Below are 115,343 nucleotides of genomic sequence, written 5' to 3'. Positions count from 1 at the left end.
AGGGGAACATATGCGACGGATAAATCACCGCACTTCTTTTTGTCGGATTTCTCGGCCAGATCAATAACGCACATTCCACTGATCACAAGAAAGGGCGCTTTTGTCACTTGCAGTTCAGTCAGCTCCTCACCCGTATTTTCGATCACCAAGCGCCGAACGTAGCTGGTCTCTCCTTCATAGCCTTGGCGCCAGACCTTCAACGCCGGCTGCTGCAAACGTTGTTGCAGACTGAGCGCCTGGCTGTCGCCACGACGCTTGTTTAGCTCAAGGATGCACTTCACATAGGTTTCATAATTGTCATTCGCTGACAAAATCCCCGCGTCTACCGCTGCCGCCTGTATTTTGGAACGTTGAGAAGCCGAAAGCTCACCACCTGATTTTTTTGCCTCCTTACGAATGATCAGACCCACCTGATTGTCGATGCCAACTCCGCCCCCACACAAACCAATGTCTCGACTATCCGGCTTAGCGTCAGACATGGTGTCGACCGCGTTGTATTTGCCACAGCCCCCCAATAGAGCAGCGGTCAGAATAAAACAAATATATCTCATGTTCCCTCATTTCGATCAGCAGATGGGCGCCCCGTTCTAGTGTCGTGACAGTGCCTAGTCTGCACGCAATACCAGCCAATATCAAAGTGCCGCTATCATGAAGCTCTCTGCTCTGCTAAACGCCCCCTTAACCGGAAATTCGTCACCTACACCAACGGCATCTGCACCAGCATTTGTCCATGCGCCAGCCTCGACTAAAGCGGAGCCGGTTGCGCATTACCTAGCAGACTTAAACTTTTAAAGCTGGTAGACGAAGATATTCTTGGCATGCACCGACAGTTGCACGATCTAGAGAGGGTATTCTGGGGCGCATACCTCTTGCGGATATCGATTTGCAGTTGCTTTACTACTCCAGACGGGATGATCCACACGCTTTGCTTCTGGTTGAACTGGTTGGAAGTCGCCAAGCGTAGCTCATCGAATTCAGCACGGTGAGGAGCAGCAGTCAAATGCCTAGCTGATGTACTCAACCGATCTGCGCGTCTGAGCCGGCAGAATGATTTGGCTATTCGCCCAAACGGCGTATAACTCTGAAACCTGCTGCTGTCCCTGCGCATAAGCATAAAATCGTGCGTTCAGACGCCTAGGTCTGGTACGCCAGTTCGCAGCGCTTGCTCCTGGCTCTATCTGCCGGTATGGCTCGGCGCGTTCAATGAGGCGTTTTTTGAAGTACTTCTCAACAGTGCTCTGATTGGAAAGGAGATGCATGCCGCCAGGATTCGGGAAAAGCACCGCTGCCAGCTCATTTTCTTGAGCGATGCTGACGGCGATATCGAAAAACGCGTTGACGATGCTATGTACCGTATGAGTAGCCAACATCTCATCCATCGGGTTGATCGCGCGAACGATCAGGCAACGCTTGGTTGGATGGAGCGCCGGGATTGATTCGAAATAGATCATGGCCATCCCCGCAAGCCGACGTTGCACAGGGTCAAATACCACCATATGCGCGTGCCGCTCCTCCTTCCACATGTCCGTGTCATCGCGCGTGCACAGGTTCGCGGCTTGCCTAGCGAAAAACGCTGCCGGATATTTTGACACGAACGCCTGCAATTCAGTGACTTCGTCGTTAGCAGGCATAGCGGTGAACTTGCCCTGCTCGCGCTTCAACCAGCATGCACATGTCGCGAGCACAATTGTTTGGGTGTGTCTGACTGCGGCCTGCAATCTTCCACGGCCAGTTTGCGCCCCAGCCAGATGAGCCTCACCCACCATTCGCTTGGCCAGGCTATCAGCCTGCTCATCGTTGAAGTTCATTACAAACGCCGGCATATGCGCCTCAAGAGCGTCCGGTAAAGTGCTGGTGAAAAGCGTGTCGAGCTGCTCCAACCCCTCCGAGATATCAACACTGAAATCCTCCAAGGCAGCTATCTGTCCGAGGTCGGTTTCGAGCCACGATCCGATCAATGAGTCCTCACGACTCGCCGCGAACAGTACACCTAGATGGGCCGCTACAGACTGAGGATCACGCGACTTGTCGTATAGCCGCTTGGAACGGATGGCCTGACACGCGTCGGTAAAGTCCCTTTTTGAACAGATCTTCGCGCTGAACGTCTTTGCCTGAACCAGCGCTTGCAGACTACTGCGCTCAAGGCGCTTTTCCATGCGACGAATCGAGCGCGCCCAGCGCATCGGGTAACCATCCCACAATGTCAATCCAGCCATTTGCGATTCGAAACCCAGGACATTCTTCCACTGTGACCTGACGCTGTGGCTATCAGCCTTGTAGATCATGGATATAGCCTCAACCTCCTGAGGCTGCAGCTCAGCGCCTGATGGTCCGCGCCCCATTAGCAGGTTCTCTACCAACGGCACCAATGCGTCCATCTGTTCTTGTAGCTGCTCATCTGACGACCACGCATGGCGAATCATGCTCGGCAGCAGGACGCCGCCCGTTTGGTTCAGGATGGCTGGTAAACGAGACAAAAGTTTTAGGCTCTCGGCCTGAGCTAGAACTTCCCTTCGTTCGTCGTAGCGCTCGCGTGCCGCGTCGTCCGGTTGCTGGTGGCGATAACCGATGTCCGTTACCACCCGATCATCAATGGCTCTAATGACACAGCTCAGGTTCTCAGTGAAAGCGGCAAAGTGGTTACGACGGAAGGCATCGTCCAGCAGTACACGAGATGTTGAATTGAGGTCCCAGCAACAAAGCGTATGTACGCCACGTGCCTTGTAGTACCAATCCATGATCGCTTTGAATGAGTTCAATCCCTTGTTCTCGACTAAGTACTGCAAAGTGCCTAGTCCAAACCGTACCACGCGCTCCGCTTGGCACAGATGACTGAACTCTGGCATGGGCACGGCGGTGAGCAGATAGTGATACGGTTGGGCGGCCAGAGTGCGAGCACAGCGAATGATCCAGTCAACCAACTCCCGCTCTTTACGCGGTTTACGGTGCCCTTTGATTACAAGCCAAGTCTCAAGGCTCTGGACACCGATGACGGTATACGCACGCTGAAAACCCAGAACTGCCTCAGGGTAGCCATACCCATGTCGCTCAAGCACTGCCAAGTATTCCTGCAATGCTCCGGGGCGCGCCAGGTAAGTGCGACACTGCCCTATCTGCTCGAAGCTCAAGCAATATGGAGCACCGGCCAACAGCGCGATCTCGGCGAGCGGTTCGCCCTCTCCCTCTTTTTTGTTGAGCTCCAATATGAGCGTCTGGCAATGCGCTAGGTTTTCGACGCTCGCGCCCAGAGCAATCAAGTGCTCGACCAACAATGAAGAAGGCTCGCAGTAATGGTCCAGCATACGCTTGCAGTGTTGAATCTGATCAGCTGAATGGGCCTTAACCACATCCAATACAAAGGCCCAATTTGCGCTGGCAGCTCGCCAAAGCGACTCGCCAATGACCTCGTAGACGGCATCTGCGCCTGCGGTGCCAGAAGCAACAATCAGTTGCAAGTTTACCTGCAGCCGATCTGGGTCTATAGCATCCAGGTCATGACGAAAGATACCCGCTACCTGCTTGCGCTTAACACCATTGGCCAGCAATAGATCAATGGCCTGTTTGAAGGTGCGAAGGGCTTCAGGGGTGATCTCGGGCGCGTGATAGCGCTCTTTCATTTGATAGTCTAGCCAGGCCAGCTCCGATTCTGTCTGCACCACATTGGTCAGCACCAGCAGATTGGCGAGTGGGCCCTTCAATCTGAAGCTGCCATAGCGAGCATAATGTTCGATCCTCGCAAAGCTCTCCACGCCGACTTTACGCACGGCCATGAACCAGCCAGCATCCAGTCTGTCGAGCTGTCTTGCGCATTCATAGGAGAGCAGCGGCATGCCTTGTATGGCCTGATCAACGGCCGGGGTGTAGCGGTTCAAGCGACACGTCACGACTCGGTCGTAAAAGGTCTCGTAAAGAAAGGCGCGTCCTTCGTAGGTGCGTGTTTTTGCTAACTGCCTACGCGTGTATTGCCATGTCAGCCAATGCGGGACGAAGAATATCCCCAACTTGCCATACCAGGGCCACGCCTCTGGTTTAATCAGTGACTGCGAAGCGGGTATGCCAAGCATTCGGCGGATATGAAGTGCCTGGTCAGAGTCTTCGGCAAGCAGCTCGCTGACATTGTTCTGAACCCAACGCCGCGCAGCTCTTAAGGCAATCCGCTGAGTAAATCTGGAGTGAACGTCGGCACTTTCATCGTAATCGGAAATGGCCAGTCGTTTGACCGCGTCTCGCCCTTGCTCTAAGGCATGGGTACGAAATGCCCGATACCCACTTTGATCACTCATTGTCATTCCTTTTACGTGGCGGTGAGGTCGTGCAAACGAATGCGGTTGAATCAGCTTTGTGGTTGATGGGAAGACTAAAAGCGAAGCCCGTTATTAATGCTTATCACCTCGGTGATGTCGCACCTAATTCGGAAGCCGATAGCACATTTTCACGGATGGGCCAGAAGCTCCGCTAGCTGCTCAGGCCGGGGAGCCTGTTTCTCGAACTCGAGTCGGCCTTGGATAGAATCGCCATTAAACCGGTAGACCCCCCTATAATTAAGCATTCCACCCCACCCCCTGCCATGACGCGATCCGCCATGGGCACTTTTTTCACCAGTAACAACCCACACGATTTCTAACCCTTCTGCGTCCAAAAACGCCCGCATCACACCGCGATCTACAACAGCCGCACTGAACCCGGGCTCGTCAACGGACGGATCTTTAAAAAGAATTCTGCCATCTGCTGTTGCGTATGCAAGGGAGCGTCCTTCCGCCAGACGTAAATGAAGGCCGCGCATAAGCGCTGGAGCGGGAACCGTAAGATTGAAGCTTTCCTCAATCGAATAGTCATGGCCTGAGCGCTCGACATGCCAGTCAGCTACCGTCGCTTGCGTGTAAATTGCTTCGTCCGAACCCATCTCGAAACCTCCATCGATGGTGTCGAATGCCGGATGCCAAGGGTACTCGCCAAGGTAGCCATTCCGAGGCATATCGAATGCTGGAAAATGATCCCGATTATCTGCTGATTGGGTTAGAAACTCCGTTAAACGCTCAACATCATCACGTGCTACCAATATCGATTTAACTTTGTGCCAGGTCATCCGATGAATCACGCGTTCGCCATCTACCATAGCTAGATGATTACGGCCAACATTTGTGTCGAGTACGAGCCAGCGTCGGCCAGCAGGGTCGATTACATCAATCTGCTGCACTGGATCAGGCACGTCTCGCGATTGATCCTCCATCCACGCGACTCGCGATTCGGGCGGATCGTCGCGCCAACGAGAAAAGTGAGGGGACCACCAGGTCGGACCTTGACGATCCGAGTCGCGTTGTTTCGTACGAGTCACAAGGATAGTCGGATCCATCTCTCGTGACCCGACTTGCCAAGGACCGCGAAAGAGCTCGGGATCGTCCTGATAGTTACCGCCTACGAGCGAGGTGTCAGAAAGACGTCCGGTCATTTCATGGTAGGCGATCCATTGATATTTTTTACCAATGCGCTCGATTCGGTGCTCATTACGGTCATGGCCCGCCATCTCGCGGTCGAATTCGGCGAAGCGTTCTGGAGTCCACCCAAGCTCATGCGCGCGCCAAGCGACCCAATGGCGCGACCTATCACCAGCATATGTTGGATGCCCAGCTACGGCTCGCTCGTCCCACATACGGCCGCGCACAAAGCCGGCAGCACGAATACGAAACTCCTCTATCTCTCCCTCGTCCAAAAGACGCTCAAACTCGCTGATAGTCGCGTCACACTTTTTTTCGGACGCACGCCGCGCCTCCATCAATTTTTTGCCTTCGTCTTGAGCTTGACGAAGAAAAAGCGAGAGCCCCGTAGGCATCGAATTGGTGCGAGCTGCAATTTCAAGTACCTGCTCAAACGCTTTGGTACGCGCCGGATGAGGTTTGATCGCTTCCAAGTACCAGGCGTCGTAAATCTCACGCATGGAACGACCATGCTCCGAGCGTGGAAGTAACAGGAAGTCGCCGGCAAGATTATCGATTTTGTAGCGTGCAAAATCTCCATCCTCGACCGCGGAGCTGCAGATTTCGTCACGCAAAAAACTGCCGCCATAGTTCTGAACATATGTGCTAAGGGTTTCTTCGGTCACCGTCTCGAGTACCCTCCCTCCTGGATAAGGAGGCCGAGCGCAATCTAGCGATAGGTCCGCGGGCAAAACGCCGCGATTGGCAGCAAGCTCGACGATCCCACGCGCGTGGTCGCGAACGAGCGCGTGGGTTGGTATCTTGTCGTTAGTAAACACCGCCTCGAAGGCAACTCGCGCGAGCTCGGCAAGTCCCTCATCGCTGGAATTTCGCGTTGCTGCACCATATGCAGCAGCAAGCACACGGTCGAAAACATGAGCATCGTCAACACTGGCGAATTTCTCGATCATCTCGGCGGCGAGGTCACGGCGATTTACCAATAGCGTCGCGAGCGCTTTGGTCGCCATATCACGGACCCAACGATGGCTGAGACTAGTGAGCCATGCAAGCGTAATGGCGACTAGTCGAGCGCGCGGCAGCTCGATTGACTCAAGTCCGTTGGCGAGCACCCACTCGATCAATGTTTCTATCGCGCCGTCGCCGTCGCCATCCACGGCGATGTGCGTCGCGCGAGTCGACCATTCAATGTCGCGCTCGTACATCGGTAACGGTTGCAGCCAACGGTCAAGATGGTCGGCATTAAAGAGATTGTCAGGTTCAGTGGCGATCGCAAGCAGCGTCTCAAGAACTGCGTCACCTCCGATTACGTCAGCGCATTCCTCAACCAGCTCCAGGGTGCGTTTGGTGAAGGCGTCCTGTCGACGCCACAGCAGACTGAGCTGAAAGGCATGAGCAAGTTCCCAGCGGGAAAACTTGCCGTCGACAACGTCAATGAGTTCAACGCCGTAACGCTCTGGCAGCTGTACAGCCAATGCCTCGGCGATGCTCGCGAACCTGGAGGAGCCTCGACCCGCCACATAAGATGCGAGTGCCCCCCCAGTGATGAAAGCTGGCTCAGGATCGCCGTCGCCTACATGAGTATTAAGTAGCCTCTGGGCTATACGATGGTCACTTAATCGCTCGAAGGTAAAGCGAACCATCTCGTTGATCTCTCCTCCATCACCGATTGGCTCAACTGCGATCACACCTTCGCTTTCGAGCTGGAAGAAAAGGCTTTGTTCAGCGAGACCGTTTGAGTTGTGCAGACATTCGATGATTGAATTCGCGGCGTCAATTGAGAGATAGCCGGTACCGGCAACTACCATCTCTTCCGTGAGCGCCGTGAGGACCGCCTCTATACGCTTTAGCCTTGGCGCCAAGCCCATCCGCAAATTGAGCGTCTCGACCACCGCGTTGAAATAAAAATCGAAAACCTTCGACACTCCAGCCAGTCCACGCGGAAGTTCGCTTTCATTACGACGTTCAAGCATGTCACAGCAAGTACGCAGGAACAGCGGGTTCTCAAACTCTGGCGCGAAATGCGGGGCTGCCATTCGAACGATGCCACGCTGGTCGAGGTAGCGACGCGCAGCTTCAGCCGCCCTTCCTGCGAAACCTGGGTGTTCCAAACGGGGTAACGTGGTCGTATCGAGGTCGCGCACGATATAAGGGATGAAGGTGGAGCGACAGGAAACGAGGACCGCTATATGTTCAAAACGGTCGGCCACAGCGAGGAACGCGGCAAGACGCTCGGACCAAACCGCTACACCATTACGCTCGTTGATCGCATCAACCATCACTAACGCGCGGGTGCCAGCTGCTTCGGCAGCGGAGTCAAACGCACCGAGAATTGCGTCCGGAGGAGCATTTGTCAGCCCCAACTGCTCGGCGATCTGCCGCCAAGGTTCCGCATCACTGAACGCTCCACCAAGCATTAGGACGGCGGGAAAGCCCTGCGCAACATGATGCTCGGCGACATCGGCCAGCAAGTGTGACTTGCCAACGCCCGCCTCTCCGCTCAGCAGTAGGCGGTGTGAATTAGCGAAGTTGGTCGAGGGGGCATTGATTTCCTCGACAACGCGATCAATCACTTCGCGCAAATGTTCGGCAAAATGAAGACCGTCGCGACCACTGTCCTGACCCGCGCCGGGTTGCCGACGTAGCTCCCAGATTCCGCTCCGACAGCGGTTGAGCGCCGCAGTTGCAATCGCCAATAAAGCGCTCCATTCCCCGAATGGAATGAGATTCGCTGGGCCAAGTGGTACGCCGCGAATTGCTGAAGATATCGCAGCCATTTGGTCGCCGAGCGCAGTGAAATCTATATCACATGTTCCCCCCAGCGCGGTGCCGATGCTGCGTAGCGAACGATGTCTCGCCTCGTCGAGATCATCAGCCCAACCAATGATCTTGCACGCAAAATCTGGATCTCGTGCGAATGCGACTAACGCCTGACGAATAGGCAGTTCGATATTAAGTTCTGGCGTGTAGCGACGACCGAGAGCGGCACGGCTGATCGCAAACCGGTCTTTAAACCATTCGCACCCAAAATGAGGGAGATCGAACCAATAGGTACGACGCCCCACATACAGTGGATCATTCCGTGAGAGTCGTTCTGTGAGCTGGAAACCGCCCCAGAGTTGGATTTCAACTATACGAGGCGCGATGGAAGCTTGACGCGCAATCACCCAGTCATCCCAGCGATCGCGCTCAGACTTACGGCCTTCAACACGGCCATCAGACAAGTCGAAAGGTATGCATACGATGAAGGTGGCGAGTGCGGGGTGTTTGGCTACGGCGTTTTCAAAGGAGTCTTTGAGCTGCCCCGCTTCGCCGCTACCGAGCTCGAAGAAATACTTGGCCTGCCATCCAGTTTCAGATCCGTTGGGCTCGACTCGATAACATTCAAGTCCTGCGTCGGCACCCGCCCCCTTGCGGTGGAACGGTACGCCACCCTGAGACTCGAGCGCGGCAAATTGGCAGACGAGCTCTTCGAAACCGGCGTGCTGGCTGCCGTGATGTGTGCGGATGGCTCGGAAATCGATCATTGATGTTGCCATCGGCGGTCCTCAGGTCAGTTACGGAACTCTACTAAGCCGCGATAGTTACGCATATTCAGTGGCTGTAGCAATGTTCTCCGAAAGCGCACTCGACACCGGCATCATCAACAGCTTTCATTTCAAAATATTTGGACCTCCAGTGTCCAAGGCCGGCGTAAAACCAGCTTACTCAACGGCTATCTGATTCGAGACGACAAACTGATTTGTAGCCCCCTCCAGCTAACAACAACTTCCTTAACTTGGTTGATTAGCAGATACCGCGCCATGTCAGACCGCCTAAATGTTCCGTCGTCGGGCGGTGTATCACGGAAGGGGCGAATTAATCCCTTCCGAGATAACATGCTAATTTAAGAATGGCTCGACAGGCACTACCACTCCAAATTTTTCCAACTGCAGAAACTTTGCTCCCAGAATCTCAGCTGGAATCTTGCGCTGCAGAAGGCCGAAGAAGTTTTCATCGTGCGTAGAAATAATAACTTGTTTATCAAACTGCAGGCAGATACTGCGCAAAAGATCAATAGTTGAGAGAATATTGATGGAGTCCATCGACTGGATAGGATCATCGATCATCACGACATCAATCGGATTACCCTTATCATCCTTGGCATGAAGCGCGCCGGCCAGAAACACACTGAGACTGAGAATATTGGACTGAGCAGCGCTGAAGTATAAGATTGGCGAAATCAAAACCCCGTCTTCGTCACTCACGACAATGTTCAAACCTGGTTTATCAGAGTCAAAATCCGGCTTGAATTCTACTTTCTTAAAGGATGGATGCGGGTCAATTTTTTTGTAGATAACGTTGATGAGATCTTCATAGAAGAAATTGTTAATCAACGTCTTCAGCTGCTCGATCACAGCCAACCGTTCCGTACTCAGAAGCATGTCCACCTGGCTTCGCTGATCTAGCTCCACTTCCAGTTCAGCCAACTCATTTTGAAGGGATAAGCGCTTGATGTAGGGTTTAAAGGACGCCATCAACTCCAACAGCAGTTTGAAACTGTTTTCAGCGGTTTCAAGTTGCTCGGTGCGCAAGCGGCGGGTCTGGAGTTCACTGGTGATCAGTGCTTTGACTTGGTCTAAACGATCCTCTGAGCGAACAACAATCAACGTGGCAAGGCTTTCATAGAAAGCGTTGATTGCGGACTGAGCGCGAGCCAATTCCAGATCAAGCCCATCTTTCTGAGATCGTAGCTGGACAAAACTCACCCACGTCCCATCGGACAGCATCTTCTGCTGGAGTGCACTGCACTGAGTCGTCAGCTCATCAGTAACGGCCTTGGCGTTAGCAAGTTGAGATTCAAATTTACTCTTCTCGACCTGACAATGTTCAGCCAACTGGGCTGAATTGATACCATTATTTACTAGGTACTGAGAGACAAGCAGATAGGACGCTTGAGACTTAAGGGTATCGCCTTCCGTTGTCAGAACCTGCAAATCTGCATCAATCTGTGAAATCTTTCGATTGAGCTGTGCAATCTCTTCAGACAACTCAGTTTGACGATTTACAAGTCCGGAACGTTTGAGTGAAAGCTGAACGATCTCGCCTTGAGCACGGGTTAAGAGCTCATCGAGTGCGAGACTCCATACGGTCTTATCGAGCGTGTTGACTCTGTCCTCTAAGGCGCGCTTTTCCACCTCCAGATCAGACTTTTCTCGTTCAACTAGCTCCAGTCTTGCACTCAACTCCTTGATTGTTCCGCGAAGGTCAGCCAACTGCTGCCCATGTGCCTCTTCCGCCACTAGCGTGATAGATTTCACTTCATCGAGCAGTTGCTTACGACGTGTTTCGGACTGTGCGAGGAGCTCCGCGTTTTCTTGACTAATCCGCGATAGCAGAGTCTGAGATTTAACTTTCAGCCTGAGCTTCTCGGCATCTTCGTGGGGGGCGCTGCACAGCGGGCAAATATTTGACGGCCATGCGCTGAGGTAGTCAAGGCCGGTGGAAATCAAACGTTCGTGCACACCCATCTGGTCAGCCAAAGCTGTTTGAGTCGCATGCACAGTTTTGTCGTGGAGATCAATGGATTCCAACTCAGTAAAACACTTGGTCAAGCGCTCAATTTTCTCTTGACCTAAATATTTTGTGCCTTCAACTGCAGACAAGATAAAGTTTGCAGTAAGTTTTAAACTTGACACGAGGTTCAGGTTGGCTTGAAGTTGATCCAACTTTGCTGCATCCAGGCGAACCGAAACCTCTTTCTCAGCAATTTGCTGAGCGATCAATTCTATTCGCGCACGATGTGATGTTAGCTCTGCATAAATCGGCCCAGCATTATCGATGGAGTTCCTAAGAAATGCAGCGCGATCATCAGCCTTTTTGAGCTCCAGATTAAGATCGCTCAAAGCCTTTGCAAACCCTGACAACTGTGCGGCATGACCTGGCTGGATATCTCCCAGCGTTATTTGACGTTGGGCGATATCATTGAGGCGTGATTCAGACTGAAAGAACACAACAGAATGATTGATTACATCAAGAATATTTGCCGAACGCTGACTCGCTTCCTGGACATCGCTTGTGCTTTTTTCATGAGCGTTGAGCAGTTCCTGATAGCCGCCAGCATCTTTTACGCCCTGATCAAGACGCTCTGAAATAGCTTTCTGATCGATGAGAAATTGGCTATTAAGTTCAATTTCGGGAATCTTTACCAATCTATCAGCAAGAGTGTCAACCGCCCGGACATTAGCTTCACGTTCTACGCTTAACTCATGCTGTCGGGAGACAAGGCTTGCATTCAGTTCGTGTTCAGCCTGCGCGGAAAAATTCTCGTCCGCAAGCAAGATGTTCTCACCACCAGCGTTTAGCTGTGTAGCTAATGCATTGAAACTATAAAAGATGGAGAGGTCAACAGGCTGGTCCAGCTCGGCGATAATGGCTTCACGCTGGGAATCCAAAGCTAGCAGCTCAGATTTATTATCAAGGATAAGTGCAGTCAATTCCTTTCGGACTTTTTCAGTTTCCCCGCCGAAATTTTCCATAAACTTGGTATAGCGTTCATGCGGCTTCGCCTCTCGGAGGAATCTGTCAATCTCATCTTGACTTAAAATGACACGCCGAAAATATTCGTTCTCGCGACCTTTCTCTCCAAAGCGCAAGTCTCGCCCATTTATGCGAAGCTTTCCCAACTCTCGTTTAAACGGAATAGGCAGCGTAGTTGAAACAACCACCCGAGTTTTAACGTCGTCGTTGACGTATTTATTTCGAAGGATCTCCTGCCCCTTGTCTAAGTCTTTGGTCGCGCGGGCGGCGCCTTCATAATTGACTCTATTGTAGTCGCCACCTAAACGCTCCAAATGATTCGTGACCGCCCATTCGACCGCATCATAAAACGAGCTTTTACCAAATCCATTGGGGGCAAATATCGCAACAAAATTAGAAGGAAGATCATCAGCATTCGTAAAATCGAATGTGCCTTCTGATTTCATTCTATAAGCACGAAATGCTTCAATTTCAACTTTTTTGATTTTCATTTTTATTCAGAGATTCTATGATTTCATTTATCATTAACGCGCGCTTTTCCTTGGACTCAATTTTTTGATCTAACGGCGCACCCCGAACAAAGTATTCCAGTGACAATAATGGTTCCCGGGTTTCCGCGACACAGGGATCCAGCGTCAAATCTGATCCTAGGAGCTGCTCTTCCAAACAGTCAGTCAATTGCTCAACCGTGGGCAATTCAGCATACCCATCAATTATCAATTTACGAGCAGAGTATTTGTTGTTCTCGATCTGGTATTTATCCCAAATTGGCACAGTGCCGATCGTCACAAAAGCGATATACACGTTCCACACAGCGAGGTTTCCTGAAGGTTGGTGGTGAACCGAAACAAGGTTTTGGATCACCCGCCAGTTCGCTACGATATCTGACGGCTTTTTACACAGGCAAGCAATACACGAAATATAGGACAGCGAATCATCTGAGCGAAACATGTGAAATTCTATGCCATCAAACTCAGCAGTCAGAAACTCAAAATTGTAATCTTTAATTAATAATTTCATTCAACTTCTTCCTGAGCTCCAGCAGTTGAACCTTACCTGGAGCCAAACTGCGATAGTCAAACTCTTTCTCGATGACGCAGCTTTTGCGCAAACCTTCCAGATGAGTGAGCTTATAGCTGGCGTAAATCGCACTCTCAACTTCATCAATAGAGAATGGGCCTTGGTTCGGGATGGTTGCAATATTGCCAATTACATTCTTAAGGACAAAGTCTGGAGGAAAGGTTTGCGCTGCAGCATCAGGCGAGGCGACCACGAGGGTGCCGTTTTTGTCGAGCAACTTACGAGCAATTTTGAGAATTTCATCCAAACGGCCAAGCCAGTTGGTGACGTCGCTGGTATACAGCAGACGACGCTTCTTATCGATCCCGCTGATATAGCCGTTATCCGCGACTCCAGCATCGTCCATGAGTGCGGAGATCACCACAAACTCTAAATATGCAATCCACAACCCTCGTGTTTCCAGCACGCTGGACTGCCCCGTGTCTATCAATAACTGGACATCATAGTGCTTCATAATTTCGTACGGAGGCGGCATTCCGCTCTCAATTAATGAGTCTGCGAAACCAATTAATGCAGATTTCAGATGCTGAACGTTAGTGGGATCAATCACATTGAATGCGAAAATCCTATCCCGCACTCTCGAAAAGCACTCCATATGTGGCGGAATCATTGGCGCACATGAATGGAGGGTGATGAGTTCGTTGTATCGTGCGAGACCATGACAATCGACGCGACCAAACTGGTGATCCAATCGACTGGCCTCCATTTCGAACTCCACGCCCACCAGATACGGGTAATCGTTATCTACATGGTATACACCACCTCCAGACATCCCTTGAATGATGTCCTTGCCCGGGATATCTTCCAGCGCAAGTGTTATAAGTTCGTTAACCACGCTCGCTGAGTGGCCAGTCCAATGCGTAATTGGCTTTGAACTTGCCCTTTCCGCTTCTGGAAGACCCACAAAGGTAAGGTTGGCCAGCGGTGGCAAGTGAGCGGCATTCCAAGATTTCTGCGACAGGCCTGGTTGATGCGTAATTGTCAATATTGCACAATCTAAGGGCTCCTCCAGACCCACCTTAGGGAAAACCAAGACGCCCAGCACTTCAATTGGATCCTGATTATGATCTATCACCACATTGTGGGCGCCCTCCTCGAACACGGCGTGCCTGGCCGTGAGCACGTAGGAATACTCTTGCGTCATAGCGTTTACCAGAACACCACTGCCGCCATTAACCATTACGCAGTATGACTGCATGATTTCCGAAACTGTCATATTAGTATCTGATTTCATCATCGAGCACTTCTAGACGAGAGGAGTACTCCTCAATTTCATGAGCCTGTAGCAGGGGAGCGACCACATGATCATAGTTAAAACACACTTTACCCTGCGTAGACTTGATGATCCTGGCTATTGTCCTTTTGTTCGGAAGCCCATGCTTAGACCCATCGGTGGACACTATATAAATCGGTGAATCCAGCAACCCTAACAAATCGCTACTGGTGTTGTATTGACTTCCATGATGCGACAACTTAACAAGATCCAATTGAAGCTTGTTGGTTTCGCTGTACTCATCAGCCCGTAAGCTATCGCATACCACGCCTTCGTGCGCATCGCCCAGAAAAAGCATGCGCTTACCATCTGCTTCGAGCATAAATGCTATAGAGCTGCCGTTGTAAACAGAGGCATCAGAATAAAACTTATCGCCTGACCAGATATCTTGAAGTGTTAAATTATAATCAGTGTCGTGCGCCGAGGTTTTTCCTGAATCAACTTCGGAAGGCCATACATGCAACAACTTAACAAGTTGCTCACGACTAGGCGACAACACCTTGAACGTAAAGGGACCAGCTTTATACGTTTGCCCTGCCATTACAAGCGGAGCTCGAACGCAGCCAATCTTATCAAGCAATTCTTCCAGGTCTTTTCCTTGCTTGATCGATGTTTGCGGATTGTCATCAAGCAGCTTAATATTATTTTCAGGTATTTCGGGCACATCAAAATGATGTGTGATCAATCGCGAAGAATTAAACCAGATGAATTTGACCATATCGCCTAGATAACCTGGCTTCTCAAAGGCTTTGATAAGTCCATTGATGTGATCGTCATCAATGTGGGTGAGGATGGCTAGATCGATGTGTTGCCCTTTGACTTTCAAATCATCGAGGGTATTGCACAGCGCACCGGCGTAAAGCTGCCGTGGCCCATACCTGAAGGTCGTAGACGTTCCTCCATCTATCAGCAGATTGAACACCCCGCCAGGCCCCTCATGGCTGACGAGAATGCAGTCTCCATGCCTCGCTTTGAGAACGCGGACGATTATAGCCATCAGGACTCCCTGTCACTGCCTGGCTCTGCCAGGCTGTCAAGATGCCAGTAGCATAGGCCCTTTCCAAGGAAAGCGTCCAAGCCAATTTCTGACGTCAGGCAACCGACAGAATCTTCCCCTCATTTCGTGCAGTACCTAAGCACTAGTCAGATAACAACAGATCTTTATGCTTACTAACAGCGCGACAGTCTACGAGCCCCTTTGCGCCTTACTAACGGGGTCAATCCATTTTCCCTATGGCGGTGCGCCTTACACTGTAGTGCGGATGAGCAAGAGCCTTGACGATCAAACGCCGGGCCGCAGGGATGCCGATCGCGGCCAAAGCCCCGGCGGCCGCTTGAGCATCGTCTTCATCCTCAAATCCGATTCATTGTTCAGCTAATACTTGGACATCCTCGCCTTCAACAGGCGAGGCCAGAAGCAGTAGACGCCCCTCCCGCGGCCCTTCCTTTAACAGGGTTTGTCTCTGGTCCAGCGGAATATCCTGAAGAGCCCCTCCTGAGCATCGCATGTGCCGAGTGGAGCAATAATGTTCGAACATCAGTCTGCGTAATCATCTTCAAGGTGCCCAGATCAGGTGCCTTTTCACGAGGTGGTCTATCAACAATAATTGGCCCCCGGCACAAAGCTCACTCATCCTAGACGGTGTGGCGGTGATTGAGCTCATCAAAGGTTCGATGTGTTGAAGGCTTGCGTTCGGCGGGAGTCTTTATCAAAGCGCTTAGAACGGCGAAATCAGCAGCATCAAGCTGTGATTTTCTGCAGCAGTCTCTCTATGGTCTCCTGAAGCCAATCGCTTTGTTTAAGAAGCCATGTACGGATATCTACCTGCATTTGCATATGGGCCGCTGCCGAGCTATTGGATGTGACAAAAAGCTAGCAGAGGGCTCCGGCCCGCCAGCCGAACGGCGGCGTCTCAGAGATAGCCCTCCTCTCACCAGCACGTTGAGCAGTGTCCGTGCACGCTTCGTGCTTGCAGAGGTAACTGCACAGCGTGAACCTGAGTCAGCGTGAGCCTTGGTCGAACTGTACGTTACGCGCGCAAATGGGCGGGAAGGCTTTCGCCGCAAGTCCACCGCGATGAAACAGCGGATTTGGTTGCGGTCAGTTCTCTTACGAGCGGCCTCTTAGTAAGCTTGGCACAGCCGCCGGCTTGAAGGTGCGCCCCGTTGATTATGGAAATGATATGAGTGCCTACGAGCTAATCAAAGATCTGGAGAAAAAACTTTCCCTTTATCAGGACAATTACCCTGAGAAATCATCACCTCCGCCTGATAAGATTCATGAACTGATGGCATCACTGATTTGCAGGTCGGAGCTCTATCCCTCCCACCTCACCAGGGACGTCGTTAAGTCGCTTATTGAAGACAGAGCACCTTGGCCTACCAGTGACGGACAGGAATATTATCTTTCGCAGTCAGTAAAAATTGAAGTTCTCGAAAGCGCCCGCTTGATCAGCTTTCCAAACGACAATCTTTGCGTACAAAGAACTGCGCAGGTCTCTGAAGATATGCCAGCGCAGCTGCGCAGCGAGTTGAATGCTCATCACTTCCTACATGAAATTCGCTATCGCGGTGGGGAACTCTCGTCACCACACCTGCGCCTGCCTAGAAATGTTATAGGTGATTCTGATCTAAGATTGCTTGGTGATCGACTTACACCGGAAGGTGATCACCTGCGATTAACCATTGAAAATCATGACATTTTTGGCGTGGGAACGTGCCTTTGGAAGATGCTGCGGGTCAGTTGCCAGGATCTCGATGCAGCCTTTTCCGAATACGTCGTAAGGATGTCTGTTGCGGCGGAGAGGCCTTATGTTTTTGAGATAGACTTTGATCACGCCATTGACCTTGATGAATTTCTTGGCTGCGCTTTCTTATACATCAAATCTGACCAGACGCTTCTTGAAGACTGGTCTGGCTACGCAGCCGATATGGCACTTAGCCACAATCACACCGAATCACTGACTCAGCGATTTCACAAGAGCGGCTCCAATGAGGCTGTCTATGCTGATGCGCTCTCACTGCAGCCTTTACAAGGTGTCATCAGCGACATGCTTCGAAAGCCGAAGGCAACGCTGCTTGAGCGTGTCGTATGGTTCAGAGAGAATGCGCGGGGCGGGTATGATGATCGCGACCGCATTACAGATCATCTTGTAGGACTAATCATAAGGCATGAGTATAATGTTCACTCGATACAAAACAGTTTCCCGCTTACCCGGGCACTGATCGAGTATTCGCACACGGCCCCAAAACTTGTAAATATTTTTTTCTCACATGTGTCTGACCCGAGCTATCTGTGCTTTTTGCTGTCCTTCAGGCCGACAAGCCACATCGGCCTGATCAGCTTGTATCGAAATATCGCAAAAACTGCGCGCAGAGTTTCAACCAAAGTTGATTACGAACAAATCTGGCAGGATCTCGTGTGGACGCAAGGGCTTGAGGTGTATTGCAATGGATTCGAAAGCGGCTTCGAATACACCCATGTGCCGAGCGCGCTTGAATCCATTTGCGAAATGGTCGAATGGTTTGTCGACTACGAGGTCACTCGAAGTTCGCGTACCCAATCCATAACGGACACGCGGCTACCCAACATAAAGGCCGCAGTTACAGCTTTAAGATACCTGACAAGTGATGGTTATAAACAGAATCTCTTTGAAGACCATCTGGCACTCATTGGAGAGCTCGTGCGTGGTTGGCTCCGAGATAAAGCTTCCTCCAAATCCGCCCCGCTGGGTAGTTGGCTAGTATTGTTCTGGACTATCGAAATAGCAGAAGAACGGAAAGGTCTCGGTAGTCACCTGCCTGGTCAACTGACCAAAATTCTCATCGACAGTTACCTGCAAGTGCTCCGGAGACGACGATCAGGTGAGGATAGCAGCGGCGATGATCCACTCGCGTTTGATGAGCTGAACTGGAATCAACTACTGTCGAACATGTCAAAGCCACAACGTAGGCGATGGTTGAATGCTTTGAGCGCGTGGGAAGACCGTAACGAGGAACTACCTGTTAAAGAATCGAGCAATCTGAACTCTGGTGTCAGGCTGCACCTCAGAGTGCTTTTAAAGATTTACAGTGACTCTGTGGACGAAGCTATCAGAGGCGAAATCACAGAAGAGCTCTGTTCGATCATAGAGCGTTTTGGATTCGCCCCCGATAAATATTCCGGGGCGTTAGACTATACGAATGATAATTCGAGCTACAGGCCACTGCATCTCTGGCCAGCCATCTGCGACATGGCAAACGACTTCTCTAACGAGGCTTATGGCGGCCTTCTGGATAAGCTTGTCAGTCAGGTAGCACCGTTAAGTGCGTTGCTAATTCTTCTTGATAGGATCATTCTTCAAGAGCGCAAGGACAGGGTCTCGGCACTGATAAATAGCAGGGACTTGAAAGCCGAGAAACAATATTGGGTTCCGGAAATTTTCGACTTATCCCTTAGAGCCGCGAATAACGGCCATATACCTGTTGCCAAATTTTTTCTAAATAGCATTAGAGACGGCGCTCACAAATCCCACAAAAATAACGCTATCGAACTACTCGCCAAAGTCGAATTGAAAGAAATTTTCGACGATAAGAGTCGTGCACTGGTGGAGAAACTTGAGCTTCTTCGAATCCATCTAATCAATGCCGATGAGCAGGAAGTAAATAAATCGGTTAACGAGTACAAAAGGTACCTTATAGCTACGATCAATATCTCCATTGACAGAAGCAAAGCGATCGATCAATTTGCTCAGCTGGTGAGAGCATCGCCTACGCTCCAAAACGCCACCGGCTTGGTTAGGAGTGCTGTCTCCGCCCCAACTCCAGCCGAAGCAGCCACGCTACTTAATGAGCACTCAGACGCCTGGATGGGGGTGTTTGAGGCACACATGCTTGAGGGACGCGTTGAATTTGCAGATGAAAACCTGCACAGCGTCCTTCAGGCGTGCCTGATGACATCACGTCATTCAGAATTTAGCCAGTTTTGGGGGATGGCGACTAATCGTCAGCGAGGCAGCTACCAGTTTGCGGATGTGCGGTCAGAGTACCTGAACAAATCTGGTCGCCTAGAAGAAGCAATGGACTATATTCGGGGCCTTCTTGCTAAACTTGGCGATAGTTCTGAGTCTGCACGCAGCGAATTGATCAGCCTTCAGTCTAGCTTGCTTAAGCCAGCCCCTCAGCACCAACTCCAGATCGCTCCGATGCCGGTGAGGGCGATTGAGTCAATGCACATGGACTTGAGATCCAGCTGGTTGCGAATTAGAGCTTTGGGTGCTAGTGACCAGAGCCAGATCCTCATAGAGCCGACTAATTCAATCGACGACTATTTGCTCGAAATCATTGAACAGATAGGCACCGAACTGCTCATGAGAAATGCCAACTTGCTGCGAAAGAAGCCCGCAGCCAAGTCTAAAAATGTCATTTCTCTAGACGTTGAAGACATGATCAATGACTGGATGGTGTCGTTGCTCAGGCAGAAAATGAAATTCATCGGCTGGACTGTTCATGACCAATCTCGTATGGGATGGTCGGCTTCCGGCCTTGGAGTGGGTGAGACAGATGGGTGGATTGAGGATAGTAAAGGTAACCTAATTTCGATCATTGAGGCCTTCCGTCTCGGCCAGAGCATTGAAAGGAAAGTAATCAAGGAACACTTGGATAAAACATTCGGCTACAATTCACCAGGTGTCAGTCCAGTGTTTGTTATTGTTTATACATCCAGTGATGACTTCTCAAGCCTCTGCACCGAGTACGTCTCATACGTACAAAACTTGCAATATAAAGGGTTTGATATCGGCACGCCCGCCAGTCTGAATATGAAGCATATGAGTACACCTAAAGCTCAAGCTCGCTACTACGAGGAGGCACGATATATAAATGGTAGCAGAATCACTATTTATCATCAGCTTCTGAATCTCAGAATGGCTCCCCAGTAACGCTGGGCATGTCAAAAGTCGGGCTCGCATCATCACTAATGCGAGCTCCTTTTCAATCCAATGCCATGCCCTTTCGTGCAGGCGTTTCTGCTGATGCTAGATTTTGGATTGACCGCCCATCACATGACGCTGCTTCGTATTTTTTGAAGCCCCCCCTCCGTGAATGCTCAATTTCTCACTGCCGAGCGAGTAGGCATGCTTAGCGAAAAACGTTCAGTGGCAATGGGCATGAAACATCACATCGTCATAGTAGTGACGGCGCAGGCGACTTGGAGCTGGCAGAGCGACTCGGTAAGCGCCTGGGACGCATCGAACGGGCGCGGTACATTCAGCCGACGATTCAGCGAAAGCTTGCAAAGAAGTGACGAGCGTTGGAGCGCATCATAGACGTAGATTTCTGGACGAAATGGGTCACCCTCATGGGTGCGATGATCGCTGCCGGCACTAATTTGTGGGGTTGAAGCTGCAGATCCAGGGGACGCGGAACAGCTTGCTGGATATGCCGAAGCCATTCAGGAGCAATGCTTGAGTGTCGTCAGCCGCTGCGACCACCCTCTCGTCTTGGCTGACTACGGCTTTATCGATGCCAAAGTCAAGATGAAATCCATCGTCGCGAAAGCCGATGTGGATCCCGCGTTCGCTCATACCCCGTACGACAGAGTTGGTCAGATTCAAATCTCAAACTATATGTCCGTCAGCAAAATGGCATAAAATGCCAATGCTCGATAGAACTTGTTTGCCTAAGGCTGGAGCTCATTATGGCGACGCGAAACGTTGTGCTCACCCCTCACCAGGAACAGGTTATCCATGACCTTGTTCAGTCTGGCCGCTATCAGAATGCCAGCGAAGTGCTGCGGGAAGGTTTGCGGCTATTGGAGAAGCGCGTCGCCGAAGACACTGCCAAAATTGAAGCCCTGCGTCAGGCGACCTCGATTGGCATCATGGATCTTGAACACGGGCGCTTTACTCAGGTGAACGAAGGGGATCTGGAGCACTACCTCGAGGGCTTCAGCCTGGAGGCAAAGATCCCGACGAAAGAGAAACACTGAGCATGTGGCAGTATCGGATTTCCGATGCGGCACGCACCGACATTATCGACATTCTCAGGCGCTCCCAGACGCAGTTCGGTGATCAAGCAAGGCAACGGTATCAAGCGCTGATCCTCGCGGCGCTGCAAGGGATTGCCTCCACGCCTTATCGCATTGGCAGCCACGAGCGCAATGAGCTTGCACCAGGCCTGCGCAGCTATCACCTCGTCTATTCGCGCCAGCAAGCTAAACATCCTCATGGGACGGTCAAAAGCCCACGCCACGTCGTATTTTATCGTGTAGCAAATGACGAGGTGATCGAGGTCGTCCGACTCCTTCATGACGCCATGGACGTGCAGTTGCACTTGCCTGATGACTGATCAGCGATCCAAGACACAGACATGACTGGCCAGGAACAACGAAGGTGAGACGCTCCCTCTAGCCCCCCCACTCTGCCAGCCAACTTATTTCAGGACAGGTGCTGAAAGATAGCCCGGGCAACTTCGAATAAGGATATCGACTCATCGAACCACCAAGGATTTGCCGGATTCGGATTGGTCATCCGGTATACGGGGGGTGCACTGAATGCCAGCCATGGCCACCGAGGTCCGCGTCAGAAATCGCAAATCGCGATCGCTTGCACACTCAGCGCAACTGGGGGCATGACTGGGGGCATAAATCGATTTTTTCAAGCTGAAAGTACTGTCCTAGAGCCATGTCAAAATGTTTTTTGGCGATCCCGACAGCCTCTGACCACCACCTGCAACCCCCTCACTCAACCAACGCCACCTTGCGCGCCACAGCCCATGGCGCCATCAGGCGTTGCGGGGTTTGGCACGTCTTGCGTTTGAACACGAAGTTGCGGCACTTCTCGGCGAACTGTTGGCGGTTGTGCACCATGTCCTGCTGCATGTGTGCCAGTTCGTGTTCGCGACAGCGTTCAACCTGATCCAGGTCCATCGTTGCCTTGCGCGCGCGCGCCAGCACGTAGTGCTCATCGTCGAGCGCGCGGGTGGCTTGTTGCATAAGCCATAGGCCAAACGCCTGTGGGCACCGTGGGCCGATGGCCTGAACCATGCCGTAGTGCTGGGCCTGGTGGGCACTGATCGGCAGGCATTCTTGCGTGAGCCGGTGCGCCACTTCGCTGCCGACGGCACGTGGCAGGCTGTAGGTCCAGTATTCGGAGCCATACAAGCCCATGGTTTTGTAATGCGGGTTGAGTACCACGCCCTCACGGGCAAAAACGATGTCGGCCGCCAACGCCAGCATGACGCCGCCGGCTCCGGCACTGCCGGTCAGGCCGCTGATCACCAGCTGCCGGGCCGTGAGCAGCTCCTTGCACACATCGTCGATGGCCTGGATGTTGGCCCAGGCTTCCAGCCCAGGCACCGCGGCGGCTTGGATCACATTGAGGTGCACGCCGTTGGAAAAGCTGCCACGCCCGCCCTTGATCAACAACACGTGGGTGTCCCGCGCCTTGGCCCAACGCAGTGCAGCCACCAGACGCTGGCATTGCTCGGTGCTCATGGCGCCGTTGTAGAACTCAAACGTCAGTTCACCGACAGGCCCTGACTCTCGGTAGCGAATCGGTTGATAGGCCTGTTCATTCCACGTGTGGCTGGCGAGGGTGCTGTCCAGCACGGGAATGCCTGCGAGTTTCTCGGCCAGCACGTGGCGGGCCGGCAACTTGAAGGTCTCCTCCCCAGGCTGGGCTTTGCGCTTGAGCGAGCCGATCCACAGGCTGTGATCACCGGCCGCCACCAGCACCGCGTCGTCCTGTACCGCAAGAATGTCTCCCGGAATGCCGTGGCGTGAGTCCAGGTGCGCGTCGTACACGTAATACTGCCCGCCCCTGATGCTCGCCAGCACACCGGGCTGGCCATCGGCGGCGTCAATGCTGCGTTTGATGAAGCGTGCGCAATCGAACCAACTGAAGCTGCGGTCGGCCTGGGTCATGTTTGGCTGCAATCGCCCGATGACATCGGGCTGCGTGTCATCAAGCGGCGTCGGGACGAAGCCCCGGGCGAATTTTGCCACCACGTCGCGGATGCAATCGATGGCTGCGTCACTCACCCGCCCGTTGTACAGCTCGGATTTGCGCACATCAGCCGGCATGTCGAATTCACGGGTCGACCAGATCGGCCCGGCGTCCATTTCCTCCACCGCCTGCAGGGCGGTCACGCCCCAGCGGTCGACCTGCCGGGTGATGGCCCAGTCCAGCGCGCTGGCGCCCCGGTCGCCGACGATTCCCGGATGGATGATCACGACCGGGCGTTCCGGGTTGCTCCACAGCTGCTGTGGCACACGGTCCTTCAGAAACGGGCAAATCACCACATCGGCGCCTGACGCCTCGACCTGCTCGCACACCGTGGCGGCATCGGTGAACAGCACCACGCTGGGCGCGTGACCTGCCTGGCGCAAGTCCAGCCAGGCGCGTTGGGTCAAACCGTTGAACGCCGACGATAACAACAGGATCTTCAATGACCGCATAGCTGACTCTTCCTTGAGATACGCGACCCGAGGCACTCATTGAGCCCTCCCTGGCCTTTGATGGAAGCATAAGGTTAGAGGCGCTGCCAGGCAGGGCACCTGATCAGGATCAATCTTGTGTCAGCCAATCGCGCATTCGTGCCAGCCGCAAAGCCACTGATTATTCGAGTGAACTCAAACCGGCAATCAGCGCCTCCAGCACCACGCGAACCCTGGGCTGGTCTTGCCGGCTTTTGACCCAGGCCAGGTTGACCTCAAACCCCGGCGTCGCCAGTTGCGGCAGTACCTCGACCAACGCGCCGTCCTGCAACGGTTGCTTGATCAGCCAGGATGGCAACTCGACGATACCGCAGCCCGCCAGTGCGGCCATCACCAGCCCTTCGCCATTGCCTACCACCAGTTGCGGCGTGAGTGGCCTGTGCAGTGTCGTGCCCTCCTCGCCGGTGTAGCGCCAAGGGCTGATGCGTCCATCCACCCAGCCATAGGCAATGCACTGGTGCTGCTCCAGGTCGCGGTCGGACAACGGCGTGCCATGGCGAGCCAGGTATGCCGGCGATGCACAAAACACATGCCACTCACGTGTCAGCCGCCGATGCTCCACCGTGTGCGGCCAGGCGTGACCGTCACCAATGCGCAGTGCAATGTCCACGCCCTCCTTGAACGGGTCGATATGGCCGTCAGAGAAGGAAATATGCGGCACCACCAACGGGTGCGCCTGCAGCCACGGCAGAAGAATCGGGAGCACCTGCACGCGCCCGTATGGGCCTGGCAAGTCGATGCGCACGCGCCCGCGAGGCTCGGTGTTTTCGGCTTGCAGCGACAGCTCGGCGTCTTCCAGATCGGCCAGCACCCCCGTACAGGTACGCAGAAACGCGGCACCGGCATCGGTCAACGCCAACGTGCGCGTCGTGCGTTGGAACAGTCGCGCGCCCAGTCGCTTTTCCAGCCTGGCGATGCCTTTACTCACGGCAGACGCCGTCAGGTTCATTTTCTCGGCGGCCGCCGTGAAGCTGCCGTACTGCGCGACGCAGACGAACACATCGATACCCTTCAAGCGCTCGGAGGAAAACATACGCGGCCCTTATTCATGAATTCAGTTCGTGGCTTTTGATAAAAAGCATCCTAAATCAGAATTCAGATCAACAGTAAGCTGCGTCGATCCGGACGAGCGACTTGCGACGCTTGCACCTTATAAATGGACGATGAGGCTCGAATGCTCGCCACGCTGAAAAAATATCCCGCCACCCTCAATCTGCTTCTCTGCGCTTCATTGGTGCTAACCCTCGCCCGGGCCATCACGCTGCCCTACCTGGTGATTTATGTATCCGGCCACTTTGGCTTGAGCATTGCCGAGGTCGGCCTGGTGATCGGCAGCACGCTGATCATCGGCTCACTGCTGAGCCTGTATGGCGGTTTCCTGGTCGATAGCCTCTCCAGTTACCGGCTCATCCTTACGGCCTGCGCCGTCTTCACGGCAGGTTTTCTCGGCGCCTTCATCGCGTCTGGTCTCGGGCTGTTTTATGCGTGCCTGGTGGCAATCAACCTGGCCTATGCCGTCATCGATATCGCGGTGAAAGCCGGGTTTGGCAGCCTGCTTCCCCTTGACCAGCGCAGTGAAGTGTTTTCGATCAAGTACACGCTGACCAATATTGGCTACGCCGTCGGGCCGTTCCTCGGTGCCGGCGTGGCCGCGCTGGACACCAGCCTGCCGTTCCTGCTGTCGGCGGGACTGGGAGCCGGCTATTTTTTTGTCTACTTCGTGTGGGGCGACACAGGCCTGGCAACAGCCGAGGCAAACCGGCAAACCACGCCATTTTTGGCCGTCGGCAAAGTGCTGCTGCGCGACTACCGCCTGGTGTGCTTTACCTTGGGCGGGGTGCTGAGCGCGGTGGTGTTCGGCCAGTTCACCGCTTACCTCTCGCAGTACCTGATAGTCACCAGCAACCCCCAGACGGCCTACCGCATTATCAGCAGCGTTGTCGCGACCAACGCCCTGATGGTTATCTGCCTGCAATACAGCCTCGGCAAACGGATCACCCACAAACACCTGAACCTGTGGCTCGCCGCTGGGCTTAGCCTGTTCATCGTCGGGCTGGGCGGTTTTGCGCTGTCGACCACGCTGACGGTGTGGGTGATCGCCATGGCCATCTTCACCGTGGGTGAAATCATCGTATTCCCGGCTGAATACATGTTTATCGACACCATCGCGCCGGACCCTCTGCGGGGCATGTATTACGCCGCGCAGAACCTCAGCAACATCGGCGCAGCGTTAGGCCCGGTGCTGTGTGGCGTGATGCTGGCGACGCAACCGGCCCACCACATGTTTTACATGCTGGCGCTCTTCATCATCGCCGGCGCAGTGCTCTACGGTTTAGGCGTGCGCCTGTCAGCTGAGGCAAAGCCTGAAGCGGTGACGTGAGCGCACATTGAGCGCCTGGGCAGACTATTTGATCGGCTGGGTCAAAAGCGGTCCTGGCTGTCTGCCTAGAATGAGTGCTCCTTTCCCAGGCAGACTTGAACATGAAACTGAGCAGCAACGCCTTCGCTGACAACACCGCCATCCCCGGCGAATACGCCTTCGCCATTCCCGAGCCGATCCACCACTATGCGCTGTCCAGCAACCGCAACCCGCACCTGGCGTGGACGGATGCGCCGGCGGGTACCCAATCCTTCGTCCTGGTGTGCCACGACCCGGATGTGCCCAGCGTCGGCGACGACGTCAACCAGGCCGGCAAACGCGTGGCGGCGGACTTGCCCCGCGTGGACTTTTATCGCTGGCTGCTGCTCGACATTCCTGCCGACACCCGCCAAATCAGCGCCGGCAGCCACAGTGACGGCGTCACGGCCAAGGGTAAAACCGGCCCGCAAGCCGCGGACGGCCTGCGCCATGGCTTGAATGACTACAGCGTGTGGTTCGCCGCCGACCCACAAATGGCCGGCGATTACTTTGGCTATGACGGCCCTTGCCCACCGTGGAATGATGAACGCCTGCACCACTACATTTTTACCCTGTACGCACTGGACGTTGCGCGTCTGGAGGTACAAGGTGCACTGAACGGCGCCGCTGTGCTGGCTGCGCTGCAAGGCCATGTCCTTGCCCAGGCCAGCCTGACCGGCACTTATACCCTGGCCCCCAAAGAGCTGCTGCGCGTTGACTGAACCGCTCACTGCATTGCCCGCCCAATGGCTGTTGCCATCGGGCGAACGGCTGCCATCCCAAGGCGTTTGCAGCGTCGCCCGCCCTCAGCTGACGCGCAGCCACCATGCGCGCGACTTTCGCTTTTTCGAAGCGACGCTGCTGCTGGTTACTGCCGGCACGCTGCTGATGGAGAATGCCCACGGTCGTTGGGCACTGGACGACAGCGCGAGCCTCATGGCCGTGGCCAAGAACACCCAGCTCAATGTCAGCAAGGCGCCGGCCACCGACGGCTCGCCTTATACCGCGCTATTGCTGACCTTCAGCCCGGCACTGATCACCGAATTCCATCAGCGCTATGGGCACGTGCTCGCCGCCACCCAGACCGTCGGCAGTTGCGCGCTGGCCGCGCTGGATGAACACCTGAACGACTCGCTGCAATTCTGCCTGCGCGGGATCGACTCGCCCCAGGTCGGCGGCGTGCAGCAAAGCCATCGCGCGTTGGGCTTGCTGCTCGCCCTGTACGAGCGCGGTATTGTCTACCCGCGCCCCGCGGCTGCCGGGCTGGCCGAACGGTTGACGCAACTGCTGACCAAAGCCCCCGAGCACGCCTGGACCGCCGCGCTCGCCGGCCGTGAATTGGCGGTGAGTGAGGCCACCTTGCGCCGCCGGCTGGCGGATGAGGGCGTCAACTTCAGCACCTTGCTGACCGACATCCGCATGCACCACGCGATGATGCTGTTGCAGACCACACACCTGGGCGTGTCGCAGATTGCCGACGCGTGCGGGTATCGGTCGCTGTCGAGGTTTTCGATGCGGTTCAAGCATCGGTTCGGGTTTTCGGTGCAGGCCATTCGGTAGCGACCAACACTCAGCCCACAGCTTCAACCCGCAACGCTTTCGCGCCTTCCCTAGCGCGACACGTTCAACGCCACCAGCAGCGCCAGCACCTTCGGCCGCTTGATAAACCGCCACAGCGAAGCATGCGCCACGTCCGGCTGTGTGTCCCTGGTGGCGGCCACGTGCAACCAGCCGACGCACACCAGGCTCAGTAACGGCATCGTCGGCCTGCGCAGCGCCCTGTTTGCAGGGTGCGGGATCGTGGCGCACTCCGACCCTGCCTGCGAATACGACGAAACCTGCATCAAACTGGCCGGCATGCGTTCGCTGACTGCGCGCCCGGTGCTTGAATCAAGACCTGTGCAGGCCTACCCTGCACACGGAAAACTCACCCTCCGAGTCAGGAAGACCTTACATGTGGGACGGCAGCGTTACTTTTGGCGATTCATGGGCCGGTTACATCGGTCGCGCGGATCAGAACTCTGCCCATTCCCATGTCGCCATCCAGCTGTGCATCGGCGTGCACCAACCGGTCACCCTGGAACTGCCCGGCCAGTTGATCCGCGCGGCCGGGGTGATCATCGGCCCCAACGTCGAACACCGCGCCGTGGCCGACAGTCATCCGGTGGCGTTTGTGTACGTCAATCCGGACACACCACTGGGCCGTGCACTCAACGCATTGCTGCAAGACAACGGCATCGCCCTGGCCAGTGACGAACTGCTGGAGTGCTTTCGCCGTACCACGTCCCTGCCCCAGTTTGTCGACGCGCTCGCGCGTTTGCTGGCGATTACGCCGCCCATCGACCAACGCCTCTATAAAGCCTTGAACATCCTGCGCCTGGACCGCGACGGTCCCGGTTCCGTCAGCCGCGCCGCCAATGCGGTCGGCCTGTCCAGCCCGCGCCTGCGGTGTGTGGCGACGCATCAGATGGGCGTTTCCCTGTCCCAGTGGATCATCTGGAACAAACTTGAGCGCGCCTCCAAATCCCTGGCCGGCGGCGCCAGCTTGTCGGACGCGGCCGCCGATGGCGGGTTCTCCGACCAGGCGCACCTGGCGCGCATGATGCGCCGCATGATCGGCATGACCCCGCGCACGGCGGCCAAGGTTTTGCGCAAGACAAGCGTTTCGTTCAAGACGCGGTGATATCAAAAGGCCAATATCCATCGCATCTTATTCGCGAAAACGTTAAGCGCTGACTGCCTTCCCCCAAAGCACGTCAGCGCCACCGAAAGTGAATACAAGAGTGTTCGCCAGGGGCACGTGTGCCTGGGATTCGGCGGAACGCACCGTTAATTCTTTCGATGAGTCCGCAGGAAGCGTCCTACATGTCAGAACAGCAAAAATTAACCGTCCTTCTCACAGGAGGCTCGGGCGTACTCGGCGAGTCACTGATCGACTGCCTGGCAGAGGACTTCAACCTGATCTGCCTGGCGCGCAAAAGCCGCATCCGCCACCCGCAGGTGCAAGTGCTCAGCGGTGATATCTGCCGCCCCCGGCTGGGGCTGGCCGCCGAGGATTATGAAGCACTGCTGCAGCGCGTCGACTGGGTCATTCACGCCGCAGCGATTACCCGCATGGATGGCGACATCGACCAGATCTTTTCGGTCAATTACCTGGGTACCGAGAACGTCGTGCGCTTTGTGCAGCAAGCCAAGGTGCCGCTCTACCACATCAGCACCGCTTTCACCCACCCGTGCGACTACTACGAAGGCGTGCAGGCCGAGACGCCGTACGAAGTCGCCAAGCGCCAGGCCGAGACGCTGGTGCGTTCTTCCGGCATCGACGTGTCGATTTTTCGCCCGTCAATCATCATCGGCAATTCCGACACCGGGCACATGCCCAACTTCCAGGGTTTTCACATGACCATGGGGCTGATGATGTCCGGCGTGCTGCCCATCGTGCCCTGCCCGCCTGCCGGCTACATCGACCTGATTGCCCGCGACGTGGCGGCGCAGGCGATTGCCAACGCCTTGCACCGGCGCTTGATCGGCGCGGACTACTTCCTCACCAGCGGCCCGCAGGCGTTGGACCTCACCGGCCTGCTGGACCTGATGTGCGAGTCCATGCAAGCCCAGGCGCAACCCTTCACACGGCCTCGCTGCATGGCGCCGGACATCTATGAGCGCCTGATCCGCCCGGTGTTTCTGCCAGCACTGACCGGCGCCGTCCAGGCCGCACTGGGCCGCGCCAACCAACTGTGCCGCTATGCCTGCCTGCGCACGCCGCTGCCCACTTCGTTGCCCGAGTTGCTCGGCGAGCCGGCCTTCAGTGCGCGCGACGTCAGCCGCGAATTGCTGCTGTCACTCAATCACCTGGCCCCCAAGCTCGGTGCCTTGACGCGGATGCTTAAACAGCCGGTCCCACCTGTTGCAGAGGCATCCGTTGCATGAACTCGCACCTGACAGAACTGGAACCCGCCGCCGACGCCGAACAGATTGACCAGTATTTTCGCCAGCATGTGAACTCGGGCTATGCACGCCTCGCGTCCTTGATGAACCTGCCGATCGAACACGCCAGCCGGGGCGTCTACATCTATGACAGCCAAGGGCGCCAGTACCTGGATGCCGGTGGCTATGGGGTGTTTTTCCTCGGCCACGGCCATCCGGTTGTCGTGGAGGCCGTAACCCGCCAACTGCAGCAAAACGCGCTGGCCAGCAAGCTGTTGCTCAACCCGCAACAAGCGTTGGCCGCGCAGGCGCTGGCAGCGCGCTGCCCGGGTAACCTGGACTATGTGTTCTTTTGCAACTCGGGCGCCGAAGCCACCGAAGCCGGCCTGAAACTCGCCCGGCTTAACGGCTGCCGTCGCACGCTGTCGACGCTCGGCGGTTTCCACGGCAAGACCCTCGGCGCACTGGCCGTCACCGGCCGCGAAAGCTACCGCGAACCGTTCAGTGGCCTGCTCAGTGAAAGCGCATTCGTGCCGTTCGGCGACAGCGCCGCACTGGAACAGCAACTGCTCGCCTCGCCGGAAAAAGCCTGCGTGATTCTCGAGCCGATCCAGGCCGAAGCCGGCGTGATCCTGCCGCCACCGGGTTACCTGACGCGGGTACGCGAGCTGTGTGACCAGTACGGCGCCGTGCTGATCATCGACGAAATCCAGTCCGGCCTGGGCCGCACCGGCCATTGGTGGGCGTGCGATCGGGAACAGGTGGTGCCCGACATCATGCTGGTCGGCAAAAGCCTGTCCGGCGGCTGCGTGCCGGTCAGCGCCATGGTCGCCAGCGCGGCCATTTATGCGCCGTTCAACCGCAACCCCACGGTGCACACCTCGACCTTTGGCGCCAACCCGCTGGCCATGGCGGCCGTGCAGGCCACGCTGCAGGTGATGGTGCAAGAGGACCTGGTGGCGCGGGCGCGGCTGATGGGCCAGGACCTGCACGCACGTTTCAGCGCGCTGTTGCAGCGCATGGGCCTGGCCGAGCACGTCACGTTGCGCAGTGCCGGCTTGCTGCTGGGCTTTGAGTTCAGCGACGCCTCGATCGCCGCGAACATGGTCATGGCCCTGATCGAGCAGCACATCATCGTGTGCCACTCGCTCAATGACCACCGCGTCGTGCGGCTTACACCGTCGCCGCTGCTCACCGCCCAGGACTGCAACTGGTTGATCGAGGGATTCGCCCAGGCGCTCACCACCTCTGTCTCACCCCTTTGATCTTTGGAGTTACCCCATGCAGGAAGTCAATGTCCAGGCACATATCCCCCATGCCTGCGCTGATGAAGTCTTCGCCGTGATCAGCGACTTCAGCCACTACGTCGAGCTGTGCGACTCGGTGCGCAATATCACCATCAACAAGGTCAGCGACGACGTGTCGTTCACCTCCTGGGAGGTCAACTTTCACAGCGGCATTCTCAAGTGGCAGGAGCGCGACACGTTCAACGCTCAGACCCGCCAGATCCACTTCGAGCAAATGGCCGGCGATGTCGATCACTTCTCGGGCACCTGGCAAGTCCTGCCCGATGGCAAGGACGCAATTATCACCTTCACCTCGCGCTTTGACCTGGGCCTGCCGATGCTCGCCGACATGCTCGACCCGGTCGCGCAGAAGGCCATTCGCGAAAACATCCACTCGATCATCACCGGCCTGTTCCCGGCGAGCTACCTGAAGGCCTGAGCCATGTCACTGTCATTGTTAAACCGCTCGCGCGCCTTGCTTGACCGCTACGCCCCGGAGTTTGACGCGCGCCTGGCCGCCCTCGCCCTCGCCGAACGCGAAGCCCCCGAGAGCAGCGTCATCGCCCTGTTCAAACAACACGGTCCGGTCGGGCTGCTGGTCAACCGCGCCGCCGGTGGGCTGAGTGCAGGCATCCTCGATGCCGTGCATGTGCAGATCGCCCTGGGCGCGCGGTCGCCCTCGCTGGCGGTGGCCAGCACCATGCACCAGTTTTCGGTGGCGAGTCTGTTGGCACTCACCCAAAACGGGGGCGGCGCCGAAGGTCTGTTGCTGGCGGCCGTTGCACAGAATCGTTTGTTGCTGTCCTCGGGGTTTGCCGAGGGCAACTCGGGCGCGGGCATCCTCGACTCGAACATGCAGGCCGTGCACACCCCCGAGGGTGTGTTGCTCAGTGGCAGCAAAAAACCCTGCTGCCTCGGCCGGTCGATGGACCTGCTCACCGCCAGCTATACCCGCCAGACCCCACAGGGCGAAGAGCTGATGGTGGCGTTGATTCCCGCCAACGCGCCAGGCATCAGCCGCGCGCCGTTCTGGCAGAACAACGCGCTGGCCGCTGCCGAAAGCATCGAGGTACGCCTCAATGACGTGCTGGTGCCCGAACGCATGCTGTTTTCCGCCGGCTACAAGCACCTGTTGGGCGACGTGCAAACCGTCGGTTTTATCTGGTTCGAACTGTTGATCTGCGCGTCCTACGTGGGTGCCTGCGCCGGCCTGATCGAGACGGTGACCGACGCAGGCCGCTGGACCGCGCATCACCGCGTGGACCTGGCGGCCAACCTGCAATTGGCAATCAGCGCGCTGGAAGGCGCGGCGCTGGATATCGAGCGCAATCCCCAGGACCTGCCGAACGTGCTGGCCCGTCTGCTGCTGGTGCGTTATGGCATCGAGCAGCTGCTGACCGAGCTGTCGGACCAGGCCCACGCGATGCTCGGCGGCATGGCATTTATCACCAGCAACCAGAGTTCGAACGGGTTGATGGCCTGCCGCGGCCTGCAATTTCACCCGCCGGCGAAGATCTCGATGGCGAGCAACCTCGACACCTATTTGTCCCACTCAACCTTCAGCATCGCCGGAGCGCACCCATGAACCTGCTCGGAAAAATCATCGTCATCAGCGGCTGCGCGCGTGGCCTGGGCCATGCCGCCGCCCGCAAACTCAAGCAACAAGGCGCCACGGTGATTGGCCTGGACATTCTGGCGCCGCAGGAACCGGAACTGCTGGACGGGTTTTATCAGGTCGACCTGTGCGACCGCAGCGCGCTGGCGTCGGTGATCGGCGCTATCTCAACCGATTTCGGCGACATCGACATCCTGGTCAATAATGCCGGCACGCTGACCCTGGAACGCGGTGAAACCGGCGTCACCGACGAAGTCATCCGCGCAGTGGATGTAAACCTGTTTGCACCATGGCAATTGGTGGCCGGGTTCTTGCCGGGGCTGCTGCGCAAACGCGGCAAAGTGGTCAACGTATCCTCCCTCTTCGCCCTGGTGAATGCGCCTTATGTGGCCGCGTACGCCGCCAGCAAACGCGCGCTGAGCGCCTATTCGGACGTGCTGCGCATGCAGTATCGCGGGCAGCTGGACGTGGTCACGGTGTACCCGGGGTTCATCGATACGGCGATCCACTTGCCGGCCCAGCGGGTGGGGCTGTCGGTCAAGCGCCTGGTGACCTTCAAGCGCGGTGACAAGACGCTGCTGTCTCTGGAAGAAAAACTCGATGCAGCCTCTGACGGCCTGGTGCGCGCCTGCCGCACACACGGCTTGCGCAATCGCGGGCTGACCTTCATGGGCACGCTGGCCATGTACACCGCGCGCATCGCGCCAAGTGTGGTCGACGCCTTTATCGCCTTGCGCCTGCGCACGCTCACACGTGGCGGGCACCTGGCGCTCAAACCTGAACTGATCGAGTAACGCCTCGCCAATGGCCAGACAACTGCACCCCAAGCCCCAGGTCCGTCTCGACCGCGCCTTGTTCAAGGCGCGCACGGGCGAGTCGCTGCTGATCATCGCTTACGCCGTGTGCCTGTACCTGCTGCCCCTTGCCCTGTTTGTGTGGGTGGCTAACACGGCGCCCACCGTGTGGGTGCTGCTGTGTTCGCCCTTGCTGGTCGTGGCCGGGTACGGATTGTTTCTGCAAGCGATCCTTGGGCATGAAGGCTTCCACTTCAACCTGAGCGGTAACCCGATGCACAGCTGCTACCTGGGCATTCTTACCAGTTCGCTGCTGCCGGGGTTCTGCGTGACCGGTTACTTCGTCGACCATTGGCAACATCATCGCTACAGCAACAGCGCCAAAGACCCGGACTACCGGCACTTCTCGCGCTATCGCACGCTGGCAAGCCGCATCGCGCTGTCGCGTTTGCTCGCAACCTCGAACTACCTGCAAGCCACCGTGCGCCTGGCGTTCGGCCCACTGAGCAGCCCTTCGCCGCTGCCCTTGAGCGCGGCGCAGGTGCAACGGCTGGCGCGCTGCAACATCGCCTGCCAGGTGGGCTGGTTGTGCGTGTACGCCGTGGCGCTGTGGCAGATCGATGGGTTGCTGCTGGGGTTTTGCGCGAGCCTTGCGGTGGCGTTCCTGGTCTCGGCCTTCAATGCCTATCAGGAACATGCGTTCAGCGAAGGCGATGAAGCACCGCCAGCGCGCTCGCGCACCTCGCGGCTGTGCACCTGGCTGCACGCCGGCGCGAACTTTCACCTGGAGCATCACTTTTATCCCGCGGTGCCGTGCTGGCGCCTGCCAAAAGTGCACCGCCAACTGCTGGACGCGGGCTGGTACACAGACCGGCAGTACTTACTGGAAAAGCACTTCGTCGCGTCCTTCAAGTACGCCACCCGCCGCCATCCCTACCGTGGAGACACGGTAAACGACTGAACACTCACCCAAACATTCCGAATGGATTTCCCGCCTGAAGACTCAGGCTGCAGGAGCATGTATGCCTTTTGATATCGACAGCCACATCGAAACCGAACGCAAGCAGTTATTCAGCCACCCGCTGTTCGCCACTATCCGCACGGTTGAAGACGTGCGCACGCTGATGGAATTCCACGTGTTCGCCGTGTGGGATTTCATGACCTTGCTCAAGCGCATCCAGCGCGATCTGACCTGCGTCGAGTTGCCGTGGGTGCCGCCGGTGCACATCACCGCCGCGCGCTTGATCAATGAAATCGTGGTGGGCGAAGAAACCGACGAACACCCGGACGGCGGCTTTATCAGCCACCTGGACCTGTACCTCACGGCAATGGATGAAATCGGCGCCGACAGTTCGGTGTTCCGGCGCTTCCTCGCTGCCATCCAGGCCAAGGTGCCGCTGGCCAAGGCCCTCAACGACCGCGACATTCCACTGGCCGCCAAAGTGTTCATGTGCCAGACCCTCGATGTGGCGCAGCACGGCTCGACCGAAGCGGTGCTGGCGTACTTCTTCTTTGGCCGTGAAGACATCATCCCCGACATGTTCGGCCGGCTGCTGTCGCAATGGTCGGTGCGTGAAACCGATGTGCCGATGCTCACGTATTACCTCAAGCGCCACATCGAAATGGACGGCGACGATCACGGCCCGGCGGCCAAGCGCATCATCGCCGAAATCGTCACCACGCCCGCGCAACACCAACACATGATCGAAAGCGCCAAGACCGCGATCAACTCGCGCATCGACCTGTGGGATGGCGTGCATCACTTCCTCCAGGAAAAAGCGCAACACGCCGCTGACCGCCCTGTGCGTCAGGTTGAACACAGCGTCTGAGCCTCGCATGAACACAGGGAGTAGGACATGACCAAAGGCAAGCTTATAAAAATGACACTGTGCGTCGCCGTGGTGGGTGGGTTGCTGCTGCTCGGCTGGCAGCGCTGGCAGTATTCCAGCGCCTACGTGAGCACCGACAACGCCGAACTCGACGGCGTGATCATCCCGGTGCGGGCCAAGCTCTCGGGTGTGGTGATGAGCGTGCCGGTGATGGATAACGTCACCGTGGAAAGCGGCGACCTGCTGTTTCAGATACGCGACAGCGAATATCAATACCAGGTGCAGCAGCGCGAAGCACAGTGGCAAGCCTTGCTCGCCGCCGCCGGACGCAGCGGCAGCCCGGGTGCGCTGGACAGTCAGATTCTCGGCGCAGTCGCCATGCGCCAGGCCGCACAAGCGGCGCTGGCGCAGTCCAGTGCCAACCTGGAGCAGGCGCGCAACGACTACCAACGTGCCCGGCGCCTGGGCGCCCAGGGTGTGCTCAGCACTCAGGACCTGGAGCTGGCCAAGGCGCGTTTCGACGCGTTGAGCCATGCCCAGGAAGCGGCCCGCAGCAATGCCCAGGCCGCCGCGCAAAGCACGCTGGCCAACAAGGCCGAACTCAAGGTGCAGGACTATCGGATCGCGGCGGCGCAAGCCGAACTCGAGCAAGCCCGCATCAAATTGCATGACGCCCGCCAGACTGCGCCGGTGCGCAGTATTGTCTCGAAAAAAGAGGTTGAACCCGGCCAGTTCGTGGTCGCCGGCCAGAAGCTCTTGAGCCTGATTGCCACCGACCCGCTGTGGATCACTGCCAACTTCAAGGAAACCCAGGTTGGCCGCGTGCGCGTCGGCCAACACGCCAAGGTCACGGTGGATGCGTTTCCCGGACACGCCTTCGACGGCGTAGTCGAAAGCCTGGCACCGGCGACCGGGGCGAAGTTCTCGCTGCTGCCCCAGGAAAACGCCACGGGCAACTTCACCAAGGTGGTGCAGCGCGTCCAGGTGCGGATCGCGCTCAAAGACGTGCCGGATGACTACAAGGCCGTGTTGAGCCCCGGCATGAGCGCCTTCGTCGAAGTCGCCACGCCACACAACGCCAGCCAAACGCTATGAGGTCGCCGTACCTGATTGCGTTCACCGTGACGCTGGTGTCGATGATGGAGTTGCTGGACGTCACCATCGTCAACGTGGCGATTCCCAGCCTGATGGGCACCTATGGGGCGTCGGTCGATGAAATCTCGTGGGTCTCCACCGGCTACGTGGTGGCCAACGTGGTGATTCTGCCGGTCAGCGGCTGGCTGTCTGCCTGGTTCGGGCGGCGCCGGTATTACCTGGTCTCCACGGCCGTGTTTGTGCTGGCGTCGGTAGGCTGCGCGTTCTCCGCTGAGCTGTGGCAACTGGTGGCATTTCGGGTGCTGCAGGGGTTGGCGGGCGGCGGCTTGCTGGGGATTTCCCAGGCGATCATCTACGACGTGTTCCCCAAGGAAAAGGTCAGCAGCGGCATGGCGCTGTACGGCGTTGGCGTAATGATGGGGCCGACCCTTGGGCCGACAGTCGGTGGCTATCTGATCGACACCTTGTCATGGCACTGGATCTTCCTGATCAACGTGCCCATCGGCGCCGTGGCCCTGTTGCTGTGCTGGCTGTGCATCGGCGATTCGGCCAACGAGCAAAAACCCAGCAGTGTTGACTACAGCGGTTTCTGCCTGTTGGCGCTGGGGGTCGGCAGTTTGCAGATCCTGCTCGAGCGCGGCGAGCATTGGGACTGGCTGGAGTCCAACTGGACCGTGGCCTGCCTGTTGCTCAGCAGCTTTAGCCTGGTGGGTTTTTTCTGGTGGGAACGGCGCGCGGCCAACCCGATCGTCAACGTCGCGCTGTTTCAGAACCGCGAGTTCCTGATGGGCTGCATCTGCGCATTTTGCGTGGGCTTCGGGCTGTACAGCACCTTGTTCATGGTGCCGCTGTTTTTGCAGACGTTGCTGGCGCAAAGCGCGTACCAGAGCGGGCTGGTGATTTTCCCCGGGGCGGTGGCCAGCGCCATCAGTACCTTGGTGATCGGCAAGCTGTCCCAGGAAAACAAGATCGACGAACGCGTGTTCGTGACCTTGGGCATCGTCATGTACTGCTACGCGATGTTCCTGCACACCCAGTTCACCCTCGACAGCAACCCGGACACGCTGTACTGGCCGCTGGTGATCCGCGGGCTGGGCCTGGGCATGATCTTCGTGCCGCTGACCAACCTGGCCATGCGCCGCCTGCCGTTGACGTTGATCTCCGGCGCCTCGGGCGTATTGAACCTGATGCGCCAACTGGGCGGCAGCGTCGGCATCGCCATCGCTGCAACGCTGCTCACACGGTTTTCGTGGGAGCGCTATCGCTTGCTCTCCGAGCACGTGACCGAGTCCAGCCTGATCGCCAATGGCTGGGGCGGCGTGGAATCCAACCCGCTGTTCCTCTCGCTCAGCCTTGCCAGCCATCAACAAGCCCTGGCCTTGATGCCCTACCTGCAAGCGCGTGAACAAGCGCAAATGCTGGCCTTCAGCATGCTGTTCGGCACCTTGGGCGCCGTTATGGCCATCGGCATTCCCATGGTGCTGATGATGCGCAGAAGCACCCTCAGCCGATAATTTTTTTGTGGAGCACCTACCCTTGCGTATTCCAGGGCTGCATCTAAAACACCTCACCCTGCTCACCTGCCTGGGCGGGCTTGCCCTCGCCTGCTGCCCGACCTGCGCGTCGGCAGAGGACTTGTACCAGCTGTATCAAAAAGCGCTGAGCCACGACATGAAGTTCGCCGCCGCCCAGGCCCAGCAACTGGCCACGGCGGAAAAAGAACCGCAAAGCCGCGCCAACCTGCTGCCGGACCTGTCCGTCACGGGCGGCGCCGCCTGGGTCGATGCCGAGGATTCCAACGATTACCACCGTAACCGCAACAACACCAATGCTTACGCGGTGGTGCTCACTCAGCCGCTGCTGCGCTGGCAGAACGTGATCGCCCACGACCAAAGCAAATTGCTGATCAGCGCCAGCGAAGTGCAGACCGAACAAGCGCGCCAGGACCTGATGCTGCGCGTGGCCCGCGCCTATTTTGAGGTGTTGCTCAACCAGGAGCTGTTGAACACCCGCACACAACAACTGCAAACCTTGCAGGAGAGCCAGGACCGCACACGGCGTTTACTGGCCGACGGCGCCGCTACCGCCAATGCGCTCGAACAGGTGCAGGCCAAGTACGACCAGGCCTTCGCCGAGCAGATTGCCGCACGCGGCGCGCTGGACATCGCCACCGAAACGCTGACCCAATTGACCGCCGCTCAGGCGCGGCCGTGGTCGGGCAAGGAGCCGCAATTCAGCGCCCCGGTGCCTGCGGCCATCGGCGAATGGGCAAGCACCGCGCAACAAGGCAACCTGGCCGTGCAGCGCGCGCAAATCACCCAGCGCCTGGCCGAAATGGACATCGACAAGGAACAGGCCGGCCACTTGCCGACCCTCGACCTGATCGCCGCCCACGGCCGCTTTGCCTCGGTGGGCGGCGATGTGTACTACGTCACGCTGCCGGAAAACCGCTATAACCAGACCGTGGTCGGGGTCAAGTTGAGCGTGCCGCTTTACGGCGGTGGCCGCACCAGCAGCCGCGTGCGCGAAGCCCATGCGCTGCAAAGCAAGGCCCTGGATGAGGTTGAAGACGCGCGCCGCAACGCCGGGTTGATGGCGCGCCAGGCGTACCTGCAAGTCACCAGCGGCATGAGCCAATACCAGGCGCTCAAGCAGGCGCTCAAGTCCAGCCAGGTTAACCTGGCGTCGGTCACGCACGGCTTTGAAGCCGGCTCACGCATCAACACCGACGTGCTGGATGCGCAGCAGAAAGTCACCGACACCCAGCAGCGTTTGGCCCAGCAGCGCTACAGCATCTTGCTGGCCCAATTGAACCTGCTGGCCTCCACCGGCAACCTGAGCGAGGTGCGTTTGCGCGAAGTCAGCCGCCTGCTGGACTGAAAAACCGCGCGGGCGTTCCTTGCAGCCCGCGCAACAGTCTTTTGTCATCACTCCTATTGATAGCTTCCTAACGAAACCCGCATCCTAGAGGGCTAATCTCGCGCTTATATCATTCCGAATGATAGTTACCTTTGCTTCATTCGATTCGTGACATAGCACCTCGCCGCGCATGATCCGCCCATCTCAATACATTGGCGGATGCACTTCATGGAACAGTCACTCAAACATTTGCGCCTCCCCTTGGCGATTTTGGCCGTGGTGGTGATGAGCGCATGCGGCAAGACCCCGGAACAAGCGGCCGCCATGCCTCCTGCGAAAGTCAGTGTGGCCAAGGTACTCGAACAACCGGTCAACGAGTGGGACGAATTCACCGGTCGCCTGGAAGCTCCGGAAACCGTGCAGATCCGTCCGCGCGTGTCCGGCCAGATCGACCAGGTGGCCTTCACCGAAGGCGCCCTGGTGAAAAAGGGCGACTTGCTGTTCCAGATCGACCCGCGTCCGTTCCAGGCTGAAGTGCGCCGCCTCGAAGCCCAGCTTGCCCAAACCAAAGCCGCCGCCACCCGTAGCGATAACGAAGCGCAACGTGGCGACCGCCTGCGTCAGAGCAATGCGATCTCCGCCGAACTGGCCGACTCGCGCACCACCGCCGCCCAGGAAGCCCGCGCCGCAGTGGCCGGGATTCAGGCGCAGCTGGACCTGGCCAAGTTGAACCTGAGCTTTACCCGCGTGACCGCACCGATCAGCGGCCGTGTCAGCCGTGCCGAAATCACCGCCGGCAACCTGGTGACCGCCGACGTCACCGCGCTGACCAGCGTGGTCTCCACCGACAAGGTCTACGCCTACTTCGACGCCGATGAGCGCGTGTACCTCAAGTACACCCAGCTGGCGCGCGAAGGCCGTCGTGGTGCAACCACTCCGGTGTACCTGGGCCTGTCCAACGAAACCGGCAACCCGCACCTGGGCCAGATGAACTTCGTCGACAACCAGGTCAACCCGGCCACCGGCACCATCCGTGGTCGCGCCGTGTTCGATAACAGCAAGGGCGAATACACCCCGGGCCTGTATGCACGCTTGAAGCTGGTCGGCAGCGGCACTTACTCCGCCGTGCTGATCAACGATGAAGCCGTCGGCACTGACCTTGGCAAGAAGTTCGTGCTGGTGATGGACGGCGACAAGCCTGCGTATCGCTCGGTGGAACTGGGGCCGAAGATCGAAGGCCTGCGCATCGTGCGCAGCGGTTTGAACAAGGACGACACCATCGTCGTGAAGGGCCTGCAGCGCATTCGCCCGGGCTCGCCGGTTGCGCCGGAAACGATCCCGATGGCCAGCAAGGAAACCCTCGCCGCCTTGGCACAACAACGACAAGCGCTTGAAGCCAGCAACCTGGAGCAAGTGGCGCCGGATAAAGCCGCGCCAAAAGTTGCCAGCGTCGCGACTCCACGCGGTTAAGGGATACAACTCAAGATGAATTTTTCCAAGTTCTTCATTTCGCGGCCGATCTTCGCAGCGGTGCTGTCGCTGTTGATCCTGATTGCCGGCGCGATCTCGCTGTTCCAGCTGCCGATCAGCGAATACCCGGAAGTGGTACCGCCGACCGTCGTGGTACGCGCCAACTTCCCGGGCGCCAACCCTAAAGTCATCGGTGAAACCGTGGCCGCTCCGCTGGAGCAAGCCATCACCGGCGTCGAGAACATGCTGTACATGTCCTCGCAGTCGACCGCCGACGGCAAACTGACCCTGACCATCACCTTCGCCCTGGGCACCGACCTGGACAACGCGCAGGTACAGGTGCAGAACCGTGTGACACGGACTCAGCCAAAACTGCCTGAGGAAGTGACGCGCATCGGTATCACCGTAGACAAGGCGTCTCCCGACCTGACCATGGTGGTGCACATCACCTCCCCGGATCAGCGCTACAACATGCTCTACCTGTCCAACTACGCGATCCTCAACATCAAGGATGAGTTGGCGCGGCTGGGCGGTGTGGGCGACGTGCAGTTGTTCGGCATGGGCGACTACTCCCTGCGTGTGTGGCTGGACCCGAACAAGACCGCCTCGCGCAACCTGACCGCCACGGATGTGGTTACGGCCATTCGCGAGCAGAACCGCCAGGTGGCGGCCGGTGCATTGGGCGCGCAACCTGCACCCAATGACACCAGCTTCCAACTGTCGGTCAACACTCAGGGCCGCCTGGTCACTGAGGAAGAGTTCGAAAATATCGTGATTCGTGCCGGCGCCAACGGCGAAATCACGCGGTTGAAAGACATCGCGCGGGTTGAGCTGGGTTCCAGCCAGTACGCCCTGCGTTCGTTGATCGACAACCAGCCGGCTGTGGCGATCCCGATCTTCCAGCGCCCCGGCTCCAACGCCATCGACATCTCCAATGAAGTGCGCGCCAAGATGGCGGAGCTGAAACAGAGCTTCCCGGAAGGCATGGATTACCGCATCGCCTATGACCCGACGGTCTTCGTGCGCGGTTCCATCGAAGCCGTGGTTCATACCCTGTTTGAAGCACTGATCCTGGTAGTGCTGGTGGTGATCCTGTTCCTGCAGACCTGGCGCGCGTCGATCATTCCGCTGGTGGCAGTGCCGGTTTCGTTGATCGGTACCTTTGCGGTGATGCACCTGTTTGGCTTCTCGCTCAATGCGCTGTCGCTGTTCGGACTGGTGTTGGCGATTGGTATCGTGGTGGACGACGCCATCGTGGTGGTGGAGAACGTCGAACGTAACATCGAGTTGGGACTGGAACCGTTCCCGGCCACTGAAAAAGCCATGAGCGAAGTGACCGGCCCGATCATCGCCACTGCGTTGGTGCTGTGTGCGGTGTTCATTCCGGCAGCGTTTATCAGCGGCTTGACCGGGCAGTTCTACAAGCAGTTCGCCTTGACCATTGCGATTTCGACGGTGATCTCGGCGTTCAACTCGCTGACCTTGTCCCCGGCCCTGGCTGCCGTCTTGCTCAAGGGTCATAACGCCCCCAAGGACCGTTTTTCCAAGGCACTCGACAAGGTGTTCGGCGGCTGGTTGTTCCGTCCGTTCAACCGATTCTTCGAGAAGGCCAGCCATGGTTACGTCGGCACCGTACGCCGGGTGATTCGCGGCAGCGGCATCGCGCTGTTCCTGTACGCCGGGCTGATGGTGCTGACCTGGTTGGGTTTCGCCCATACCCCCACCGGTTTCGTACCGGCCCAGGACAAGCAGTACCTGGTGGCCTTCGCGCAATTGCCGGACGCCGCGACGAAGATGTGATCAAGCGCATGTCGGACATCGCCATGAAGCAGCCGGGCGTGGAAAGCGCGATCGCCTTCCCCGGCCTGTCGATCAACGGTTTTACCAACAGCCCGAACAACGGCATCGTGTTCGTGACCTTGAAGCCGTTCGATGAACGTAAAGACCCGAGCCTGTCGGCCGGCGCGATTGCCGGTGCACTGAACGGCAAGTACAGCAGCATCGAAGAAGCCTACATGGCGATCTTCCCACCGCCGCCGGTACAGGGCCTGGGCACGATTGGCGGGTTCCGTCTGCAGATCGAGGACCGTGGCAACCTGGGTTACGACGAGCTGTACAAAGAAGTGCAGAACGTCATCACCAAAAGCCGTGGCGTGCCTGAATTGTTCGGCCTGTTCACCAGCTACACGGTCAACGTGCCGCAGGTTGATGCGGCCATCGACCGTGAAAAAGCCAAGACCCACGGCGTGGCCGTCAGCGACATCTTCGACACCCTGCAGATTTACCTGGGTTCGCTGTATGCCAACGACTTCAACCGTTTCGGGCGTACCTATCAGGTCAACGTGCAGGCCGAGCAACAGTTCCGCCAGGATGAAGACCAGATCGGCCAGCTGAAAGTGCGTAACAACAAGGGCGAGATGATCCCGCTGGCGACCTTTATCAAGGTCAGCGACACCTCGGGCCCGGACCGCGTGATGCACTACAACGGCTTTATCACCGCTGAAATCAACGGCAACGCCGCACCGGGCTACAGCTCCGGCCAGGCCCAGGCCGCGATTGAGAAGCTGCTGAAAGAGGAACTGCCCAACGGCATGACCTACGAGTGGACTGACCTGACTTATCAGCAAATCCTCTCGGGCAACACCGCGCTGTTCGTGTTCCCGCTCTGCGTACTGCTGGCGTTCCTGGTACTGGCCGCCCAATACGAAAGCTGGAGCCTGCCACTGGCGGTGATCCTGATCGTACCGATGACGCTGCTGTCGGCCATTACCGGGGTAATCATCTCGGGCGGCGACAACAACATCTTCACCCAGATCGGCTTGATCGTACTGGTGGGCCTGGCGTGCAAGAACGCGATTCTGATCGTCGAATTCGCCAAGGATAAACAGGCCGAGGGGCTCGACCCACTGGCCGCGGTACTGGAAGCCTGCCGCTTGCGTCTGCGGCCGATTCTGATGACCTCGTTCGCGTTCATCATGGGCGTGGTGCCCCTGGTGTTGTCCAGCGGTGCCGGTGCCGAGATGCGTCATGCCATGGGTGTGGCGGTGTTCTCCGGGATGATCGGCGTGACCTTCTTCGGTCTGTTGCTGACGCCAGTGTTCTACGTACTGATCCGTCGCTATGTGGAGCGCCAGGAAGCGCGCAAAGCGGCCAAGGCCTTGAAGCTGGAGACACAGCAATGAGCGTGAAAGTATTCCTGCCGAGCTTGCTGGTATTGGCGCTGAGCGCTTGTGCCGTGGGTCCGGATTACAAAACCGAGAAACTGGAGGCGGCCAACATCACGGCCGCCGCCGACACCAAAAGTTATGACCACGCCAAGTACGAAGGCATCTGGTGGCAGCAGTTCGACGACCCGACCCTCGACCAACTGGTGACCCAGTCGTTGAACGGTAACCGCGACTTGCGCGTAGCCTTTGCCCGTCTGCGAGCGGCGCGTGCAATTCGCGATGACGCGGCCAACGACATCATGCCGGTGGTCACCAGCCGTGCCAGCAGCGACGTGGGCAAAGGCCAGATCCCGGGCCAGACCACCAAGCGCGTCAACAGCGAGCGCTACGACCTGGGCCTGGACATGGCCTGGGAAGTGGATTTATTCGGCCGCATCCGCCGCAACCTGGAAGCCAGCGATGCTGACCAACAGGTTGCCGAAGCCGACCTGTACCAACTGCAAGTCACCATGATTGCCGAGCTGGTGGACGCCTACGGTCAACTGCGCGGTGCGCAATTGCGTGAACGCATCGCCCTGGACAACCTGAAGAACCAGCAGGAATCGCGCACCATTACCGTCAGCCTGCGCGATGCCGGCGTCGGTGATCAGCTCGATGTGGAACGCGCCGACGCACGCCTGGCCGCGGTTGAAGCCAGCGTGCCGCAACTGCAGGCCGAGCAAGTGCGCGAGCGTAACCGCATCGCCACCCTCCTCGGCCAGCGCCCCGACAAGCTGACTGTGGACCTGAGCCCCAAAGACCTGCCGGCGATTGCCAAGGCGTTGCCCATTGGCGACCCGGGGCAGCTGCTGCAGCGTCGTCCGGACATCCTCAGTGCCGAACGCAAACTGGCGGCCGCCACCGCGCGTATCGGCGTGGCCAAGGCCGACCTGTTCCCACGGGTCAGCCTCAGCGGCTTCCTCGGCTTTACGGCCGGGCGCGGTTCGCAGATCGGGTCTGCCGCAGCGAATGCCTGGTCCCTCGGCCCAAGCATTACCTGGGCGGCGTTTGACCTGGGCAGCGTGCGTGCGCGGTTGCGCGGCGCGAACGCCGAGGCCGATGGCGCCCTGGCAACCTATGAGCAACAAGTGCTGCTGGCGTTGGAAGAATCGGAAAATGCTTTCAGTGATTACGGCAAACGCCAGCAGCGCCTGGTCTCGCTGATCCGTCAGAGTGAATCAAGTCGCGCGGCGGCCGACCTTGCGGCGATCCGCTACCGCGAAGGCACGGTGGATTTCCTGGTGCTGCTTGACGCGCAACGTGAGCGTCTGGCCGCTGAAGACTCCCAGGCCCAGGCCGAAGTGGACTTGTATCGCGGGATTGTCGCGATCTACAAGGCGCTGGGCGGTGGGTGGCAGCCGAGTACCACGATTGCCAGTGCCAAGTGATTTGACTTAATAGAGCTCCTTTGGTTGGTCGCATCCAGCCAATTTTTAGCCCCGTGCCGTCATTCGGTCGCGGGGCTTTTTTTTGCTCGCTTGTGGTGTGTGCATATCCTTTATTTCGCTCAGGGCTGCTATTGGTTCCGCTCTGACAGCGGCTCACTTTTGAAAAGCGCAAAAGTAAGCAAAACGCTCTTGCCCCACCACTCGGCACCTCGCCTAGGCTCGGTGTGCCCTCACGCAGGCTTTGGACCGTGGGCCGCCGTCATGGGCCATCCTTGGCCCAGGACGGCTAACCCGGCGTCCTGCCGGGTTACCCACGCTCCAAAGCCTGCGTTCGGCCAGCGTGGTTTAACGGGGCGCCTAAGATCAAGATCAACAGCAAGAGCACAGCGGCCTACCGGCCGGCTTGAGTGTTGAAGAGCAAAATCAAAAGCTAAAGCGGGCACGATCCACTGTAGGAGCTGGCTTGCCGGCGATAGCATCGCTTCGGTGTATCTGGAAGACCGAGTTGTCTGCATCGCAGGCAAGCCAGCTCCCACAGAAAAGCAGAGCCACCCCACCCGTAGCAGCTGTCGAGCGCCAGCGAGGCTGCGTGCTTTTGATCTTGATCTGCGGGCCCCGTCAACCACGATGGCCGCAAGTAGGCACGGTGGAGCGGGTAAATCGGCAAGGATGCCGATTTAGCCGCGCAAGCGTGCCGGAGTGCGGGCATGCCGAGCCTAGGCGAGGCACCGAGTGGTGGGGCAAAGCGTTTTTTGGTTACTTTTTTAGGCGTTTGTAAAAAAGTGACCCGCTGTAAGAGCGGAACCATAAGCCGCCGTTACCTAAATAACGGATATGCCCCCTCAAACCACTACCGCGCAAGCACCATGGCAAAATACCCAAACACCGTGAGCAAAATGCCCGACACCGCATACGCCACAGGAAAACCGATCCAGGGCACGCTGCTGTCGATTTCCTTGGCGGCCTCACGTGCCGGCCCGGAGTGGCTGCGCGCGCCCGCCACGCCGCCCATGAGGATTGCCGGGTTGATCTTGAACACATGAAACCCCACCGCCCAGACGATAAACGGCGGAACGGTGCAGGCGACAAAGCCGAGTACAAAGATCTTCAACGCGATGATCGGGCTGATTTGTGAAACCAGGTTGGCGCCAGCGTTCACTCCCACGATGGCGACAAAGAAAATCAGCCCCATGTCTTCAAGAATGTTGCGGGCGGCGTTGGGTGTATTACCAAAAAAGCGCACGCGTGACACCAGTGACGAGACGATAATCCCCGACACCAGCAAGCCGCCCGCGTTACCCAGGCCCACCGCTGCACCGAACGCCGGCACTTGGATCAGACCGATCAGCAACCCCAACACCATGCCCAGTGACAGCGTCAGCAAATCGGTCGCGGTACTTGGCCGCCCTGCCTTGCCGAGTAACGCCGTGGCTTTGTCGATGGCGGTACGCAAGCCGATCAGGTGCATCACATCCAGGCGTTGCAGGCGTGTTTCTAGCCCCAGGGGAATGGGCGCGCCGCCGCGTTCGATGCCCACCAGCTGCACCTGTCCGGCAATCGATGACTGGCTGAACTGCTTGAGCTGCTTGCCGATCGCATCACGGTGGGTCACCAGAATCACCGCCTCGTCCAGCGGGATGTTGAGCGCCCGGGCGTCCGGCACTTCCGGCCCGATCAGGCCCATGTGATCGGTCAGCGCATCGAGGCTGCCCCCCAGGGCAATGATATCGCCCAGCTGCAGCACCAGTGCGGGATCGGCGCCAAGCAACTGATCGCCGCGCTCGACATTCTCAATCTGGTACAGCGCAAATTGCTGGCGGAACTGCGCGATGGTCTGCCCCACCCATTCACTGTTCACCAATCGGTACGCACGCAAGTCGAAAGGCCGATAGCCACTGAGCCCGGCGTCATCGACATTGGGCACGCCGTGTTCGACTTCATACGCCTTGGCCGCCTTGCGTGCATCCACCCCCCACCAGCGCGGCAGGTATTTGCAGATCAGGATGATGCCGACCGTGCCCCAGATGTAGGTGATGCCATAGGACAACGCGATCATGGCCGTCGCGGCGGCAACCGTAGTGCCCGGCGGCAGCGGGACGACGCCGGAGGTGAGGGCTTGCTCCGCCGAGCCGATGGCCGCGGACATGGTTTGTGAACCGGCAAGAATACCGCCAGCGGCGCCCACCGGCAGTGACAAGAGCTTCACACCCAGCACCACGATGCCCAAGCCGAGGAACGACGACAGTATCGCCAGAAAGGTGAATTTCAGCCCATCGCCCTTGAGGCTATTAATAAACGAGGGCCCCACGCGCAGCCCGACGCCGTACATGAACAGGTAATAAAACAGGCTTTTGGTGAAGTTATCGAGCTCGAAATGCACGCCGTAGTAAGACGCCCAGGTCGCAATGGCGCAACCGATGACGATGGCCCCGGCCACCGCCCCCAAGCCATACCCCTTGATGGTGCCGCGCCCGACCCAGACGGACAGGCCGACCACCAGAAACAGCAGGATATAGGGGTTGTCGTGCAGAAAACTGAAAATGGCAGTCACGATGATTCGCACCCGGCAAGGCAAACACTTGAGGCACCGGGCCTCAAGGCCCGGTGAGCGTGAGGTGTGTCAGGCCAGGTTAGGGGTGTCTGCCGGGATCACGGGGTCGGCGATTGCGCCGTGGCTGAAACTCGGCCCGGCGTCGGAATTGGCCACCGGGTTTTTCTGCAGATACTCGATAGCCTTGCGCAAATCATCTAGCAACAGCGCCACCAGGTCGCGGCTCACGCCATGGCGGACCAGAATGCGTTGCACCACGATATTCTGGCGGTCTGAAGGCAGTGGGTAGGACGCGATCTGCCACCCGCGCATGCGCACGCGCTCGGACAGGTCATACAGGCTGAAGCCATGGTCGATGCCGTCCTTGAGCTTGTAGCAGACCGCCGGCAGCCCGTCTTTGCCGTCATACACCAATTCCAGCGGGGCAAACTTGCCGATTTGCGCAGCCAGCCACTGCGCCGTGTCGGAGCAGGCTTGTTGAATACGCGTGTAGCCGTCGCGCCCCAGCCGCAGGAAGTTGTAGTACTGGGCAATGATCTCACCGCCCGGCCGGCTGAAATTCAGCGCGAAGGTCGCCATGTTGCCGCCCAGATAGTCCACGTAGAAGATCAATTCTTCCGGCAGATCTTCGGTCGAGCGCCAAATCACCCAGCCCACGCCAAGCGGCGCCAACCCGTATTTGTGGCCCGAGGCGTTGATCGACTTGACCCGTTCGATCACAAAATCCCATTGCAGCGTTTGCTGGATGAACGGGGCGATAAACCCGCCACTGGCCGCATCAACATGTATCGGAATGTCCAGGCCGAGGTCGCGCTGCATCGCGTCCAGCTCGGCGGCCAGCGCGGCCACGGGTTCGTAGATACCGGTGAAAGTCACGCCCAAGGTCGCGACCACGCCGATGGTGTTCTCGTCGCAATATTCCCGCAGGTCGGCCGGCAGCAGGCCCAAGGCGTCACCGCGCAAGGGCACTTCACGAATTTCCACGTCGAAATAGCGGGCGAATTTTTTCCAGCAGATCTGCACCGGCCCGCACACGAAGTTCGGTTTGTCAGTCGGCAGGCCCGCGGCTTCGCGGCGTTTTTTCCAGCTCCACTTCAGGGCCAGGCCGCCAAGCATGGCCGCTTCGCTGGACCCTGTGGTCGAACAACCCACGGTTTGCCAGGATTTGGGCGCGTGCCAGAGGTCGGCAATGATGTGCACGCAGCGGTTTTCAATCTCGGCGGTTTGCGGGTACTCGTCCTTGTCGATCATGTTTTTGTCGAGAGCGTCGGCCATCAACTGCTTCACTTCGGGCTCGACCCACGTGGTGCAGAAGGTCGCCAGGTTCTGGCGCGAGTTACCGTCGAGCAACAGCTCATCGCGCACCAGGTTGTAGGCTGCCGACGGCGTGGTCGAGTGGTTCGGCAAACGGTACTTGGGCAAGGTGTGCTGGGACGAACCGCTCGAATACACGTCTTCGATGGCTTGGTCTTGGGTTTCTACGGTTTTGTGAAGTGCCATGAAATCCTGCTCTTGAATGAGGGAAATGGCGTAGACGTTGATCGCGACAAGTGCCGATCAGGCTGCGTCAGGAGACAAGCGATGGAACGGTTGCGCCGACTATCACACAAACGCGAGCGCCGGAAAGTGACCTGGGTCATTGAAGCTGCGGGTAACGGCTTGCACAGGCCACGCAGCGTTCCAATGACCTATTGGCTCACCGCTTCGTTCAATATCAAGCTGCGGTAATGCCCGGGGTTGGACCCGGACCACTTGCGAAACGCCTTGTAGAACGAACTGGTGTCGGCAAACCCCAAACGCCCGGCGATTTCGGCGAAGCTGACCTGTGGCTCTGCCAGCCAGACAATCGCCAGCTCCTTGCGCACGCTGTCTTTGAGCCCCTGATAGGTCTGGCCTTCATCCGCCAGGCGGCGACGCAGGGTCGACGCCGAAATACACAAGTTGGCCGCCAAGCCCTCGGTTTCCGGCCAGGTATCGGCGGGCATCTGGCGTAGATCGTGCTTGATGCGCGTGGCCAGGCTATCCGGGTCGCGGTACTTGACCAATATGTTGGCCGGCGCATGGGCAAGAAAGCGCTTGAGTTCTTCCGGGCTGCGCTTGATCGGCACGTCCAGGCAGTCTGCAGAAAAGATCATGCGCGTGCGCGGCCGATCAAAACGCAGGTTGTCAGAGAACATCACCCGGTAATCGTCGTAAAAGTCCGGCTGCGCACAGCGCAGCTCAATCGCAAGGATCGGAATGCGCCGGCCGGCCAGCCAACAGGCGACGCCGTGCACAATCATCCAATAGGTGAAGTAGGTAAACGCGCGTTTGGGCGCAGGTTCCGCCAACACGATTTCCGCCAGGCTCTGTTGGTGCACCAACTGCGCGGGCATTTGCTCAAGCATCAGGGACAGAAACCCCAGGCCGGTTTGCAGGGCCGCGCCCAGATTGGGTTGCGCCATGGCGGCGCGGCACAGGAACGCCAGGCTGCCGGACTTGAGCTTGCGCGGGTCCATCCCAAAAAATTCATCATCCGTGCGCCGCGCCAGCAACCGCCACAAGCGCGCGTAAGCGGTGGCCGGCACGCGGGCACCGGGCTGCTCGAGCCAGGCCGGATCAATCCCGACCTTGCTCAACGCTTCAACCGTGGCCGCCCCCGGCCCGCAGCTCTGCAACAGGGCTTCGCGCACGAGGTGGATGGAAATGCTGTCTTTTTCCGACATGGGAAATGGGCTTATCGGCTGTACATGAAGATGGGGTGCATCATAAGGGCGGTTGCGATTCGCCACCACCGTTCAGCCGCAGTTCAGCAAAGCGCAACATTCCCTGTTTAGTAATGAGTATCATTATGTTACAAATTAGCATCCTATCCAGCCATGATGCGGTGCCGAATGCTCGTTCCCTTTCTAATCATGCTGCGCGAAGGCATTGAAGCAGCATTGATCGTTGGCATCATCGCCAGTTACCTGCAACAAACCGGCCGCGGTCAGTGGATGCCCGCAGTATGGATCGGCGTGTTCCTCGCCGCTGCCCTGGCCCTGCTGGTAGGCGGCGGCCTGGAGCTGGTCAGCGCCGAATTCCCGCAAAAACAACAGGAATTGTTCGAGGGTGTGGTCGGCCTGGTGGCCGTCGGCATTCTCAGCTCGATGGTGTTCTGGATGCGCAAAGTAGCGCGCTCCATCAAGCATTCCCTGCACGAATCCCTGGACCACGCGCTGGCCGGCTCCAAGCATCAGGTGATCGCGCTGATTGCCATGGTGTTTTTCGCCGTGGCCCGTGAAGGCCTGGAGACGGTGTTCTTCCTGCTCGCGGTGTTCCAGCAGAGCGAAGGCCCGGGCGCGCCGATTGGCGCCCTGCTCGGCCTGATCCTGGCGATCGTCGTCGGTTTCCTGATCTACACCGGCAGCATGCGCTTGAACCTGGGTGCGTTCTTTCGCTGGACCGGCTTGTTCATCCTGGTGGTGGCCGCCGGCATCCTCGCCAACTCGGTTCAAGCCCTGCACGAAGCCGGGGTGTGGAATCACCTGCAAACCGTGTTGTTCGATTTCAGCGCGACACTGCCGATGGATGGCCCGTTGGGCTCGGTGCTGGCCGGGATGTTCGGCTATCAGGATGCACCGACCATCAGCACCCTGGGCGCCTATCTGATTTACCTGGTGGTGGCGCTGGTGATGTTCTTCCTGCCGTCCGCCCCACCCAAGCCTGTCGCTAACACCTCTTCCGTTTCCAGCCAGTAAGGACCGTCTCTTGTCCAACCCAACCCCTCAACCGGCTCTGCCTTCCCGCGCCCTGCGCTGGGCGGTGGCCGGCTCGGTGGTCGTGATGATCGGCGCCGGTGCGCTGTTCTATTACGCCTCGCAATTGGCCGCCGCCAAACGTCAGACCAACCACAATGAAATCGCGGTGACCATCCATGGCCACGCCTGCGAACCCAACGCGTTGACCGTGCCCGCCGGGCACGCGAGCTTTCGCATCATCAACCGCTCCGACCGCGCGGTGGAGTGGGAAATCCTCGACGGCGTGCTGGTGATCGAGGAGCGCGAAAATATCGCCCCCGGCCTGAGCCAGGTGATCAACGCCAACCTGCTGCCCGGCGACTATGCAATCACCTGCGGGCTGTTGAGCAACCCGCGCGGCACGTTGCACGTGACGCCGACGGCTGAGTCCGACGCCCAGGCCAAGGCCAAGCCGTCGATGGTGGCGTTTATCGGCCCGCTGTCGGAGTTCCGCGTGTACCTGAGCGGCCAGGGCAGTGCGCTGGTCAAGGCCGTTACGGCGCTGGCCCAGGCCATTGAAGCCGGCGACCTGGCTCAGGCGCAGGCGCTCTACGTGCCGGCCCGTGAGGCCTACCAGCGCCTGGCGCCGGCTTCGCAACGCCTGGCCGAGCTGGATAACGCCATCAACGCACGCGCCGACTACTTTGAAAAACGCGAGCAAGACCCGGCGTTCAGCGGCTTCCATCGCCTCGAATACAGCCTGTTCCAGCAGCACAGCCTGGAGAGCCTGGCCCCGATTGCGCAACGCCTGGTCACCGACGTCACCACGCTCAAGCAACAACTGCTGGCCCAATCGCTGCCACCGGAACAACTGGTGAGCATTGTGGTGCGCAACCTCAACAGCCTGGCGGATGTACGCGCCGCCAGCGGTGAAGAGGAACGCTACAGCCACATCGACCTGAATGGCTTTGCCGCCAACCTGGAAGCCGCCCACAAGGTGGTCGAGCTGATGCGCCCGCTGCTGACCAAATCCGCAGCTGACCTGCTGCCGAAAATCGACGGTGCCCTCGCCGCCTTCGATACCGAGCTCAATGCGTTGAAAGTCGACGGCCAGTACAGCCGCTACGACAGCGTCACCGCCGATCAGCGCAAGCAGATCGCCGACAAGGCCAAGGCTCTGGCCGTTGCACTCGATGGAATCGACCCCGCCCTTGGCCTTTCCGGCCTGCAGTGAAGACGACCTACTACATGAGTGATTCAGAACAGTTTTCCGCGCAACGTCGCCGTGTCCTGTTGGGCATGGCGGCCACCGGCGCCGCGATTGCCGGCAGCAGCTTGAGCTGCCCGGCCATGGCGGCTGCGGCGGCCGAGCAAGTCACCACTGCACCACGCAGTGACAAGACGCAGGACCACCACGATTTTTTCGGCAAGCACCAGAGCGGCATCGTCACCCCACGCCCGGCCTGCGGCATGCTGGTGGCATTCGACGTACTGGCCACTGATCGCGAAGACCTGGAGCGTCTGTTTCGCACCTTGAACGAGCGCATCAGCTTCCTGATGACCGGCGGCACCGTGCCGCAGGTCGACCCGAAACTGCCGCCTACCGATTCCGGCATTCTGGGCCCGGTGGTCACGCCGGATAACCTGACCATCACCGTGTCCGTCGGCGAGTCGCTGTTCGATGAGCGCTTCGGCCTCACCGCCGTCAAACCCAAGCGCCTGAGCCGCATGGTCGGCTTCCCCAACGACGCATTGGAGCCGGCGCAGTGCCACGGCGACCTGAGCCTGCAGTTCAGCTCAAACACCCCGGACACCAATATCCACGCCCTGCGCGACATCGTCAAAAACCTGCCGGACCTGCTGCTGGTGCGCTGGAAACAGGAAGGCAGCGTGCCGCCGCAGGCGCCAGCCAAACCCGGCGAGCCTGCGCAGAGCGCGCGCAATTTTCTCGGTTTTCGTGACGGTTCGGCCAACCCGAACTCCAACGACGACAAGGCCATGGACCAGATTGTCTGGGTGCAGCCCGGCAGCGACGAACCCGCCTGGGCCGCCAACGGCAGCTACCAGGCCGTGCGCATCATCCGCAATTTCGTCGAGCGCTGGGACCGTACCCCGCTGCAAGAGCAGGAAAGCATTATCGGGCGCATCAAACCCACCGGCGCGCCCATGGATGGCGACAAGGAAACCCAGGTTCCCGACTACAGCAAGGACCCGGAAGGCAAGCTGACCAAGCTCGATGCTCACATCCGCCTGGCCAACCCGCGCACCCCGCAGACTCAGGCCAACCTGATCCTGCGTCGGCCGTTCAACTACTCCAACGGCGTCAATAAAAACGGTCAGCTGGACATGGGGCTGTTGTTCATCTGCTACCAGGCTGACCTGGAGAAAGGCTTTATCAGCGTGCAAACCCGGCTCAACGGCGAGCCTCTGGAGGAGTACCTCAAGCCAGTCGGCGGCGGGTATTTCTTCACCTTGCCGGGGGTCACCGGGCCTGCGGATTTCATCGGGCGCACGCTGCTCGCTGCAACGCACCCTCAAACCACTGCCAACACCTAAAACAAACCAGAGCGGAAAAACGTCCCATGAAGAAGTCGACCATCGCGTTGTCGTTGTTAATGACCCTCTCGCCGCTGGCAGCATTCGCCGCTACCGCGCCTCTGGACCTGGTAGGCCCGGTGTCGGACTACAAGATCTACGTCACCGAAGAAATCGGTGAGCTGGTCACCCAGACCAAGGCGTTCACCGACGCTATCAATAAAGGCGACCTGGCAACCGCCCAGAAGCTCTACGCCCCGACCCGTGTTCACTACGAGTCCATCGAGCCGATCGCCGAGCTGTTCAGCGACCTCGACGCCTCGATTGACTCGCGCGTTGACGATCACGAAAAAGGCGTGACCGCCGAAGACTTCACCGGTTTCCACCGCATCGAGTACGTGCTGTTCTCCGAGAAGACCACCAAAGGCCTCGAAGCGCTGACCGCCAAACTCAACACTGACGTCAACGACCTGAAAACCCGGGTTGACGGCCTGACCTTCCCACCTGAGAAAGTGGTCGGCGGTGCTGCTGCCCTGCTGGAAGAAGTGGCTGCCACCAAGATTTCCGGTGAGGAAGACCGTTACAGCCACACCGACCTGTATGACTTCCAGGGCAACATCGACGGCGCGAAGAAAATCGTCGACCTGTTCCGTGGTCAGCTCGAGAAGCAAGACAAGGTCTTCCTGACCAAAGTCGACAAGAACTTCGCTGCCGTAGACAAAATCCTGGCCAAGTACAAAACCAAGGATGGCGGCTTTGAAACCTACGACAAAGTGAAGGAAAACGACCGCAAGGCCCTGGTAGGCCCGGTCAACACCTTGGCTGAAGACCTGTCGACCCTGCGCGGCAAGCTCGGCCTGAACTGATAAAAAGCCCCAGACCCTGCACTTGAGCCAGTGCAGGGTCTGGGGCCTATTCAGCGTAGCGTCGGATTTGCCCTCTTAGACGGCCAACGGGGTTGTCGATTTGAAGTCTGGCAACGGCGTGGCATCCGCCCTCCCCGTTTTTGGATTGATCGCATACCAGAAGCCATTGACCCTGGACGCGACCACGGCGACGCCCTGGCTGGTTCCAGCCACGCCCGTCGGCGCAGGCGCGGGTGCAGGATCCCACCCTCCCGCCAACCAGTAAGCCCTCAACTTCTCCTCAACGGTGAGCAAGTGTGGCGCGGCCTTGCCCAGCATCGAAGCACTGGGGGCCAGATGCGACAGTTTGAACAGGCCCTTGATAGCGGCATTTACCAATTGCGCATACCCGTCGGCCGGATTCATCACCGCACTGGAGAACAACGCCGATTCCTTGACGAAATTGAAGGCCCTGTCGCCAAAGCTCGCCACCGGCTTTGTCCAGGCAATTTTGGGCCTGGCCGGCGCCACAGTGCTGCCCAGCCGGCGAACCAGGCCGGCTACCGGGTTGGGCGTGAGCGTCTTGGCCGTGCGCAGCAATGAGCGGGCCTGGCCTCCCGCGCCGATAACCAGCCCGCCCACGTCCAACGATAAGGCAAACAAGCCCTTGCCGACATTCCCGTCCGCAAACTCCTGATAAGCCCCCACGAACGGCACAAGCCCCTTCAAGATGGCCTTGTCACGACCCAGGACTTCCCGCTTCTTTTCCAGCGGCAGTGTGCCCTCGGCCCGTTGCAGCAGCGCGTCGTCGCTTTCATATAAATTACGCTCGGCAATCAGCGTCACGATGCGTTGCGTCTTCGCCGATGCAAAGGTGTCCGTGATGACACTTCCCACTGCACCACCGGCCGCGGGCGTGTCGCCGACAATCGGATTGCCGATGCTTTCAACGATGACTCTGGATGAGACATTCGACCGGGGCACGGTGCCTTTCAAGTAGGCGTCAAAGTCCACATTCAGCTCGAAACCTGCGGTGAAGGCGGTCGTGTAGATGCCGCTCAACCCCAAGGGATTGGGCTTGCCGGCAAGCACATCGCCCAGCCGCAGGTTATTGGGGAGGTCGGTGCGCTTGGTGATCTTGCCATTGGCAAACACTTCGAAGTAACACACCGCCTTGCCCAGTTCGACCCTCATCAATGTCCCTTGCCGCCCCCGGACCGCCTCTTTATCCGCCTCGGTCTGCTTGACCGGAGGCAGCCCCGTCTCCCCTCGCACGATGAACAACCTGACCACGCTTTCGGGGTTGTTCAGAAGCTGACGATCGGGCAGCGGGAGCTTGGCAAACATGAGTTTGAGCTGGGTTGCGTAAGCTTTTTTGAGCGTCGCGGTGTGCGCATCGACTGCGGTTTTCAGCAGGGCCTTCAAATCGGGCAGCCTGCGAATTCGTTCATCAAGTTCGGCGCGTTTGTCGGCGGGCGCCTCGACGTCCAGGTTGAGTTGATAGGGGCTGGATCGGGGCCGGACCAACCTTTGCGGCATGTCGCTTCTGAGTACCCACTTGCCAGGTATCAAGTCGCCGGTCATGTACGTTTCTACAAGCGAGCGTGTACGCGGTTCGGAAATGGGCAGGTTGCGTCGGGCGCTGACATCGGCAATCAATACCTTCATGCCCTCCAGCTGGCTGGGTGTGCTTGGCGCAAACACCTTGAGCAACTCCCGGAGTGCAATCGCCTTGCGCGCCGGTACCTCTGCCACGGCGTTCATTGCATCGTTGACCTCCTGGCGCTGTTTGAAGAACGCCTGGCTGGCTTTATTGATCGCCGACCGCGGGTGTTCTCCTCCAGCAGCTGCGGGAATCACACCATTGAGCACCGCCCAATCCAGCAAAATCTTCATGGCGCCCAATTGCATCAAGGTGGCCTGTGCTTCGCTGGTAGGGGCCAGCGCAGCCAGATCGCTGATGTGTGCCTCGTTCATCATGCGGCTGGTCCCTGGCGCCTTGAGCTCCGCCATCTCGCACCCCAGGCGCAGTTCCATCCAGGCAGGCGTGCCGATCCGTATTTCCTTGGGCACCTCCTGGACGAGAAACTCGGGCGCCACCTGAGCCAGACGGATCTGGGCCGCCAACACCGCAAGTTTTGGCTCAAGCCCTCGTTCAAGCTGCAGGTGTTTCTCCAGGTCCCGACGTACCGCAGTCAACGTGCGGCCCATATTGCCCGGTTGGTAAAGGCTATAGCCGCCAATGTAGCCCGGCGCTGCAGGGCCATCCGGCTCTGCGTGCAAGGTGAGCGCGGCCACGGCCAACTGTTGGCGAACCGTCTGGGGCGTTGGCGATTCCCGCCACTTCAGAACATAAGCCAGGTCATCACCAAAGTTCAGCGCATCGGGGCTGCCGAGAAATTTTTCCAGGTGTTCAGCCGGATGCTGTTGCAGGGCCTCAAGAGTGGTCTGACCAAGGTAATTGAAACGGCTCACGGCCGAGCCACTCAGACGCTCGCCAGCCTGGGCCTTGAGGGTGGCTTTGTCGCTCGGGGTCAATTGGCCGGGGGACCACGGGGCCTGCAAAAGCCCGGAGTAATCACCGAGCGCCGGCGCGGGCGGCAAGGCGCTGCGCAGCCACCGCACCATGTTGCGCGTCTCGCCAGCGGTCCGGGGTGAGCCCAATCCCTTGTGGTCCAGCATCTGGCGGATGTCGTAATAAGGCACCGAGTACAGGGCGTTTCCACGCGACTGGCTCATGTTGACCAAGTGGCGCAGTTCAAGGTCGATGCCGCGCTCGCCAGTGAGGCGGCTGCTCAGGTCTATCCACTTCCCCTGCGGGAGCCGGTGTTCGAATTTGCCTTCGGAAACCCGGAACGGCTGCCCTGGCCAAAACAGGCCCTGGCGTTGCAGAGGCGTGCGCACGGCAGGCAACTCGGTGAACCTCTGCAGGCTCGCCCGCGCCGCATGATCGCCCATCACCATCGGTGAGTTCGCCGACGGTAGCACCGGCTCTTCTGACCAGTCCCACGGCGTATCGTCAGGCGCGTTCTTGACCTGGTTTTCCAGATAGTCGGCCAGGTAGGCACGTTCATCCAGGTCACCGATCGCTTGTCGCACGCCCTCCACGCGCGTGCTGATGAGCCGATACTGGTCGGCGGGCATCACCAGCCCGGTGGTCTGCAGCTGCGTCATCAACCGCTCCCGGTCCCCAGTCCAGACCGGCTCGGGCAAACCGTAAGCTTGCAGGACAACGGAAGTGGGCACCCACGACTCACCCTCCGCCAAGTAATAAATACCCTTGTCGGCCGGGTCCAGCACCTCCCTGATCAAGCGCAGCTTCGCGCTGACTTGCCACCATCCGGAATCGTCCGCGGTGCTGAATGTAACCGCGGTGCGCACGCCGTCGCGGTTGATGAAACCGCTGATACTGTCCTTGTGCAGCCTGAGCCCCTGGGTTTCCAACCCCTTGCTTTTGAACCAGGACTGCAGCTCCGGCTGGGCCAGGACGTGCCGGTAAACGTCCAACGCCGCCGCCATGGACGTCCCCTGCGGGACCTCGACAATGGAATAACCCGTGTGCATCGAGCTGAGCAGGTCGTTACCAAACGTGGCGTCAACAGACACACGGTCCGGGTTTTCGGGGCGTGAGGAAGGCAGAGTCCAGTGGGGAGGCGATGGTGGCAGGTTGTTGCTCAGGCCGGTGATGGCCGAGTAAATGTGCGCAAGCGTACTGGGTGACCCCAGCCCGGAAAACGCCAGGTACTGACGCGCGTCATAAACAGGCTGCGAGTAGAGGGTGTTGCCGATCGGCCCGGTCATCTCGACGAGTTGCTTGAAGCCGCCGTCAAGAGCACGGATAGCGGCTTTTTCGGCCGGGCTGCCGCCTGCGCCGACCTTGCTGATTTCATCCTGCAGCATACGGCCCAACGAAAACCATTGAGTATCACGCTGGCGTATCTCCAGGTCGCCCTCAAAAACCCGGTAGATGTTATCGCCGCCGCCAAAGCCGATCTTCTCGATAAATGTCTTGAACGCTGGCGACGCCAGCCATGCGATAAAGCGTTCGCGAGGCAGCCGGCTGTTTTGCGCCAATGTCGACTCAGGCTGAACCATTGCAGGCTGGTCGCCCAGGTTGAGTGTGCCCTCCTCCTTCGCGTCCCTGATCAGGTTCTGCAGTTGAGACGCCAGGTTCATCCGTGCGTCAATGTCAGCGCTTTTTTGCTGAAGCTCACCGAACTGCTGGCGCCAGAACAGGCGTTTTTCGTCGGCTATCACCGGCCAGCCCGCGCTCTTGAGCAGCTCGCCCAACGGCTGTCTTTCTTTGTCGGAATGGGGGGGTTCTACGCCGTAGAAATGAAAAACCGCGTCCAAATCACGGAACGGCGCTTTTTTCCTGCCGGGCAGCAATACCCCGAAAGGATCAGGCGACAACTTGTCGGCCGCCTCGGTCACTTTCGCCCCGACCTCGCCCCAGCCTGATCCGTCTGCAGCGGTAAACCTGCGCCTGACCTTTACACCGTTGACCGACACGGTGCCTTCCACGCCATCACTGAATACACGCACCGTGGCCACGTCCACGCCATTGGCCTTGAACCAGGCCTGCACCTGTGGCGCCCATGCGGCATTGCTGAGCGCGTCAATAAATGGCCGGATCGAGGCGTTACGCGCAAAGGGCTGGTCTTTGATGTCGCCAGTCATCAACCAGTGAATGAGGGTTTGTTGCAGTTTTCCATCCGCTCTGCGTGCGTCGACGTCCTGCGGAAAGCTTCTGCCTGCACGCTCAGCTTCGGCCGAGTGGCCAGTACTTGCCGATGAGTTTTCGCGCTTGTAGCGCAGTGCCGCCTGTTCAAACCTGGCTTGTGTCAGTTGCCCGTCCAACCGGCGTGGCGCGCCTGCCAGTGACGCTTGTTCAGCGTTGCGGGAACTGTCCTGAGGGGTGGGTGCGGCCGGGGAAGCACGCGGTTCAGTTTCACCGTGTAGGCCTGATGGGACAAATGAAGGCGTGGGCGTACGAATCAAGGAAATGGTCGACATTTCAAGCTCTCTTCACGTTTGACCGCAAGAGTTCTAGTCCTTAAGAACCGTCGACAAAAAGACTACGAGAGAACCCGAAGGCCAGGTGTAGGAGAGTTCTCAATCTGTCGCTGAACCAAGCCTGACGGGCGAGCAGCCAGGCTTGAATCAGGCCCGGCTGCTGCTCTATGCCATGAGGGCTTACAAGATGCGGTACAGCAGCCGCTCGATGCGCACCCGGCTTACCCGTCGCAGGAACTTGCCGACAGCCGGCGGATAGTCCACCAGGGTCTGCAGCTGCTGATACCCTTCGATGCGCGTGGTGTGCTGGAAAATTTGCGCCAGTTCGGTACGCCGCGGCTCCAGCCATTGGCCGCGCGGGTCATCGATGAGCAACGCGTTTTCCAGGTCGAGTCGGAATGCTCGTGGGTTCAGATTGTTGCCGGTGAGCAAGGTGTAGCGCTGGTCAACCCACATACCCTTGAGGTGATAGGTGTTGTCGCCGTCGCGCCACAGGTGCAGGTTCAACTGGCCGCTGTCGATCATCGGCTGATGGCGCTTGGCGAAACGGCGCAGGCTGATTTCATACAAATAAGGCAACGCCGCGATCACCTTGAACGGCTCGCTGGGCGGGATGTAAAAGTCGTTGGCGGTTTTGTCGCCAACAATGATGTCGATCTTGACCCCACGCGCCAGGGCGCGATTGATTTCACGGGTCACCGGCAGTGGCAGGTTGAAATACGGCGTGCAGACAGTCAGCTGATGCTGGGCACTGGCGATCAACTCAAGGATCACGCGGTTCAGAGGGTTGTTCTTGCCGACGCCGAGCAGTGGGCTTACCAACAGGTGGCCGTTGGGCAACAGCCCCGCAGTGGTGTCATACGCCGCATGCTTGAGGCGGCTGCGCAAATCGCCGATATCGTTGCGCAGGCTGCGGGTGGTAGGCGGGTTTGGCAGGTCCAGGCGATGCACGGCCTTGGAGGCAATCAAGCCGTGCTCCAGCAAATGCTGCATCGAGTCGGCCAGCGCCTGGCTGTGGATCAGGTGGTAGCGGTCAAAACGATACTTGTCGAACTTGTGCAGGTACACGTTATTCAAGCTGGCGCCGCTGTACAGCACGCTGTCGTCGATCACAAAGCCCTTGAGGTGCAACACGCCGAACAGTTCACGGGTCTGCACCGGCACGCCGTACACCGGCACTTCGCTGGCGTGGCGTTGGGTCATGGCCTGGTACCAGGCACTGTTGCCGGGTTGCTTGCCTGCGCCAATCAGGCCGCGCTGGGCGCGCAGCGAGTCAACCACCACGACGATATCCAGCGCTGGCCGTGCAGCCTTGGCGGCGTGCAAGGCATCGTAGATCTCCTGGCCGGCTTCATCCTGCTGCAAGTAGAGCGCAACGATGTAGATGCGCCGCGTGGCCTGGGGGATTTTCTCCAGCAGGCAACGGCGAAACGCATCGGCGCCGGACAGCACGTCGATCGACTCGGGAGACAGTGGGAAACCACGCAGTTTTGGCAATAGGGAGCGTTTGAAGAACGACGGCATAAGGCTCGCAATGGGTCGAATCCGAAGAGGCCCCGAGCTTACACCATGGGGCAGCTCAGGTCTCGTCGCCCGCGATGGAAAAAAGTTAATTGACCATGGAGAACGATCGTTCTACTGTGCGCAGCATGAATGAATTAATCAGCAACGACACCCGCGATATTATCCTTGATGTCACCGAGAAGTTAATCTATCGCCATGGCATCGCCGCCACCGGCATGGACTTGCTGGTGAAAACCGCAGGCGTCTCGCGCAAAAGTATTTACCGGTACTTCGCCAATAAAGATGAGTTGGTGATTGCCGCCCTGCACCGCCGCGATGAGCGCTGGATGCACTGGCTGCGCAGCGAAGTCGAACGCAGTGAAGGCAGTGGAGAACGCCTGCTGGCGCTGTTCGACGCCCTCAAGACATGGTTTGGCTCGGCAGACTTTCGCGGGTGCGCCTTCATCAACACCAGCGGTGAAACCGGCGACCCGCACGACCCGGTACGCCTGCTGGCCAAGGCGCATAAACAAAAACTGTTCGATTACGCACTGCAACTGTGCAAAGCACATGGCACCCCCGACCCTGAACAGCAGGCCGCGCAACTGCTGATCTTGATCGACGGCGCCATTACCGTTGCCCTGGTGATGGGTGATTCAACAGCTGCTGATAATGCGCGCTGCATGGCGCGAACGTTATTGCAACTTTGAACGCATCAACTGAGCAACTTTCGATACACCTAATTGTTTTCAGGAGCTGCCCATGTCATCCAAGGCACCGTCATCCGACGCAGACGTTCGCCCGCCGCTGCCACCGTTCACCCGCGAGTCGGCCATCGAAAAGGTTCGCCTGGCCGAAGACGGTTGGAATTCCCGCGACCCGCACCGCGTATCGCTGGCCTACACACTGGACACGCAATGGCGCAATCGCGCTGAATTTGCGCACAACCGCGAAGAGGCCAAGGGTTTTCTGACCCGCAAGTGGGCTAAAGAGCTGGACTATCGGCTGATCAAGGAATTGTGGGCCTTCACCGGTAACCGTATTGCCGTGCGCTATGCCTACGAATGGCACGACGATTCCGGTAACTGGTTCCGCTCCTACGGCAATGAAAACTGGGAATTCGACGAAAACGGTCTGATGGCCAACCGCTTTGCCTGCATCAATGACTTGCCGATCAAGGCGAGCGACCGCAAGTTTCACTGGCCGCTGGGTCGGCGCCCGGATGATCATCCGGGGCTGTCCGATCTCGGGCTTTAAGCCGGTTGCGATGCGAAATGTGGGAGCGGGCAAGCCCGCTCCAGCATTTAGTCCTGATTCAGACCGACCCTATACAGCACACCATTATCCTCATCAGTCAGCACATACAGAAACCCATCCGGCCCCTGCCGCACATCGCGGATGCGCGCTTTCAAACCTGCGAGCAAACGCTCTTCATGGATCACCTTGTCGCCGTCGAACTGCAAGCGGATCAACTCCTGGCTGGCCAGTGCGCCAATGAACAGGTTGTGCTGCCACGCCTTGAAGCGGTCGGCGTCATAAAATGCCATGCCACTGATCGCCGGTGATTTCTCCCAGACGTGATGAGGCGCCACGGTGCCTTCCACTGTCTTGCCCTTGGCCTCGGGAATCGGTGTCAGCGAATAATTGATGCCGTGGGTCGCCAGTGGCCAACCGTAATTCTTGCCGCGCTCGATGATGTTGATTTCATCACCACCGCGTGGGCCGTGTTCGTTTTCCCAGATGGTGCCACTCCAGGGGTTCAACGCCAGGCCTTGCGGGTTACGCTGGCCGTAGGACCAGATCTCGGGGCGTACACCCTGTTGGCCAACGAAAGGGTTGTCCTCTGGCACGCGGCCGTCCGGGAAGATCCGCACCACCTTGCCTTGCAACTTGTCCAGGTCCTGGGCGGTCGGGCGATCATTGTTTTCACCCAGGGTCACGAACAGGTAGCCATCGCGGTCGAAGGCCAACCGCGAGCCAAAGTGATTGCCGGTGGACAGCTTGGGCTCCTGGCGCAGGATCACTTTGAAATCCTTCAGGCCGCTCAGGTCATCCGCCAAGCGCCCGCGTCCGACGGCAGTGCCGGCCTTGCCACCCTCGCCGCCGCCTTCGGCGTACGACAGGTAGACCATGCGGTCCTGCTTGAAGTCCGGCGACAGCACCACATCCAGCAAACCGCCCTGCCCTTTGGCCCACACTTGGGGCACGCCGGTCAACGGTGCTGAAAGCTTGCCGTCGGGGCTGACAAAACGCAGATGACCTGGGCGTTCGGTCACCAGAAAGCCTTGCTTGCCCGGCAGAAACGCCACTGCCCAGGGATGGTCGAGGCCTTTGACGATTGGGGTCGCGGTGATGCTGCCTTGTTCGCTCGGGAATTGCTGGGCATCGGCGGCGTAAACCGCCGCCAGTGGCAGCAGCGTGGTTGCGCAAATAGCGGCTAGAAGGGTTTTGCGTAGCAACATAAGACGGAGTCCTTACCGGCGATTGCCGTTGGCATCATAGGTGGGAGCTTTGGTTTCGGTTGTGGGACGGCTCGGGGCGGCCTCACGTTTGGGATAGCGATTGCCAATGCCGCCGTTTTCCACGGTGGGTGCGGGGCTGGTCGGCCCAGTCTGAATTCCCCGTGTTGCCGGCGCATTCGGCTGGGTGCCCTGCATGCTGTTGGGGTTGGCCCGATGAATAGGGCTGTTGTTGGAGTCGTAGCTGCCAGGCAGGTTTTGCGCCTGGGCCAATGGCGTGAGCGCCAGGCCCAACGCCAATACTGCAAGGTGACGCACACAGCTGTTCATGACAAAGCCTCTCTTGGGCGAGTGGTACGTGCTTTCGATAACACGCTACGCCTTGGGTTCGGCTTTCGACACTAAATTGTTTCTCATGAGGTGTAACACAATCTGTCCGCGCATCTACTCGCCGAAACTTTTCCCGGCGCCTGTGAGTCACCAGAACACAGTCTCTTCTCAAGGAATTGCAGGCATGCCAAGGGCAATCTGGAAAGGCGCGATCAGCTTCGGCTTGGTCCACATCCCGGTATCACTGGTCTCAGCCACGTCTTCCCAAGGCGTTGATTTTGACTGGCTGGACAAACGCAGCATGGACCCGGTCGGCTACAAGCGCATCAACAAGACCACCGGCAAGGAAGTCACCAAAGAGAACATCGTCAAGGGCGTAGCGTTCGAGAAAGGCCGCTACGTGGTGCTCAGCGAGGACGAAATTCGCTCGGCGCACCCCAAGTCGACCCAGACCATCGAAATCATCGCCTTTGTCGCCAGCGACCAGATCCCGCTCCAAAACATCGACACGCCCTACTTCCTGGCTCCGGATAAACGCGGCGGCAAGGTCTACGCACTGCTGCGCGAAACCCTGAAAAAAACCGGCAAGGTGGCTCTGGCCAATGTGGTGCTGCACACCAAGCAGCACCTGGCGGCATTAATGCCGCTGGAGTCGGCGCTGGTGCTGGTAATGCTGCGCTGGCCTGCCGAAGTGCGCAGCCTGGACGAACTGGAACTGGGCAGCGACGTCACCCAGCCGAGCCTGGCCAAAGGTGAGCTGGACATGGCCAAACGCCTGGTGGAGGACATGAGCGCCGACTGGCAGCCCGACGAATACCGCGACAGTTTCCAGGACAAAATCATGGCGCTGGTGGCCAAGAAGGCCAAGGCCGGCAAGATCGAAGATGTGGAGAGCCAGGAAGGCAGCGAAGAGCGCAAATCGGCGGATGTCATTGACCTCACCGAATTGCTCAAGCGCAGCCTGGCCGGCAAGCCCGCCGCCAAGCGCGCGACGAAAAAGCCTGCCGCGAAGAAATCCGCCAAAAAGGCCTCTTGAGCCCGCCATTTGCTGGAGAACGACATGGCAAAGCCCCTGAGCGAATACAACCGCAAACGTGATTTCGGGATTACCGCCGAGCCGGCCGGCAGTGCGCCCGCGGGCAAACGCAAAGCCACGACACTGTCGTTCGTGATTCAAAAACACGACGCGCGAAACCTGCATTATGACTTTCGCCTGGAGCTCGACGGCGTGCTCAAAAGCTGGGCGGTGCCCAAAGGCCCCAGCCTGGACCCCACCCAGAAACGCCTGGCGGTCCACGTTGAAGATCACCCGCTCAGCTATGGCAATTTCGAGGGCAGCATCCCGGCGGGGCAATATGGCGCGGGCGATGTGATCGTGTGGGATCGCGGTGTCTGGCAGCCCCATGAAGACCCGCACAAGGCCTACGCGGCCGGCAAACTCAAGTTCACCTTGGTCGGTGAAAAACTCTCCGGCGACTGGGCCTTGGTGCGCACCCGTCTCAAAGGCAGCGGCGACAAGGAACAGTGGCTGCTGATCAAGGAAAAGGACCAGCAGGCGCGCCCTTCCGATGACTACGACATTGTCGAGGCCGAGCCTAAAAGCGTGCTCAGCGACGCCTCGGTCGGCAAACCCAAAGCGCCGGCCAAACGCCAAAAGGCCGCGGCCACCAAAAAAGCACCCGTCGCCAAACGCGCCGATGCCCTGCCCGAGCAATTGGCCCCGCAACTGGCGACCCTGGTCGATCGCGCGCCAGAAGGTGACTGGCAATACGAAATTAAGTTCGACGGCTACCGCATGCTGGCGCGCATTCGCGACGGTGACGTGCGTCTGTTCACCCGTAATGGCAATGACTGGACCGACCGCCTGCCGCGTCAGGTCAAAGCCCTGCAAACCCTCAAACTCAAGGACAGCTGGCTCGACGGTGAGGTGGTCAGCCTCAATGGCGAGGGGTTGCCGGACTTCCAGGCGCTGCAAAATGCCTTCGACATCGGCCGCAGCCTGGACATCGTGTATTACCTGTTCGACGCGCCATTTCTCGACGGCCAGGATCAGCGCAGCGCACCGGTGCAAGAGCGCCGCGCTGCGCTCAAGTCCGCGCTGTCCGCGAGCCGCAGCAAACTGCTGCGGTTCTCCGAAGCCTTCGCCGCCAACCAGCGCGACATTTTCGAGAGCGCCTGCGACCTGGCGCTCGAGGGCGTGATCGGCAAGCGCGTCGGCAGCCCATATGTGTCGAGCCGCAATGCCGACTGGATCAAACTCAAATGTCGCTTGCGCCAGGAGTTCGTGATCATTGGCTACACGCGGCCTCAGGGTTCGCGCAGCGGCTTTGGCGCGCTGTTGCTGGCTGTCAATGACGATTCCGGGCTGGTCTATGCCGGGCGCGTCGGTACCGGGTTTGATCAGGCATCGTTGAAAGCCATCTATGCGCAGCTCACGCCCCTGGAACGCAAGACCTCGCCGCTGCACATACCGCTGACCAGCGCCCAGGCGCGCGGCGTGCATTGGGTGGAACCTCAGTTGGTTGGCGAGGTGAATTTCGCCGAGTGGACCCGCGAAGGCGTGGTGCGCCAGGCATCATTTGTTGCGTTGCGCACCGACAAGCCGGTGGCGCAGATCATTCACGAGTTGCCGCGCAAGGCCACATCCGTCACCAAGGCGGCCCCGAAGGCAAAAAAGGTCAGCAGCGGCGTGAACATCACGCACCCTGACCGGGTGATCGACAAGCAGAGTGGTACGCAAAAACAGCAATTGGCCGACTTCTATCAAGGCATCAGCGCATGGATTCTGCCGTTTCTGCAGCACCGACCGGTGTCGCTGCTGCGCGCGCCCGAAGGGATAGAGGGCGAGCAGTTCTTCCAGAAGCATTCCGAGCGCCTGGCCATTCCAAACATCAAACAGCTGGACCCGGCACTGGACCCCGGTCATGCGCGCCTGCTGGAGATCGACACCACCGACGCCCTGATCGGCGCCGTGCAGATGGGCACCGTCGAGTTGCACACCTGGGGCGCGACTGTCGACAAAATCGAAACCCCTGACCTGTTTGTGCTCGACCTTGACCCGGACCCGGCGCTGCCGTGGAAAGCCATGCTGGAGGCGGCGCAACTCACGTTGTCGGTTCTGGATGAGATTGGGCTGCAAGCGTTTGTCAAAACCAGCGGCGGTAAAGGCTTGCACCTGGTGGTGCCGCTGGTGCGCCGGGATGGTTGGGACAGCGTCAAAGCCTTTGCCAAGGCCATCGCGCAGTTCATGTCCGCGCAGTTGCCAGAACGGTTTACCGCGACGTCAGGGCCGAAAAACCGCATCGGCAAGATCTTTATCGACTACCTGCGCAATGCGCGCGGCGCAAGTACGGTGGCCGCCTATTCGGTGCGCGCACGGCCCGGCCTGCCGGTATCGGTACCGGTGAGTCGAGAGGAGTTGAACGGTTTGCGCGGCGCCCAGCAGTGGACGGTGGCAAACCTGCATGAACGGTTGGATAAACTCAAAGCCGACCCGTGGGCCGGCTACGCCAATCGGCAGAAGATCACCAAGAAGATGTGGGACAAACTGGGCGCGAAACCACCCGCGTGATGCGCGCCTGTGTGGGTGTCAGATAAGGATAAAGATCAGCGCCAAACCCGCGAAGATCGCCCACTTTTCCAAGTAGTAGCGCGCGCGATTGCGCTTTTTCAGCTCTTTACCGCGCAGGCGGATCTTGTACAGGCGGGTGAACGCGCGGTTCAGGCCGCCGGTCTTGTCGCCTTCATCATTGGGTGAACCGGCGGCTGCCATCACGTTACGGCTGAACCAGCGGTTGAACGCCGCTGCCCAGCGGTATTTCATTGGCCGCTCAATGTCGCAGAACAAGATGATGCGGTTCTGCTGCGTGGTGTTTTCCGCGTAATGAATGTAGGTCTCATCAAACATCACCGGCTCGCCGTCGCGCCAGTAATAGCTCTCGCCGTCCACATTGATGTAGCAGCCAGGATCGTTGGGCGTGTCCAGGCCCAAGTGATAGCGGTAGGAGCCAGCGTACGGGTCGCGGTGGCGCACCAGCTTGGAGCCTGGTGGCAGCTCGGCGAACATTGCCGCCTTGATCGAGCCAATGCTCTGCACCAGCTCGGTGGTGCGCGGGCACAGCTTCATCGCCGACGGATGGCTGTCGCCGTACCACTTGAGGTAGAAACGCTTCCAGCCCGACTTGAAGAACGAGTTGAAACCCACATCGTTGTACTGCTCGGAACGCTTGATCTCGCCCATGCGCATCAGGTTCTGGCCTTCCTGGCGGATTTCTTGCCAATGCTCTTGCAACGGGCTCAGGTCGGGAAAATCGCCGGGCGACAAAAAGGGACGGCTTGGCTGCTTGGAAAACAGGTAAAGGAAGCAGTTGATCGGCGCAAGGAACGTCGAGTGATCGCTAAGCTGGCGGCCCAGCTTGTGTCGCACCCGGCCACGCAGGTGAACATACGCAATGGAGGCAACGTAGAGAGCAACAATGATGAGTTTCAAGGGATTCGTCACACGTCAGAAGAGAACAGGCTGCTCCTGCGTGCCCACAACGGCCGAGGATTTATAAGCAGCACCTGAAATCACGATTACACATAGGCGACTGGACGGGTTGGTTACAATCCGGGCCAAGGCCATTGGCCGTTATTTAGCCACAGTTTGTAACCAAAGGTTAACTAAGAATTGTGAAAAGCTGTCCACAGACCGGCTCGGAGCCATCGTGGGCCAGCATTGACGCTGGCCCATTGACAGTCGCGCTTACGGCAGCGGCTGATCGTCCGTAGGCTCACGGCGTGGGCGGCGAGCGGCCTCTTGGGTCGCGTACAGCTCAGCCTTGCGATGCGTCAGCACGAAGTGACGGATCAATGCAGCCAATACGCCCAGGAACAAGCCGACGACCAGGCTCACCGCGACAATCAGCAGCTTTTTCGGCTTGATCGAGGTCAGCGGCTCCTGAGCACGACGGTCGATGGACACCAGCTTCAGGTTGCTCATGTCGATATTGAGGCCTTTCAAGCGCGCGATTTCGGCCCGCAGCGGCTCAACGTCTTGCAGGAAGATGTCCTCATTCCCACGCTTTTGCAGGACTTCAACCTCACGGTTGGTTTCAAGCAATTGCAGTTCTTTGCCAATTTCGGCGATGCGGCTATTGGTGAAGTCATCGCTGGTGCGCTGTTGCAATGCGGTTCGCTCGGCTTCCAGCGCCTCGGTGCCGAGGAAATACAAAGGAATCTTCTGGTTGCTGATCTCGGTGCGTACCACCTGGTTGGAACCGGCCCGTGTGGTGTCGGCCATGGACGACGGCGTCGTAGGCTTTTTGATGCCCATGGATTTGGCAATCGAGATCGCTTCGGCCAGTTCTGCCAAGCGGTCGGTGCGCTCCATTTTCATCTGCAGGCGCAGCCCGCTGAGTTCATCCTGCAAGCGGGCGCGCTTGACCCGGTCAGCTTCAAGCAGCGTGGCGATCTTCGATTCCTTCTCGGTATCGTAGTTGGCGCGGGCCGCGTCAATCTTGCCTCTGAGCTCGGTCAAACGGTTATTGACGATGACCTTGAGGTCGGCGCCAACCTGCTCACGCTCCGCCGCGACGGCATAGTCGACAAATCCGTTGAGGATCGCCACGCCGTCTACGTCCGCTGGGTATTGCATCTCCAGACGCACATAACTGCTCAACGAATCGGACTTCTTCGGGTCTGGCAGAATCAGGTTGATCGAGTTGCGGTTGAAGTCTTCAAAGCTCTGCTCAAGGCTTCGCCCTGGCTTCTGAAAGGCCTTGAACAGTTCTTCGTGGCTTTTGAAAAAACCCAGGCGAGCCCCATAGGAATCCAGCTGGGCGCCGACTTTTTCCAGCGCATCGGCGGGTGGCAACTTATAAACCTCGGAGCGATTCAACGCATCCAGTTCATTGATGGCCGCCGGGCGCAGCACACTGCTGACCTCATATGTCTTGGGAGCAAGCAGTGCGTAACCCGTCCCCAGTATCCCCGCCAGAATCGTACAACCCACTATCAGTTTTTTTTGCCGCCAGATGGCTTGGAACAATTCAAACAGATCAATTTCATCTGGCGTTGCAGGTGAATTGAGCGGAGAAGTTCGATTCAAAATGAGAACACCTTAAAATGACATTAAAAAGCCACTACCCCATTCGAACTCGAACACAGGTTCAAAGACGGAGAGACCAGGGACAACGCCCTGGCACAGTGACCAACGGCACTCAGACCACATGCTAATGCGAAAAATCCGACGCAATTAGAGATTGTTTCTATTTCATGTCGATGACGACGCAGGGCCATCGTGAATGTATGTCCGAGAATGTCATAAGCGTAGTCAATAGTTCAGTGAATCTCTGTTCGCTAACGCATAAAGCCCTTTTCGGTACATTTTGGTCAGCACGCGGTTACAATTTGCCCTGTTCAATTTTCGGCACTCAGGTGCTCACCCTCAATCCAGCCCCTGCAACAAGGAATGTGCATGCACTCTTTCTCAGATCCGGACTATCAATTTCTTCAAGGCGCTTGGGAGCAGACCGCCCTCGAAGACAGTGGCGTGCTCAACCCTGCCGACGCGCATAGCGCGCCGGGGGCAATCACGACCATTGCCGGGGACACGTTCGAGGTGAAAACGACTCAGGGCGAAGTACTGCTCGCAGGCCGGTTTACGCTGGACAGCAGCACGGCGCCCAAAAGCATCACCTGGGTGGATGCCATCGGCGAAGATGCCGGCAAGCCACTGCCCGCCAGCTATCGCCTGGAGGGTAATGACTTTGTGTTTATCGCCGCCGATGCGGGCATGCCAAGGCCAACGGTATTCAGCACGGGACCCGGGCAAACCATGCGCACTTTTGTGCGCAAAGGTTGATCCGCCCCCATCCGAACTTGCGACATGGTTTTCACACGGCCTTCACTTTCCGGCCTATAGGGTGAGGCCTACCTACTCCAGTGAATCACTTGGCCCGCCTCTCCTCGCGGGCCTTTTTTTGCGCGTGGGAAAACCGCTCAGGCGCAACGCTTGGTGGCGGTCAAGGTGAAACACAGCGGCAATTGGGCCGGCTGATGCGCGTACTGCTCGTAAAGTTCTTCGCGGTTGCAATGCGGGTATTCCTGCAGGTGCTCGATCTGCAGTTGCGCGGCAATTGCGCCACTCACCATGCTTCCCAGGGTATGCACGTACCAATAGGACGTCGGACCGGCAACCTCGCCCTGCCCTTCGTAGACAATCGACTGCTGCAGCACGAACGGATCGCGCTGAAAATATGAACTCGCCGGCAGCAAAGGGTTGGCAGCCCTCGGGTCAAATACCTCCAGGAAGGGATGAGTTTCGTAGATCACCAGCGTGCCGCCGGGTTTGAGGGCACTCGCCACATGGCGCATGAACAGCGCCACATCGGGCATCCAGTTGAGTACGCCAATGGTCACCAGGGCGACGTCGAAGCGCCCCAGCAGAGGTTCGGGCAGGTGATGGATATCGGCTTCAATGAACTCGGGGTTATGCGGCGACACTTCGGCCAATTCCCGCGCTTGTTGAAGAAACGCCCGGGATTGATCGACGCCCACCACACGGCGGGCACCCAGGCCGAGCAGCGACAGGCTTTCACGCCCGTTGTTGCAGCCCAGCTGCACCACGTCTTTGCCGGCAACGCCGACGTCTTGCAGCAACGCAGTGATCGTTGGATCCAGGCACGAAAAATCCGCCTGGGCGACCGATTCCAGCAGCGTCTTCCAAGTGGCGGTGTCTTTGTGCAGCCTGGCGGAGGCGTCCCAGGCGTCCTTGTTATGAGCAATCGCCTGTTGGGCTGAGGGCATGTCCATGTGCTTCTCCAGATCGTTACTACAACGGGCTTCGGAAATTAAGCCAATTGCCTGTCAGATGAAACCCTCTGAGGCGGCGAAACTTCTATTAGAGCCCGTAGGTCACTAGCCCAATGAGTCTCCAGCCCCTGAACACTCTTAGCGAAGACAGCGCCGTGGCCAATCACTCCGACCTGCGTAATACCCTGTCCCTGGACAGCCTGAATTTCTTTCTGGCCGATGTCCGTGACGGGCTCGGGCCTTATCTGGCGATTTACTTGCTGGCGGTGCACAAATGGGAGCCCGCCAGCATCGGCGTGGTCATGACCCTGGCGGGCATTGCGGCTTTGATCACCCAGGGTCCGGCGGGTGCACTGATCGACCGGACCCGCAGCAAGCGCGCGGTGATCGCTGTGGCCGCCCTCCTTGTCACGGGCAGCTGCCTGCTGCTGCCGTTCGTCAGCGCGTTCAGCTGGGTGGCATTGACTCAGGCGGCCAGTGCCGTAGCCGCCTCCGTGTTCGCGCCGGCGATTTCGGCGATTTCCTTGGGCATTACCGGGCCGCGTGCCTTTACCCGCCGCACCGGGCGCAATGAAACCTTCAACCACGCCGGCAATGCCGTGGCGGCCCTGCTGGCGGGCGGTCTGGCGTATCGGTTCGGCCCGGTGGTGGTGTTTTACTTGATGGCCTTTATGGCCGTGGCCAGTGTCGTGGCGGTCAGCTGTGTCTCGGCGTCGGCGATTGACCACGAAGTCGCCCGGGGCTTTGATCCCGCGCACCGCAGCGATCATGAACAACCTTCCGGCGTGAAGGTGCTGCTAAGCAATCGCCCGCTGCTGCTGTTTGCCATCTGCTGCGCGCTGTTTCACCTGGCGAATGCCGCGATGCTGCCGCTGGTCAGCCAGAAGCTGTCGCAGATCAACCTGCAAATGGCCACGCCGCTGACTTCGGCCTGCATCGTCGCCGCGCAGTTGGTCATGGTGCCGATGGCCTGGCTGGTGGGCATAAAAGCTGACGTGTGGGGGCGTAAACCGTTGTTGCTGGCCGGTTTCCTGATTTTGCCGCTGCGTGGCGTGCTGTATACCCTGTCCAGCGACCCGTACTGGCTGGTGGCCGTGCAGATGCTCGACGGCATCGGCGCAGGCATTTTCGGCGCGCTGTTCCCGGTGATCGTCAAGGACCTGACCCAGGGCACGGGTCGTTTCAACGTCAGCCTTGGCGCGCTGTCCACCGTGTTTGGCCTGGGCGCGGCGCTGAGCAGCAGCCTGGCCGGTTTCGTGGTGCAACAGGCCGGTTACAACGCGGCCTTCCTGACGCTGGCGGGGGTTGCGGCGGCAGCGCTGGCATTGTTATGGCTGGCGATGCCGGAGACATTGGCGAAACCATCGCTCGCGCGCATTACAACTGTCGCCTGACATATGCGACAATGCGCGCCAAATTCCAACACACATCCAAAATTTTCTGCTCAGCGACCGGGTTTCGCGCCTTGATGTCGCTGTTGACGCATGCCTGAAGGCTCCTGCCGCCACGCTCGCACCCCATTGATAGGTAAAGTAATTGATCTCCACAGCTAACATCACCATGCAGTATAAAATGCATTGCGGTGATTACTGAGGATCAGTGTTTGCTGGGCCAAGTTGTCATGACTAATCACCCGTACCGCATAAAAATGCACCCGTTGGTTCCAGAAATGGTCCCAGCGGGGAAATTCCAGCTCATGCCGGAACTGCATAACCCCGTACCCCGCCTCCTACCGCGAGGTTGCAAGCCACGAAGACACCTAAGACGCACCATGAAGCCACAAAAGCACCGGTCGGTGTTAACGGCTTTTTTAGGGTGCATTACCCCCAAAATATCTGCCTTACATCCGCCTGGCTGCTCCGACTGAAAGGAGTTACCGAGTTACTGGCACTGCAATATGTCGACGCGCCCCGTCAGGAACCGGAGAAAGTTTTCAGCATCCGAACGACTCAGGAACATTAAGGTGAAGGCGCCCAGCGTCAACAAGCAGCCAGGGGGGGACTCTATATCCTCGAAAACAATATTCACAGATATCCTCCAGCCGAGGCTTAATTATGTAGTTGTACGGAGTAGTGGAACGACGCGTTCCCCATTCTGAAACACTCTGTCCTTGCCATCATGCTTAGCTTTATACATGTTGCTATCCGCGCATTTAAGCACTGCTGACATATCTGAATTTGCCGAAAATTGTGCTATCCCCGCGCTGCAAGTGTACTGATGCGGATGCAAGACACTGCCGCGTATGTTCGCTAATAGCTTCATTGCGTATTCATGCGCAACTACATCATTATCTCCCAGCAATAACACACCAAATTCCTCTCCACCAATTCTTCCAACACTGTGGCTGCCTGGGGTGAGCTTCAGGCAGGCCGCCATAGAGCATAAAATCTTATCACCAACATCGTGACCATATTGATCGTTCTTCTGTTTGAAGTTATCAATATCCAACATAATAAAATAACCGCTACACCCTTCTGTCAATGCACGTTGAAAGGTATCCATAAAGGCGCGCCGGTTGAGTATGCAGGTGAGAAAATCCGTCTCCGCTAATGTTCTAAACTCACTTTCCCTCATCAAAATTGAGCGCATGCTTCTCAAGTAGGTAAAACTAAGTATAAAGCCGATAGATATCGATGCAATGCTGAAAACGCCGAGGTACGCCCTGAGCCCAGTATATATACTGAGATCAAGTGAGGGCCACATTACTGCCCAGACGAGCGCAGCAGATAACAAATAGTCCTGCACAGCGATAAATAAAATTGCGCTACTCAATACGATAATCACAGCAAGCGGAAGTGTGAATACGCGCAATTCTATATGTGTCCCAACCACATTTCCAAAACCTAAAGACAATAATAAAACATATACACCACCGAGAACCCTCCATATGCTAAAGGATGCAGTTTTACGATGAATATGCCACACCAAAAAAAGAAAAATTGTGATGGTAATATTTGACAGATCAAGCGCAGTTTTAGGATCTATCGACAAAACAACCATCCAAGCAACCAACCCTGCCAGTTCAATCTTGGTTACCGCCGGTGATAATAAGGTTCGCAACCTCGATCGGATCTTGAAAATCGCCGGCATCCTAAACTCCGCTTTCGAACCTATCTAGATATTTCAAAGTCAAGGCGAGAGTTCATCCATGACGCAGATTTTTTCCTACTACTTTCGATCATATCAATCTAAAGAACACTTTTAACAATTGCGGCTATTGCAGTCAATACATTGTAAACGTACCATTGCGCAGTAACTGTGCAGTTCAATTCAGGTTGTTGGTAACCCTACCAATTGCCTTAACGACCTGCTCAGCGCCAAGCTGGATAGCAGCCATCGATATGCCTGCCTGCTCAGATAATTCCAGCAAAACGTCGGCTTGGTCTCGACTACGTTGAACGCGTAACGCAGCTTGACCAGCCAATTCACGATTTTGCAGGACCACCCCTGTGATCTCTTGCGTTGCCAGACTGGTGCGGCCCGCGAGTTTGCGCACTTCATCCGCCACTACCGCAAAACCTCGTCCGTGCACACCTGCTCGCGCGGCTTCTATAGCGGCGTTAAGCGCTAAAAGATTGGTCTGGGTAGCGATGGCTCCAATGGTGTCAACTATGGAGCCGATCAATTGTGATTGCGACTCAAGGGCGGCCATGCTGTCGGTTACTGAGGCCATCTGTTGTGCAATAGCTTGCGTACCGAGAATCGAATCGGCGACAAGATTGATGCCTGTTTTAGCTTTTACATCAGTATCCAACGACACGTCGTAAGCTATAGTGGCTGCGTGCTTTACTCCTTCGGCTTTCTCAACTTGCTCGGTCACTACGCTAGCAAATTTGGCTATCTTATAAATCCGCCCGGAGACATCTTTGATTGGATTGTAGGTAGCCTCCAGCCACACCACTTTTCCGCTTTTATCAACCCGACAAAAACGCCCAGCGTGGAACACGCCTCGGTTTAGTGCCTGCCAGAAGTCAGAGTATTGCGGAGAAGCAACGTCCTCCTCCAAACAGAAAATACGGTGATGCTTACCCTGTAGCTCCGCGACACTATACCCCAGAGCTTGTACGAAGGACTCGTTGGCGTATAAGACTTCACCTGATAAATTGAAATGAATTATAGCCATTGACCGATTCAGCGCACTAAACATCTCAATGGATTCCTGTTCGTTCCGCGTTAGGGCTGGTGCAAAAACGCCGTAACCTTGGAAAGTTTGGTTTGCCGCTTTGACCCAACCGATACTAAGTGCAGCGACGCCGCCATCAGCGGCGCGATAGAGTTGCTGTTCGATGGTGCATAGGCTTGGCGCAAAATTCCTATGCGGCTCACATTTAATCTCGCTCACTAACATGCCCGATAGCTCTCCCAACGGATATCCGAGCGCCTCTGCAAATCGCTTATTAGTCGAGATAATCCGCCCCGCCCCATCGACATGCACTGAAAGGAATAACGATTCGATATTAGCGAGCGTACCGCACAACTCCTCCAATTCCCCTTGACAGTCAAGAAGAGCACTCTTAATTCGATGATTAAACATACTGATACCCGGTAAGAGCAAGCAAAAAAGGAGCAGGTCCACATATAAAAATCTTTTGAAAGACTACCAACACGCATTGCACAATTATAACCACCCTAAATGTTGCGTAAATCGACAGCCACCCTACCGCTGTCGTAGTCCACAACACCCAGCTCCACACTTACTCGCGAAATTGAAAAATATATTGACATAGCCCGCCTCATAAGCTCGACAAATGCCGGACTTAATTTAACTGTACGCTTATTGCATTTAAAGTAGCCCTGTTGTTCTCCTTCTCTGATCATGCGCTGCACGTGAGTTTTCGAAACGCCCAAGCGCGAAGAAATTTGAACATAGGACGAGACGTTGTAACCCGTCTCCAGCGAACCATTCCGCAGCGCATCTGCATAAAGCGCAAGCATCGGCAGGTGACCGCCGTCCCTATTGAGCATCCATTTTGCTTCAGGCAGGATCTTATCCAGCAACAAATCTGATTCGAGGATTTTGGCAAATCCACGAGCAAAAACTTTTAATAAATCCGGCGACATTTCTAATCTCGGCGACGAACCAACGTACGGAAAAATCATCTGCGCAGGCAGTAAACACGACTTGATCAACTGTGCGGCTTCTCGCAAGGTTTTATCGGTTGGTTGGAAACTACGCTGACGTCCATCTTGGACGTCTACCTTAACTTCCATATAGCCACTTAAAACTAAAAAAGAAAAATAAGTATCCAGACTATTGCGAGACATATAACCTCGCCCTTGGCAAAAATCTTTAACTTTGGATAGCGGAAGCTTATCATCCTTATAGCTAAAACTAAGCAAAGAAAGGGCCACCATAAACCTGTCATACTTCAAAAGGTTTTTATAGAAAAAAGGTTTTTCTCGATAGCTTTCCATTATCAAATCAAAATGCAGAAGAACAGCTTCATCTATATCGGCTCGTATCATTTCGGAACTGGTCTCTTTCAAACAATCAAGCAGATCAGCTATGTTCATCTACGCTGTGCAACCTCTTTATACAATTAGGCAACTACGACTCGCAATTGTCTTAGTATATACGTATTCCAGAAATCAGCTTATTCACCCCAAAAATGTTTTTATAGCCTTGCATCGCCCCAGGCTGTTTCGGATGAGCACACGTCAGCTCGACTCGTATGGTGAAGTGCTGTCTACCGGAGAGCTATAATCGCCCAAAGGCGCTGGACCTCGTGATCAGGGCGCTCGTTGAGCGTTTTTCAACATAGCATTATCAAAAAAGTGACATAAGCTCGCGGAGTACATCGGTTGCGATACCTTGCCCGCTCCATGGGTGTATCCAACCCATACGTAATCATACAAAACGACGAAACTCAGTTCGATCGGCTCTACCGGTTGCAAGGCCTACCTGCACCAAGTCATTTCCTTAAGCCCAATTGTTACAGAGTAACGTGTAGGTCGAATGCTGTCTTTTGCGGCAGGTTGATTGACTACATTGCCGCGCTGAAGGTTGCTAATCTCGCTTCTCGGCCGGTAGTAGGCATTCAAAATTTTGGATCGGCCTTCCAATTTCGTAATTCTACGCTGCGCACTCTCAGGGGAACACCGATGCCGAATTCAGATCTAATAACTTCTCTGCTTTCGAAGCACTACGAAAATCAATTAGCGCTCGAAGCTTCTATCATGGAGCTCTCGAACTGGGTGGAGCAGCGCGGCTCCGCCGAAGTCGCTGAAAACGTACGCGGCGCCCTATACACCCTCGACCACAACCAGAAATTTATAAAGATGACTTTAGCCGTCCTTATGACCCCGGAATGAACGCCTCTCGTCGCCCGAAATCGCGTCGTGCTCAGATCCAGACAACTGTATGAGCATACAGGTATCGGATTGATTCACCATGCACCCTATCGACGAAGACACCTCAACGTGACTCGGCTGCCCTACGCCGCCTGGAAATGTACAAGCATCAGTGCGCCCTGCTCGAGGACGAGCTGAAGGAAACCTTAAAGCGGTTAAGCGGCGCTCGCCGGAATATTGCTGGGCTGGTTCAGATGAGCGACGGACTTGCCACGCGTTTAGCTGAAGCACTGGCATGGCTCAACGTTGCTCGCATCGAAATTGATGATCTCAAAGAACGATGCTCAGAGCCCTCTATCCTCGGCATCAAGCTGGTCACCGAACAGCGCGACTATTTGCTGAGGGAGAATCAGCGTTTGCTGGCCGAACTGAGGGCGCCTCAAGAGCGGCCGGTTCGGGACACTACTTCGAAAGCACTTTGAGGCGCTCCTCAGTTGCGTTGTCGAAGATGAAGTGGAGCTGTTCAATGGTTTCGTCTGCCACCGAGCGCGCCGACTCCAAGCCCGATACGAACCCGTCGGCCCTAGCACCTGCTTTGGCCGCCACAATCAGTGAGCCCGCCCTTGCAATTTGTGCCAACAGCTTATCTGCGTGTCGTTCGATCCTAGCGCTCAGAATTACACCATCCATATCAAATCCTTTGAGAAATACCTAGCATCAGGCGTGTCACCCCAACTCGTCTGCATACGTGGCCTGCGCTTCCTCTACCAGCTCACGCCACTCGCCGCTGTCGATAAGGCCCTTCTCTTGCAGATCATCTGCGAGGGAGAGCCGCGCTTCATAGCGATCCTCTGGAGTGGCTGATATGAAATCAGGATCAGTGCGCAAAGCGAACCACGCCTTTATCGCGTTTATTTACTCTATGTTAATCGTCATGACGAATACTCAAGGCCAGTGTCTACAGTGTAGAGATTGACCAGCGCCCAGCTGCTCAGCAGATCCGACAAGCGGAGAGCATCATGTGCGGGAGACTTGTTCAGTACCGGGGGGCGGGGGAGGCACGGCTTTGTGGCAGGGTTGAACATGCCTAATGCTTTGGTGAACTCTGTCGGTGATTTGCCCCTCGAGCGCTACAACGTAGCACCGACAACCCAAGTCGCCCTGCACCACCTGCAGGGCCATCTGCTGCACGCCGACATGGTGCGCTGGGGATGGCGGCCACACTGGGCCAGGGAAAGGGCCGCACCGATCAATGCGCACATCGAGAAAGTAGCCCATGGATGGTTCTTTCGTGCGATCTGTCCGCATCGGGCAATCACACCCATTGATAGCGGCTGCGCTTGTCGCGATTGCCGACTGCACAGACGCTCCCACCACGCCCGTCGGCGCTTTCCGTCTGATCAGGGACAGCGCTGGCGGCCCAATTCGACCACGCCACACGCACCCAGAATGGATCGCCGAACGGATGGGAAAATCAACCGGCAACATGCTCCTCTAGCATCATGTGGAATGGATTAACGAGGATGGGCCGGACGCGGTGGGCGTGCTACAGCTGGCACTAAAGCTTCCGCCGAAGCCAGTTTTACACTTGACGCCTTAAAGCCCTATGACTGGCGTAAAGGACCACTGCAATGCGGCTTGATAAGGTGCGCAATGGTTCTCGTGTCGAGCGCATCGGCACAAGCCGCGCCCAGGTATCGCCCAGACGAATCGAAAGCGTCCGCTTACTATCTTTGCCAGCAGTGCTGCCAACCACCACCTCACGTATCACGTGTTCACCGACTAAAACTTTAGCGTGTCGAGTTGAAGCCTCCTCAATCAAATGGTCAGCTCCCGGCGCCGCGCCGCAGCTGCGTCCTCGACCGCAATAAACAGCGCCTCGATGGTCGCCGTGGTCAGCGCATGGGCTGCATCCACCCCTTCGACAAAACCTTTAGCGCGCGTCAGTGCCAGCTCCAGGGCGTGCAAATCCCCGGCACGCGCCTGGCGTGACAGGTGGTTTTGCATCTTGGTGCGCAGCCCAGCCGGTAGGCTTATCGTGTCTAACTGCTGGCTGACGTTCATCCCGCCACTCCATACACTTCGGCTAATATTGTGGCCAATTGGCGCAACGGGTACTGAGCTTGAATCAGCTCGCAGCCTGCGCAGTGTCGCACCGGGTCATCAGCATTACTCGGCCATTGCGGGGCCAGGCATAAATGGCAGCGTACCGCTTCTTCGCTCATGATCCATCGCTCATTCCACAGGCCTAAAGCAAAATCAGTACACACGTCGGGCGACAGCGGGCTAGAAGCAGGACACTGAACCTTTATGTATTCATCCATGCGGATTCGAACCCTTTAATGAGACGGTGCTGGAATTCCCGCCCCTGCTCTGGGGATAAGACCTCGCCGGCGATCAAGCCGTCCAAAAAGCCGATCAACTGGTCATACAGACTGGGCGGCGCCCGCTCAGTCAAGGACTGGATACGGAACGCCTCTACGTGGTGACGCACTCTAAATAAGATGTACTCGGGGTCTGCCAGGGTCATGAGGTCGTTGAAAAATTGCTGGACGTTATCGATGGCCAGTGGATGAGTGAGCGGCGCGTACATAATTATTGGTGCCTTTGTAGATGGGCTGCACGTTGAAGCAGTTATGCGGAACTGGTAACGCAGTCTAGGGCTGCCTGGCTGCCGGTGCCAATTAAAAACGTCCCCGTCAAGTCAATACGCCCGGGCCCTTTTTATAAGCGGATTATTGGTCACGCCTAACTGGGAGAATGCCATTCATGGAGAATCCTCCGACACAGCCCTCAGAATATTTGCCAATTCCCGCAACGGATATTGCATATTGCCAATTTCACAACCATCAGAATGGACCATCGGAATTTGAGCATTGCTGGGCAATTGCGAGGCAAGGCAGTAGCTGCACCGCACGGCTTCGTCACTCATAAGCCACTTATCATTCCATAGTCCGAGCGCAAAATCGGCCGTAGCTGTGTCGGCCACTGTCGGCGGTAAATCTCGATTTAGGGTCATACTCCACCTCGCCATGCGCTGGACAGCGTTGCCACTCTCACTCGGGCAACCAGATTCCTTGGGGAAGACTTTGTTATCGTTAAGCCACGTAAAGACCTGGGCACATGCTCGGACGCTTTCTGGATCAAGTCCCCACACATCGGCAACGGCGGAGCGAACATGTCTTCCCGCGTTCCACAAGGTGAACAGAAAACTGGCTACCGTACGGCCCTGCCTGGTGTCCTTCTGAGCGGTTAACAGCAGATGCTCAAGTGCTTTCTGAGTTTCGGAATCGAAAGTAAGTGACACGGCGTAATTTCCTTTTACGTGATCGATGGACTTACGTAGAGCTACTGCGGGTGTAGCGGGTACCTTGCCTGAGGCCGACTTTCCATTCAGCTATCAAGGCTCTACCTTTAACATAGATGATTTCAGCGACTAACGCGATAGGCCTAGGCGATGAGTAGAGCCCACGGCGCTTTTGCTTGTCCGCCAGAAGATAACACAGGTTAACTCGCTGATGGCCACACCATAAACACCGACTTGGAATGCCGCAGCGTGGCTGGTGATAGTATCGGTGGCGTGGATTGTGTGGGCCAAAGCCGACGCTGAGGGGCGCCAACCGATGCTGCTGGCGATTGACGCATGCACTGATAGGGCCTGACAGGAGATGCACACTCGTTGACAGGTGAAGTAAAAAATTCCTACAACTACCAGTCCATGCAATATAACTTGGATACCAGAGATTAAGGTTGACTAGTATTAGTGGGTCAAGGCGTCATAAGCAGTCACCATATTCTGAAATAGCACCCTTTACTACACTGGAAGGTCCTACCTCGCCGTCAGTTGATGCCCTCGCAGATTTCCACCATTCACTTTTCGCGATCCATCCGCCCTTAAATTGGCGTTTTGAGAGCTCTATCGACTCCAAGCGCGCTAAGATGCAACCATAACGGGTCCTTCGATAGAAATTTTTGATTGATCCGTCAGAGATTTAGGTCGATAGATAAATAATACTGGCAGCGTCGCTGGTTTTTTCCTTATGGAGTCACCATGAATCTACGTTCCATTAATATCGCTCCCAGATCCGCTCTCTGCTTCGGCCTAATCACTATGCTTGTAATTGCACTTGGAGCCTTTTCGTACGTACAGCTCGGAAAATTGAGAGGAACAGAGCAGGACATTGAAAATAATTGGCTCGCAAGTATACAGACTGCTGACGATATACAGATTGCACTTTTGAGCGCCCGTTTAGAGAGCATTCGCTTACTAGCCACTTCGAGCTTAGAAGAAAAAGCGACAGCTTCAGAGCATCTCCAGGAAGCGCAGAACATACTTAATAAGCAAACCGAATATTATCGAAACAACTTAATATCCGATGAAGACGAACGAGCGAAATTTAATGAAGCCGCTGCGACGATGGAGAGATATATAGACGGGCTCAAAACCATACTCGAACTAGATGGCACGCAGCATGAGAAAGCCGTTCAATTTGCAAATACTGAACAGCGTGATCGCGCCAACGACTACCAGGCTAAGCTTACAGCATTGAGAGATCACAACGTCAAAGGAGCAGCTACAGCAGGGACTACAGCGACGGCTGTATACTCAAATAGCATTACAATTGTCGACTCGGTAATTGGTGCATCATTAGTTCTTACCATATTTCTTGCAATTGCACTTACTCGAAGCATAGTTCGCCCTATGAACTCCTCTGTAAAGATGGCTGAAGAGATAGCAGCAGGCGACCTTAGGCTTGCTCTGGAGGTAAGCGGAAATGATGAGTCCGCAAGGTTAATGCGAGCGCTCAATACAATGCAAGGCAACTTGCGTGATACCATCAGCGAGATATCTGAGGCTGCCATGCAGCTTAGCACTGCCGCAGTTGAGATGAGCTCGATAACAGAAGGCGCCAGCTTCACCCTTCAGCAGCAAAATAGTGAAATCGAACAGGCTGCAACTGCGGTGACCGAGATGAGTGCCGCGGTTGATGAGGTTGCTCGCAACGCTATTTCCACATCAGAATCAGCTCGTGAATCCAATAAAGCTGCAGCGGTAGGAAACAATAAAGTTGGTGAAACACTCAAAGCAATGCGCAGCTTAACGGACAGGATTGAGATTACGTCCGAACAAGTACAACTGCTAGCTGGACAAACGCAAGAAATAAGTACAGTTTTAAGTGTAATTCGGGCAATCGCGGAGCAAACTAATCTCCTAGCGCTAAACGCTGCTATTGAAGCGGCTAGAGCAGGTGAACAAGGAAGAGGCTTCGCAGTAGTTGCGGATGAAGTTAGAGCTCTTGCTCATCGAACCCAAACTGCAACTCAAGAAATCGAACAAATGATTTCAAGCATTCAGGCAGGTAGTGCGCAAGCTGTAGAATCGATGATTAGTAGCACCCATGAGGCGCATAGCACTAGGCAAACGGCTGATGAGGCTGGTCAGTCGCTCAAGGCTATTACATCAGCTGTTCAGCTGATCGATGATCGGAATCAGCAGATAGCGACTGCATCAGAGGAGCAGGCTCATGTAGCAAGAGAGGTAGATAGAGCCCTCGTAAGTATTCGAGAACTCAGCGTTCAAAGTAGCGAAGGAACCCATCAGACTCTTCTAGCAAGTAACGAGCTTTCGAGACTTGCAATATCACTTAATCAGATGGTCGGTCGTTTCAGAATTTAAATACCAAACCTGCCGTCAGCCCTGCCATTTAATTAATCAGCTATCGCCCTGAGATATGCCTGACACGCGCGCAGCGCTATCAATCCGTTATCTCCATCGTCGGTGATGGCGATAATTCGCTGCGCATGCGCTGGGTCAAGTTGGGCTCGACGGGCTGCATGAACCACGCTGACGGTGCCGGCGGCGGCATGCACGTTGCAGCCATTGGCGGGATCGTCGGCAAGGAGGACTGACAGCCGCACATCAGCAGTGGCAAGGCGGTCGCGCAGAAGAGCCTGGTTGCGTTGAGCATCGGATAGTTCTCGAGTGTGTAGTTGGTCCTGGGCCGCGAGCTCTTTCTCGATGGCCAAGCGTTTGTCCTGTTCGGTGCGGGCCTGGGCCGCTGCGGCATTGCTGATCGCGGCCAAATCATCCTTGTGCAGGCCGGCCTGCTCGGAGAGCTTCTCTCCCATGCGCCAGTTCTGCACCTGCCAGGTCACGCCCGCGGCGACGGCCATCAGCACCAGGATCAGCAGCACCAAACTCGCCAGTTTCTGCACCGGCGTCATGCCAGCACCCGCCGCACGCCTTCCGCCAACACAGCATCGGGATATGCATACCCGGCGTTTTCATGGTGGATGATCGCCTTGACGAATCCGGACATCACCGACGGCTGCGAAAGGTCCACCTCGGCGCCAGGGCGGGTGCCGGTGTTCGCCTCGACGGCACGCACGTAGGCTGCGGTGTCGTTCTCTACAGCCGGCGCCCAGCGACTGATGATCGCATTGACCGTCTTCAGTCCATGCTTTCGCTGGTAGGTGAGCAGCACCTTGCCCAAGGCTCGGATACCGTTCTCAGGCGTATCGAAGCGGGCGAACCGCTTCTCAACCGAGGGATCGGGCTTGAACTGGCCTTGCCACTGGTTGGCTGGGTTGTAGTCGATGTTGCCGGGGTTGCGGTTGCGAACGCCGCGGGTTTCAATGATCGGCATAGCTTTTCTCCAGGCGAAAAAAAACCGCTCATGGCGGTATCGGTATGCTTGATTGCGTCAGGTGCTCTCCGACCCTGCCGCTTTAACAGACGAACTTTGCGCCTGTATCATTGCGAGCAATGAGCGCTCAGCTACGCTCAATTTTTTCTAAGGATTTTCAAGCCATGGGTATTACCTCGTTTTTGTATGGATTGATCCGATTCCAGTCGGTGTTTAAGGGATTAGACCTCGAGACGGAAAATTTCCATCGCGAAGAATTCGAGGCGCACATCTATAAAAATGTCAGACCCCTCCCTAGCCTGAAACGTGAACTGGACGGCAGCTACGCAGACAAATCCGTGCAAGCCTCATGGCTCAACTGGTTGGATGCTGCGAATCAGATGGACAGCATGATTTAGATCACTTGGCCGGCCCGGTCCATCGGGTCTCAGTGATGGTCATAGCTTTTCTCCAGGCGAAAAAAACCCGCTCAAGGCGGTATCGGTGTGCTTCTTTGTGGTGACCTCTGCTTAAGCCTGTGCAGCCTTCAACGCGGCGAGCTCTGCGCGCAATTCTTTGACGGCTCCCATCAAGTCCGTGATCAGCGCCATCGGTTCGAGTTGCTGAACGCGGGGTTGGCCATCGTCGCCAAGCCCATCTTTTTCGCCGGTAACGGCAAGCGGGTTGACCGCCTGTGCCTCGTGCGCGATCAGCCCTTGGTAAACGACGTCATCTCCTTTGAACACATCACCGAAATTTTTACGCTGGTAGGTGACGATCCGGTAAGCATCTACACGGTCCAGGTAGGATGTCTTCGGCGCGTCCTTGATGTATTTCTTGAAGCGGTAGTCAGAGCCAAACAATGTCATGGTGCCCACGTACGTTGCGCCGATGTACACGTCAACGTTTGAGCCAGTCCAGTTGATGTTATAAGAGTTCGCCGTGTAAGCCCCGCTTACGCCAGTGCGGCAACGAATTCCACGAACCGGAAGCTCTACCGAGACCTCGTTCGATACAGCCAATGTACCTACTGCCACACCCGATGCGGATACGGTGGTGACTTTCAAGATCCCATCATATGAATAGGTCATGGCTGGGCCACCGGCGGTATTGCCAGCATTTACCGAGCGCCAAGAGAAACCACCGTCACCATTACCTTTGTTTACGATGAAGTGCCCCTCCCCCAGCCCGGCAGCATTCCAGCCCATATACAAACCCTGGATGTTGTACCGGCCTGATGCCTCCCGGACGCCTACCTCAGCGAATATAGCGCGGCCATCAGTCACGCCAGTGCCACCCTTAGCAATTGGTAAGGCGGACGGGAGAGTTCCAGTCGCTCCGCCGAGGGCGGCATAGAGCTCCGTAGACATGACGTTCATTTTAGCGGCGGCGCTCCGGGTGGTATCACCACCGGCGCCTGTAGGCGCTGTACCTAAGTTGATTTCCTGTCTTGCCATAACAAACTCCAAGTAACATATTCATCGTTAATCAAGAAAAGGGTTTTGCGAAAACCATCGGTAGATATTGCGCTGACGGTAAATCAACACCTACCGCTTGTAAAAGCATTCTATTGTTTGGGAAATCCCAATAAGCATACATATTACCTTGTCTAGATACCAAACCCGGCATGTCAAAGGCAATATTATTGATCAATATATAATCACCGTTGGATAATGGAAATCCACCAGTAGGCGTCCACATTAAATTGGTTAAACCTTGTGAAGTTTGAGTTGCCCCTAGATATGTCCAGTTGTTCACGGTCCCTGTGAATTGGGCACAAGGTGTTCCATTATCAAAGATAAGGGTGTTATTAGCATCCCATAAGCGCAAACCATATGTGGCAGTTGGTGTTGACCTAAATACAGCAGAAAACCACTTACCTGTCGCACCAACAAGCGATGTTGAAAAAGATACAGCGGTCCAATTACCCGGTGTTCCAATCACTTGACAGTAGTATAGATTGCAAGCAGTATTTGACCTTACAAATACCAGCGGTGGCTCTATAGTTGTAACCGCTGTCTTGAAAAAGATTGGCGTATTCTGACTGCTATTTGTTGTCCATGTTCCAGACTCTACAATTACAAGTCTGGAAAATTCAGAGTCCAGAGTCACAACATCCTTGTTGTTTACAAAAGTTAGACCGAATGACATTATTTATACCTCATAACTAGAAGTCTTTGAGGTATTGTTCCAATAGGTGAACCAGCAGCGCCTCCCGGCGCACCAAAGTAAACCCTTACATAACCCGGCGGACCCGGATAAATAATAGGTGTATATGTAATAGGTGTGCGTTGACCACTAACTTCATATGGTGCTATAGGAACACAAACAGCGGAATACGTAGTAGGATTAACATCTGGATATCCGGGAACTGACAAATCAATAAATCTACCTCCACCTGGGGAAGTCTGAACAATTTGTGAATATACAATCCTTACTGTAAATGAATTCTCATCCAGCTGCATGGCGCCATTGGCGCCCCAAATTCTCATGCCAACACTCATTCGCTTAGATCCCCAATTTGGACCCGCTTGACGCCTTCATTGTCCCAAAACCGTAATGATCTATTTGTCATCATTGATCTTCCCTGTCCTGGAACAACCCCATTGATTTCAAACGTGCCATCAAAGAACAGCTTCCAACCAGCCTTACCTGGGTCGTAGTTATTGGACTGGATGTAGTTGCCGATCTTGGCGTTGGTGATCGTCCCGTCCTGGATGAAAGCCGACTTAATGAACGTCTGCCCACCCTGTACCGCAAAGGGCACGATGCCGGCTTGCCCGATGGCGAACCGGTCGGCGTCGATGATGAACTGCGACTGCAGGCCGCCTGGCCCGTTCTCCAGGCCCAGCCCAATCCCGGCGTACTTGTAGACGCCCGTGGCGGTTTCGTACTGCAGCCGCACAGTCCAGTTAAGTGTCAGCTTCTTGTTCACGTCCTGGATAGCCGTCGCGTTCGTCTGGATAGCTGCGGTGTTACCGTCGAGGGTCGTTTTCACAGTTTCGATGCTGGACGCGAGCACGCCCTCGCCGCTGATCCTTGCGGTTTGCTCGGCGGCGACTGCCGCGGCGGTCGCCGCCACCTTCACCTCGACGGCCTCGGTCTTCTGCCCCTGGACAAGATCCCCCTCGATCAATGCTGACTGAGTGGACCAGACCCCAACATAGGCTGCTTCGGAACCCATCAGCGCGCTATCGTCGCCCTGCAGCGGCGGATTGACCTGTAAATAGATGCCATCTACGCGTTCAGCGGTGGTTTTGACCTTGCCGTCGAGCGTGGTAACCGATGCCTTCAACGTGCTCAGGCCCGACGCCGTGGCAACCACGCCGGTGACTGGATCGTTGACTGTCGTCCTCACCGCATTCAACTGCGACGCCTGGGCGCTGATGTCCTGGCCGTGCTGATTAATCGTCGCCGAGTTCTGCTGAACCTGCGTCACCAGGGCGTTTACCGTCTGCGTTACCGTGCCGATATCGGTCCAGTAGGTTGCGTTCGGCGGCGGGTTGTTTGCCGGTACCGGGCCGTTTGCCTGATACAGGTGCTGCCCCATTCGCACAATGTCGTTCAAGGCGTAGGCCTTGCTGGGAACGTACTCAAGGGCGTCGACGATCTGGTCAATCAGGCCTTCCAGCTCCTTCTTGGCCGTGTTAATGCGGCTGTTCACCGAACCCGTGCCATTGCCGTCGACAAGGTTGATACGGTCGTTGAGCGTCTTCCCAAGCGACGTTTCGTTGATCTGGCCCTTGATCTGTTCAAGGATCGGCCCAGCGTCCGAACTGGCCTGGCCCATCACACCATTCACCACCGGGTAGAACGGACCGATATTTCCGGTGCGGTCCACCAGGCGCGCCCAGAAGAACAGCGTTGCGCCTGCCAGCAGCTGCTGCATGCGGTAGTCAGCCTGCGGATACGCCAGGTCGGCCAGCTTGGTAGCCGCCGCCAGGTTGTTCGCCGGGCCATACCACAGCTCGGTGCGCTGGGTGTCTTCTGCACCGGGTGGGAAGCCCCACTTGATGCTGATGCCAAATAGTTCGCTGGTGGTGCGCAGGAACGACACCGCCGGCGGCAGGCCGGTTTTGCCTTGCAGGTTGGTGAGGTTCGAACTCTTCCAGACTGAGGATATTTCAAAGGCGCTCACCGAGCGCACGCGGGCCAGGTAGGCGCCCGAGTAAATGCCGGTGACGTCGACGCTAGTCGAACCAGTACGCTGCACCCTGATCCAGTTGCCGCTGTCCTTGCGCCACTCCACGTCGTACGCGACGGCGCCGGTGACGGCTGGCCACGAGATGTTCATGGTGCTGATGGCAATGCCTTGATTCACTGCGTAGCTCGACGTCAGCGAGACGCTGGCCGGTGCTGGAACCACCGTGATTGGGATAACGCTGATAGGACGCTCTTCCAGGCGCGCGCCGGTGTCGATGTGCGCAAACTTGCTCGGGTCGTACTGCACGGCCGAGATCTCGAACACGCCAGGCTCTGGCCGGGCCACGCTCACGACCCGATACAGCGGGATCGCCAAGTCATCGGCATCCAGCGCCCACACCAGTTCAGCTTCGGGCGTCACGGAATAAGCCACAGTAACCGTGACCTGCCGGCCACTGACCAGTTGCACGGTGCGCCCCTCGCACTTGCCGTCGGGCAGGTTGAGGATAAGGCGGTCGCCGGGCTTGGCCTGGGTGTCACGGTCCAGCGTTATGGCCTTGCCGTTCACCGCCGAGATACGCCCGCCCACTGGCCGACCGGCCAGCAGTTCGTCCGCGATCGGGATCACGTAGCCAGGCAACGGAATGCGCCCGTCGAGGCCGACCTTGAAGGTAACCGCCCGATCCTTGGAGTTTGTGAGCAGCGCCCACTTGCCACGGCGCTGAGCCTCCGATTCACGGGTGCAGCCAATCGCACTGATCTCCAGCGGGTTGTCGCCGTAGCGCCGCTGCAGCTTCTGGTCGGTCACTGCAGTGACGTCTGTGTCGTAGTTGTTCAGCGGGTTGTCGTAGCTGACCAGCGCCCGGGTATAGCGGGTGCGCTCCGACGCGCTGGAGTAGGTGAACTTGCCATCGAGCACGTTTGCGCGGGTGTAAGCGAAGTCGAAGTCCGTGGCTCGCGGCATATCCGACAGGGTGAATACCTGGCCCTGAGCCCAGTAGGTCATCCCTCGGTAGATCGCCGAGATATCGCGCAGCAGAGACCAGGCATCAGCCTTGCTCTGCAGGTTCAAGTTGCAGATAAAGCGCGGCTCTTGGCCACCCTTCCCGTCCGGCACCAACTGATCGCAGTACTGCGAGATCCGGTAAAGCTCCCACTTGTCGACCATCCAAGGCTTGATGCGGCGACCCAAGCCGAAGCGGTCGTTCGTGGTGATGCCGAATGTCGCCCAAGTCGGATTGTTGGTGTAGGCCTCCTTGAAGGTACCGTCCCACACGCCGCCGTATGTGCGCGATGCCGGGTCATAGTTGCTCGGTACTGACCATTTTCGAGCCTTGCAGCCCACGGTCACCGCCGGGATGCTGCGGAACTGCTCTGCCGAGAACTCGATGTAGAGAAGCGCGGTATTCGGGTAGCGAATTTTCGCGTCGATCACCTCAGTGAAGCCGGCGATCTGCATCGTGTCCGAGATTTTGTTGTTGTTCTGGTTGATAGTCAGACGGGTGATGCGCATCAGCCAACCGGTAGCTGCCTTGGGCAAATCAACGCGACGAGTACGCTCATAGGTGGTGGTGGTCTTACCGTCGACAGCCTCACTCAGCACCTGCTTGTAAGCGCCGCCATCGGTGGCCAACTCGACCTTGTACTCAATTCGGTAGCCGTTGATGTTGTTGTCCGCATCGACGGATTGCAGTGCTGGCCATGCAAATCGAACGCGCACAGCGGAAAGCTGAGTATTGCTGATCGCCCTAACCCACGGCGTGCCGCTACGCAGCTCCGTGCTGATGGTGGTCTCGTTCTCAACGGACGGAATGCCCTGGATATAGGTCTGGTCGACCGCGCCAGTACGCCATTCCCACTTGACGTTCGGGAAGTTCATGTTCCCCTGAGGGTCTTGCAGTGGGGTGTTATCGAGATAGATATCCTTGGCGGTTGGCGTACCTTCGAACTCACCCTCGCCCACGGCGATCAGCATCTTGGCGAGGGCGACAGAACGCAGGCTGTCCGGGGCTTCCGTTGGCGTTTTTGCTTTCTCTTCGCCGCCCTTGGCGCCGTGGATATCAAATTTGCGTGCTGCGCCCATGCTTTTCTCCAGGCAATAAAAAACCGGCTCGCGGCCGGCTGCTGTGTTGGGGGTCGTCGTTACATCTGGTCTTCGGCGTAGATGGCGGCACTAATGATTGCCCCACCCCAGCGGCGCTCGCCGATGCAGAGTGGTACTGGGTTACCGGATGCCGTGGTGTTCTTGGCGCTGCCGAAGGCGTAGCCGGGAGTGTTCTCGGGCGCGGCGCTGGTCTTGAGGCCGCCGGCCTGGGGACTGAGCATTTGGATTACGCCGCCCAGCACCATCGAGCCGCCCATCATGATCAGCGCGGAACCGAATGGTGCCCCCGCGCCGAATGTGCCGCCGGTGATGACGAGGCCGACAACGATCAGCACTGCCCCGACAATGGTTTGCAGTGCGCCGCCGCGCTTACTGCCGGTTATCACCGGGGCAATGCGAATATCACCCTCGCCCGAGAATTCAAGCTCCTTCTCCGCTAGGTTTGTCTTGCCGCGAAATACGGCGAACTCAACCCCATGGGACTTGGCGCTGGAAAGGAATCGCTCGAACCCTGGAATCTGCACGCACAGAGCCTTAACTGCTTCTGCCGGCGTCCTTACGGCCATCCGAAAGGACTTACCAAATTGACGAAGCTGTCCGTAGAGCAGGATTGTGGTCATAGGCTGATAATTCACGGAAAGTGCCGCCATATGCTTTTCTCCAGGTGATGAAAAGGCCCGCCGAAGCGAGCCTTGAATTTGATGTACTCAGTAGGTGCTAGTTTAAATACCGTCAGTCTCATATTGGAGATCCAATCACTAACAAACAAATGTCGCTTTGTCTCAGAAGCCGCGATTTTTGGCCGTTTTAAAGCTGCTCTCCGAGACACCCAAATGGCAGCCTAACCGTACTGCTCGTTCGCTAAGCAACCTGGGTCGCAAACCTGCCCACCGCGTCGACCACTCGCTTTGCGCCATCCTGAATTTCGACAATGACCTGACCCGCCTGGGTGGCGAGCTCAAGGCCCTGTTCGGCTTGTGATTTGCTATTTGCCATTTCAGTGACGGTCTCATCTACGAGCTTCTGATTCTGTAAAACTACCGATGCGATTTCTTCTGTCGCCGTGCTGGTCCGCCCAGCCAATTGTCGAACCTCGTCAGCCACAACCGCAAAGCCTCGACCCTGCTCACCTGCACGAGCAGCTTCAATCGCAGCGTTTAAAGCCAGAAGATTGGTTTGCTGAGCGATGCTGCTAATCGTCTGAATAATCGAGCTGATTAACAATGACTGCTTGCCCAGCGCTTCTACTCCCCCAGAGGCTGCCTGCATGTCAACGGCGATTTTACGCATTGTGTGCATAGTGTCGTTTACCACGACAGCTCCTCGCTGTGCGCTGACATCAGTTTGCTGAGATATCTCAAATGCTGTCTGGGCTGCCCCGCTGACTTCCTGCTCACGGGCCACCTGATCCGTCACCACAGTCGCAAACTTTACCACCTTACAAAGTTTACCTTCGGTGTCGTAAACCGGGTTGTAGGTTGCTTCCAGCCACACCGTTTGGCCGCGGCTGTCTAAGCGCTCGAATCGGCCGGCTACAAACTCACCTTTATTCAACACCGCCCAGAAATCCTTGTATTCTTGGGATGAAACTTGCTCGGGTTTACAGAAAACGCGGTGATGGCTCCCTTTTGCTTGCGCTATGCTGTAACCCATAGCTTGTAAAAATTGATCATTTGCCGTCAGTACATGTCCAGAGAGATCGAACTCGATCACCGCCGTTGAGCGCAATAAAGCCTCAATGAAGGACGCATTTTCCGAAGCTTTTTCAACTCGTTGCGTAATGTCCGTCGCATAGCAAGTGACATGACTCAAGTCTCCGCCTACATTCATGATCGGCTGCCAATGTGCATGAATCCATACCAATGAACCATCAGCGTGCAGGTACCTGTAATCGTCGGTGATAGACCTGCCAGCAGCAACTGCAGCTCTAAAGTCATGAAAACACGCCAACTTTGAGACGTACTGAGGAACAATCTCGGCCATAGCACGGCCTAAAAGCCGATCAGGGGCGTATCCCAGCGCATTTCCGAAATTTTGGTTGCATGCCGTAATTTTAAACGTCGGATCGATACTCAGCGTTAGCATTTCACGGTCCAACCCGTCGCGCAGCTGCCGCAGCTGCATCAGCTCCTCAGCCTGAGATTGAAGCTGTTTCTTAAGAGTAGTATTGAACATATAAGATTGCCTCTTGAGTCATACCAATCTTATCGGCATGTCAGGGCACAAGTTGAGGACATCCGAAGGAAAGGCGGTTTCTTTATTCAAAGCGTAGTTGATCATGATCTCATGCACTCAGAAGCTGCAGACGTCGATCTCACAGTTGCTAATGGAGCTCTTGCTGGCCTCGAGCTAACCTGTGCCTGAGGATCAGGCGTGTTCTGTTATGCCATGGGCCACCAAAAACAATCATTTCGGACGGCCGGCCATAAAGGTGATGCAGGAGAAAAGGCCCGGGACCATAGGTGCCTGACTCCTCACCGGGCAGCACCGGATCAGTCCCCAGGTAAATCCCGGCGTGGTTCGGGTGAAACGTCCGGCCGACATGCATGACAATCAGATCCCCGCGCTGCGGCCGGTCAACGAGAACAAAGCCGGCCGCCTCGTAATGCTGCTCGTACAGGCTGGAGTTGTTCGCACTCTCCCACCAACCATCAGTGCGCTGGAAGGCCTCGAACTCAATCCCCCATTCGCGCTTATACCAATCTGCGCAGACTTGCCAGCAGTCCCATGCACCGTGTACGAACGGGCGCTTGAGCAGTGGCGTGCTGCCCGTTGGCGTAGTCGTGCGCATGTCGCCCTCGGGCCAGGACAAAATGTGCCAGGGCAAGGCGGTGGCCTCGCACATGGCCAGATCGTGCGGTGAAGGCCGGCTGGTGGCGTCCGGGTGCGAGTGGACAATGCCGATAACCTCGCCCTTGTCTTCCGCCGCGGCGTAGTCCTCGGGATCCAGCCGAAACTCTTCGTTCGGCTCCGTGGCGATGTTCCGGCACGGGAAGTACTTTTGCGCCCGGCCGACGGCCAGCAATAGGCCGCAGCACTCTTTCGGGTATTGCGCCGCTGCGTGCGCCTGAATGGCCGCGATGATGTGCTTGCGCATGGTCAGCTCCGGGCAATGAGGGATACAGCGGGGAATCCGCCGAATGACAGTTCATTGTTCTCGCCGAATCGCAACTTGCAGGACGACAGGCAGCCCTTGCACTGATCCTTGGCCGGATCATCCGTGGGGTTATCCTCGTCGTCGAACATGGCCGCGCCGGTGTAGCCGCAGTCAGGCCCACGGTAACCATTGGTCATGGCCCAGTGGCAGAACGTCGTCATTTGTCTGCCGGGCAGTCCGTGGTTATCGATCTCGCTCGGGGACGAAAGCTCCCAGACTACAGCCTCTCCGTCCTCGCTGGTTTTCTGGTCGATGTACCAGATCTCCAGCGCTTCCTGTGTCGGGTCAGCAGTAGGGTTGCCTTCGGGGAAGTTGGCTGCGTCCAGGTACTTGGCCAGGGTCTCGCGGACCGTCAACTTGAATTTCAGCATGTCCTCGAAGGCCAGGCACAGCGCCGTCACGCGACCGTTGACGTTGCCAGCGGCGAATGTCGGCCGGGTGGCCGTGCCGTCGCTACTTGAGCCAATGCCTTCTATCTGCACCGGCCAGGCCGCGTACTCGGCACCCTGCCACCAAATCGACTTTGCCGGCAGATCAGCTTCCGATCCCTCGTATGCCAATAGTTCGTCCGGTGTGTGCGGGATGGCATGCCCGTGGAAGCGCAGGTAATCGGCGCCGTACTCGGTCCCGTCAATTTCGAATAGGCGAATTTCGCCGCCGGGCTCCAGTTTCTGGATGTCCGTGATCAGTGCCATGGGCCGTTATCTCAGGGGTGAAAGGTTTGCTGGAAGGTGGCGGTGATGGCGTAGACCTGGCCGCCACGGTGAACAGGCTTGTAGCCGTTGCACTTGTAGAGCCCAAGCACGCCGAGTGGTGGCGTCCAGAGAAACGCCTTTGCCCCTTTGTGCTTGTCGAGGAACTTCCTGATCTCCAGGATTCGCGCGGCCATACCGGTAAACGTCACCGGCCAGGATTCCGACTGATTGTTCAGTCCGTCCTCGACCGACTGCTCATAGCCATCGCCGAACTTTTTGGTCCGGACGCGCTGGGTAATCTCCCCTTCCGCGCCCTTCTCCGTTGCCCATGTAAATCGTTCGATTGCCATCAGCGCCCCTTGATTGCTTTGTTGATGACGCCACCCTGGCCCATGTCCTTGTTGCGCATCTGCTGGTACTTCTGCTCCACAAAAGCCGCCAGCTCCTTGCCGAACAGGTCGTAGCCAGGCGCGTCGGCGGAGGATGATGCGTTGCCGTCTCCGTCGATATGCACCTCAACGTTGATCTGCGTTGCACCCGCCCCGCCGCCGCCCATCGCCATAACACCAAGCTTGCCGCTGGATGTGCGAGTCAGTGGCATGATCGCCTCTGCTCCAGCCTCCCCCATAACGCCGGTTTTGCCGTTGGCCATGCCGAAAACTGTGGGTTTGCTGACGACCGAGTTGGTGAAAGCGCCGCCGTCGGCGAACATCTGCACACCACCCGACCAGGCGCCACCTAAGGCTTGCGGGAAGTACGAACCGGAATAGCCGCCAGCCGAGGCCCCAAGGTTTGAAGATGCGGCACCAGCAGACCCGGCCGCCAGTCCGTTGCCGCCGGCCGCGCTACCACCGAGGTAACTCGCTGCCGAGCCCACCAGGCTGCCCAGCAATGCTGAACTCGCCTGGCGTGTTGCAATGCGAGCCATATCAGCGAGAACCGACTTCGTGAAGTCAGCGAACGAGAACTTACCTGTCGTGGCGAAGTTGACGACCGCGTCTTCCATGGAGCTGAAGGCGTTGCCGAACAGGTTTTTCGTCTGCCCGGCGACGTTTCGTGCCGAATCCAAGTAGTTGTCCCACGCCGCTGTTGCGCCCTTGGTCCAATCACCCTGCGCATTTTCCACATCCGCGTAGTTTTGCCGAATCTGGTCAGTGGCAGCCTTATTCGCGTCGGCGAGCGCCTGCGACTTACGCTTGAACTCTTCCTCTGACATGTTTCGAGACGGGTCAGACTTCTGGTTGGCAAGCTCGAGCGACTGCTGAGCAAACCGATCCTGTTGGTTGTTCAATTCGCCGCTGAGTGCGTTCTGGCGGTCACCCTGGCCTACGCCAGTCACGGCGCGCTGCCCGGCAAGCTCTAGGGCTCGTTGTTGCTGCCCCAGTGCCTGCACGTAGGTGCCGATAGCGCGCTCTTGCTTCGCCAGGCGCCCGGTCTCGTTGGTCGCCAGCACTTCAAGCTGGCTATCAGCGTCCTTCTGTGCCCTGACCATTCCCGCGCGCGCGTCAGCGATCTTCTGGTCGAGCTGAATGCTCTGCGCGGACGACGTGGTCTTCTTGCCTTTGGCGACCTCCAACGCAGCAATCTCGGCCTCATACGCCGCCTTGGTTTGGTCGAGCTGATTGCCGATCAGCGCCCGGCGCCGCAGCAGATAGTCTTCCTCGGACAGCAAGCCAGCCTTTTGGGCCGCATCCAGTTCCTTCTGGTAATTTTTGTAGGTGTCGGTGATCGCCGCCAGTTCGTTCTTGGCGTCGTTGAAACTGGTTAAGTCGACTTGGGAACCGGCGGCCTTCGGGTCTTTGAACTTGTCGTTGATATTGGCGATGTTTTTGTCGACCGTTGCCTGATTGAGCCGGGAATCTTTCGGGTCGACCTTGCGGATATCCTCCAGCCATTTCTTGTACTCCTTTACCGCCTCGACGCGCTTTTGCTCGTTTGTCCATGAAGACTTTGTGAGTGCATCGATCTTGCCCATGGACGACACTGCATCGCCCTGCGCCTTCGCCTGTTCGCCCTCCCACTTAGCGATATCGGCCTGAGCGGCCTTCTCGTCCTCAAGCATGTTCAGGCGGTTTTGTCTGAACTCGACCATCTCTTTTTTGTTTTGGAACAGTCCGATATTGCCGTTCTGGGCATCAGTCAGATCGCGGCGAGCCTGCTCAATATCTGCGTCAATATCAGGACGACCAATGTTCTTTATGCCGTCAGCGGCACGAGCTACTGCGTTGTACGCCTTCTCCCAAAGACTGAGGTTTGCCAGAATCTTCGGAGTGCGCTCATTGATCGCATCAGCGTAGGCATCGGTCGCGAGCTTTACGGCGCCGGCGTGGTCGCCTTGCTTTTCAAGGGCCACGATTTGCGAGTAAACCGAGGCAGTCAGGTAGTGGTACTGCTCGTTTAGCGCGGCAGACGCCTTGACCGGATCGTCAGCCAGCTTGGAAAACTCGGCGACCGTCTCGCTCACGGCCTTGCCGGTCGCTTCCTGCATCGACACGGCGGCCTGAGTGATCTCGGTAAAGCTCGCACCTGCGATCTTCCCGTTGTCAGCCAGCAGGGCCAGGACAGAGGCTGCTTGCCCCGTAGAGCCGACAGTAGCGCTGACCTGGCGCGCCATATCGCCGAGCTGTCCGGCACTCACGCCTGCATAGTTGCCGGTGAGGATCAGCGACCTGTTGTATTTATCGGTTTCGGCTCTGCCCTGAACAAATCCATAAGCCAGCGCGCCGACCGCTGCTACAGCAAGCCCAATAGGCGCGGCCATGGCTGCGATCCGAACCGCCGAACCGCCGGCATTGGTCCCCAGCTCCAGAACGTTGTGCGCTGCAACACGGATGTTGCCTTCAGCCAGAGCGTTTCCCAGCTGAACCACGTTCTGCCTGGCGGCCTTGGTGTTCAGTCCGAGGCCGGCAAACGCCGAACTCGTCTTGTCGATCTCGGCATACTTGCCATCGATCTTCTTTAGGGCCTGGTTGTATTGCTCTTGGTTGATACGACCCGCATCCAGGTGCTTACCCAGCTGCTCAACCTGGGTATCCAGCTTTGCCAATGCGGCGCGGGCCGGGTCTATCGCACCCAGCAGGCTGTTCAGGGCCTTCTGTTCGTCCATCGCTGACTTGGCCAAGGCGATTTGCTGCTTATCGAGCTGCGCCGAGATCTTCGCCGCCTCGGCCTCGCCATAGGCGCCGGTCTTGGTCAGCTTGGTGAGCGCATCACGCTGCTTTGCCAGGTCCTGCGTAGTCTTGGCACTGGTGGAAAGTGATTTCTCCAGCGCCTGCATTTCATTCATCAGGCTGACGGCGGATTGCTCGGCCCGGCCGCCGGCCTTCGCCATCTCATCCAGGCTGGTTTTCGCCTGGATTGCATCGGCCGAGTCGATCTTGACGCCGAGTTCTGCAATGTTCATCGACTCACCTTGAATAAGTGCCCGTGCTCACGGGCTGTTTTCCCTTTCCTCCGCCATGACGCGCAGGGCTTCGCCTTCCAGCACCTGAAGGTCAGGGAAGATTTCAGCGAGTTTCTTTTTCTTGATTCCGAGGAACCCGGCCACGTCGCGGATGCAGTTGTAATCGAGGCCAATCGCGCCGCCGGCGCCCGCCCGCCACTGAGTCGACATCCTGTTGAACAGGTAGAACGCCGGCCAGTTGCAGGGCCAGACCTCGGTTACCTCTTCGAGGTCGCCCGGGGCAAGCCCGAACAAGCCCATCAACTCAGCAGGTGCCGCCGGCGCGTAGAGTGCGCGAGCGGCGTCCGTCAGTTTCCCAAGCGGGACTGATTGAATGCGCTCTGATAGGCATTCACGACCGCCTCAGCGGCGCCCTGGCAGGACGTTACCAACGCCCGAATGCTCTTGTCGTCGAACTTATCATCGAACCCCCAGCCGACCACCAGGTCCTTGATCTGCTGCGACTGCTGCTCAGTGTCAGCAGCAACGATTTCGGAAAGCGTTGGGCTTTCGCCCAGGGCGGTCCGAGCTTCATCGCGCTTCAGGTTCCACTCATCAAACAGAGCGGCAAGCCCCGGGCGATCCCGATACTTGAAGGTGAACTCTACTTTCTCGGGCTCACCCCCAACGATCGGGATTGACACGAAGGCCTTGAACGTCGGGTTTTGGGCGATTCTGATCTTTGCCATGGGTTACGCCACCGCAGTCAGGTAACGGGTGGGTTCACCCTGCAGCGCCAGGTTGACGGTGCGGGTCAGCAAGTTGCTGCGGGACACGGTCGGCTGGTTGGAGAAAGAGGTGAAGGCACCGTAGAACAGCGTGTCGTTGCCCGGCAGGTTCAGGCGCGCGGCCTGAATGGTCTGGCTGGCATCCGCTGCACGCAGGATGGCGTTGAACGCCTGGCCCGGGTCATCCGCAATGGTCAGCGCCAAGCTGGCCGCCGCCTTGTCAGTCGGCATCTGGCGGCCCTGTTTGTCTTCCAGAAACACCACATCCAGGTAGTTCTGGGTGCCGCCGGCGAAAGCCACGTCAGTGATTTGCGGAATCTGCACCCAGGTCAGCACCTTCTTTAGCGAGCCGATGCCGGAGCCGGCCGGGTAGACCTGCACGTCGGTGGTATCGATGCCTTCGAGGGTGATGGCGGTGGCAGTGGCCGCCTTCACGCGTACAACCCGGTTGCCCAGGCGAGTCCAGCCGGATGTGACGATCACGATGTCGCCAGCCGACAGTGTGCCGCCAGTCACAGTGGCCACGGCCTCAGCCGCGTTGCTCAGTGCCGAAAACGGGATGTCCGGGCCATAGGTGGCACCGTGCTGGAAGGTGCCGCCGTCCGGAATTTTGTAGCCCATGGGTATTTCCTCTTTGCAGATATGAAAAAACCCGCTCAATGGCGGGTTCGTGGGTTTGCCCAGTGGGCGGGATCAGTTCGTGTCGGCTCGGTACAAGAACGAGACCGGAACGGTGTAGGTGGAATCGCCGGTGATGCCGGGGCCTGGGTCGACCGGCGACATGGTCACCACGGTGACCGAGCCCTTCGTCTCCCTGGCGTGTAGCGGGAACAGATCGGTCAGTTCAGCCGCTATAGGGTTCGTCTTGGTCTTACCGGTGCCCGCCGGCGCGATGATGCTGACTTGGAACACGCCTGTGAAGAGCCTGTGATCACCGCCAAGCGTGTTGCTCGCGGTGTCGCCCGGGATAGTGAAGGCTCGCAGGTAGGTCTCGCCCGCCGTCGGCGTGTAGGCCGTGTTCTCGAAAACGATTTTCAGCTTCTCCGACCTGGCAGCGTTCCAGGCGATCAGCTTGGCCTCGTAGATTGAGGCGATGATTGCGTGTGACATCAGGTCACCTCGTAGACAAGCGAAGGCGATACGCCACGCAAGCTTTGCTCTCGACCGCAGAGGGCACACTGGTGCAGGTACTGCGCAGGAAGCGACAGCATTACCGGGGCGTTTTCGACTTGCACCAGCCTTCCGCCGCAATCGCAAAGCTTGTAGCGCATCACCGGGCGAACCAGCACGTCTTCGAACTTCATACCTGGTTGTTCCTGATGGCCTCCAGCACTATCTGCTGAAAGCGAGCCACGGTTACCCGGACCATGCCGCCGGGGGCCTGGGTGGAATGGCCGAACTCCAGCGGAATCGCGTAGGGCAAATTGTTTACGATGAAAGCCGTTTCGCCGGCCTTAAACTCAATGGCGCCCGCCACAAGCCGCGCAGTCGCCTCAGCCCCTGTCGGGTCCGGGTGAATGCGGAAGCTGTTGTCGACAGAGCCAATAGAGAAATTCCAGTTCGCCCGGAAGCGGCCGCCGACATAGTCCTTACCGGCGACCAGGCCATTCACGTTGAAATTCTGGTCGCGCTCAGTCTTTGTCAGCGGCTTGGCGTATTTCACGCCGCGCTTGAGGTTACCCGCCTTCGTGAAGTTCGATTCGTTCAGGTTAATGAGCGTGTTGCGGACGGCGACTTTGGAGTCGTAGTCATCGGCAGCGCGGGAGTTGGCCTCGCGATGAGCAACGTTGGCGGCCCATATTTCAGGGTTGCCCACCGGCGACATACGAATGATGCTGCTACCAATCTCGATGATGATCTCGCGCAGGCTCGCGTCGATTGCTTCACTGGTCTGGGCGGCGAACTCGGCCAGGCTCAGTGCGAAACTGCCGGACTGCCCGGCACCTGCCCGGCTCACGAACGCACCTGCAGCTCATACAAGATCGGCGTTCCGGCGGGGTTTACCTCTTTCAGCGGCGGGACGATTGCCCAAGTGCGGCCCTGAGCGACGACCTTGTCGAGCAAACCCGGCACCCAGGCCAATCCTTGCGCGGCGATCTTGAGCTTCTTGTCGCCCTGCCGGATGAGGCTGTTGTTTTGGAACTCTTGGCCGGTGAAATCGAGCAGGATGCCTTGGGCGGCTTGCTCGATGGTTACGCCTGGCGCTTCGCCGGCCGTCTCCGGGTCGTACTCAGCAGGCTCCGTCTTGCTGATGGTCACAGGCTGGCCGAACTCTGTGATCATATCCAGAGCCATCACGGCCATTTCGTCGTAAAAGGCCATGGTGGCTCCAGATGTGAAAAGCCCAGCACTATGGCTGGGCTAAGGATGGAATCAGTTCTCTTCCCAGAGTTGGTCTAGCTTCACGCGGCGGCGAATCAACATTGCATTTGCGTAGTGCACCGCCTCATCGGCAAGCTCATCGTTGTCAGCCGGACCTCTTGAAGCAATAGCGGTAATAGCTGCCGCTGCATAAAAGTCCCAGGCCTCAATTTCTTTTTCTGTAACGCTTTTCTGGTCAGCCATTTCAGAGCTCCATTAATGAGCCCTAACGCTAACATCATGCACGTATAGCGAACAGCCCGCGCTTTTGTAGGTAGTCGGCAAACTGGGTTGCACTCGGCCGATCAGGCGCTGCTGGCAGCAGCCGGTTACTGGTGGATGGGATCGCCGCGTATTGCCGCGTCACAGCCCCCTCAACACGATCCAGCAGCACCGCGCCTTTGCGTTTTTCCACCGGGTCGATATCGTCCTGATGGATTTCGGCGGCCAAGGCCATCTGCCCGTACTGGATCCGCGCCGGAAGGTAGTTGTTCGGCTTGATCTCGTGATCCAGCAGTACTTCCCGGCGCGGCCAGGATAGGGCCTGCTCGCTGTTCGTCTTGCGGCCCTTCCAGGTCATGCCATCCATCGCCAAGGCGGCCCGACGCAGCAGCGCTTCCTGCGCAGGAGCGTCGGCAGGGATGACCACACCGAACTTACCGGCGTACATGACCAGGTCCGCAGCACTCGCGTAGCTTTCGGCGTCAGGAAGCCCTTGTCCGGTCTCGATCATGAGTGTCATGCGTCAACTCGCTGGAATGGTTTGTAAATTGGCCGCCGGGTGACCGACAGCCAGCAGTATTACTCCTTGGGCAACTCAGCGACGAGCTTTTCCAGGGATTCTTTGGAGGCGTTGGCCCGATACTGAATCTTGGCTTCGTCGAGCTTTGCTTTCAGCGCCGCGACTTCACCGGTCTCATCAGCCGGCGGCGTGAGGGCAGACTTCTTCAGCGCTTCAACCTCTCCGCGAAGTGCGTCGACAGTCAAGGCCAGACCGTCACGTTCAGTGGTCAACTCACCTACCGAAGCATGGATGTTGCCCAGCACGTCAAACAAGCGCAACGCCAGTTCGCCGGACTCTGGACGGTGAATCTCGCCAGCTTCCAGACCGTCAACAAGGATCTGGATCGATCCATGCTCAGCACGCAAAGCCGCGATCACCTTTTCCAGTTCGGCTTGGTTGCCCGCACCAACAACCTGCGCCCGCTTGGCTTCCTTCACCGACACATCGATGCCGGCTGCTTCGTACGCATTGACCACGCTCGGCCAATCGCCAATCACCAGCACGCTGGTCACACCAGCTTCGGGCTTATCGAAGTGTTCCGGATTGCGGTAACGCTTCTCCGGATCGAAGCCGTTCAGCTGGTTGCTGTAAGTCAGTTCCATGTGTTTCTCCAAGGCGGCCATCGCTGACCGCACGTTGAGTTTGAGGCTTAGCCGCCAGTGACAGGAGGCGTTGCAGTGAGCGTGATCATCACACCGGCGGTAACCTTGTTGCTGCCCGCATGTTTAACCCAGTTGGCAGCGGAGCCAACGGCAGCCAGGGTTGGGTTGGAACCGCCAGTGGTGGCTTTCCAGCTGTAACCCAGCACATCGATGTTCACGGTACCTTCAGCGCGGTAGCCGATGCTCAAGTTCTCTTCGTCGTTCACTTCGTAGGAACGGAAGCCCGGGGCCTGCGACTCGGTGATGGTTACGGCGTTTGGCAGCAGGCCGAAGATCACATCCGCCGGCGCGGTGTCGGTCACCAGTACGGGCTTGCCCAGAGTGCCCGGCAGGCCGCCGTAGATCACAACGCCAGCTTCTTCGTAGATCTTGTTGGTGATGGCTTCGTCGACGATGTCGAAGTAGGCGCTGGAGTGCATGACCCACAGAGCAATACGGCCGAACTTGTCGCCGAACTTGCGCATACCGCGAGTCAGCGTCTTCTTGCCATCGGTTTCGATGTTGGCCGAAACCACCATGTCAGCGTTGGAGCCGATGGCGGCACGCAGGCCAGCAGTTGCGTACTGGATGAAGCCTTCCAGGGTCGCATCAGCGACGTCGGCGCCGACGATCTGGGAGAACTCCTCGACCGGACGACCGCGGCGCTTGAATGCCTCTTCGGTGGTCTGGTAGGGGCCGTACTTCCAGGGAGCTTTGACGCCGACAGCTTCGCCGGCGCTGATCTTCTTGGCAGTTACCTTGCCGTCGGAGTTAACGTCGCGGTGTTCCAGGGAGCCGTTCAGCTTGTAGAGCGCGCGCTTGCGGAAGTCGCCTTCGATCAGCTCGTTGTCCAGCACCATCGCGCCGTTGGACGATGCGTTGAACACGTCCAGGTTGTCCTGGACACGCTCCAGGTATGCGGTTTGCGCCTCATCGTTGTAGATGATCAGGTCGCTGTTAACGGTTGTAGCCATGGGTCAATCCCCTTACTTGGGCAATGCGAGATATGCGGTTTGGCCGTGCTTGCGCTGAAAGTCGCGCTTCTGCTCGGAGGTCATTTCGGAGCGCTTGAATGCAGCCTTGCCGCCACCCCCGCCCGGGGCAAATGTCCCTGAAGCCCTTGGCCACAGATGAGGTGCGCTTTCGCGCAGAGATTCCGCCCATTCGAGGGGAGTCAAAGGGGTTTTGCCGTCTTTACCGAGGATGACCTGGCCGGATTCATCAACGGCGACTGCATCGCCATCTTCGTTAAGGGTGAACACGCCTTTGGCGCGCAGGATGATGTCGTCGGTTGCTTCTGGCAGAGCGCCGGCCTTCAGTGCCGCACCGCGTACCGAGTCACCCAGAACCTTGCCCTGGAACTTGGCAGCGAAGGATTCGGCCTTCTCGGCGCGCTCGCTGATGGTCTTCAACTGCTTGTCGTAGTCGCTACGCAGGCGCTCGGTGCGGCGGTTGAATACCTCGTCCACCTTGCCCTCGGTCAGCAGCTTGGTTTCTTCGTCCTGCCCGGCGCGACTGAGCAGGCCTTTGACGGCGTCGATATCGATGCCTTCAAACTGGGTTTCGAACTGGGTCAGCTTGCCGGAGGTTTCCTTCAGCTTGCCCAGCAGTTCCGAGTTCTTGGTTTTTAAGCCAGAAACGGATGCTTCAACGGCAGTCGCGATAGCGGCCTTGATTGCCGGATTTTCCAGGTCGATTTCGTTTTCTTCTGCCACTTTAATGCACCCCTTGGGTATGTATTGCCCGAATTTCAGGCGTAAAAAAACCCAGCACTTGGCTGGGCTTTATCTGTAATAAGTTTTATCGATTAAATTAAATAAATTTCTAAAACTTCGCCGCTTCCGGCCAAACGCATGCCTGTATGATCCGCTGCATTAATGACGCTACGCGCAGATTTAATTCGAGCTAATTTTTCGATTGCCTCATCAGAAACCATGTCATCGAAATGAGTGACCAAGGAGTCGTCCGGGAGAGTTCCGTCAGCCACAAGTCTCGCCGTTAGGTTTTTTATTTGAGCTTTTGCGGCTTTAACCGAAAGCACACATTTTTTGTGGTCAACACCGAGCAAAAACAATTCCTCGATCTTTCGGAGGTCGGTGTTGCGTACGTTATTAAGCATAAGGGCCATCCTTGACTAGCGGTTTCAGTCAGGGTAGCAATTGCGCGCGGACGAACGCTAGCGGTTCTAGTTTTTTCATCTGAGAAAGAGTCAGCGGCGCAAAGTTGCGATCGAGCTGCAGCTCTGTGAATCGTTCGATACTCAGACCGCCTTTGCGAAACAGCTTGGCTCGCATAGGGCCGATAGCCGCATCCTGGAACGATGCCGGCTGCTGCTGTAGCCAATGGTAGTAATCGAGGTCAGCATTGACCTGTTGCCCGCCATTGGCGCCCACCGAGGCACGCGTTGCGCCCTTGGCGAACATCGCGCTGAGCTTGGTCAACAGAATGAAGGTGGTGCGGCAGTTAGGGTGGAAAGGCGGCCTTGGGCCGGAATCCACCGGAAACTTGCGTTTGTCCATCGAGCGGCACAACTGGCTGGTCTTGCTATCCAGCGTGGCCACCATCTGGATCTCTTGCACGATATCCGTGTTGGCCTTTGCGACCTCCATCCGCGCCTGGGAGGCCACATGCTGAATCGCGGTATGCACGACCGTGCTGGCATTACGGTTCGTGGTAGCAAGGATGCCGTCTTTGTACCCTGCCGCCTTGGTGCCGCGAATGTTGCGGATTATCTGGAAGTTCGTCTGCCCTTCGAAGAAGCCCTGCCGGATAGTGCCGGTGACACGCTCACGCTCGGCGCTAGTCCAGCCCTTGATGAAGGCCTTAAGCAGCTTCCCGCCGCCAGTACCGCGCACGCTGAGCGGGTTTGTCAGCACAGCGGTGCGGATGGCAGCGGCCGTCGGCGCGACCACATCCAGCGAAACGCCAACCGGCGCCGATCTGGCAAGACTGGTTGCCTCAAATTCGGCCTCGTAGTTGGCGATGTCCACTAGGTCGAGGTTCAGTTGCGCGCTGTAGCGGTCGAAGATGCCCAGCAGCAGGCTATCCACCTCTTTCAGCAGCGCTTCCAGGCGCTTGACGTTGTACTCAGTCAGGTCCGACTGGATCAGCCGATCCCGTATAGATCGGTCAATCTCCTTGAGGAAGGGTGCAAACTTGCCCACCTCCCCCGCCTTGAGCTTTTCGAGGAAGACTGCGTGCCGGATCGTGGCGTCAAGGATTGCTTGGTTTGCCGCCATTTGGTTTGTCCTCATCGTCCAGGCCTAGACCGTCGCCCTGCTCCTGCAATTCGCCGTCGATCTGCAGGTCTGTACGCTCTGGCGCAATCAGGCCCAGCTTGCGCAGGTAGGCCCGAAGGTCTGCCTTGGCGAAGCCGCCTTGCTGCCACAAGCCAACCAAGGCCGTGATCATCTGCGGATCAGCCGTCAGCTCTACGAACTCTTGATTGACCTGGTAGGCAACCTTTTTGTCGGCAATCCCCATGTAAGCGCAGCACCACATGATGGCTCGCGTGTATGCCTCGCTGACGTTTGCCACACAGCCAGCGAGCACCGATGTGGATGCCGATTGATCGCCGCGCGACTCGGTAGCTGTCTTGGTGGCAAGTGAAGCCACCACCATCCGTGCGCCGAGTTCGATCATCATCTGGTTCTTATCGGCCATTGCCTCCTTGACCAGCGTGTTCGGCGCCGGTTGTGCATAGCCGAATGCACCACCCGCCGGCAGCATCATCGGCGCCCTGGAGCCGACATAGACGCCGTTCTTCTCCATCCAGTCGCGCCACTGCTCATCAAGGCCGCTGATCCACGGCTGAGCCTGACCACACCAGAAGACGCTGTCTTCGTAATCAGCACTGTTCCGGTAATGGCCCAGGTTGATCATGGCGATGTCGTACAGCGGCGACTCGTCGATGCTTGGGTCGTTGTTCTGCGCGCCGACGAAAGTGAACGGGATCTCCTTGAGACGACCGGTTACGCCTTCGGGCTTGAACTCGTCAATGACTGCCAGTGGCCCGCCACCTTTCGGACCGGACCGGCGCCAGACGCGGCAAACAAAGCCGTCATCCTCAAGCGCCAGCTCCCGGTACTGCTCAGCCGTCTTGTAGCCGAAGCCGTCAGGAATCTCCGGCGACTCGCGCAGGACCACCAGCGTCAGCACGCTGTGACCGTTCACCATGCCCGTGCGCCAGTTGATGATGTCTTCGGCGCAATAGGACAGGATCACCGAGTGTCCGCCGATGCCGTCATCCTGGTGATAGTCGACGTACAGACCGTGCCGACCAGCCTCAAGCACCTTCTCAAGCGTGCCCTGTGAATGCTGGTAGATGCTCACCCCGGAGCCGTTGGCGTTGTCCTGCAGGTACTCCAGCTTCTTCGGCACCGTCAGTGTCGGATCTTTGTGGAAAGCCAAACCCAGCAGCCCGTTTCGGGTGTGCCCGGTGGCGTTCTTGAACACCGCCCGCTCGCGGTAAGCCCGGTTCCGATCTTCGTTCTCCGGCGACTTGTCGTGCGAGTTGATGTACGGCAGCCGATCGACAACACGGTGCTGGCCCGCGCAAACATCGCGAACCGTCGCCCAGCGGTCCAGCACTGCCGTGTATTCCGCCCGCTTGAAGGAGACGTCGTTGCTCATCGGGCGTATCCCATTTTGATAGAAGTGACGATCGCTTTGATCGGATAGCGCTTGGCGATGAAGTAGCCGGCGGCATCGTTCATATGGTCGTGACCCTTTTTCGGATCTTTGTCCGGCTCGCCCTTGTCGGTGTAGGTTTGTCGCTCCAGGCACAAGGTGAGCTGAGGGCACTGGTCGATGTTGACCTTCAGTCGTCGCTCGCCGTAGGCATTCAGGAACATCGCGTTTACCGAGTTCACCCGGTCTTTCACGCCTGGGTTTGTGGAGTCGACGATCACCGTGAATTTTGCTTTCTTCAGCAGCGACAAATCGGACTCGCTCGCGTTTTTGCTGCTGGTGTTCTGTCCGCTAGCGTCGGGATAGACCGCCACCGAGTGCCCAGGGAACCGTGTCTGGATCTTCTCGATCATCTCCGGCGTGTCCCGAACACCGTGAAACTCATCCAGGGCCATCGGCAGATCGTTACGCACGACATAGACGACAGCCGCCATTTTCATGACGTTGAAGTCCATACCGATGTGCAAGGCCTCGCCCGGTTTGATTCGCTCGCTGGTTCGGCACTCGTCGCGATTGAATGTGTAGTAGACGACACCCGCGTAGTTCTCAAAGCCAGCTTCGTACTCTTGCCGGAAGGTGCGCGGGTCCATTTTCCGGCGAGCCGCTTCAAGCTCTTCAGGAGGAACGTTGCCGCCTTGTAACGAGGTGTACTGCCAGCTCTTATGGTCCGGCTCGCCGCCTGGTTTACCGTCCAGATAAGTGTCGTAGCAGTGGTTGAAGCCCTTGGGCGTGCCGATTCGCAACGCATGCCCGCCCTTACGCATACCAACGCCTGGAATCTGGTACTGACAAGTCGATAGCATCGGCCGCAGTACTTCTTCCCACGCAGCCCACGGGCAGTCTGCCCATTCATCCACCAGGACGAAGAACAGGCCGGAGCCCCGCAGGTTGTCGTAGTTGTCGAGCCCCACCACGCGCATGACGTGGCCGGACTTGAGGGTGATTGAGCACTCCGTCTCATTCGGGCGGTACGCGCGCCATGCCTCGGGAATGGCCTGCTTCAAGCGCCGCCAGAACACCCGCTTGGCCTGCTTGAACGTCGGCGCGCCATACCAGATCTCGTCCTCAACGCTCACACCCCACTCGGCAGCCAGGCGAGCAGCGCGGCGCATCTCGGCCTTGCCTAAGAACGTCTTGCCGAACCGCCGGCCACACACTGCATCACGGAAGCGGGCCTCAGGCTGGAAACCCCAGCAGTAAATGTTCGCCTGCTTCGGCGTCAGCTTCACCGGCGGGTCAAAGGTACGGGGTAGCGGGGACATTCTCATCAGGCTCCAGGGTGTACTCAGCAACGGCGTGCTGCTGGTCCGCTTGGGAGCCCAGAGGTTTCTCAGGTTCAAGGCGGCGGCTCACGTAGACGTCGCCCACCTCTTTGGCGGCCTGCTCGTACAACTGAGCGGTCAGCGCCAGGTTGCGCATGTTCTCAGCCTTCTCGGCCAGCCGCCCAAGACCGCGAAGTCGGTACGCGCGATTGGCAATCGGGATCTCTGCGGTCTCTTCTCGGAACCGCTTCCTGGTGTCGTGGAAAAGGGTCACCCACTTCACCGCCAGGCCCTTACCTGCGGACTTGGTTGGGTCGTGCGTCTCCACCTGCTGGCGGCTCACCACAACCCCGTATTCGTTCTTGACGGCTTCCACCACCTGGGATGGGGTGTCAAAGCACGCCAGCGCCTGAACGATGAAGCTCTTCACCTCATTTTTCAGGGCTGCCATAAATTCTCATCCGTCTAGAGCCTGTCAAGAATCAGGCCGATCTGAGCAGACAGGTTCCGCAGGCCCTCGATATGTTCAATGTCCCCACCTCAGCAGGACTGTTTGCAGCATCCACCAACGCTTGAACGTCAGCGCTCGCACCGTAGCGGCGGACGACACCGACGAACTCTTCCACGTCGTGGCCCTGCAGCTTGATCTTCGGTGCGCCGTCTTGGGTGAATGCTGGTTGACCGTACTTATCGGTCGCATGGGCCAGGTGATATAGCTCGTGTTCGATCAGGGCGCAGAACTCAAGGTCGGTGCACTGGGCACAGTAGTCAGCGGCCAGAGTGATGATGAAGGCCGGCACGTCGCCGAACCAGTCACGCATCTGTTGCTCCATCCGGGCTTTCTGCCAGCCACCCGCGCGGAACGCTACCTGTTCGGCCTGGCCCACCACCGTTCGGCCCTGTTTCTCACAGCTCGATGACGCCCACATGACACGAATGTCTGCATCCAGTAGATGGGCATGGTCTTCGTTGTGAATGCTACCGGTGTCGGCAAGTATCTCGGCTTGTAGCCAGTCCCATACCTCCGGTGCTGGTGTTAGGCTAATTAGGAAGTCTGGCAGATCGGCCAGATGAAGCGCTGAGGGAGGGGGTCTCGGCCAACTCAAAATCACACCTTTCCAAGCTTGAAATAATTAGGTAATACCTGCAAATATGTGACTCGCATAGCTAAGGAGCAGCAAATGGTGATGTCATGCCATGACCCCCGAAGACTCGTTAAGCATATTGAAAATGCATACCCTGATGCCAGTCAGTCTGCGGTGAATGCGGTCGGAGCCCTACAGTTTGTATTTCCTGATGGCATGGTAATCAACATCTATCCAAAGGGAACCATTCACTTCCAAGGGAAATCCAGCGCCATCCGGGCGAAAGTGGAAGCTCAAATCTCATTTATTAACAGACGATAGCGAGCAGTATCGGTGTTGATTCACCGCTGGCTACCTCAAAGTCACAATCGATCAGGCCGTGTTAGTGGGCAATGGTATCCTTTGAGATACCATCTCATAGGCCTGCATGGTGACCATGGAGCAATCCAATGATCAAGCCTTTAGGAACGCTGGTAGCCAACGCTGCAGGGGCATCGGCAATAGCCTTGTCGATAGCGCTTACCGCAGTATTGATATCCGGGATCATTGGCGTACTGTGAAGCAGCCGGATGAGGTTGCTCAGTTGCAAAGCTCGCGTCACGTTTGGGCGCATTCGAAAAATGTGGCGCGTGGGGGACGGCGTACCGTTAGCCGCTCGTCACACCAACTAAACTTTCTGAGCGCCATTGCCGACCTATATTTAGGTGCAAATAAAAAATTTGGAGCGCTAGTGAATAAAGAAGAAATTGAACGAGAGCTTGCCCATGCCGCAAATAATTACAGGCAGTTGGCAAGTACCCTCGCAATGATCAAAGGCACTCCACTTGCTCAAGATCCATCTTTCATAGACCAAATTGAGCACCTCAAAGGTGCAATGATTGCTCTTCAAGCGCAAGTTCGCCGGCTGAGCGTCCTCGATGGAGCAATGCATAGTCCTGCTCGAAAAGGGAAGCACGCGCTGCACCTCGTCAAGCGATAAACGTATAAAGCGATGTCGCACTCACTTACTCTTGCTTATGACGATCTGAGCGTGCATCTAGCCTGCTCAGGAGTCCAGCAACCTAATCTGCTTAACTCAGTAGGCAGTGCACCCGCAGTACGCCATCACTGGGGTGCTCGGTTTAGGACTTCGTCCGCTTTGTCGGCAGCTTTGGCAGCAGTCGTCGCAGCCTTCGTGGCTTGGTCGGCGGCGGTACCGGTTTGGCGGCTCAGCTCTTCTAGGCGCTTGTCGCGCTCAGTCATGGCGGTGTCGTAGGCTTTTCGCATGTCGGTCACTTGGCTGCTCTGCTTATCAGCGAGCGACCAGTATGCGGCTTGGTAACCCAGTACTGCCCCACCACCCACCAGCACTACAGCAATGCTCCAAACTTCGGCCCGGCGCCACCAGCGGCGTGCGATAAATTCCAATGCGCATCTGTCCATTAGGCGATTCCTCCCAGCTTGGTGCGAAGGCGGGTGATCTCATCGCTCTGCTGCGTCACGCGGTCAGTGAGTTGAGCTACCTGGCTGGTGAGCGCCTCGATCTTACCTTCCATGCGCCCAACGGCAGCTGCCAGGTCATTCCGCTCCTTCGCGAATTGATCGGCGCGGGCCTCGGCTTCTTTGCGAGCGGCGCGCTCCTGGTTCAGCAACTCGTTTAGTCGCTTCAGTGTGCCGATATCGGCGCTGTCCATTGCTCGGTCAGTCGCATCCTTAGAAAGGAACCGGCGCAGCCATAGCAGGCCGCCCAGTACCACGGTGGCACTACCGCCCAGCCAGGTGGCTGTGCCTGGGCCTAGGTCAGTAGGGTCCATCTTCACTCCAAACCGCATTTATTCCCATTCTGGGATTCAATAATTGCATGTTCCGCATCATTCAGAAGCGGAGACAAAAAGATATTTCCACACAAAAAATCAGATAATTCCTACATCAATTTTACTTCGGATAGGGAATATTGACGTCGAAATGAGTAATTGAGCAGAGAGGATCCCCTTTTGTTAGTCATTACTAGAACCCCCAATAAGCGCTTGCGCATAGGCGACGAAATCCAAATCAACGTGGCTAAGGTCGTTGAAGATACCGTGTATTTAGCCCTCAGCGCACCCGAACGCATATTAATCAAAGCGGTGAGTGGTATTCACGACGATGAAATACCCGAGCATCCGCACGGCGCAGGAGAACTTGTTTGAAACGGGTTAGCAAGCTGCACTCCCTGCTCAGAGCGAGCGGTGGCAGGGCCGAAAATGAAAAAGCCCAGCGCGACGGCTGGGCTCTATTACGCAGGGAGATAGAAGATCATAGAGTACAGTATGAGCCGGGCTCTGCAGTGTAAACCCCTAATGCGCAAGATCGATAGGATGAACAAATAATCTCTCATCTTCTCACTCAGTGCAACATTTTTCGGTTATCAGAATTTTGCGTGCAGCTCCGCCGATTAAAACCTATCCAGGGCTCTCCAAATTTCTGGCAACACCCTTTCGAACGGCAAAACAGTCGTATCCGGGGCATGCGCCATACGTGTGATCGGGTCTAACCTATTGGCGATAGGTAAATGGAGTCGTGGGCCTGCAGGGGATCTGATACCGTTTAGCCATATGGTCGTGATACGCGAGGTTAGTCATGGACGTAAATACCCACTTCCCTGAGTACGAAGCAGAACGCTTAAAACGCGTTGAGGCCCTCTGCCCGCAAAATGAACAAGACGACGAAGTCTTCGAAAAAATGATTTCAATGACTTCAGAATACTTCAATGCACCCATCGCCTTGATTTCTATCGTCGAAAAGCACCGCCAATGGTTCAGAGCGCGGATCGGGATCGACCAGCGAACTACACCTCGGGACGTTTCGTTCTGCGCACACTCTCTACGCGACAGGAAGGCGTTAGAGGTTTTGGATGCGCAGAATGATGAGCGCTTCAAAGATAACCCCATGGTCACCGGCGCGCCCTTTATTCGCTATTACGCTAGCGCACCACTTCTCACAAGCGATGGTTTCTCTCTGGGTAGCCTATGCATAATAGATACTTCACCTCGAGAACCAATGAGCAAACAAGATGCAGCAATGCTCGTTTATTTCGCTCAACTCGTTGTCTTGCGGATTATGGGTTTACGTTCCCGTAATTTTATTGATCAGCCTACCGGACTTTTCAATCGACTTAGACTGGAAGAAGATATTCGACTAGCAAGCTCTAGTGGCATTCAGCACGATCTATTTGCTGTGGACGTAATATCTCCAAAATTTTTGAATGACGTAGTAAAAGCGCTCGGTTACAGCTTTTCTCAAAATTTAATGCTCAACGTCAAGGGTAGACTTCAGTCTTTATTACCTAAGAATTCTCTCTTGTACAAAATCAGTCCAACGCGTTTTGGGTTTCTTTTAGAAGGTGGCCAGCCGGTGGAAGGTCTCTGCCATGAGATTCTTTCAAATTTTGACGAACCGGTTGATTGTCAAGGGATCCCAATACTCATGCAGACAGGTATTGGAGTATTGAAAATCACCGATGCAAAAGAGAGGGACTGGCTACGGTTAGTGGTAGGGGCAGCTGATGACGCCAGGGTTCGAAACTTGGGCTGGGCGATGTATCAACCTGAGTTGGACGCAGCTCAGCAGCGAGCGTTTGCCTTACTGAGCTCCCTGTCTGATGCAGTTCGATCTGAAGATCAGCTGAGCTTAGTTTTCCATCCAAAAGTCACATTACCTACTCTAGCATGTGAAAATGTTGAGGCATTGATCAGGTGGGATCACCCTACACTCGGGCCTATCAGCCCCGCAGAGTTTATACCACTTGCAGAGAAAACTGCGTTGATGCATTTAATTACCTTCTGGGTACTTGAGGCCGTAGTTAACCAAGCTAAGGAGTGGCTCAACAAAGGTATTGAATTACGAATCTCCATGAATGTCACTGTCAGTGATCTTGAGAATTCTAAGTTCGTAAATAAAATTACAGAATATATAAACAACGGCGCCCTTCAGTCGAAAAATCTAGAACTTGAGTTTACGGAAAGCATGCTCATGTCAGATCCGAAGACAGTTATTGAGCAGCTTGAGCGCGCCCGTGCGTTGGGCATTGAAGTTTCCGTGGACGACTTCGGTACTGGCTACAGCAACTGGACATATCTAAGGCAACTGCCTGTGAGTACGGTTAAATTAGACCAGTCACTAATCAGCAGCCTCAACACGAACGAAAAAGATAAACGGCTAGTTAAGACACTCATCGAGCTTGCTAGAGGATTAGGCTATAGAGTCGTAGCAGAGGGCGTCGAAACCCAAAGCATTCTGGACCTAATCACACTCTGGGGATGTTCAGAGGCTCAGGGGTACCTGATAACAAAACCCCTGAGAGCGGAACCATTAGAAACATGGCTGGCGCAAGGTGGTTTCAGCGCGGCATGTGATAGGACTAAAACGCCAGGCACCGAACCCTTGTAGTCCATCAAAACCTGTCGGCGGGAAGCCTGTCACCACCTCCCGCCCACCTTAAAGCTGATGTCGCTCAGGTCATCTGTCCAGTTCATTGCCGCAGCAAATTATGATGCCATGGCGTTCTCCATTAGCCCCTCGGCGTCAAGAATCTCTTGAGCGGCCATCAGCGCCTCATTTACCTGGCCATCCAAAGAATTTCGTATGGATGAACGCCAACGATACCGAGTTGACTCTGGCTTGCCGTCATTGTCCCAATTGGTGATGTCATACCAGGCGGCCGGCAGCACAGTGGCGGAACGTTTGCCCTCGGAACCGGCAACCTGCGGAATAGCCCACGTCAGCACAGCGCACTCACGAAACCGTTTCGGCGCCGGCGACTTCACCGAATTGAGCAGCTCCAGGATCGCGCCGTGCTTGCGCTCCTCGTGGGTGGAGTACTTGGCCACCAGTGCCCGCCAGTGCGCCGGGGTAAGCGCCTTATGCAGCCGACCGAATACCCAGCAGTCCTGGAGAAACGCCGCCTCCTTGCCGACGATCTCCCCCTTCTGCTTGGCGCA

General features: G+C 57.2%; 93 protein-coding genes and 9 pseudogenes (2 of these 102 only partly in view). 41 read left to right on the top strand and 61 right to left on the bottom strand.

All coding sequences use genetic code 11. From position 1 onward, the window contains the following. The 7 genes from C4J83_RS14525 to C4J83_RS14495 all read right to left on the bottom strand — a co-directional run. Positions 1-551: the 5' portion of a hypothetical protein gene (locus C4J83_RS14525; RefSeq protein ID WP_124417415.1), read on the bottom strand. The gene continues 421 nt to the left of window position 1, outside the view; the window shows 551 of its 972 coding nt (coding positions 1-551); it begins with the start codon at positions 549-551; its stop codon lies beyond the left edge, outside the window. A 453-nt stretch (positions 552-1,004) separates the two neighbouring features. Next, positions 1,005-4,283: a hypothetical protein gene (locus C4J83_RS14520; RefSeq protein WP_124417414.1), complete on the bottom strand. Its 3,279-nt coding sequence runs from the start codon at positions 4,281-4,283 to the stop codon at positions 1,005-1,007. Positions 4,284-4,432: 149 nt separating this feature from the next. Next, positions 4,433-8,971, bottom strand: a complete 4,539-nt coding sequence (locus tag C4J83_RS14515; protein ID WP_124417413.1) for an NACHT domain-containing protein — start codon at positions 8,969-8,971, stop codon at positions 4,433-4,435. Positions 8,972-9,313: 342 nt separating this feature from the next. Then, complete coding sequence (locus C4J83_RS14510) at positions 9,314-12,442, bottom strand: AAA family ATPase (protein ID WP_124417412.1); 3,129 nt, start codon at positions 12,440-12,442, stop codon at positions 9,314-9,316. Continuing rightward, positions 12,423-12,971 (bottom strand): ABC-three component system middle component 1, encoded by a 549-nt coding sequence (locus C4J83_RS14505; RefSeq protein ID WP_124417411.1) that lies wholly within the window; start codon positions 12,969-12,971, stop codon positions 12,423-12,425. The genes C4J83_RS14510 and C4J83_RS14505 overlap by 20 nt, the downstream gene beginning before the upstream one ends. Continuing rightward, a complete protein-coding gene (locus tag C4J83_RS14500; protein ID WP_256660682.1) occupies positions 12,955-14,268 on the bottom strand; it encodes an ABC-three component system protein in 1,314 nt (437 codons plus the stop codon). Before C4J83_RS14500 ends, C4J83_RS14505 begins: the two co-directional genes overlap by 17 nt. Then, on the bottom strand, positions 14,249-15,301 hold the full coding sequence (locus C4J83_RS14495; RefSeq protein ID WP_124417410.1) for a ComEC/Rec2 family competence protein: 1,053 nt from the start codon (positions 15,299-15,301) through the stop codon (positions 14,249-14,251). The genes C4J83_RS14500 and C4J83_RS14495 overlap by 20 nt, the downstream gene beginning before the upstream one ends. A gap of 1,186 nt (positions 15,302-16,487) precedes the next feature. Between C4J83_RS14495 and C4J83_RS14490 the strand changes: the two genes are divergently transcribed. The 4 genes from C4J83_RS14490 (at position 16,488) to C4J83_RS14475 (ending at position 21,630) form a co-directional block, all read left to right on the top strand. Then, on the top strand, positions 16,488-20,222 hold the full coding sequence (locus C4J83_RS14490) for a hypothetical protein (protein ID WP_124417409.1): 3,735 nt from the start codon (positions 16,488-16,490) through the stop codon (positions 20,220-20,222). 525 nt (positions 20,223-20,747) lie between these two features. After that, positions 20,748-20,933, top strand: a complete 186-nt coding sequence (locus tag C4J83_RS14485) for a hypothetical protein (RefSeq protein WP_124417408.1) — start codon at positions 20,748-20,750, stop codon at positions 20,931-20,933. A gap of 47 nt (positions 20,934-20,980) precedes the next feature. After that, the gene (locus C4J83_RS14480) at positions 20,981-21,271 is read left to right on the top strand and encodes a type II toxin-antitoxin system ParD family antitoxin (RefSeq protein ID WP_124417407.1); all 291 of its coding nucleotides are present in this window, start codon (positions 20,981-20,983) and stop codon (positions 21,269-21,271) included. Positions 21,272-21,273: 2 nt separating this feature from the next. After that, entirely contained in the window at positions 21,274-21,630 is a 357-nt protein-coding gene (locus tag C4J83_RS14475; RefSeq protein WP_124417406.1) for a type II toxin-antitoxin system RelE/ParE family toxin, read from the top strand. 391 nt (positions 21,631-22,021) lie between these two features. Here the strand turns inward: C4J83_RS14475 and C4J83_RS14470 are convergent, their stop codons facing one another. Together C4J83_RS14470 and C4J83_RS14465 are read right to left on the bottom strand one after the other, a co-directional pair. Further along, complete coding sequence (locus C4J83_RS14470) at positions 22,022-23,740, bottom strand: hydrogenase maturation protein (RefSeq protein ID WP_124417405.1); 1,719 nt, start codon at positions 23,738-23,740, stop codon at positions 22,022-22,024. A gap of 160 nt (positions 23,741-23,900) precedes the next feature. Then, positions 23,901-24,812, bottom strand: coding sequence for a LysR family transcriptional regulator (locus C4J83_RS14465; RefSeq protein ID WP_124417404.1), 912 nt, complete (start codon positions 24,810-24,812; stop codon positions 23,901-23,903). A 141-nt stretch (positions 24,813-24,953) separates the two neighbouring features. Between C4J83_RS14465 and C4J83_RS14460 the strand changes: the two genes are divergently transcribed. The 3 genes from C4J83_RS14460 (at position 24,954) to C4J83_RS14450 (ending at position 27,737) form a co-directional block, all read left to right on the top strand. Beyond that, the gene (locus C4J83_RS14460; RefSeq protein WP_119740632.1) at positions 24,954-26,159 is read left to right on the top strand and encodes an MFS transporter; all 1,206 of its coding nucleotides are present in this window, start codon (positions 24,954-24,956) and stop codon (positions 26,157-26,159) included. 101 nt (positions 26,160-26,260) lie between these two features. After that, the gene (locus C4J83_RS14455) at positions 26,261-26,899 is read left to right on the top strand and encodes a YbhB/YbcL family Raf kinase inhibitor-like protein (RefSeq protein ID WP_124417403.1); all 639 of its coding nucleotides are present in this window, start codon (positions 26,261-26,263) and stop codon (positions 26,897-26,899) included. Beyond that, entirely contained in the window at positions 26,892-27,737 is an 846-nt protein-coding gene (locus C4J83_RS14450; RefSeq protein ID WP_124417402.1) for a helix-turn-helix transcriptional regulator, read from the top strand. Before C4J83_RS14455 ends, C4J83_RS14450 begins: the two co-directional genes overlap by 8 nt. A 50-nt stretch (positions 27,738-27,787) precedes the next feature. Here the strand turns inward: C4J83_RS14450 and C4J83_RS30505 are convergent, their stop codons facing one another. Continuing rightward, entirely contained in the window at positions 27,788-27,937 is a 150-nt protein-coding gene (locus tag C4J83_RS30505; protein ID WP_177416153.1) for a hypothetical protein, read from the bottom strand. Between C4J83_RS30505 and C4J83_RS31280 the strand changes: the two are divergent. From C4J83_RS31280 to C4J83_RS14375, 15 genes and pseudogenes are all read left to right on the top strand, one after another. After that, a pseudogene (locus tag C4J83_RS31280) lies at positions 27,888-27,995 on the top strand (hypothetical protein); the annotation flags it as partial. The gene C4J83_RS30505 and the pseudogene C4J83_RS31280 sit on opposite strands and share 50 nt — an antisense overlap. 136 nt (positions 27,996-28,131) lie before the next feature. Next, complete coding sequence (locus tag C4J83_RS14440) at positions 28,132-28,860, top strand: helix-turn-helix domain-containing protein (protein WP_106578085.1); 729 nt, start codon at positions 28,132-28,134, stop codon at positions 28,858-28,860. Between the two features lie 182 nt (positions 28,861-29,042). Next, positions 29,043-30,107 carry an SDR family oxidoreductase gene (locus C4J83_RS14435; RefSeq protein ID WP_119740640.1) on the top strand — a complete coding sequence of 355 codons (1,065 nt, stop codon included), beginning with the start codon at positions 29,043-29,045 and terminating at the stop codon, positions 30,105-30,107. Further along, the gene (locus C4J83_RS14430; RefSeq protein WP_124417401.1) at positions 30,104-31,369 is read left to right on the top strand and encodes an aspartate aminotransferase family protein; all 1,266 of its coding nucleotides are present in this window, start codon (positions 30,104-30,106) and stop codon (positions 31,367-31,369) included. The genes C4J83_RS14435 and C4J83_RS14430 overlap by 4 nt, the downstream gene beginning before the upstream one ends. Before the next feature lie 16 nt (positions 31,370-31,385). Beyond that, the gene (locus tag C4J83_RS14425; RefSeq protein ID WP_124417400.1) at positions 31,386-31,829 is read left to right on the top strand and encodes a type II toxin-antitoxin system RatA family toxin; all 444 of its coding nucleotides are present in this window, start codon (positions 31,386-31,388) and stop codon (positions 31,827-31,829) included. Between the two features lie 3 nt (positions 31,830-31,832). Beyond that, positions 31,833-32,975, top strand: coding sequence for an acyl-CoA dehydrogenase family protein (locus tag C4J83_RS14420; protein ID WP_124417399.1), 1,143 nt, complete (start codon positions 31,833-31,835; stop codon positions 32,973-32,975). Next, positions 32,972-33,799 carry an SDR family NAD(P)-dependent oxidoreductase gene (locus C4J83_RS14415; protein WP_106578080.1) on the top strand — a complete coding sequence of 276 codons (828 nt, stop codon included), beginning with the start codon at positions 32,972-32,974 and terminating at the stop codon, positions 33,797-33,799. The genes C4J83_RS14420 and C4J83_RS14415 overlap by 4 nt, the downstream gene beginning before the upstream one ends. A gap of 10 nt (positions 33,800-33,809) precedes the next feature. Next, complete coding sequence (locus C4J83_RS14410; RefSeq protein WP_124417398.1) at positions 33,810-34,760, top strand: fatty acid desaturase family protein; 951 nt, start codon at positions 33,810-33,812, stop codon at positions 34,758-34,760. A 61-nt stretch (positions 34,761-34,821) separates the two neighbouring features. After that, positions 34,822-35,628, top strand: coding sequence for a DUF3050 domain-containing protein (locus tag C4J83_RS14405; protein WP_124417397.1), 807 nt, complete (start codon positions 34,822-34,824; stop codon positions 35,626-35,628). Between the two features lie 27 nt (positions 35,629-35,655). After that, positions 35,656-36,723 carry an HlyD family secretion protein gene (locus C4J83_RS14400; protein WP_106578077.1) on the top strand — a complete coding sequence of 356 codons (1,068 nt, stop codon included), beginning with the start codon at positions 35,656-35,658 and terminating at the stop codon, positions 36,721-36,723. After that, a complete protein-coding gene (locus C4J83_RS14395) occupies positions 36,720-38,237 on the top strand; it encodes a DHA2 family efflux MFS transporter permease subunit (RefSeq protein WP_119740653.1) in 1,518 nt (505 codons plus the stop codon). The genes C4J83_RS14400 and C4J83_RS14395 overlap by 4 nt, the downstream gene beginning before the upstream one ends. A gap of 22 nt (positions 38,238-38,259) precedes the next feature. Further along, positions 38,260-39,603, top strand: coding sequence for a TolC family outer membrane protein (locus C4J83_RS14390; protein ID WP_124417396.1), 1,344 nt, complete (start codon positions 38,260-38,262; stop codon positions 39,601-39,603). Between the two features lie 207 nt (positions 39,604-39,810). Next, positions 39,811-41,052, top strand: coding sequence for a multidrug efflux RND transporter periplasmic adaptor subunit MexE (gene mexE / locus C4J83_RS14385; protein ID WP_124417395.1), 1,242 nt, complete (start codon positions 39,811-39,813; stop codon positions 41,050-41,052). A 15-nt stretch (positions 41,053-41,067) separates the two neighbouring features. Next, a pseudogene (locus C4J83_RS14380) lies at positions 41,068-44,234 on the top strand (efflux RND transporter permease subunit). After that, positions 44,231-45,646 carry an efflux transporter outer membrane subunit gene (locus C4J83_RS14375; protein ID WP_106578073.1) on the top strand — a complete coding sequence of 472 codons (1,416 nt, stop codon included), beginning with the start codon at positions 44,231-44,233 and terminating at the stop codon, positions 45,644-45,646. Before C4J83_RS14380 ends, C4J83_RS14375 begins: the two are co-directional and overlap by 4 nt. An 850-nt stretch (positions 45,647-46,496) precedes the next feature. Here the strand turns inward: C4J83_RS14375 and C4J83_RS14365 are convergent. The 3 genes from C4J83_RS14365 to C4J83_RS14355 form a co-directional block, all read right to left on the bottom strand. Further along, a complete protein-coding gene (locus C4J83_RS14365; protein WP_124417394.1) occupies positions 46,497-48,197 on the bottom strand; it encodes an aspartate:alanine exchanger family transporter in 1,701 nt (566 codons plus the stop codon). Between the two features lie 69 nt (positions 48,198-48,266). After that, entirely contained in the window at positions 48,267-49,697 is a 1,431-nt protein-coding gene (gene gad, locus C4J83_RS14360; protein ID WP_106578072.1) for a glutamate decarboxylase, read from the bottom strand. A gap of 188 nt (positions 49,698-49,885) precedes the next feature. Next, positions 49,886-50,902: an AraC family transcriptional regulator gene (locus tag C4J83_RS14355; RefSeq protein ID WP_124417393.1), complete on the bottom strand. Its 1,017-nt coding sequence runs from the start codon at positions 50,900-50,902 to the stop codon at positions 49,886-49,888. A 168-nt stretch (positions 50,903-51,070) separates the two neighbouring features. Between C4J83_RS14355 and efeU the strand changes: the two genes are divergently transcribed. From efeU to efeO (C4J83_RS14335), 4 genes are read left to right on the top strand one after another with little or no spacing between them, the layout of a single operon-like run. Continuing rightward, positions 51,071-51,916 (top strand): iron uptake transporter permease EfeU, encoded by an 846-nt coding sequence (gene efeU / locus C4J83_RS14350; RefSeq protein ID WP_106578070.1) that lies wholly within the window; start codon positions 51,071-51,073, stop codon positions 51,914-51,916. Between the two features lie 10 nt (positions 51,917-51,926). Further along, positions 51,927-53,129, top strand: coding sequence for an iron uptake system protein EfeO (gene efeO, locus C4J83_RS14345; protein WP_124417392.1), 1,203 nt, complete (start codon positions 51,927-51,929; stop codon positions 53,127-53,129). A gap of 14 nt (positions 53,130-53,143) precedes the next feature. Further along, positions 53,144-54,451, top strand: coding sequence for an iron uptake transporter deferrochelatase/peroxidase subunit (gene efeB, locus C4J83_RS14340; RefSeq protein ID WP_106578161.1), 1,308 nt, complete (start codon positions 53,144-53,146; stop codon positions 54,449-54,451). A gap of 26 nt (positions 54,452-54,477) precedes the next feature. Further along, positions 54,478-55,296 (top strand): iron uptake system protein EfeO, encoded by an 819-nt coding sequence (efeO, locus tag C4J83_RS14335; protein WP_106578068.1) that lies wholly within the window; start codon positions 54,478-54,480, stop codon positions 55,294-55,296. A gap of 75 nt (positions 55,297-55,371) precedes the next feature. Here efeO (C4J83_RS14335) and C4J83_RS14330 read toward each other — a convergent pair whose 3' ends face one another. Further along, positions 55,372-60,291, bottom strand: coding sequence for a hypothetical protein (locus C4J83_RS14330; RefSeq protein ID WP_124417391.1), 4,920 nt, complete (start codon positions 60,289-60,291; stop codon positions 55,372-55,374). 180 nt (positions 60,292-60,471) lie between these two features. Then, complete coding sequence (gene pssA, locus C4J83_RS14325) at positions 60,472-61,815, bottom strand: CDP-diacylglycerol--serine O-phosphatidyltransferase (RefSeq protein WP_106578066.1); 1,344 nt, start codon at positions 61,813-61,815, stop codon at positions 60,472-60,474. A 125-nt stretch (positions 61,816-61,940) separates the two neighbouring features. Here pssA and C4J83_RS14320 point away from each other — a divergent pair, with 125 nt between their 5' ends. Together C4J83_RS14320 and C4J83_RS14315 are read left to right on the top strand one after the other, a co-directional pair. Further along, positions 61,941-62,504 carry a TetR/AcrR family transcriptional regulator gene (locus tag C4J83_RS14320; RefSeq protein WP_124417390.1) on the top strand — a complete coding sequence of 188 codons (564 nt, stop codon included), beginning with the start codon at positions 61,941-61,943 and terminating at the stop codon, positions 62,502-62,504. A gap of 52 nt (positions 62,505-62,556) precedes the next feature. Further along, positions 62,557-63,051: a nuclear transport factor 2 family protein gene (locus C4J83_RS14315; RefSeq protein WP_106578064.1), complete on the top strand. Its 495-nt coding sequence runs from the start codon at positions 62,557-62,559 to the stop codon at positions 63,049-63,051. Positions 63,052-63,098: 47 nt separating this feature from the next. Here C4J83_RS14315 and C4J83_RS14310 read toward each other — a convergent pair whose 3' ends face one another. Both C4J83_RS14310 and C4J83_RS14305 read right to left on the bottom strand, forming a co-directional pair. Further along, positions 63,099-64,256: a PQQ-dependent sugar dehydrogenase gene (locus C4J83_RS14310; protein WP_124417389.1), complete on the bottom strand. Its 1,158-nt coding sequence runs from the start codon at positions 64,254-64,256 to the stop codon at positions 63,099-63,101. A 12-nt stretch (positions 64,257-64,268) separates the two neighbouring features. Then, positions 64,269-64,583, bottom strand: a complete 315-nt coding sequence (locus tag C4J83_RS14305; RefSeq protein ID WP_106578062.1) for a hypothetical protein — start codon at positions 64,581-64,583, stop codon at positions 64,269-64,271. 184 nt (positions 64,584-64,767) lie between these two features. On the opposite strand from C4J83_RS14305, the gene ku reads away from it, so the two are divergent. Together ku and ligD are read left to right on the top strand one after the other, a co-directional pair. Continuing rightward, positions 64,768-65,619, top strand: a complete 852-nt coding sequence (ku, locus tag C4J83_RS14300; RefSeq protein WP_119740677.1) for a non-homologous end joining protein Ku — start codon at positions 64,768-64,770, stop codon at positions 65,617-65,619. 24 nt (positions 65,620-65,643) lie between these two features. Further along, on the top strand, positions 65,644-68,154 hold the full coding sequence (ligD, locus tag C4J83_RS14295; protein ID WP_124417388.1) for a DNA ligase D: 2,511 nt from the start codon (positions 65,644-65,646) through the stop codon (positions 68,152-68,154). Positions 68,155-68,172: 18 nt separating this feature from the next. Here the strand turns inward: ligD and lpxO are convergent, their stop codons facing one another. Both lpxO and C4J83_RS14285 read right to left on the bottom strand, forming a co-directional pair. After that, entirely contained in the window at positions 68,173-69,072 is a 900-nt protein-coding gene (gene lpxO / locus C4J83_RS14290) for a lipid A hydroxylase LpxO (protein WP_106578059.1), read from the bottom strand. A gap of 255 nt (positions 69,073-69,327) precedes the next feature. Further along, positions 69,328-70,671, bottom strand: coding sequence for an LPS O-antigen chain length determinant protein WzzB (locus tag C4J83_RS14285; RefSeq protein WP_119740682.1), 1,344 nt, complete (start codon positions 70,669-70,671; stop codon positions 69,328-69,330). Positions 70,672-71,040: 369 nt separating this feature from the next. On the opposite strand from C4J83_RS14285, the gene C4J83_RS14280 reads away from it, so the two are divergent. Further along, complete coding sequence (locus C4J83_RS14280) at positions 71,041-71,427, top strand: TIGR03067 domain-containing protein (RefSeq protein WP_106578057.1); 387 nt, start codon at positions 71,041-71,043, stop codon at positions 71,425-71,427. A 137-nt stretch (positions 71,428-71,564) separates the two neighbouring features. Here C4J83_RS14280 and C4J83_RS14275 read toward each other — a convergent pair whose 3' ends face one another. Next, complete coding sequence (locus tag C4J83_RS14275) at positions 71,565-72,377, bottom strand: class I SAM-dependent methyltransferase (RefSeq protein ID WP_124417387.1); 813 nt, start codon at positions 72,375-72,377, stop codon at positions 71,565-71,567. 155 nt (positions 72,378-72,532) lie between these two features. Here C4J83_RS14275 and C4J83_RS14270 point away from each other — a divergent pair, with 155 nt between their 5' ends. Continuing rightward, positions 72,533-73,771: an MFS transporter gene (locus C4J83_RS14270; RefSeq protein WP_119740848.1), complete on the top strand. Its 1,239-nt coding sequence runs from the start codon at positions 72,533-72,535 to the stop codon at positions 73,769-73,771. Positions 73,772-74,429: 658 nt separating this feature from the next. Here the strand turns inward: C4J83_RS14270 and C4J83_RS14265 are convergent. From C4J83_RS14265 to C4J83_RS14255, 4 genes and pseudogenes are all read right to left on the bottom strand, one after another. Further along, positions 74,430-75,467, bottom strand: coding sequence for a GGDEF domain-containing protein (locus C4J83_RS14265; RefSeq protein WP_124417386.1), 1,038 nt, complete (start codon positions 75,465-75,467; stop codon positions 74,430-74,432). Between the two features lie 175 nt (positions 75,468-75,642). After that, positions 75,643-76,008, bottom strand: a pseudogene (locus C4J83_RS31155) (methyl-accepting chemotaxis protein); the annotation flags it as partial. A gap of 228 nt (positions 76,009-76,236) precedes the next feature. Next, positions 76,237-76,500, bottom strand: a pseudogene (locus C4J83_RS31150) (PAS domain-containing protein); the annotation flags it as partial. Between the two features lie 506 nt (positions 76,501-77,006). Continuing rightward, on the bottom strand, positions 77,007-77,891 hold the full coding sequence (locus tag C4J83_RS14255) for a hypothetical protein (RefSeq protein ID WP_124417385.1): 885 nt from the start codon (positions 77,889-77,891) through the stop codon (positions 77,007-77,009). A gap of 588 nt (positions 77,892-78,479) precedes the next feature. Here C4J83_RS14255 and C4J83_RS14250 point away from each other — a divergent pair. The 3 genes and pseudogenes from C4J83_RS14250 to C4J83_RS14230 form a co-directional block, all read left to right on the top strand. Next, positions 78,480-78,689: a hypothetical protein gene (locus tag C4J83_RS14250; RefSeq protein ID WP_124418868.1), complete on the top strand. Its 210-nt coding sequence runs from the start codon at positions 78,480-78,482 to the stop codon at positions 78,687-78,689. A gap of 137 nt (positions 78,690-78,826) precedes the next feature. Then, positions 78,827-79,150, top strand: coding sequence for a hypothetical protein (locus C4J83_RS14245; RefSeq protein WP_164487935.1), 324 nt, complete (start codon positions 78,827-78,829; stop codon positions 79,148-79,150). Positions 79,151-79,687: 537 nt separating this feature from the next. Then, positions 79,688-80,000, top strand: a pseudogene (locus C4J83_RS14230) (SOS response-associated peptidase family protein); the annotation flags it as partial. Here the strand turns inward: C4J83_RS14230 and C4J83_RS30720 are convergent. The 4 genes and pseudogenes from C4J83_RS30720 to C4J83_RS14205 form a co-directional block, all read right to left on the bottom strand. Next, positions 79,998-80,112 (bottom strand): annotated as a pseudogene (locus tag C4J83_RS30720) (MFS transporter); the annotation flags it as partial. The pseudogenes C4J83_RS14230 and C4J83_RS30720 sit on opposite strands and share 3 nt — an antisense overlap. A 374-nt stretch (positions 80,113-80,486) precedes the next feature. Next, on the bottom strand, positions 80,487-80,732 hold the full coding sequence (locus C4J83_RS14215; RefSeq protein WP_124417382.1) for a hypothetical protein: 246 nt from the start codon (positions 80,730-80,732) through the stop codon (positions 80,487-80,489). Between the two features lie 244 nt (positions 80,733-80,976). Next, a complete protein-coding gene (locus C4J83_RS14210; RefSeq protein WP_124417381.1) occupies positions 80,977-81,261 on the bottom strand; it encodes a hypothetical protein in 285 nt (94 codons plus the stop codon). Positions 81,262-81,435: 174 nt separating this feature from the next. Continuing rightward, on the bottom strand, positions 81,436-81,975 hold the full coding sequence (locus C4J83_RS14205) for a DUF7673 family protein (RefSeq protein WP_124417380.1): 540 nt from the start codon (positions 81,973-81,975) through the stop codon (positions 81,436-81,438). 744 nt (positions 81,976-82,719) lie between these two features. On the opposite strand from C4J83_RS14205, the pseudogene C4J83_RS31275 reads away from it, so the two are divergent. Both C4J83_RS31275 and C4J83_RS31270 read left to right on the top strand, forming a co-directional pair. After that, positions 82,720-83,442: pseudogene (locus C4J83_RS31275) on the top strand (MCP four helix bundle domain-containing protein); the annotation flags it as partial. A gap of 21 nt (positions 83,443-83,463) precedes the next feature. Next, positions 83,464-84,345, top strand: coding sequence for a methyl-accepting chemotaxis protein (locus C4J83_RS31270; RefSeq protein ID WP_491630700.1), 882 nt, complete (start codon positions 83,464-83,466; stop codon positions 84,343-84,345). A gap of 32 nt (positions 84,346-84,377) precedes the next feature. Here the strand turns inward: C4J83_RS31270 and C4J83_RS14195 are convergent, their stop codons facing one another. Both C4J83_RS14195 and C4J83_RS14190 read right to left on the bottom strand, forming a co-directional pair. After that, a complete protein-coding gene (locus C4J83_RS14195; RefSeq protein WP_124417378.1) occupies positions 84,378-84,893 on the bottom strand; it encodes a lysis system spanin subunit in 516 nt (171 codons plus the stop codon). Further along, entirely contained in the window at positions 84,890-85,315 is a 426-nt protein-coding gene (locus tag C4J83_RS14190; protein ID WP_124417377.1) for a structural protein, read from the bottom strand. Before C4J83_RS14190 ends, C4J83_RS14195 begins: the two co-directional genes overlap by 4 nt. Before the next feature lie 164 nt (positions 85,316-85,479). On the opposite strand from C4J83_RS14190, the gene C4J83_RS14185 reads away from it, so the two are divergent. Further along, positions 85,480-85,713, top strand: coding sequence for a hypothetical protein (locus C4J83_RS14185; RefSeq protein WP_124417376.1), 234 nt, complete (start codon positions 85,480-85,482; stop codon positions 85,711-85,713). A 111-nt stretch (positions 85,714-85,824) separates the two neighbouring features. Here the strand turns inward: C4J83_RS14185 and C4J83_RS14180 are convergent, their stop codons facing one another. The 28 genes and pseudogenes from C4J83_RS14180 to C4J83_RS14045 form a co-directional block, all read right to left on the bottom strand. Continuing rightward, positions 85,825-86,751 (bottom strand): tail fiber domain-containing protein, encoded by a 927-nt coding sequence (locus C4J83_RS14180; RefSeq protein ID WP_124417375.1) that lies wholly within the window; start codon positions 86,749-86,751, stop codon positions 85,825-85,827. Positions 86,752-86,782: 31 nt separating this feature from the next. Further along, positions 86,783-87,445, bottom strand: coding sequence for a hypothetical protein (locus tag C4J83_RS14175; protein ID WP_124417374.1), 663 nt, complete (start codon positions 87,443-87,445; stop codon positions 86,783-86,785). 349 nt (positions 87,446-87,794) lie between these two features. Further along, positions 87,795-91,520, bottom strand: coding sequence for a TipJ family phage tail tip protein (locus tag C4J83_RS14165; RefSeq protein ID WP_124417372.1), 3,726 nt, complete (start codon positions 91,518-91,520; stop codon positions 87,795-87,797). Between the two features lie 59 nt (positions 91,521-91,579). After that, positions 91,580-92,191, bottom strand: a complete 612-nt coding sequence (locus tag C4J83_RS14160) for a tail assembly protein (RefSeq protein ID WP_124417371.1) — start codon at positions 92,189-92,191, stop codon at positions 91,580-91,582. A 211-nt stretch (positions 92,192-92,402) separates the two neighbouring features. Next, positions 92,403-92,837: pseudogene (locus C4J83_RS31145) on the bottom strand (methyl-accepting chemotaxis protein); the annotation flags it as partial. Positions 92,838-92,987: 150 nt separating this feature from the next. Next, positions 92,988-93,626 (bottom strand): annotated as a pseudogene (locus tag C4J83_RS31140) (PAS domain-containing protein); the annotation flags it as partial. A gap of 238 nt (positions 93,627-93,864) precedes the next feature. Beyond that, entirely contained in the window at positions 93,865-94,638 is a 774-nt protein-coding gene (locus tag C4J83_RS14150) for a C40 family peptidase (protein WP_124417369.1), read from the bottom strand. Positions 94,639-94,640: 2 nt separating this feature from the next. Continuing rightward, on the bottom strand, positions 94,641-95,393 hold the full coding sequence (locus C4J83_RS14145) for a phage minor tail protein L (RefSeq protein WP_124417368.1): 753 nt from the start codon (positions 95,391-95,393) through the stop codon (positions 94,641-94,643). Positions 95,394-95,404: 11 nt separating this feature from the next. Then, the gene (locus tag C4J83_RS14140; RefSeq protein WP_106578040.1) at positions 95,405-95,743 is read right to left on the bottom strand and encodes a phage tail protein; all 339 of its coding nucleotides are present in this window, start codon (positions 95,741-95,743) and stop codon (positions 95,405-95,407) included. Beyond that, a complete protein-coding gene (locus tag C4J83_RS14135) occupies positions 95,743-98,796 on the bottom strand; it encodes a phage tail tape measure protein (RefSeq protein WP_124417367.1) in 3,054 nt (1,017 codons plus the stop codon). The genes C4J83_RS14140 and C4J83_RS14135 overlap by 1 nt, the downstream gene beginning before the upstream one ends. Before the next feature lie 27 nt (positions 98,797-98,823). Continuing rightward, positions 98,824-99,096, bottom strand: a complete 273-nt coding sequence (locus tag C4J83_RS14130) for a DUF1799 domain-containing protein (RefSeq protein WP_124417366.1) — start codon at positions 99,094-99,096, stop codon at positions 98,824-98,826. A 47-nt stretch (positions 99,097-99,143) separates the two neighbouring features. Then, a complete protein-coding gene (locus tag C4J83_RS14125) occupies positions 99,144-99,524 on the bottom strand; it encodes a phage tail assembly chaperone (protein WP_124417365.1) in 381 nt (126 codons plus the stop codon). Between the two features lie 3 nt (positions 99,525-99,527). Next, positions 99,528-100,184 (bottom strand): phage tail protein, encoded by a 657-nt coding sequence (locus C4J83_RS14120; protein ID WP_010211415.1) that lies wholly within the window; start codon positions 100,182-100,184, stop codon positions 99,528-99,530. Positions 100,185-100,256: 72 nt separating this feature from the next. Beyond that, positions 100,257-100,673: a phage tail terminator-like protein gene (locus C4J83_RS14115; protein ID WP_124417364.1), complete on the bottom strand. Its 417-nt coding sequence runs from the start codon at positions 100,671-100,673 to the stop codon at positions 100,257-100,259. Beyond that, entirely contained in the window at positions 100,673-100,867 is a 195-nt protein-coding gene (locus C4J83_RS14110; protein WP_124417363.1) for a hypothetical protein, read from the bottom strand. Before C4J83_RS14110 ends, C4J83_RS14115 begins: the two co-directional genes overlap by 1 nt. Then, positions 100,864-101,520, bottom strand: coding sequence for a hypothetical protein (locus C4J83_RS14105; protein ID WP_124417362.1), 657 nt, complete (start codon positions 101,518-101,520; stop codon positions 100,864-100,866). The genes C4J83_RS14110 and C4J83_RS14105 overlap by 4 nt, the downstream gene beginning before the upstream one ends. After that, on the bottom strand, positions 101,517-101,885 hold the full coding sequence (locus tag C4J83_RS14100; protein WP_124417361.1) for a hypothetical protein: 369 nt from the start codon (positions 101,883-101,885) through the stop codon (positions 101,517-101,519). The genes C4J83_RS14105 and C4J83_RS14100 overlap by 4 nt, the downstream gene beginning before the upstream one ends. A 51-nt stretch (positions 101,886-101,936) precedes the next feature. Further along, positions 101,937-102,128 (bottom strand): hypothetical protein, encoded by a 192-nt coding sequence (locus tag C4J83_RS14095; RefSeq protein WP_124417360.1) that lies wholly within the window; start codon positions 102,126-102,128, stop codon positions 101,937-101,939. Between the two features lie 34 nt (positions 102,129-102,162). Further along, positions 102,163-102,666, bottom strand: coding sequence for a DnaT-like ssDNA-binding protein (locus C4J83_RS14090; RefSeq protein ID WP_124417359.1), 504 nt, complete (start codon positions 102,664-102,666; stop codon positions 102,163-102,165). 59 nt (positions 102,667-102,725) lie between these two features. Next, on the bottom strand, positions 102,726-103,310 hold the full coding sequence (locus C4J83_RS14085) for a hypothetical protein (protein WP_164487934.1): 585 nt from the start codon (positions 103,308-103,310) through the stop codon (positions 102,726-102,728). 47 nt (positions 103,311-103,357) lie between these two features. Continuing rightward, the gene (locus tag C4J83_RS14080) at positions 103,358-104,323 is read right to left on the bottom strand and encodes a major capsid protein (protein WP_042572010.1); all 966 of its coding nucleotides are present in this window, start codon (positions 104,321-104,323) and stop codon (positions 103,358-103,360) included. Positions 104,324-104,335: 12 nt separating this feature from the next. Then, positions 104,336-105,064 carry a hypothetical protein gene (locus C4J83_RS14075; RefSeq protein WP_106578028.1) on the bottom strand — a complete coding sequence of 243 codons (729 nt, stop codon included), beginning with the start codon at positions 105,062-105,064 and terminating at the stop codon, positions 104,336-104,338. A gap of 92 nt (positions 105,065-105,156) precedes the next feature. Continuing rightward, entirely contained in the window at positions 105,157-105,468 is a 312-nt protein-coding gene (locus tag C4J83_RS14070; protein WP_124417357.1) for a hypothetical protein, read from the bottom strand. 28 nt (positions 105,469-105,496) lie between these two features. Further along, entirely contained in the window at positions 105,497-106,588 is a 1,092-nt protein-coding gene (locus tag C4J83_RS14065; RefSeq protein ID WP_124417356.1) for a minor capsid protein, read from the bottom strand. Then, the gene (locus C4J83_RS14060; protein ID WP_124417355.1) at positions 106,563-107,981 is read right to left on the bottom strand and encodes a DUF4055 domain-containing protein; all 1,419 of its coding nucleotides are present in this window, start codon (positions 107,979-107,981) and stop codon (positions 106,563-106,565) included. Before C4J83_RS14060 ends, C4J83_RS14065 begins: the two co-directional genes overlap by 26 nt. Further along, entirely contained in the window at positions 107,978-109,300 is a 1,323-nt protein-coding gene (locus tag C4J83_RS14055; RefSeq protein WP_124417354.1) for a phage terminase large subunit family protein, read from the bottom strand. The genes C4J83_RS14060 and C4J83_RS14055 overlap by 4 nt, the downstream gene beginning before the upstream one ends. Further along, positions 109,275-109,751: a DUF2280 domain-containing protein gene (locus C4J83_RS14050; protein ID WP_124417353.1), complete on the bottom strand. Its 477-nt coding sequence runs from the start codon at positions 109,749-109,751 to the stop codon at positions 109,275-109,277. The genes C4J83_RS14055 and C4J83_RS14050 overlap by 26 nt, the downstream gene beginning before the upstream one ends. A 31-nt stretch (positions 109,752-109,782) precedes the next feature. Beyond that, positions 109,783-110,406, bottom strand: coding sequence for a putative metallopeptidase (locus tag C4J83_RS14045; RefSeq protein WP_124417352.1), 624 nt, complete (start codon positions 110,404-110,406; stop codon positions 109,783-109,785). Positions 110,407-110,821: 415 nt separating this feature from the next. Here C4J83_RS14045 and C4J83_RS30500 point away from each other — a divergent pair, with 415 nt between their 5' ends. Continuing rightward, positions 110,822-111,364, top strand: coding sequence for a hypothetical protein (locus C4J83_RS30500; protein ID WP_164487933.1), 543 nt, complete (start codon positions 110,822-110,824; stop codon positions 111,362-111,364). A gap of 125 nt (positions 111,365-111,489) precedes the next feature. On the opposite strand, the gene C4J83_RS14030 is transcribed toward C4J83_RS30500, so the two are convergent. Both C4J83_RS14030 and C4J83_RS14025 read right to left on the bottom strand, forming a co-directional pair. Beyond that, on the bottom strand, positions 111,490-111,807 hold the full coding sequence (locus C4J83_RS14030) for a hypothetical protein (RefSeq protein ID WP_124417349.1): 318 nt from the start codon (positions 111,805-111,807) through the stop codon (positions 111,490-111,492). Then, positions 111,807-112,178 (bottom strand): chemotaxis protein, encoded by a 372-nt coding sequence (locus tag C4J83_RS14025; protein WP_025856073.1) that lies wholly within the window; start codon positions 112,176-112,178, stop codon positions 111,807-111,809. The genes C4J83_RS14030 and C4J83_RS14025 overlap by 1 nt, the downstream gene beginning before the upstream one ends. A 159-nt stretch (positions 112,179-112,337) precedes the next feature. Here C4J83_RS14025 and C4J83_RS31135 point away from each other — a divergent pair, with 159 nt between their 5' ends. Next, positions 112,338-112,553: a carbon storage regulator gene (locus tag C4J83_RS31135; RefSeq protein ID WP_124417348.1), complete on the top strand. Its 216-nt coding sequence runs from the start codon at positions 112,338-112,340 to the stop codon at positions 112,551-112,553. A 430-nt stretch (positions 112,554-112,983) separates the two neighbouring features. After that, positions 112,984-114,792, top strand: a complete 1,809-nt coding sequence (locus tag C4J83_RS14015; RefSeq protein ID WP_124417347.1) for a sensor domain-containing phosphodiesterase — start codon at positions 112,984-112,986, stop codon at positions 114,790-114,792. Between the two features lie 98 nt (positions 114,793-114,890). Here C4J83_RS14015 and C4J83_RS14010 read toward each other — a convergent pair whose 3' ends face one another. Then, positions 114,891-115,343, bottom strand: the 3' portion of a protein-coding gene (locus C4J83_RS14010; protein WP_124417346.1) for a hypothetical protein. It continues 96 nt past the right edge of the window; only the last 453 of its 549 coding nucleotides appear in the window; the start codon falls outside the window, past its right edge; it ends in the stop codon at positions 114,891-114,893.

It is taken from the genome of Pseudomonas sp. LBUM920, assembly GCF_003852315.1.
Taxonomy (GTDB): Bacteria; Pseudomonadota; Gammaproteobacteria; order Pseudomonadales; family Pseudomonadaceae; genus Aquipseudomonas.
The sequence above is the reverse complement of the archived record's forward strand: the minus strand, read 5'-3'. Positions and strand labels throughout refer to the sequence as shown.

Coding starts and splice junctions, on each gene's coding strand:
- C4J83_RS14470 (WP_124417405.1), bottom strand. CDS start 23,740: ATGCGGTCATTGAAGATCCTGTTGTTATCGTCGGCGTTCAACGGTTTG.
- C4J83_RS14215 (WP_124417382.1), bottom strand. CDS start 80,732: ATGAACGTCAGCCAGCAGTTAGACACGATAAGCCTACCGGCTGGGCTG.
- C4J83_RS14480 (WP_124417407.1), top strand. CDS start 20,981: ATGGCGACGCGAAACGTTGTGCTCACCCCTCACCAGGAACAGGTTATC.
- mexE (WP_124417395.1), top strand. CDS start 39,811: ATGGAACAGTCACTCAAACATTTGCGCCTCCCCTTGGCGATTTTGGCC.
- C4J83_RS14190 (WP_124417377.1), bottom strand. CDS start 85,315: ATGCCGATCATTGAAACCCGCGGCGTTCGCAACCGCAACCCCGGCAAC.
- C4J83_RS14405 (WP_124417397.1), top strand. CDS start 34,822: ATGCCTTTTGATATCGACAGCCACATCGAAACCGAACGCAAGCAGTTA.
- C4J83_RS14165 (WP_124417372.1), bottom strand. CDS start 91,520: ATGGGCGCAGCACGCAAATTTGATATCCACGGCGCCAAGGGCGGCGAA.
- C4J83_RS14320 (WP_124417390.1), top strand. CDS start 61,941: ATGAATGAATTAATCAGCAACGACACCCGCGATATTATCCTTGATGTC.
- C4J83_RS14080 (WP_042572010.1), bottom strand. CDS start 104,323: ATGGCTACAACCGTTAACAGCGACCTGATCATCTACAACGATGAGGCG.
- C4J83_RS14100 (WP_124417361.1), bottom strand. CDS start 101,885: ATGGCCTTTTACGACGAAATGGCCGTGATGGCTCTGGATATGATCACA.
- C4J83_RS14520 (WP_124417414.1), bottom strand. CDS start 4,283: ATGAGTGATCAAAGTGGGTATCGGGCATTTCGTACCCATGCCTTAGAG.
- C4J83_RS14305 (WP_106578062.1), bottom strand. CDS start 64,583: ATGAACAGCTGTGTGCGTCACCTTGCAGTATTGGCGTTGGGCCTGGCG.
- C4J83_RS14355 (WP_124417393.1), bottom strand. CDS start 50,902: ATGTCGGAAAAAGACAGCATTTCCATCCACCTCGTGCGCGAAGCCCTG.
- C4J83_RS30500 (WP_164487933.1), top strand. CDS start 110,822: ATGGAGCAATCCAATGATCAAGCCTTTAGGAACGCTGGTAGCCAACGC.
- C4J83_RS14465 (WP_124417404.1), bottom strand. CDS start 24,812: ATGTTTTCCTCCGAGCGCTTGAAGGGTATCGATGTGTTCGTCTGCGTC.
- C4J83_RS14090 (WP_124417359.1), bottom strand. CDS start 102,666: ATGACACTCATGATCGAGACCGGACAAGGGCTTCCTGACGCCGAAAGC.
- C4J83_RS14505 (WP_124417411.1), bottom strand. CDS start 12,971: ATGAAATTATTAATTAAAGATTACAATTTTGAGTTTCTGACTGCTGAG.
- C4J83_RS14140 (WP_106578040.1), bottom strand. CDS start 95,743: ATGGCAATCGAACGATTTACATGGGCAACGGAGAAGGGCGCGGAAGGG.
- C4J83_RS14415 (WP_106578080.1), top strand. CDS start 32,972: ATGAACCTGCTCGGAAAAATCATCGTCATCAGCGGCTGCGCGCGTGGC.
- ku (WP_119740677.1), top strand. CDS start 64,768: ATGCCAAGGGCAATCTGGAAAGGCGCGATCAGCTTCGGCTTGGTCCAC.
- ligD (WP_124417388.1), top strand. CDS start 65,644: ATGGCAAAGCCCCTGAGCGAATACAACCGCAAACGTGATTTCGGGATT.
- C4J83_RS14130 (WP_124417366.1), bottom strand. CDS start 99,096: ATGGGCTTGTTCGGGCTTGCCCCGGGCGACCTCGAAGAGGTAACCGAG.
- C4J83_RS14490 (WP_124417409.1), top strand. CDS start 16,488: ATGAGTGCCTACGAGCTAATCAAAGATCTGGAGAAAAAACTTTCCCTT.
- C4J83_RS14280 (WP_106578057.1), top strand. CDS start 71,041: ATGCACTCTTTCTCAGATCCGGACTATCAATTTCTTCAAGGCGCTTGG.
- C4J83_RS14510 (WP_124417412.1), bottom strand. CDS start 12,442: ATGAAAATCAAAAAAGTTGAAATTGAAGCATTTCGTGCTTATAGAATG.
- C4J83_RS14135 (WP_124417367.1), bottom strand. CDS start 98,796: ATGAACATTGCAGAACTCGGCGTCAAGATCGACTCGGCCGATGCAATC.
- C4J83_RS14410 (WP_124417398.1), top strand. CDS start 33,810: ATGGCCAGACAACTGCACCCCAAGCCCCAGGTCCGTCTCGACCGCGCC.
- C4J83_RS31270 (WP_491630700.1), top strand. CDS start 83,464: ATGCGAGCGCTCAATACAATGCAAGGCAACTTGCGTGATACCATCAGC.
- C4J83_RS14065 (WP_124417356.1), bottom strand. CDS start 106,588: ATGGCGGCAAACCAAGCAATCCTTGACGCCACGATCCGGCACGCAGTC.
- C4J83_RS14500 (WP_256660682.1), bottom strand. CDS start 14,268: ATGATGAAATCAGATACTAATATGACAGTTTCGGAAATCATGCAGTCA.
- C4J83_RS14115 (WP_124417364.1), bottom strand. CDS start 100,673: ATGTCACACGCAATCATCGCCTCAATCTACGAGGCCAAGCTGATCGCC.
- C4J83_RS14175 (WP_124417374.1), bottom strand. CDS start 87,445: ATGTCATTCGGTCTAACTTTTGTAAACAACAAGGATGTTGTGACTCTG.
- C4J83_RS14515 (WP_124417413.1), bottom strand. CDS start 8,971: ATGGCAACATCAATGATCGATTTCCGAGCCATCCGCACACATCACGGC.
- C4J83_RS14255 (WP_124417385.1), bottom strand. CDS start 77,891: ATGAACATAGCTGATCTGCTTGATTGTTTGAAAGAGACCAGTTCCGAA.
- C4J83_RS14180 (WP_124417375.1), bottom strand. CDS start 86,751: ATGGCAAGACAGGAAATCAACTTAGGTACAGCGCCTACAGGCGCCGGT.
- C4J83_RS14060 (WP_124417355.1), bottom strand. CDS start 107,981: ATGAGCAACGACGTCTCCTTCAAGCGGGCGGAATACACGGCAGTGCTG.
- C4J83_RS14440 (WP_106578085.1), top strand. CDS start 28,132: ATGTGGGACGGCAGCGTTACTTTTGGCGATTCATGGGCCGGTTACATC.
- C4J83_RS14150 (WP_124417369.1), bottom strand. CDS start 94,638: ATGCGCAAGCACATCATCGCGGCCATTCAGGCGCACGCAGCGGCGCAA.
- C4J83_RS14425 (WP_124417400.1), top strand. CDS start 31,386: ATGCAGGAAGTCAATGTCCAGGCACATATCCCCCATGCCTGCGCTGAT.
- C4J83_RS14195 (WP_124417378.1), bottom strand. CDS start 84,893: ATGACGCCGGTGCAGAAACTGGCGAGTTTGGTGCTGCTGATCCTGGTG.
- C4J83_RS14475 (WP_124417406.1), top strand. CDS start 21,274: ATGTGGCAGTATCGGATTTCCGATGCGGCACGCACCGACATTATCGAC.
- C4J83_RS14460 (WP_119740632.1), top strand. CDS start 24,954: ATGCTCGCCACGCTGAAAAAATATCCCGCCACCCTCAATCTGCTTCTC.
- C4J83_RS14070 (WP_124417357.1), bottom strand. CDS start 105,468: ATGCTTAATAACGTACGCAACACCGACCTCCGAAAGATCGAGGAATTG.
- C4J83_RS14145 (WP_124417368.1), bottom strand. CDS start 95,393: ATGGCACTGATCACGGACATCCAGAAACTGGAGCCCGGCGGCGAAATT.
- C4J83_RS30505 (WP_177416153.1), bottom strand. CDS start 27,937: ATGCCGTTACTGAGCCTGGTGTGCGTCGGCTGGTTGCACGTGGCCGCC.
- C4J83_RS14210 (WP_124417381.1), bottom strand. CDS start 81,261: ATGTACGCGCCGCTCACTCATCCACTGGCCATCGATAACGTCCAGCAA.
- C4J83_RS14110 (WP_124417363.1), bottom strand. CDS start 100,867: ATGAAGTTCGAAGACGTGCTGGTTCGCCCGGTGATGCGCTACAAGCTT.
- C4J83_RS14495 (WP_124417410.1), bottom strand. CDS start 15,301: ATGGCTATAATCGTCCGCGTTCTCAAAGCGAGGCATGGAGACTGCATT.
- C4J83_RS14050 (WP_124417353.1), bottom strand. CDS start 109,751: ATGGCAGCCCTGAAAAATGAGGTGAAGAGCTTCATCGTTCAGGCGCTG.
- C4J83_RS14185 (WP_124417376.1), top strand. CDS start 85,480: ATGGGTATTACCTCGTTTTTGTATGGATTGATCCGATTCCAGTCGGTG.
- C4J83_RS14275 (WP_124417387.1), bottom strand. CDS start 72,377: ATGGACATGCCCTCAGCCCAACAGGCGATTGCTCATAACAAGGACGCC.
- C4J83_RS14095 (WP_124417360.1), bottom strand. CDS start 102,128: ATGGCTGACCAGAAAAGCGTTACAGAAAAAGAAATTGAGGCCTGGGAC.
- C4J83_RS14250 (WP_124418868.1), top strand. CDS start 78,480: ATGCCGAATTCAGATCTAATAACTTCTCTGCTTTCGAAGCACTACGAA.
- C4J83_RS14420 (WP_124417399.1), top strand. CDS start 31,833: ATGTCACTGTCATTGTTAAACCGCTCGCGCGCCTTGCTTGACCGCTAC.
- C4J83_RS14330 (WP_124417391.1), bottom strand. CDS start 60,291: ATGTCGACCATTTCCTTGATTCGTACGCCCACGCCTTCATTTGTCCCA.
- C4J83_RS14245 (WP_164487935.1), top strand. CDS start 78,827: ATGTACAAGCATCAGTGCGCCCTGCTCGAGGACGAGCTGAAGGAAACC.
- efeB (WP_106578161.1), top strand. CDS start 53,144: ATGAGTGATTCAGAACAGTTTTCCGCGCAACGTCGCCGTGTCCTGTTG.
- C4J83_RS14055 (WP_124417354.1), bottom strand. CDS start 109,300: ATGTCCCCGCTACCCCGTACCTTTGACCCGCCGGTGAAGCTGACGCCG.
- C4J83_RS14265 (WP_124417386.1), bottom strand. CDS start 75,467: ATGCCGGCGATTTTCAAGATCCGATCGAGGTTGCGAACCTTATTATCA.
- C4J83_RS14435 (WP_119740640.1), top strand. CDS start 29,043: ATGTCAGAACAGCAAAAATTAACCGTCCTTCTCACAGGAGGCTCGGGC.
- C4J83_RS14030 (WP_124417349.1), bottom strand. CDS start 111,807: ATGGACAGATGCGCATTGGAATTTATCGCACGCCGCTGGTGGCGCCGG.
- C4J83_RS14400 (WP_106578077.1), top strand. CDS start 35,656: ATGACCAAAGGCAAGCTTATAAAAATGACACTGTGCGTCGCCGTGGTG.
- C4J83_RS14455 (WP_124417403.1), top strand. CDS start 26,261: ATGAAACTGAGCAGCAACGCCTTCGCTGACAACACCGCCATCCCCGGC.
- C4J83_RS14015 (WP_124417347.1), top strand. CDS start 112,984: ATGGACGTAAATACCCACTTCCCTGAGTACGAAGCAGAACGCTTAAAA.
- C4J83_RS14310 (WP_124417389.1), bottom strand. CDS start 64,256: ATGTTGCTACGCAAAACCCTTCTAGCCGCTATTTGCGCAACCACGCTG.
- C4J83_RS14395 (WP_119740653.1), top strand. CDS start 36,720: ATGAGGTCGCCGTACCTGATTGCGTTCACCGTGACGCTGGTGTCGATG.
- C4J83_RS14125 (WP_124417365.1), bottom strand. CDS start 99,524: ATGGCAAAGATCAGAATCGCCCAAAACCCGACGTTCAAGGCCTTCGTG.
- pssA (WP_106578066.1), bottom strand. CDS start 61,815: ATGCCGTCGTTCTTCAAACGCTCCCTATTGCCAAAACTGCGTGGTTTC.
- C4J83_RS14160 (WP_124417371.1), bottom strand. CDS start 92,191: ATGGCGGCACTTTCCGTGAATTATCAGCCTATGACCACAATCCTGCTC.
- efeU (WP_106578070.1), top strand. CDS start 51,071: ATGCTCGTTCCCTTTCTAATCATGCTGCGCGAAGGCATTGAAGCAGCA.
- C4J83_RS14430 (WP_124417401.1), top strand. CDS start 30,104: ATGAACTCGCACCTGACAGAACTGGAACCCGCCGCCGACGCCGAACAG.
- C4J83_RS14120 (WP_010211415.1), bottom strand. CDS start 100,184: ATGGGCTACAAAATTCCGGACGGCGGCACCTTCCAGCACGGTGCCACC.
- gad (WP_106578072.1), bottom strand. CDS start 49,697: ATGGCACTTCACAAAACCGTAGAAACCCAAGACCAAGCCATCGAAGAC.
- C4J83_RS14315 (WP_106578064.1), top strand. CDS start 62,557: ATGTCATCCAAGGCACCGTCATCCGACGCAGACGTTCGCCCGCCGCTG.
- C4J83_RS14025 (WP_025856073.1), bottom strand. CDS start 112,178: ATGGACCCTACTGACCTAGGCCCAGGCACAGCCACCTGGCTGGGCGGT.
- C4J83_RS14085 (WP_164487934.1), bottom strand. CDS start 103,310: ATGGAACTGACTTACAGCAACCAGCTGAACGGCTTCGATCCGGAGAAG.
- C4J83_RS14375 (WP_106578073.1), top strand. CDS start 44,231: ATGAGCGTGAAAGTATTCCTGCCGAGCTTGCTGGTATTGGCGCTGAGC.
- efeO (WP_106578068.1), top strand. CDS start 54,478: ATGAAGAAGTCGACCATCGCGTTGTCGTTGTTAATGACCCTCTCGCCG.